Below are 115343 nucleotides of genomic sequence, written 5' to 3'. Positions count from 1 at the left end.
GCTGTGGCAATCAGCCGAAATGGCCGAGAGTTCTCATTGCCTCGCCTTATGGATACGTCTCTTCTTTCTTGAAAATGGTAAGAAGAGATATCAATGTAGTGAAAGGACCAGAGCAGATGTCCCGAAACGATTGAAAGGCGAGAGAGGGAATCACGTGGGTGAGAATCAGTACTCGCGTTCGAGAACAAAGAAAAGACGCTCTCCGCTCTTAAGAAGCTCAAGATTACCAAACTTTGGTAATACGATTATTTATAGAATTACCCGAGCAAAGAAAAGCACATTTGACAGGCCCTTTATTGACGCCTTCAGGGGCTACATCCTTTCACACGTAATACCTGAAGGCGCCTATCATTATATGTTAGAAATGCTTCCATTTCTCTTGCTGGAGTAGGGCTCTCATTTCTTCTTCAGAAAGGCAATCTGCTGGACGCTCGCTATCAGGCCATGGTTCCTGCCGGGCGCCATCAAGAGCTACTTCGGTAACCACACGCTTCGTGAACCCAAAGGGAAAACGGAACGTGGAACTATCGATAATCCACGTGTGAAATTGGTTCGAAGTGTCTACTTCCCTTGAGCGAGCAGGAAGCAGCTCGACGCCTTCGCATTCTGGTCCGACGAGTTCGTCTTTGATGCGCATCCTGTCCCTGTACGGCACAAAGATTTCTGTGATTTTGCTGCATATTGTGGCAAAATTGAGCGCGATATGCTTCACAAAGAGAGTGGCACGATATGGCTCTTAGACTCGTTTGGTGATGTGGCTTGCACAGTCAAGAAGGCCCCTTGGCTCTTGCATCATCCACAAGACGCATTTGCAGTGACTCTGGGCATTCTTCTCAGTTCCCAGGCTGATATAGTTCTCTTTTTTATCACCAAACGTGTCGATGAGCCACGATATACTTCACAAAGGGGGCGGGAGTTGAAATGGGAGACCTCTCACCATCTCAATTGGCTTGTGGGATGCGTTCACGATTGAGTAGCTCCATTTTCGCCACTTTTCTCAAGCCAGCAGAGATTTGGGTTGAAAAGCCGACCTGGCACTTTTCGTCACATGATTTGCTTCCAAAATATCCTTCACAGAGCGTATCTGGGTCATCAGCAGTCAGGAGATCTCCATTCGGAATTTTCCGCTCGAACTGGCTTGCTTTGGCAGAGCCTAAGAGCAGAAACCGCTTCAGAAGCCGAGATAAACCACTCTGGAAACTTGTACTTCCGGCCAAGTTATGCTTTTTTATCACAGCAAGTTGTGAGCTTGAATAGTTCAGGTGCGCGGGTCATGTGCTCCAATCGTGCAACCGTCAGAAAATATTTGAGCTGCAAGAGTTCCACGGTATCTCTCCTTTTTAATACTGTCAAACATATGATATATATATAATATGATATATTGGACAGTATGAGAAAACGATGGTATCTTCTTCAGAAGAGAAACACACGATGCAGAGTGAAGGGAACAGATATATTCTCGTGCCTCTGGTTCTATTGAAAGAGGCTGGAGAATACATAATGCTTCTTATTATCCAAAGGAAAGCACGATTGCAGAGACAATCCGCGATCGTGTTGCGCTCAGGGCTTTGCCCATCGAACTGGCGAGCCTTTGATTGGTACCAGAGATGCTGATGATCGGCTATGGCATTTCCATAGCATGCTTATCCAGGGCTTTCCAGCCCTCATCGGACTCTCTGTTGAGACATCACAAGCCCGACGTACGGGCTACGAAGTAGGAGGTTCAGTATGGTAGTTATTGGCAGCAGTGGGCCCGTGACTGGGGCAACTGGCAGAGTGGCTGTCATTAATACCATAACTTCGCCGAAAGGGGCGTTAATGGGTCATAGGTCAAACATGGCGAATATATGTGTCAGCTACTCAATCAAGGACTGGCCTTGCTTCACAGCATTAGGACCTGGTTGCCTCGTCTCTCTGCCCGCCTTTTTGGCGACTTCGATCTGGAAAAGGTCACAGTGACCTCTCCGGCAACGATTCGCGGCAAAAATGGCGTGTGTATCCATATCATTGCCACTTTGATGCATATACTCACCTAAATTCGGCGATTTGCGGCTTTCCCAGAGCAGAAATTCGACTCTTTTCCGCAATGAGAAAAAAAGGCGAGTTTATGAGTCGATCTGTATTTGTACGAATTTATGCGTCAGAAAATTCAGTATTGGCTCATCCATTCAAGCTCAAATGGGTGGCGACATTATGAGTCAAAAATGGCGAGTTTATGATCTTCCTGACAGTGGCATTGGTGACAGGGGCCAGCAGCGGAATCGGTGCGGCCACCGCGCGCCTTCTGGCCGCGCGAGGGATGCGAGTGGTGGTCAACAACCTCCGCAGCGGCACGGCAGCCGAGGAAGTCGTGGCCGGCATCAAGGCCGCAGGCGGCCAGGCTATGGCCATGCAGGCCGACGTGCGCGAGGCAGCGAAGGTTGTGTGCATAATCGAGCAGGTCCAGGCGGCATAGGGCGGCATCGAGGTGCTCGTGCATAACGCGCTCACCCCGTATGTGGTCAAGCCGTTCCAGGACATGACGTGGGAAGAGCTGGGCGGCAAGCTCGACGACGAGATGCGTGCGGCGTTCGCGGTCACCAAAGCCGTCCTGCCCGCCATGACCGAACAGGGTTGGGGACGCATCATCTATCTCGGTACCGTCCTCAGCCATCGGCCCCGTGAGGGTATGATCGCACTGGGTACAGCCAAGGCCACATTGACGCAGTTCGCCCGGTACCTCGCCCAGGAACTGGGCCCGCGGGGCATCACCGTCAACGTCGTCGAGCCCGGCCATGTGGAGGACACCCGCCATGCGGGTCTATTCGGCGAGGCACACAAGCAGCGGCTGGTGGCCGCTATTCCCCTGGGCCGTCTGGCATACCCGGATGACGTTGCCCAGGTGGTTGCCTTCTATGCCAGCGAGGACAACTCCTTCATGACCGGCACCATAGCTGCGGTCAACGGCGGGATGCACATGTAGTAACGTCCCGCTGTCCTCCGCACACGGGGCCATACCGTCACCACAGCAGCCGGGCCCGCGGCACGCGCGGGAGCATGGCGGTGACACAAGAAAGGAAAAACGTTATGGACACGATTGATCTCGCCTACGTCGGACGGGGCCTGCACGAGGAGCTGGTTGCCTACATCGCCGACCAGCAAGACTACTACGCCGATGAGGGCGTCCACGTCGCGCTGCGCGATGGCATCCCCTGGAACAAGGAGCGGCTGCGCCACGGAGCCGTCATCGGGCTTGGCGGGACACTGCTGTCCCGACTGACCGATGGCATCCCCTGGGTCGCACTCCATGTCAACACCTACCGCCCGCTGTTCTGGTTCCTCGCCCGCCCCGGCCTGACCTCCCTGGCTATTGGCGTAACGTGCGGCCCTCTCAAATGGGTCAGAGGCGTATAATCTAAGGCGGGAAAGCTGTTGCTGAAATCGCCGGCAAAGAGCGATGCCATTTTTGCACAAGTAGTGTCTGACACAAGGCGAAATTGGTCAAAGACGAAAGGAAAGAGATAAATGGGTCCAATACGTGCGATAGTCGTTGATCCTGATGTTCCAGGACGGTTCGCCATCGAAGAGGTCGAAGCGCCCCAGCCTGGCCCGTCGGAAGCGCTTGTTCAGGTTGAGGCATTTTCTTTGAATCGAGGAGATGCGATCATACGGGTCAAAGAGCGCAGGCGACCCGGTTGGGATCTGGCAGGAACCGTCATCAAGCAAGCGGCGAATGGGACGGGTCCGAAGGTCGGGAGCCGGGTGATGGGCATAGTTAATGCAGGCGCATGGGCTGAGCAGGTGGCGGTTCCTACGAACAGGCTGGCCGAACTTCCCGCCAGCGTGACGTTTGCTCAGGCGGCCACCTTACCTACTGCTGGACTCACCGCGCTCAGGGCACTTGAGAAAGGAGGGTCGCTCCTGCACAAGCGCGTGTTGATTACCGGTTCCACCGGTGGGGTGGGACTCTTCGCGCATCAGCTCGCCCGGCGAAGCGGTGCCTTTGTCGTCGGCACGGCTCGCGATGCTCGCAACGAGGCGGTAGTCCGCGAGGCGGGTGCCGATGAGGTGATCGTGGGGGACGATCTTGAGCCTGCACGTGCCTATGGCCCTTACGACTTGATTATCGACTCGCTCGGTGGAAAAGCACTGAAGAGCGCATTCTCTCTGCTGGCACCAGGTGCAACCTGCGTCACGCTGGGCTGGTCGGCATCTCCAGAAGTCACCATTGATATCAGAAATTTCATGGTTGCCGGGGGAGTTACCCTCTACAAGCTGGTGATGTTTGCAGAATTCGATCGTCGTGCTGCATCTGAGGACCTGGCCTGGCTCGCACAACTGGTAGCCGAGCAGCAATTGCGGACGCCCATCGAGGTGGAGGCTTCCTGGCACGACATCGGTGAAATCGTGCAACGCTTGCGGCAAAGGCAATTCACCGGCAAAGCTGTTCTGTATCTGGCGTAGAGAGTCCATCTGAAGTTGCCAGAATCTTGCATGAGTCTCAATGCTGAGAGCATTGTTCTGGAGAAAGATATGCTCTTAGCCTGGGCACGGCCAAGGCCGCACTGGCGCATGGCCGTGACACAATCAAGGAGAAACGTTCATGGACACGATCGATCTCGCCTACGTTGAGCGGGGCCTGCACGAGGAACTGGCCGCCTATATCGCCGACCAGGAGGGCTACTACGCCGATGAGGGAGTCCACGTCGCGCTGCGCGACGCCTGCTCCTGGAACAAGGAGCGGCTGCGCCACAGCGCCACCATCGGGCTCGGCCGGACACTGCTGTCCCGGCTGGCCAATGGCATTCCCTGGGTCGCACTCCAGGTTAACACCCACCGCCCGCTGTTCTGGTTCCTCGCCCGCCCCGGCCTGACCTCCCTGGCCGACCTGGCTGGCCGACGGTTGGCGGTACACCCTCCCCACACCGGACCCGGGTGCTTCGCTCGGATCATGCTGCGCCAGGTCGGCCTCGACCCGGACCGCGACATCCACACCATCGTCCGCCTGCCCGGCGACTACGGCATGGACCTGCGCTGGCTGTACGAGGGCAGGATCGACGCCGCCCTGGTCGGCAGCGCCGTCGTACCGGAGGTGATAGCGGCTGAACACGGCTGGCAGGTGCTGGGCTGGGTCGGCGACCACTTCCAGATCCCCACCGCAGGCGTAGCCGTTGACCCCACGTACATCCATCCGGACGACCCCGCGGTCCAGGCCGTCGTACGAGCCCACCGGCGCGCCTTGCAGGTGATCCACAACGACCCCGACACCACGGTGCGGCACATGCAGACGTTCCTCAGCCGATACACCGCAGACGAGGTCCGAGCCTACTACGAGACGTTCTACGCACCGTATTTCAGCACCGACGGCCAGGCTGACCTCGCCGTCGGCGCCAGCGCGATTTCCGCGGTCGCCGCCGAACTCGGTGTTCCCGCCAGCGTCTCCGCAGCCGAGTTCTACCGCACCGCAACCACCACACGCTAGGGCTGCGTTGCAATTGACCACTCAGGATGGCAGAAGGCCGTTTTAGCGTTTTTCGAGACAGCAAGTCGCAATCTCTTGGCCGCAGAAGCAGCCGCTGGTGTGGAGATCCCAAAATTGTATGGGAGAAAATGGAGGAAATGAAGCGGGCAACCCTTTCTGAAACGAGAGAGTCGCCCGCTTCATTGTACAGATTTGGCCTCACTTCATTCTGGGATCTACATGTATTGCCTGAGAAGTGTCTCACCTCAACAGCAATGCCGTTGGTAATTCAGAATGTGTCCTCGCCGATCCAGTTCAAAATGACAGCAGGCCAACAGTTCTTGCTTGAGTTTTTCCCTTGCCCTTTGGGCGCGCGATTTCGCGCCGGAGACGGAGAGGCCAAGGCGCTCTCCAGTTCTTTCTGGGTTAATTGGTAAATGCCCCGAAGAAAAGTGAGCAACTCAACCATTGACGAGCTGAAAAAGCGCTCCAGATGCGGATGGTTGCGTACAGAAATTGTAAATTTACAAGGCCGCCAAGAATTCTGGCAAATAACAGCTATAGAGAGATGTTGAGTCTACTTTTACACGTTCCTCTGAGGGCTAAACGTCTCCTTGATGTGCATAGGCCGATAGTCCTATGAAGAGGACGAGCGATTTCACCGATAGCTACATTGTACAGCTTGCTTGTTGCTCAAAGAGTGCCCATCATTTCAACAGAATTCTTGAGGTGAGGGCTGGTACGCAGCTTCGCCACCTGGGATGGGGACACATGAAAGGGACATCTACCGCACTATGTCGAATACACCACAGACCAGGCGTGTCACGCTGGCGTCGCGTGATACGCTCGTACAGATTCTTGAGACGCTTCCCGGTGCCTTCTTTGTCGTCAATGACACCGAGACGATTGTGTATGCCAATGTGAGCGCGCAGACGCTCACAGGAGCCACACGAGAGGATGTATTGGGCAAGCCCTTGTGGCGCGGCGCTCCCCAGTTGGTAAGCACCGCGCTCTATCAGGCCGTCCAGCAGACCAGACAAACCCGAAAACCCGCCGAAGTGGAGTATGTGTCCCCTGTGACCCGGAACTGGCTGCACGTGCAGCTCTCTCCCACGGTTGGGGGGCTGATGGTGCAGATCCACCAGGGCAGAGCCGCAGCTCGACGAGAGGCGCTGGTTCCCCAGGGCGAGCGTCCCTGCATCGAGGATCTGGATGGCTTGTTAAGCAGGATCGGCGTTCTGACCCCCGAGGGGATCGTCCTGGAGGTCAATGAGGTCCCCCTGGCGTATGCGCAGATCCGACGCGAGGAGGTCATTGGCCAACCACTTGCCGAAGCCCGGTGGTGGTCCTTTTATCCGACCAGTCAAGAGCAACTGCGCGCCGCCATCGCGCGAGCCCGCAGGGGTGAAACGGTGCATTTTGAGACAGTGGTTCACCCCAAGAAAGGCATAGACCATCACCTGCAAGTCGCGATCACCCCTCACATGGATGCGGATCACCACGTTGAGTACCTCGTCTTCGCTGGTCTCGACATCACCGCACGCAAGCGCGCCGAGCAGCAGCTCAAAGAAAGCGAGCAGAGCTTGCGTGTGCTTGCCGAAACGCTGCCGCAATTGGTGTGGGTGGTAGGCCCCGACGGTCTGAATGAGTATGTGAACCAGCGCTGCTGTGACTACCTCGGGCTCACGGCTGAACACATGCAAAGCAACCCATGGGCTCATCTTCCGTTCATCCACCCTGATGATCGTGCAGGCAGCCAGGCTCTCTGGCAGCATGCCCTGGACACGGGAACCATGTATGAGCACGAAGAGCGTCTCAGAAATGGCCAGAATGGAGCGTATCGCTGGTTCTTAACGCGCGGCATGCCGATGCGCGATGATACTGGCCAGATCCTCAAGTGGTTTGGTACCAGCACCGACATCGAGGACCAGAAGCGGATCGAGGAAGTCTTGCGCCAGAGCCAGGAGCGTATCCGCGCGCTCATCGATTCCAATATTATCGGGATTGTTTCTCTTGAAGAGGAGGAGGACGTGTTGGTGGACGCCAATGAGGCGTTTCTTCATCTGACCGGCTATACCCGAGAGGATGTGCGCAGCAAAACGCTGACAAGGGCGAAGATCATAGCCCCAGAACAACCTCTCTTTCAGCACGCGCTCCAGGAGTTAGCCGAACGTGGGCAACACACGCCTATTGAAACCGAGGTGGTGTGTAAAGATGGCAGTCTTCTTCCGATCGTAACGGGCTCTATCCTTCTTCAGAAAGGTCCGCGCCAGATCATCAGCTTTGTGCTTGATAATTCGGCCCGCAAGGAACTGGAACGACGCAAGGATGATTTTATCAGCATGGCCAGTCATGAACTGCGGAATCCGCTCACGGCCTTGAAACTGCAGACCTCCTTGCTGCATCGGCAACTGGTCAAGCAAGGCACACTGGATCAGGCTCCGGCCCTTGCCAGCATGGAGGCCCAGATCAAGAAAGTCATCCGGCTGGTGGAAGAGCTGCTGGATGTCTCCAAAATCCAGGCGGGCAAAGTGGAGTACGTCTGGGAAACGGTGGATCTTGATGCCTTGCTGCGGGAAATTGCCGAGACCATGCAGCAAACCCATCCCAGCCATCGCATCCTGGTGCATGGAGCGCTCCAGACCAGCCTGATCGGGGACCCGGACCGACTGGGACAGGTCTTCATCAATCTGATCAGTAATGCCATCAAGTATTCCCCGGACGCTGAGACGGTCGAAATGGACCTCAGCACCTCCGAAGATGCGGTCACCGTCCGCGTCCGAGATCATGGCCTGGGCATCCCACGAGAACAACGCGACAAGATTTTTGAGCGATTCTATCGGGCGGCTGATCCCAAGAAGAGAGCGATCCCCGGCCTGGGCATGGGGCTCTACATTGTGGCAGAGATTGTCAAGAGCCATGGGGGAACCATCACAGTGGACAGCGCCGTCGGGAAAGGCTCGACCTTTACGGTGATCCTTCCCTTCAAGAGGGATGCCTGAGCAGGGAAAGTACGCCTTTTGTCAGAGGTCAGCAGAGTTGAGGTTGACATGACGAAGATCAGCAGAGCGGAGGTCGACAGTATTGAGGTTTGGCCGAACCTCTGGGTGCTCCCGGAACCCGGCATTTCATACGGTGGCCCCTTGCTTAAGCAGTTCTACGTGTTCCTGGGTTCCGTTGGTTCCTTCCTCTGCCTGACCTCTCGTTGTCCTTGTAGTGTAGCGGGCAACAAAGCGGAGGGCAAGAACATACCCCAAAACTGCTTCAAGGAACACCAATTGATACCAACTCGAAATGCCTTTGTGTAGCATATATTGCCGATGTCCAAACGCAACAGAAGCACCTGGAGTCCCAATGCGTTGTCCTGACGGGTTTTTCTCCGATACGCCTCCAATTCAGGCTACGACTGGATTGAGCAACAATCGCAACGCAAAACTGGTCTGTGAGCCAGAAAATGGTGATAGACAAATGAAGCATATTGCGCCGATTTTCGCAACATTATGGGTAAAATCACAATCATGTTCATGCGCCGGGCATGCAGGTCTTCTCGGGTATAATCGGTCATGCGCAGAAAGGTGTCGTTGGCGTCCACAATCTGCTCCCTTTCGATGACATCGATTCCAATAATGTTGGAGTTCATCAAGGCGTTCACGCGCTCCTGACTCTGGCGCAGTGCTTCCTCCGCTCGTTTCTGCTTCTCAATGTCGGTGCTGGTACCAAACCACTTGAGGATCTGGCCAGTATCATCGCGCATCGGCATGCCGCGCGTTAAGAACCAGCGATACGTGTGATTTTGCATCATATTGTGGCAAAATTGGTCTTTTGAAAAAACGTTAGTGTGAGGACAGAAGCCACATCGCCGTTGTTTCTTCTGGCAAAAAACGTTTGATACGTCTTTCATGGAAAGATCTCGTTCGGCTTGAGAGCGTCACTCAGAACGTTAGCGTCACGTTTAGCGTTCTCATGAGAACAGGACAACAACGAAGGCGTTCTCACGTCAAACGTTCTCGTTTTTATCGTTTTTTGCGGTACGTCTGTGTCTCAAAAGAAAAAATTGAGCGCGACATGCTTCACAAGGAGAGCGGCACGATATGGCTCTTAGACTCGTTTGGTGATGTGGCTTGCACAGTCAAGAAGGCCCCTTGGCTCTTGCATCATCCACAAGACGCATTTGCAGTGGAGTGAACCCTTGGTAGCAGACCAGAAGGAAAGTCAAGGCAACAGCTGCTGGTAGTAAGCAGCTTCAAATTCAGCAGGAGGCACATATCCCAGGCTCGAATGCAAGCGTTTGGTATTGTAGACATCGTCAAGAAATTGGCTGATGTTGCTCTCTGCCTCCTCAAAGGATTGATAGGCTTTGAGATATACCTCCTCCTGTTTTAAAGTCTTGAAGAAACTCTCTGCCTTGGCGTTGTCGTAGACGTTGCCCTTGGCTGACATACTGATCTGAATGCCCACACTCTGGAGTCGTTCCACATAGGCGGTGCAAGCATACTGTACACCACGGTCGGAATGATGGATCAACCCAGGGGTCACCTCTCGCGTTGCCAGCGCATCCTCCAGGGCTCCAAGCACCAGCAATGCATCCATTCGGCGTGAGAGATTCCATCCCACGCATCGTCGTGAGTAGGCATCGACAATGCAAGCCAGGTACACAAACTCGTTTCTGAGGCGAATATAGGTCAAGTCCGCTACCCAGATCCGATCAGGAGCGTCTGGGGTGTGTCCATTGACCAGATTGGGATACACTGGGTAGGGATGATGCGAATCCGTCGTGGGCACAAAATGTCGCTTTAAGTGACACAACAAAGACTCTTCCCGCATGATGCGCAGAACTCGTTTGTGGTTGATCGGCTGCCCTGCCCGCTGTAATGCCTTCGTCACCCGACGATACCCATAGCCTGGAAAATCCAAGACAATCCGTTCGATCTCATCGCGCAATGCCACCTGTGCTTCCTGTTTCCAATGTTCATCAGGTTGGTGCCGCTTGGCAGAGTACCACGCACGATTGATCTGCATCAGCTGGCAGAGCTGGCGAATGGAAAAGGGCATCTGCTCCTCTAGAGCATGTTCAACGACGGCATGCCGTTGCTCAACGGGAGCTTGCCCAAGGCTTTTTTTAATAAGGCATTCTCCATCGCCAACTGTCCACAGAAACACTCCAACTCAGCAATTTTCGCTTCGGCAGATGGCTCTGCTTCTCGCTTGCTGGCAAAGGCGGCTTCCCCATGCATCTGGTATTCTTTTTGCCAACGCGAGACCAGACTGGACGGCAGGTTATGCTCTCGGCAAATTTGGGCAGGACGTCGTTCGCCCGTTGCTAATTGATGCACAATCATCAGTTTGAAGGCTTGTGAGTGAACCCTTCCGTTCATGTGTTTGACTCCTTGTTGGTGTTCTCTTTTCACTCTACCACTGGGTTCCTTACCCTTTGGTCTGGCCTCTTGGGTTCACTCCAATCAAATACCACATTTTTGACAGAAGGTTGACACTCATGACTATCGTCCGACGCTTTAGCCCGTTGAGCGAAGTATTAACCCTTCATGATGCGATGAACCAGCTGTTTGCCCAAAGCTTTGTCCAGCCGACTTGGAGTGCAGGCCCCTCATCATCTCTTGCTACGCCCATCAATGTCTTCGAGAGCGAACAGGCGTACCATGTCCATGTCTTACTTCCCGGAATTGCCCCCGAAGAGATTGAACTCACCGTTCAGGGCAACACCCTTACCTTTCGTGGGCAATTCCAGTCCCCTATCAAACCAGAACAACAGGTGACCTGGTTAGCCCAGGAAATCGCGCCCGGGTCCTTTGAGCGTTCCGTCACGTTTCCCAAACCCATTGACAGTGAGCACATCGAAACCCAGTATATCAATGGTCTCCTCATGATTACTGTTCCTATTCATGAGTCAAACCGGCCCAAGCGCATCAGTATCACGAGAAGTGAGCAGAAGCAGGTGGCAGTGGAAGCGGGGAGGCGTTAAGTTCCCCTTCTTCTTCTCAGGCATGAGCGTGCTCGTCCTCATGCCCGAAATGCTTTTTGTCTCAGAAAGACCCGCACCACGGTTGAAAGGCGAGGAGATTTGGTTAGCGCGTTGACGCGCAAGAGAAGCGGGTGTACACTGCACTACAGGGGAACGGGGAAGAGGATGGTCCTCTTTTCGCATGTTCAGCAGAGAAGGAGCCCGACATGCCAGAAAGTAAGGAACAGATCCAGCAAGAAGCCTATGTGCAAGGCCAACAGATGAAGCAATGGCACAACCAACAGCAGCGCGTCCTCACGGAGGAGGCCCTTGCGATTCTGGCTGCTGATTTTGCCCAGATCTCTCTCTTTAAATCCAACCAACAGATGAGCGTAGCCGCGACTCATGAACGCGCAGGGGTCTGCATAAGAGCGTTTCTGGAGGGCTACAGCTCTGGGCTTGCGTGAGCTCTCCCCAGAGAAAGAGCTGGCATCCTCTTCAAGGATGACGAAAAACAAGACATAAAAGAAAGGTGGAAAGCATGGAACCAATCAGAGAACTCGAAGGAGCAGAACTGGAAACAGAGAACCTCACTATAGTGCAGATTATGCCTGCGCTGCCAGGCTGGGGTGCCGTCTGGGGCACGATAGAAGAGCCAGAACAAGGCGAACCAGGATACTTTACGGAGCCGGTCGTGTGCTGGGCTTTGGTGGAAGCAAGCGATGGGCACCGCTTTGTGGCGGCGATGGCACCAGATCTGGAAACCAGCAAGTTAAAACTCATGCTCGATAGCGGCAACTTTCTTGGGTATTCCACCCCTACCTATGCCCTCGATTGGATGAAACTTGCCTCTACCAAGCGAACGGAGAACCAGACATCCCATCCCTAAGAGCAGGGGACGCAAAAGGCGGGTATCCCATGGGCATACCCGCCTTCTTCTCACCCCTTCGATCTGGTTCAGCGTTAGTATCGCCATCAATTTTTCCATTTCTACCGTAGAACCTTTTTGAAGGTTCTGACGGGGCATAACCTGTTGGATTCTCCATCCATACGGCGAAACCAACGAGAGAAGAAAAGAATAGCTTAACATGCGATATGCGCACTGAAATAGGAAGGCGCAGCCCTTCGCAAGGGAGACGTGGCTACGCTCTCTACTTTTTCCGTTCGTGCCGGGGGCCTCTCTGCCTCTTTCGTCTCTCCACCTGTCCTGCTTCCAGCAGGCCCATCCTCTTTTCAGGAGTGCATTTCTCACTAGCCGACGATTTGTAACTGAGTCACAATATGGGGAAAGCCATCATGGCAATTCACCAGATATCTTGCAACGCTTTCACTAGGGTACGCTTTGCCTGACATGTTTGGAGATCCCTTTGATACATATTTGCGAAGCAGAGGATTTTTACCGGGAGAAAGAATGTAGCGGATTTCTCCGGTATATTGACGTTCCCGCACCTGAATGGTGACCTTCTCCCCAAGCGGGTACGTTCCTTCACCCATCGGCCCAAAAAGCTGGATGAGTTGTTCATCACTTCCGTCAAGCGTATAGAGTTCATAGACGCGACGCCCATTTTTAAGAGACTCAATGATGGAGACGCGCTCATCCGTTTCCATCGTCACAATCCAGAAACTGAAAAAGGTCTGTGGCTGTACAACCTCAACAGGGGTCCACATCAAGGCTTTCAGGTTGGGGTGTGCGTGAATAGCCTTGAGTGCTGCATGTTCAAAAAGCTTGATTTGGATTTGACGAAGAAGATTATCACTTGTACGCCGGCTGAGGGTCAGGAGCGAAGCAATCTCAATGCTATCCACTTTTACTGAAGCCTGCATGCCAAACTGTTGCCAGTCAATAGCATCGAGCGTGATATGAAATTGTTCGCAGATGGCTGTGATCTGCTCGGCTTGGTGACAGGCTTCTTGGCGTTCCTTGCTCCTGTTTTGAGGTGAGTAGGTCATCGGCTATGGCTCCTCTCAAGGCAGATAGGAAACCTGCCTCTTCTGGGAAGAACATTCCACGATAAAAATGAGGGGAATGCGGCTCATGGATGTCTTGACTGGAATAATCACTCCTTGGATGACCACACGCTATCGGCTACGCGCATCATGCTCTCTACGAGAAGGCTTGCGGATGGTATGGGGATCGTCAAAGCACGTCATCACCAGTAATGAGTGAGCGCAGATGGGAAGGGAAGAAAATTCGCACGATGTTCTTCCCTTCCTAGTAAGTCATCTTTGGCAAGCGATTGTCAATGATAGTATACCCGAAACGGGTATTTTTTCAAAAATTGAGCGGAGCCGTCAAAGAAAAAAATAGAGTGCAAAAGGGCAAAACATCATTTTTGTCATTTTCCATCATAAGAACCGCGCCATGCGGGACCTCTGGCTTGAGACATGGGGAAGAGCATGGCACACTCCTTTTTTTTTGCTATTTGGTACAAATACCACATATATGGTATGATTTGTGCATGGATAGAACGGTGCGGATTCAACTTCAACCGAATACAGAACAGTTCCAAGTCTTGCAGGAAACGTTGGTGCAGTTTACCGTTGCCTACAATCATGTGTGTGTCTATGGTTGGCAGCATAGCGAGAAGAACGGTGTCAGGCTTCATCATGCCACCTACTACGAGACGAAATCCTTGTGTCCTGGTCTGGTGAGTGACTTGCTCATTCAGGCTCGGGTCAAAGCCACCGAAACGCTTCGCAGTGCTTTCACCTGGAAAGCCAAGAAGGAAGCGTCCTATCCGAAAAAGGTTGCTACAGCACAGAAACAGGGGAAACCCGTTCCTCTCTTCAAGCCTGTTCGTTGCCCTTCCTCTGAGCAGTGTGCGGTTCGTTACAATGTTCACACCTACTCCCTCAATTGGGAAACACAAACGATTCGCGTTTCGACCACACAAGGCAAAATGACTCTTCCCTTTACCGTTCCTCATTTCAGTGAGCGATATCGTGGGTGTAAAATTGCTACTGCTGACCTGATCCACCGCAAAGGGAAATGGTGGCTGCATGTCGTGGTCAATGTTCCCGAACCTGTTGTTCAAGCCAATGACACGGTTGTTGGTGTGGACTTGGGCTTGAATCGTCCTGCTGTGACTTCCAACCGTCACTTCCTTGGCTCTCGCCACTGGAAAGAGGTTGACCGCCGTACTTTCCGTCTCCGTCGCAAACTTCAGTCCAAAGGAACCACGTCTGCCAAACGGCATCTCAAAAAGCTGTCGCGTAAGCAGATGCTTTTCCACCGGGACTGTGACCATGTTCTCTCCAAACGCATCGTGCAAAGCGTACCCCCTGGAGCAACAATTGTGCTTGAGAACTTGACCAATATTCGAGAAGGAGTCCGACATCGCAAAGGTGAAGGACAACGTAAGTTGCATTCCTGGTCCTTTGCGCAGTTGTACGGCTTCATTGTCTACAAAGGGCAAGAACAGGGAATGGTGGTTGAACGCATTGATCCGCGTCATACCTCGCAGACCTGTTCTCGTTGTGGGCATCAAGCACGCAACAATCGGCGTTCTCAATCGGTCTTTCACTGTCGCTCCTGCGGGTATCAACTGAATGCCGACCTCAATGCTGCATGTAACATCCGAGACAAATTTTGTCTTGCTCAGGGTGGTAGACCTGTCCTGAGTGGGTCGCTGTCAGACGTCCTCTCGTCTCAAGCTTCGGCTTAGGGACAAGCCCCTGGCTTTCGCCATGGAGTATCTGACTGTTTCCTTTTCGTCTGTGCTATACTAGAGCGGGAAATGGGGAGATCTTTCCCCAGCAATTGACCATAATGAGACACAACGGTTCTTATCCAACGCCCTCATAAAAGGTATCACACTGTTTTTGATGCGCACGATCGTGTCAGCGTTCTCTGGGCATCAACAGAGCATTCCCTGCTCGTTGTGCTCACCTCATAGCTTGCCCTTCTGCTCTACACCCCACAAGATAAGGGATACGGATGCGGTAAGAGGAGGCAAAGGCAGGCTCTGCCTCTTCCTTCTTCTCTATGAGAGCATGCCTATGCTCAAAGAAAGGAGCTCTCTTGTAACAGATGCGGAACATTGCTCAGAATCACGATAATGTTTCTTCTTTACCCCATGACCATCCTCGTGCTACGGACGCCTCTTTTGACAACTTTCTTCAGCTTCAGGCACAGTTGCTCGAACGTGCCCATGATGCAATTCTCGTTCGTGATCCTCATGATGTGATTCTCTCCTGGAATCGAGGAGCACAAGAACTCTACGGCTGGAGTGCAGAGGATGCGGTGGGGAAAACGGCCCATATCCTGCTCAAGACACGCTTCCCCCATTCACTGGAAGAAGTAACGACTCTGCTCAGCCAGGAAGGCCAATGGGAGGGCATACTGATCCATACGTGTCGTGATGGACAAGAGGTGATCGTGGAAAGTCGTCAGGGACTGATTCAACATCCATCCTCAGGACGCATAACCGCTATTGTAGAGATAAACCATGATATTACCCAACGTGAGCGTCTTGCAGAAGAGCAGGCCATCTCTCACGCAACGGAACTGGTGCTCCGTGAAACGGTTCGGCGCATGGACGAGTTTATTGGCATTACCGGACATGAATTACAGACCCCATGACCACCATTAAGGGGAATCTTCAGCTTGTGAGTCGACGCCTCGCGCAATTGAGCGAGAATGCCGCGCAGTATCCTGAGCTCCACGCCACGATCAGTTCGATGCAAACCGCCCTTGAGCGAGTGGAGCGGCAGGTACGGGTGCAGGGTCGACTGGTGAATGATCTTCTTGATATCTCACGTCTTCAAGTCAATGGCTTAGAACTTCATCTTGCTCCCTGCAACGTGATCACGATTGTACGCGAAGCAGTTGATGACCAACATACCATTGCTCCAATGCGCACCATTTCCTTACAGACCAGAGAAGAAGAGCTGCCAATCCATGCGGATGCGGATCGCATAGGGCAAGTCATTGCCAATTATCTCTCGAATGCACTCAAATATTCGATTGCCAGCCAACCTGTGGTGATTGCGGTCACGAAAGAAGGGCATCGGGTGCGCGTCGCTGTAACTGATAGGGGACAGGGGCTTACACCGCAACAACAAAAACAGATCTGGGAACGCTTCTATCGTGCTGAAGGAATTACCGTCCAAAGTGGAACAGGTGTCAATCTTGGCCTGGGATTGTATATTTGCGGACAGCTTATTCAACGACAGGGAGGGGAAGTGGGGGTAGAGAGTTCCCCTGGACAAGGCTCCACGTTCTGGTTCACCCTTCCCCTAGTTGAGAGAGCGAACTCCTGACGTGATGCGATAGCATAGCTCTTCCCAGAGGAAAGGGAACACTTCTCCCCTGGCGGCTGCTGAGACATGAGTTGGACTTTCAGCCGCTGGCCCCTTTCTCTCCCGCCCGAAGAAGTCCATTCGCCCTCGCCCTGCAACGACTTTCTTGCATCTGCATCCTCACCCATCTTCGCGGAAGTCAGATAGAGCTGTATGCGTCGAAGAGATGAGCCAAAAAAGGGACGGGACCGAACGTTGACAGCAATCGTGCAGAAATGCTACACTTGCTCTATCCCTGCAGAGTATCAGTGTATGGGCTCTCTGTTTGGGATGCAAGACCTTGCTGCCGACAGACAATGGAGGTATTTCCTTGCTGCTCCTGAGCAGAGAAGCACACAAGAAACGCTTCCAGGCACGCAAGCAATTGCCAAAATCCATTTCTACGGAGGAAGGCAACACACGTGACGCGGAGATGGAAACGTGTGTGATGAACACAACAAAAGAACATCGGGCGCAAAACGCCTATTGTTTTTGGGTGGAGTGTTGCGTGTTTCCCAACAAGACAACGCTGCTGATAGGTCTCACTCGCATCTCTCGTTACTTGTATGCACAAAAGCGTTTGGTATGAATAACGACAGACACTCATCCCAATTCACACAGATCTCTCTGGTTTCCTACCCCTCGCTTTCCGCGCAGGACGACGTTCTCCTCATCAACGCTAGTCAACACCGCAATCAGGAAGCATTTGCACTCCTTGTGCGCAAATATCAACGCCCTATCTTCACGCTCGCTTTACATATCCTGCAAAACGATGAGGAAGCCGATAGCATCACGCAGGAAATGTTCCTGACCGCATGGAAGGCGCTCCCCTCGTTCCCCAAAGACGCTCCATTTTCTCTCTGGCTCTCGCGTCTGACCTATCAACGGTGCATGCAACAGCGGAAACAGCAGACATCAGAAAAGAGGGGGCACGCAACGCAGCCCGCTGTACCTCGACGGGAAAGACAGCATCAGCAGACCATGGTTGCAGGAGGAGATCTGTCCAGACTGCCGACCATTGCTCGCGTAGTTTTGATCCTGCGCTATCTTCAAGAATTGACCTATGAAGAAATGGCCCTGGTTCTCACCCTTCCAGTCCACACTATTAAAGGCCACCTATTTGGGGCGAGAAATCTCCTGAAAGAACAAGGGCAGGCTCGTCAACAAGGCGAGGATTGAAGCGGAGTCGAGAGCGATCAGAGCATCGAGCGTTACCACCCTAAGCAACGTATTGATGACGAATCCAGCGGACGGGGCATTGTCAAATGAGTGATTGAGTGAGAGCATAGGGCTGAGAAAAAGCTTGTCAGGTGAACAATTGCAGGTGAGAACTGAGGAAAGAGACCCTGTTATGCAACCTTCTGTCCAACGGTGATCTCGCTGCAGATTTCAAATTGTCTCGCATGAGGGCGCGATAGTTCGAGGCCTTGAGACGATGCCTTTTGGATCGAAAATGATCCGAGATGGGTCCAAAGGCCGAGAAGAAGCATTGCGCTACCAGGTGATGTGAATCGGCGCGTGGTTTGTTCGCGTTGTCGGGTGGGTTGATGCGAAGTTTCTGCTCTATTGTTGAGGTCTTTGTGCTGGCAATGCTCGACGCTGGGCATGATGTCTTTCTTGGCGGCAGCATAGCTGGCCAGTTTACTGGTGATGAGCACGTGTGAAACATGCTCCAGACCTTTGAGGAAAAGGGTGATGGCGACTTTGCAACAGCCCTGGATCTGAGAGGCTGCTACTCTCGCAGAAACGGAGAAAATGTGCTATACTAAATAGATACTGTATAGTGCTTTGTTGCTCCGAGTAAACTGACTGAGGTGATGGTGCGCAATACAGAAGTTTACCTATTCACTCCGCATAGCGGAGAATGAGAAAGAGAGTTCCTTTTGACTGACCAGATACTGTATTGTCGCGATTGCAACCAGGAGTTTACCTTCACCATAGGCGAGCAAGAATTTTATGCGAGCCGTGGACTGACGAATACCCCAAGCCGTTGCCCTGAGTGCCGGGCAGCCCGCAAACAAGCAAACGGAGGCTCACATGGAGGCTTCCAGCAGCGCGAAGCACGCCAAATGTACACCGCTACCTGCGCGAGTTGTGGAAACGAAGCCACTGTTCCTTTCCAGCCACGAGATGACCGTCCCGTCTATTGCCGGGATTGTTATCAGCCCCGTGAAACGTCATATTCCACCAACAACCGATCGAGCTGGTAATGCCGTTGTGCCAGATTATTGTCAACCCGGATAGACCATTTGAAGTTGCGGTGAAACAATTTAGCCGCAGCGTACAAAATGCGGGCATTCTGGCTGAGGCTCGCCGTCGTCGTCACTATGAGACACCCCAGGCTCGACGGAAGCGCAAAGCAGAGGCACAACGCCGAAGACAAAAACGATCTCGCTTCTAGCCACAAGTCGGTTGAACCCATAAAGACATCCTCAAAGATGGCGTGCTTACATGGAGAAGCACACCATCTTTTCGAGAACAGGCATATGAGGGTGGGATAGGCGTACCCAGTCTACTGTACTTTCTCCCTCGTTTTCTTCAGGAGAGGCTATGTGTCTATGAACAGAATACCAACAGGCCAACTCGTTTGGAGTCTCAGGCGATGTACCACCACCACTGGTGGAGAAGACTGGGATCGCGTCTGTGAGCGATGCAAACAGGTCATCCCTGTCTTCGAGCATGAACACCGGGATGAGCAAGGACGCCCTTCTTTCAGTTACCTTTGTGAGGGATGTGCGCAGAAAAAGCTGGCGGAATGGTTGCAATGTCAGCACAGCCCTGATTATGTAAGTTTCAGCACGGTGACGGACTTTGATCTGGCAACCGTCTATTACGAGCCAAAGAATGAAGGCGAGACCTTCACCCTGACTCGCTGGAGTCCAGAGCAACGGCGAAGAAGGTTACAATGAGAGGCATAACGTATCCTCTCCCTCTCTCTGGCGTTCATTGGAGTTGCCCCATTCGGTGGAAACCGAGAACAGAAGAGAGCCATGAGTAGAAAAACGATCTCTCTCGAACAGGGAAATATGCAGTTGTTCATCATACGATCTCTTGACCTTGACCCGCTTGTATGTTTACCACAGAACGAGAGGAGTGGATACACCACGAGATGGTGTGAGAAGGGAGCCGGGAGCGGTGAATCTAGCTTGACCCATGAGGCGTCGACCTCGAACGAAAGATGGCGATCCCACTCCTGTTCAACTCGCCAGATCGGACGGTAAACTCTTGTCTCTCGTTCGCACGAGATGAGCTTGCATACAAGGATGATCCTCATGTGAGTTAGCCTCTCTTCTCGTGGGTTCATTGGAACATGCAACGGGAGGGATATATGCCTCCTTCCTCACCACTCCCCAGAGCATACGCGGGAATTGACGTCGCCAAACGCAAGTTTGATGCCGTGCTTTTGCTGGAGGACCAACACATCCATCGTCTCGCGGGCCAATCCTGCAGAAGGATTTATGGCAAAGACGAGCGGCCAGCGGCCTGGCTTTCCATTTCTGAGGAGATCCTGCGTTTACGCTCGTTCCTCGCCTCTCATGATGACTTGATGCGCACTACCGTGCAAGAGCGAAAACCCTCTCAGAAATTCCAAAAATCCATGTCTGCTCCGATTTTCGATGGCCAAGAATAGCCCAATCATCCGGGTTTCTGTTCCAACCAGAGGCAGGCTCCGACTTCTGAAGCTTTTTTGCTGTGGTCTACGTACCACTCTTAACGCGAAGAATAGTTCTCAGCATTTGCAACTCCATCTGATGGTGAGAAAGAAAGCATTTAGGTCTATCTGTCCCTTAACACACGCTACCAGGATGTTACGCATGTAACAAGAGACATCTCACTTGAGATATCTCCGTGTAAATGCGTCGTGGTTTACTGGAGTGAAACCCTCTCTACCTATTGACTTCGTGTTCTCCTACTCGACACATCTTTTCTCTTCCATAGTCCATTGAGCGTCATTCCCCCAAGGGATAGGGAAGAAAACGACATGTCTCCTGTCTTCCTCTTAGCTGTTTTGCAACACTACCAGAAAGAGAACGTTTATGACACAAATACATCTTACGACCCCCGTGGATCCAGCCAGGGAGACGAAGACAACCCGCTTCCTGTCCCACGAGGTGACGGCTCGCTACCTGTGGGCAATAACCCGGCTGTGCCTGGGCTGGACCTTCCTGTGGCCGTTTCTAGACAAGACGTTAGGACTCGGCCACGAGACGACCGCCGCCCACGCATGGATCAACGGAGGTTCGCCAAGCAATGGCTTCCTCAGTGGCGCGGTTGGCCCCTTTGCGAGCATCTACCACTCCATTGCGGGTGCTGGCTGGGTGAACTGGATGTTTATGATCGGCCTCCTTGGGATCGCTTTGGCACTGCTGCTGGGCATTGGGATGCGGATCGCTGCCGTCGCCGGAGCGGTCCTACTCGTCTTGATGTGGAGCGCGTCGTTGCCGCCCCAGGACAACATCTTCATGGACAATCACATCGTCTACGCGCTCGTCCTCCTCGGGCTCGCCGTCGTCGGCGCAGGTAACACCTTTGGGCTGGGTCGTTGGTGGACCCAGACCAGCCTCGTCCGCCGCTTCCCCTGGCTCACCTGAGATGGAGTGTGTGCCTTTAAAGGCTTGCCGAATATTCGAGACTGGGTACGGATTGATGAGGCAAGACAGCGTGTTCGAAGGGTTGATATAAAACGCCCAGTGAGCTTCTTTTCTCACTGGGCGAAAAGAGAGAGGAGAACTGCTGCAAAGCATTCTCTTGTTGAGGTGACAGTATGAGTGATACCATCACGCAAATGCGACTTTCCATGCGCTTAGACGCTTATCTCAGGGAGTATACGGACAAGCACGTCAGAAGCGATGCTCTTTACAAAGCGGAGTGGGGTACAGTATGGCATATAGCTGACGTCGCTCGTACGCAGCATACGCTTACTCCAGAACTTGTTGATGCTGTTCGGACAGTGTTGAAGAAGCTTGCTTGAGGCTGCAGGAAAAAAGTCTGGGTTTTCGCTTCTCTTATCTTATCAGGAAGCTCTCTACACTGGCAATCAGGTGCGAGAATTCTCATGAAAGGACGGGACAATGAGTATTGTGACCACACAGTTACTGGCAGAAATTGCCCTCTTTTCTACGATGGATGAGGAGGAACGTGGCGAACTGCGCGCACTGATGACTGAACGGCTGTTTCGGCCAGGCCAGGTAGTGATGAAGGCAGGAGAGACGGAAGAAGCCTTTCATGTCATCGAGCAAGGCGAGGTAGAACTCTGGCTCATAGACTCCGAAGGAAAAAAAGTGGTGCTCGATGTCCTTGGCTCAGGGAAATTCTTCGGCGAATTGTCGATGCTTTCAGGGGAGACGCGCTCTGCCAGCGCCACCTCAAAGCAGACCGTCACCACATTGGAACTCAGTCGTGCAGACTTCTTCGCGTTCTTGCGTCGCAGGCCAGAGGCAGCACTCGATGTCCTGATGGTGTTAGGTGATCGCCTTAAACACACCGATGATATTCTCAGCACACGCGTGAGCCGCAATCCTGATGACACCCGTGATGAGCATCTCTCTGCTGGCCAGCACGTGGCTGATATCATTGCAGCATTCAGTGGATCCCTTCCTTTTCTACTGATCAATTTTATTGTTTTTGTGATCTGGATTGTGGCAAATACGGTTGGACGAAATGACATTCATTTCGATCCTTACCCCTTCCAATTCCTGACAATGGCAGTATCATTGGAGGCGATCTTCCTCTCGATTTTTGTCCTGGTGAGCCAGAATCGACAATCAGCCAAAGATCGCGTGAACGCCAATCTGGATTATCAGATCAACCTCAAAGCGGAATTGGAGATGAGTATGATGGCTACCCAGATGCAGAGAATGGAACAGAAGCTCCACCTTATTCATCGTAGCGTTTTGGAAACGAAAACTGACCATCACCCAGATCTGTGGAGACCCTGACTGTCCAAAAATCTGAGTGAACCCACACAAGAGCCAGCCTTCCTTGCCCAAGCAGGGAAGCTGGAAGCGTGGAAGGAATGCTCAGAACCCCCGCTGCTTTCGCACGGAAGTCTTCAGGGCATCGACGCTAAACCGCAGAGTCATCCTCAATGGTGGCACGTCTTGATTTCCATTTTTGCGCTTCCACCGATTTTTTGAGATCTCCTTTTCCACAGTCCCCTTTCGGTAAAGGTGGTTAAGTCAGAATTTATATACAGGAATACCGAGTTTCCTGCACGAAGAGCAATGTGAGAAGGAACAAAGTATGATGGGTACTCAGGTATACGGTACAGAACAACAGGAGTATACTGCCGGATTCCACATGGCAGAAAAGTATGTCTTCAAGTCTGAGCGAGGACTAAGTAAGAAGGTCGTTGAGCAAATTTCCGAAATGAAGGGCGAGCCTGATTGGATGCGCCAATTCCGCCTCAAGAGCCTGGCCCTCTTCGAGAAGCGTCCCATGCCAACCTGGGGCGCTGATTTATCGGGAATCGATTTCGAGAACATTTACTACTATATTAAGCCGGTTGCCCAACAGGGAAAGACCTGGGATGACATTCCAGCGGAAATCAAGGAGACCTTTGATCGACTTGGTATTCCGCAGGCTGAGCAGAAGTTCCTGGCAGGTGTCACGGCGCAGTATGAGAGTGAAGCCGTGTATCACAAGATGCGGGCCGACCTTGAAAAGCTCGGCGTGATTTTCACTGATATGGATACGGCTCTGCGCGAGTATCCCGACATCGTCAAAGAGCATTTCGGCACCGTTATTCCGCCGTCTGATAACAAATTTGCCTCGCTCAACAGCGCGGTGTGGAGTGGTGGCAGTTTTGTGTATGTGCCAGAGGGTGTGCGGGTGGAAATCCCTTTGCAAGCCTACTTTCGTATCAATGCTCAGAACATGGGCCAGTTCGAGCGCACGTTGATTATCGCGGCCCCCGGCTCCTATGTTCACTATGTGGAGGGATGTACCGCACCTTCCTATGCAAGCGACAGCCTGCATAGCGCCGTCGTAGAGATTAAAGTGATGGAAGGTGCGCGTGTTCGCTACACAACCATCCAAAACTGGTCGAAGAACGTCTATAATCTCGTGACAAAGCGCGCGGTGGCATACCGAGACGCGACGATGGAATGGGTCGATGGGAACCTCGGCTCGAAGGTAACAATGAAGTATCCCGCGGTCCTGTTGATGGAGCCGGGCGCTCGTGGTGATATTCTCTCAGTGGCATTCGCTAGTAATGGGATGCACCTGGATGCTGGAGCGAAGGTCACGCATCTTGCTCCGCACACGACATCGCAGATTCTCTCGAAGTCGGTCTCGAAAGGAAATGGTCGAGCTTCTTATCGTGGCCTGGTTCGCGTTAACCCGGGTGCGCACCACACCAAGTCCAGTGTGCGCTGTGACGCGCTCTTGCTCGATGAGCACGCTCGCACCGATACCTATCCGACTATTCGCGTTGAAGAGAACCAGACTGAAATCGGTCATGAGGCAACCGTCTCGAAGGTCGGTGATGATCAGCTTTTCTACCTGATGAGCCGTGGCCTCGATGAGGCAGAGGCCTATTCGTTGATCGTCAATGGCTTCATCGAGCCGATCATGAAGGAACTTCCTATGGAGTACGCGGTTGAATTGAACCGCCTGATCCAGTTGGAGATGTCGGGAAGCGTCGGCTAAACGGCAGTAACGAGCAGGGATCACTACTGGCATTATTCTTGCTCGTTTTCATAACCACATGGTAAATTCCCTACGAAGCATGATGACTCTCTGAGTCAGAGAAAATGATGAAAATGGGATAGAATACCCAGGAGGCCAACGTGTAGAGGTCGGCTCACAGTGGTGTGCATCAACCCGTCTACGAAGCTGATCCGGGTGCGTCCAGCAGAGCTGATTGTCGCCAGATTGAAAGAACTGAGCACGCGTAGGAAATTTGTGTCTTACTTCGCACCTCTCGTTGGTCTCAGCGAAGATGAAGAACGCCTATTGAGAGAGGTAGGAGTTGGTATGCAAGTCGTCCATGAGCGCTGTTGTGGCTTAGATGTGCATAAAAAGACGGTCGTGGCCTGTATTTTGATCACCCTGGCCAATGGAGAAGTTCAGCGTCATATCAGGACCTTCTCTACCATGACGGCTGGTTTGTTGGCGCTTTCTGATTGGTTGGAGAGCCTGGCCGTCACAGTGATCGCCATGGAATCGACCGGAATTTACTGGAGACCGGTGTTTAACTTGTTGGAAGAGGGCCGCAGCGTCATCCTGGTCAATGCTCAGCATATGAAAGCCATTCCCGGTCGCAAGACCGATATTAAAGATAGCGAATGGCTCGCCGATTTGTTGCGCCATGGGCTGCTCAAAGCTAGTTTCATTCCTCCGGCCCCAATTCGTGAACTGCGCGATCTCACCAGATACCGCAAGAATTTGGTTCAGGAGCGTGCGCGAGAGGTCAATCGTGTGCAAAAAGTGTTGGAAACCGCCAATATCAAGCTGTCCTCGGTAGCAACCGATGTGTTGGGCAAAAGTGGGCGGGATATGCTCTCTGCATTGATTGAAGGGACCACTGATGCCGAAACCCTCGCCGAGCTAGCGCGTGGGAAATTGCGAAAGCAGCTTCCTCAATTACAGCAGGCTTTAGATGGTCGTGTCCAGGCCCATCATCGACTCTTACTCAAACATATTCTGGCTCATATCATCTTTCTGGAAGAGACCTTGGAGCAGCTGCAACAGGAGATCGAGCAACACCTCTGCCCTTTTGAGGAAGCCATGACACTGCTCATGAGTATTCCCGGCATTCAGGCCCTGGCCGCCGCTACTATTGTAGGCGAAATTGGCGATGATATGACGCGGTTCCCTTCCGCCAAGCATCTCGCGTCGTGGGCTGGGGTGTGCCCAGGCAACAAGCAAAGTGGGGGCAAACGGCTCAGCGGCAAGACGACCCAAGGCAATGCCACGTTACGGGCCATTCTGGCAGAAGTGGTCTGGGTGCTCTCGCACATGAAAGATAACTATCTTTCCGCCCAGTACCACCGCTTGGCGCGTCGTCTGGGAAAGAAGAAGGCGGTCGTGGCGGTTTCCCACAGCCTTCTGGTGATCATCTATCACGTGCTCTCTACCAAGCAACCTTACCGCGATCTGGGGGCAGACTATTTCGAGCAACGAGATAGCACGCGGCTGACACAACGTTCTGTCCGGCAACTTGAGGCTCTCGGCTACACGGTGACGCTCGTTCCCAAGGAGGTTGCTTAGCGAGTCGGGTTAGGATTCTGATTTTCATAGGAAGTGAGCCAGTTTGGCCCTCAAACGTGGAATATTGCCCTCAATATTGAGCATCAGGACACGCATCCCCTGAACAAACTGCTTCTCATCTGGAATATCAGCATGAAGTATTGAAAATACATCATCTGCGATTTTCTCGATAGAGAGAACCTTCTTATCGCCAGAACGCGTGGAGACGCAGCCCATTGGCACTAGCGACAAGCGGCACGGATCTCGCCCGCGAGATGCCCTTCTTGCCACGGAAGGTGCTGAGTCTCCTGGATGTGTCCATTGGATCAAACTGGATGAGCATTGAGAAAACGCTGCATTACGCCCGGTTGGGACCGTACCAGAACGATGCCTCTGGTGCGACGAGCAGAGCAATCAGCACATACATGATGGAAGCAAGCAGGAGGAACGTAGCTTCTGGTGCACCAAAAAAGGCTCCCCAAAATCCAAAGAAACCTAGCGCCCCACTGATGAGCGTGAGGCCCACCCACGCCCATTTGCGCTGGCTGATTTGTGTGACGAAAAGAACGGTCCAGGCCGCAAAACCGAGCATAAAGCCGAGAAGAAAAAGCGGAAACCATACATAGAGGAGTGGGGGAGTGTAAGACCCAAAACAGCGGCCATCACACTCCGCCGAGACAATCGCTTGAAAGTACGCCCCAGGGAGACCAAGCCCCATACTCAAGACCGTAAGGATCACCATGTTTTTTTTACGCATTGGAGATATTCCTTTCACAGAAAGAATTCAAAGAAACAACATTGGCGATAATATTCAGAGAAACAACATTGGCGATAATATCAAAATGAGAAAATATCTGTTGATTTGAGTGTTTCGCCTTGCCCACCGACAACATCCCAGCCTGTTTTTCCCGTGGCTGACCACCGTTTCTCTGTCACAGGAGTCTGCTGCTTGCGTCGGGTATGTGGTTTGAACCGGAGAACACCTTTACTTGGGGAGAGGGTACGCATTCTTCCACAATGAGGACACTCCACAAGCTTAATGGAACTTTCTGTAAATCGTTTGAGATCAATGGGGATCAGTTCTCCAGAAAACATGCAGTTGGAAGATGTGTCCGTACGCTCCTGTTCTTTCATCGTTTCGTGCAGTTGGGGCGTTTCAGCTTGTCCGCTTTCTGGAACGGTTTGCCGTTCGGGTTCTTTTCCATTCCTATTGGCCGATTCTGCTTTGTTCTGATCTTGATTTCCAATATCCTTCCCTGCCCCATCAATGAGCTTGAGCGTATCATGGCGCAGCACAAGCAACTCTGCGGCGGACTTGAGCCATGAGGGAACCACATCAGTTGCCCCAGCGAGATAGGACCCTTCCAAGGCAGTCGTCACCAATTTCATCAGGTTGTCCATCGTCACGCGGCCTGACCGGGTTGGGTCGAGGACTGGATGTGTTAACCAGGTATAGATGGAACTGGTCCATTGGCGGAGATTGAGCTGCGGAAAGATCTCCTGGTACACTGTTTCTAGCGTGGCGAGAATAGCACGGACTTCATCCGAGGTGTGGCTGGCAATGCGGCAAAAAGGGGACAATTTGTCGAAACGGCGGCGGAATTGGAGCCAGGTTGAATCAGGCAGATCGAATGTCTCCTTCAAGGGAATTGTGTCTCCGCGCCCCGCTGCCACCAAGCACAACCCTAGCGGGTGATCGTATTGCAACCGCCCCTGGTCCGTCACTTCCTTGAGCAGCATCAGGTGCTCCAAAGAGAGATCGTGTGCATCATCCACAATTAAACACTCGGTGCCGTACTGATACAAGTATCCCATGAGTTTCGGCTTGCGAGTGCGCCAGTGTCCTCGCAACGGAATGCCTAATGCGGTAAAAAACTGGTCGCCCAATGCCTGCTCATCTTCATTGTTCTTTGGAGCCACCACAGCAAGCACGGAGCGCCCACCAGCCCTTTTTTGCATGTCGCGAATGCCCACTGTTTTACCCGCGCCCGGATCAGCCACAATGAGATGCCACGAACGATTGTCCCACGCATCATGCAGCATCTGTTGGAAGCGTTTCTCGAAGGCCGTTTCGACGAAAACGGGCTTTCTGAAAAGTGGATGAGTCATCACCGTTACTCCTCTCGCATCCTGCGGACGGGTAGGATGGATACAGGACGATCAGGTTCAGCATCTGGGACTGCCTCCGCAAGCGTAACGAATTGCGTGATCTCAGCTTGTACTTCTGCTAATCGCTCAGCCACGAAAGCTGGATGAATGTCTCTCCGTTGGCGATCCCATTGGCGGGCTTGTTCACTTGCTCGAATCTCTGTGCTCCGACGACGGCGTGCTGTTCGTGCTTCGTCCTGAATACGAGCACGAACGGGCAACCCTTGCTCACGGGCGATTCTGGCCTGTTCCTCATCGTGTTTACGTATGGCTCTGGCTTCCCATTCGCTGACGCGGCTCCCCATTAGTTGCGGACAGTACGCTTCGCCAACATATTCGCCGCCGACAAAGATGTAGAGCACTCCTACGTCCCTCCTGTCGTAGTCCAGGCCTTCTCTCACGGCCCCGAAGCCGTGAGAGAAGGCCTGGACACACATACCAACGGCCCTGAAACGAGAGCCTGTTCCCATTTTGCACACGGTACCCATGATGCGGGGTCTTTCGATTGACTGCCTTCATGAGCAACAATTTCAAGTCATCAGGTGAACCCAGATACTGTGGCACCCCAGATGCCGCCACGGCCTGCTCCCACAGCACATACCGACGCTGTTGCCGTAGGGTATCGAAGTCTCGTTGGTAATCGTCAACGATAGCCTGATAGAAGCAACGCTCCAACTCTTCCAGCGTCATGCCTCCCGCTTGCGCCGCTGTTTCAGCGTCGTGGACGCCGTACGACGTGTTGGGGAGCCTCTTTTCAAAACGCTCCGTCATCCACCGAAAGAGCGATTCGACTGTTCCTTTTGCTGATGGCGCGTAGGGTGGGGCTTGTTCGGTAATGATTCCTAATCGATCCACGAGCACCTGCCGCGCGCGCTCGGAAGTGAAAATCTTCCCTCGGTCATGAAAGATAATGGCTGGCTTGCCAAAACAGTGCCATGAGCGCTCACATCCATTGATGGCGACCAGGTGATCTTTCCTTTTCATGCTGACCTTGACCAAGCGCATGTAGTCCTCTTCCTTTAGTGGCCCCAACGCCAGGATCGCGCCCAGAATCGCTGCCGTTTTGACACAGATGAGGACCGCCGCATGCACACGGCTCGCAACAGTTTCCCCGGAGGGAGTAACGACATACAAGTCCATTGTGTGCTCGTCGACCTGCGTGAGCAGTGCTGGAGCCGGAATGGAAAGCACAAATGACTCGGCAGACTCGCGTGGCCGTGCAACCGACTTGGCTCCCTCGCGCACCGCCACCAGGTCTAGGTCCATCTTCAAGTGCTCTACGGCTGTTCGCACCTGCTTGTTAGGAGGGAAGACTGATGGGTGTTCCCATTTCCGAGGATATTCGGGCTGCCACCTGTTGCATTTCTGTGTGCTCCCGAATCGCGGTCATGGTGAGGCGTGTGGGGAGTAAAAACAGCCGACGGATACACTCGGCAAAAGCTGGATGCAGACGTGTGGCTCGACGGTAGCTGCCATGAGGGACACAAGCCATCTGGCCTCTCTCACGGGTACGACTCACCAGTCGCGAAAGCGTCGAACGGGGGATGCCCTCCTGGATTGAGACACTGCTTTGGGTCGCCCCGGCCAGCACCTGTTCGACGGCTCGCAGGTTACGGTGAAATTGCTCTCGTTGTGACGAAGAAAGCCGCGAAGCATCAAATGTTGGACCAGGAATGAGGGGAGGCGGCGCATGTGAAACGGTTTGAACCTCCAACGTCTCTGGTTCAGACAGAAGCGTGTCAGGGAGAGGTGAGGGTACAATCGCCGGAGCATCAGGTGGAAGGAGAGCCAGGGGAAGCGTGCGAGAGAGTGTGAACTGCTCCAGATCGATCAGAAGATGTCCTTGGGCAGCCGCTTCTGCCACAACTTTCCAGATCGCCGCTTCCACCAGATCGACGGGAAACTGGTGTGAAAGCCTACTTGCCACCTCGCTGACCGGGGCCATTTCTCCCCACGGCCAGACAGAAACGAGGGATTCGGCAATGTCTGCAAAGGCTGGAAACGCCTTGCGCCTGGCGTGCAAAAAGACCAGGTTGTAGTAACGACGTTTGGTCAGGGTGCGCTCTGTGCCAATCCAGAAGATACCTTGTTGCAAGCGGGCCAGCCTTCGTGCGGCTTCCGCTTTGGCGAGGTTACGATCTCCTCGCTTGTTATCCTCCATGCCCGCCTCGGCGATGAACGGCTGCCCGTTGGAGAGCGTTCCCACCGCATCGGGCAGATAATGATGGGGTTTATCCTCAAACGTGTAGCCAATCGCGAAAGGCGCGTGTTGCGGGATTGGCAGCCGATAGGTGCTCGCGAACGCTGGGCTGATGTCGCCACGTGCATAGCTTTTCACCTGGGGATGATACTCAAGCCAGAGCAGTAATCGTTCTTCGAGCTGGCTACAGAACGGTTGCCTGACAATCATGCCCGTTTTGAAACTGGGAACCCATCCTGAAATGGAACGGCCCGCTATTTTGAACAGATCAATGCCCTGGACTTCTGGTACGGCCATCGCATCCTCGCTTGATATGTGCGTCCGTCTTGCGCTTACGAACTGGTCGCCACTCCCGAAACTCGGCATGCAATTTACAGATTTCAGAAAAGTATACCCGACAGAAAGCCGTTTTTCTAGGAACGTGTGTCCCAATGTTCAAGATTGAGGGCAATTTTTCACGTTCGCAGGCCAGATCTGCTCACTTCGTAAGGCATTTACCATTACTGGTAAATGACCTACCAAGTGGGCAGGTTTTGACCTCAAAGGTTAGCACTTGCCCTCAATGTTGAGCAGCACAGCGGTTGACACGCTGAAAAAGCGCCAGAGAGGCGGATTGTTGCACACCGTTTTTGTAAATTCAGCCTATCTGCGAAATTGGAGTCCCAACATAAAAACCTCTCTAAATTCCGCTAAGGAAACACCGATTGCTCCAGCTTACAAAAAACCTCTCCTGTGAGTGTCAGATACTCATCTCGCCTCTGGAGAAAATGACACTTTGATTGTGGTACGTTTTTTGATACTCTTCCAATCGCTGTGCTCACGCTTGCGGAGATAGCGCATTTCTCTGACAGAAAAACAGAACTATGAATGTCAGAAAACGGTCGATTCTGCAACTCATCAATCAGCTTCACTTACCCGTTTTATTTCAATATGGTATAAGGCAGAAGTCTGGTAGCCTAGTAAACACCTCCTTTTCCCCTTGCTGATGATCCCTTGGAACCAACGAAATTCTGGTACTGCCTCCCTATGCGCCTGAGGTCCCTTGACAGCCTCCCTTTTCGTCTGCTATGCTGTGACCGACTAGTCAGTCATGGCCAATGAATAGCAGCTTCCCTCTGCTGTCTTTGGGCCGGGAGCAGCAGCGCGCAGGCTCCTGGTCTTTCGAAGGAGATACTCATGCTTACGATTGGAACACGTGTTGGACGCGTCGCGTATGAGGAGCAAGGGGCAGGTCTTCCGCTCGTGCTCCTGCCCGCGAATCCGGGCGACCATCATCATTTTGACAGCATCGTGCCCCAGCTTTCGCGTTCTTTCCGCACGATTGCCCTGGACTGGCCCGGCTACGGTGACTCGCCTGCGCCAGAGCCGCCTCAGTCGGCCTCGGCCATGTTCCTGGCCGACGTGCTGGAGGAGGTGGTAGATGGTCTGCACCTGGAGTCGGCCATTTTTTTAGGCAACTCGGTTGGTGGCTACGCGGCAGCACGGCTTGCCATCCGGCATCCCGAGCGCGTACGCGCGCTCATCCTGGTGGATTCGGGCGGGTTTAGTCCGCCAACACTCTTTATACGGCTGGGTTGCTGGCTCAAAGGGCGCGAGTTCGTGACCCGCCTGATGGCGACGAGCTTTGCCAGGTTCTATCTCAAACGGCGCACGCCTCTGGTGAACCGGCTGATTGCCGAGATCGACGCGGGGCGGGCCATCCCCTCACGCGTCGCCGTCGATGCTGCCATCTGGCGTAGTTTTACCCACCCCGACCATGATTTGCGCGCGGCGGCGGCTCAGATCCTTGCCCCCACCCTGCTGATCTACGGACGCTTTGACCCGGTGATCCGAGATGGGGACAACGCGCGCGCGAGTATTCCGCATGCCCAGTATGTGGTGCTGGAAACCGGCCACGAACCCTTTGCAGAGGATCCTGACGCCTTCCTCAAAGCGCTTGAAGCCTTTTTCCTTTCCATTCCCGACGATCGGAGGTCCCATGTCTCATCCCACTCGTCAGGCGCTCGTTGACGCAGGACTTGACCTGGCCACCAGCGGTGGCCTGAATCGCCTCACGGTCGATGCCGTTGTCAACAAGGCGGGCGTTGCAAAAGGCACGTTTTATGTGCATTTTCCTGATCGCACCGCCTTCCTGGTGGCGCTGCACGTACAGTTTTATGAGCGGCTGCGCGACGCTCTTCTCCAGGCCATCGCCCCACTCTCCCCTGGCGCTGAGCGGCTACGCAAGAGCATGGAAACCTACCTGGATGGCTGCCTGCACGAGCGAGCCGTCAAAGCCCTCTTGTTAGAAGCACGCTCTGAGCCGCTCATCGCTGCAGAGGTGCAACGGCGCAGCGGGGAATTCGCCGCTATAGCACAGGCAGATTTTCAGGCAATGGGCTGGCCTGATGCCGAAATCAGCGCCCGTTTCTTTGCCGCTCTGGGTGCCGAGACGGCCCTGGTGGAACTGGAAACTGGACGCAACGAAGCTGCACGGCGCGCCCTCTGGCGTTTCGCGCGCATTGAAGAAGCCCCGCAAGAGTAACCTCACAGCTATGAAAGGATAGACAGGATGAAAATTGTTCGCTTTTACGAATGTGGTGAACCGGATGTGCTGCGGCTGGAGGAAACCGCGATCCCTCACCCCAAAGCCGGGCAGGTGTTGCTCCAAGTTGAAGCGAGCGGCGTCAACTATACTGATGTTGACCACCGCCGCAGTTCCTCTGCCTCAAGAGAACCGCTCACTTTCCCCTCTACCCCAGGAGTAGAGGTCGTCGGTGTCATCGTCGAAGCGGGCGAAGGCGCAACGGCTCTTCCTGTGGGAACACGGGTGATCGGGTTGCTCTCGCACGGTGGTTATGCTGAATATGTGGCGGTGCCAGCAGCCTCGATCATTCCGGTACCCCCTGGTCTGGATGCCGCTCAAGCGGTGGCCATTCCTCTCCAAGGATTGACCGCCTATCACATTCTCGCTACTTTTGGGCACATCCAGCCAGGGGAGCGCATTCTCATTCAGGCGGCGGCGGGCGGCGTTGGCACGCTGGCCGTTCAACTCGCCCGGCTCCTGGAAGCCGGGCAGATCATCGCTACTGCCAGCACCCCAGCGAAACTGGACCTCGCATTGTCGCTGGGCGCGGATGTAGGCATCAACTATACCCAACCAGACTGGACCACGCAGGTCTTGCAGGCCACCGATGGCAAAGGGGTTGACCTCATGCTGGATATGATTGGCGGGGTGCAATTTTCTGAGAACTTCACGTGCCTCGCCCCACTGGGACGCATCGTCACGTTCGGCAAAGCCAGCGGGCAGCGCGCGGTCATCGACTCCGAAAAGCTGACGGCGCGTTGCTCCACCGTGACCGGCTTCTACGCGGGGTATGCCGGAACACGCCCCGATCTCGTGGTGCCCGCGTTGAAAAAGCTGTTCCAGTATGTGCTAGCGGGGCAGTTGCACGTGCAGGTCCATCACCGCTTTCCATTGGAGGAAGCCGCAGCGGCGCATCGCTTGATGGAAACGCGCCAGAGCACTGGCAAAATCGTGCTGCTCCCTGGGTGGCACAAAAACTAAAGGCGGCTGCGTGAAATGAGCCTTCCTCTCATCGACGCCTGTACGCGGGTTCCGGGACACATCTGTTTCCTCCTCGCATCGGTGTTGAGGGGGGAAGGAAACCACACGCAGTTATTATTCAGGAAGGAATTGGAGCGTATGAGGACCGTGTGGGCGATTGCTCATATCTGCTGGCTAACGCTCTACGCCTTTCTCGCACGTAAATGAAGAGCGTTGGCTGCCCCTCGATGCATGGATACATCTCAAGAAACCCAAGGTTTTTGCTACTTAGCTTTTCCACCGTAACAGAAAAATGAAGGACCTCTTTCCTCCTTCCTCATTTACAAAAACGATTTGCAACCATTCGCTTGTGGAGCGGCTTGATCCGTTACCAATGGTTGTGCTGCTCAAGATTGAGGGCAACTGCTCATGTTTGGGATCTGTCTCAATCTTGGTGAAGGATGAGTTTATTCCCCTAGCAACCTCCACTTCTTGAGCTCAAGAATTTCATTGGTTCCTGCTAAAGGAAGAGCTTATCACCAAGATTGATACTGGTGGCGAAGTCCGATACGCATGATGATTCAGCCAAGCATGAAGCACCTGGCGAAGCCCTCCAAGTGGAGGAGCGACATTATGTCTAGCATATCGTGCAGATGTTAAAAGATCGTGCATGTCAGTGGAAGATGTAAACGTCTTTCACACGTTCCGATTCAGAGAATGTTCTTACCAAGCCACGTTCATGTGGCTGGGAAGACTTCGCCACCAGTATCAAGATTGAGACAGATCCAGGTTTCAGGGCAAAACATGCACACATTTCGGGTCATTTACCACAAGACGATAATTGGTGCGCCCGACATATTATCAGATGGGTAAGTGCTTGTAAACGGCGCACCTCCCCTTACGGCGAAGGGGAGGTGCGCCGTTTACAAGCACTTCCTGGCATGCCTCTCTAATTTAGAGGCTGATCAGGCCTTTATTTCTTCCGCGAAGACCAGGAGATAGCCGTTGTTGTCGCTCAGGACGAATTCACGCATATTGTAGAAGGTGGTGTAGGGGGGCTTCAGAATGTGAGCCCGCTCCTTGACCTGGGCATAGAGCTCCTCCAGGTCTGAGATGAAGATGAAAAATGTCAGGCTCGCGCCGAGAGGGGCCTGCTGAAAGGCGGGGAGCTCTTCGGCCAGGCTCTCGCGGCTCTGAAACATAAACGAGACGCCATCGCGTTCAAGACTCGCCCAGTTGAAGGGCCTCTCTTCAGGAGCGGTGGCATTGATGGTAAATCCCAGGACATCGCGATAAAACTGAAGCGTTTCGTCGACGCTTTCAACCATCAGATTGGGCGTGAGTTTGTGCAAGGTTGTCATGGATCTGTGCTCGCTTTCTTTGTACTATAGTTACGCACGTTTATGGGCAGTATAGTCGTGGCGAGTGACAACCTTATGTCAGTAGCCAGAAGCTTTATTCAAATTCTGCCAGGTCTTCCTGGTATTGGCATGCAATAGCTGCCGCTTCTTCTGTGAGGCGCTGGCGCAGGGACACAGGCTCAAGGACGCGTACATGGCGGCCCCAGTGGACATGACCTGAAATGTGAACGGATTTTGCCCTGAAACCTGGATCTGGCACGCTTTTGGTGAAATGAGAATCTACCGGGCACACCTCTTCCCAGTGAGAGGAGCTATCTCTCCCCTTTCAGTTCTCGTTGAGGCGAGGGCACAGCATCCTGTGAGATGCAGAGAAGGCTCTCAAATCCCCGGATACACTTCTGAGAACTTGCGAGATACCTCCAACTGGTGCTAGACTGGCTCCATGCGCTCTCTCAACAAGAAGGGCTCTGCATTGATCTTGAGAACTATAAAGCAGGAGGCTTTCTGACATATGCAGACATCTTTGTCATCGCGCCCGGTTCGGCGTTGGCCGCTCATTGTCACGCTGGTCTCCGTTTTGGCTGGCTGTTTGGCTTTTCTTCCCCAAGTGCTGTTTTTGATCACAGGTATCCGCCTGTTGTGGTGGTGGCTTTACTGGGATGATTTTGATATCGATTTGGCTCTGTTCTGCTGGGTTATGGCCGGGTGTTTCGTATTGAGTAGGTGGTTCATGAAATCGATCCAGCATTCGCCTCTTCACAATGGGCGGTTTATGAGATGGGTCCAACACTTACTTCCTCACGAGGATCATTCTAGCATCTCGACCGGGCTTCGCGTCGGGCTGGGATGTGGTGCCCTCGGTATGCTCGTAGGGTCCCTCTGTCTAGCAGCTGGGCTCGCAATCGTTTTTACAAGACCTCTCCTTGATGTCCCCACTTTCCCCTCAGACCAGGCTAGTATCTCGTTTCAGGGCAGTGTCTATCACCTGGTTCTCAAACCCGTCAATTCTGCTCCCTAAAGATGAGTGATGGTTCTAGTCACTATTTCAATGATGCCTATGCGTTGGACCTCTATCAGTGTGATCAGTCTGGCTGGTGGTGGCATCTCGTGCGACAAGATATCGGGATCGATACACTCCATGCGCGCGAGGGAGACAGCGATACCTTAGATCCAAAAACTATTCAAACCCAGTTGCGCTTTGATCACGCAAGCACCCAACTGCATGTCTGTTTCGCTATAAAATCTCAAGATCCGTTTGAGGGTCCATCAAAGGGAGCCTTTGACTGTACCTTTACCTATCCGCTCGCTGGCGCGGAGCATCAGGAGTCTCTTTTGAAGCAAGCAGGCTGATTCACCAGAAAGGTGCCAGATCCATGTTTGAGGGCAAAAGCTGCTCACATGGTAGGTCATTTACATACAATATTTGATGATAAGCTATCGCTACCTGTTTGTTGATTGTTTTCCATATTTCAGGTACTCTTGCAAATGGAGAGGCACTGAGGAGTAGCTCCCCTCAGAAGAGGACTCGGAGAACCTTCAGGTCATTTTGAGGCACAACCTTTCGGTGGTAATTGGGGGGCGTGCGCGAAATCCTTCATACGCATTGTGCGCCATGTCACGCACCAAAAGATCACCATCAGAGATGGTCAGCGTTTCGGGAAAAGACGCTGAGATGAATGTACTTACCCTTATCCGAAAGGAGATGGGGACCAGAGCATGTGCATAAAGCGGGGGAGAAAAGAAGACGTGAAAGCTCTCGCTCCGCAACATCTGAACAATATGGCTAAAGCGAAACTGCTTGAACCCAAATGCCCAGTGGTGAATATGAACGCCCATCGGTAGCACGTCTGTACCCCGATGCTCCTCAGAACTACGAACTCAAAGGCGGTTCGTTGTACTCCCGACTGAGGAAACGATGTGTAGTGAACACATTCAAGGGCATGCGTTGGGAGCCTACGTTGCTTCTAGTACGTCTTTTGGCGACGGAACATGGGATGCCCTAAACGTCGAGAGAGGCAAGGGCACAGAGTTTCCATAGTAGTCGTGCGAGTCACGCCGCACCAGGGCGCTGGAGAAAGACCAGCACAGGGCAAAGGGAAATAGAATGTGATCTTGATATTCGAGAGGCGGGATGCAAGCGAGATGCGGAACGCAGAAACGACCCTCAATATCATCCGAGAACGTGGCAAACGAGGATTGCCCATCAACGACCTGTATCGAAAACTCTACAATCCAGAGTTTTACTTACACGCCTACGCCCGTCTGTACACCAATGACGGGGCCATGACCCCTGGAAGTACCGATGAAACCGTTGATGCCATGTCGCTGACCAAAATCAGGCAACTCATTGATGACGTTCGACATGAACGGCATCGATGGGCACCCGCCCGACGCAAATACATCCCCAAGAAAAATGGAAAAAAGCGACCACTCGGCATTGCGACCTGGAAAGACAAGCTCCTTCAGGAAGTCATACGTATGCTGCTTGAGGCTCTCTTTGAGGCTCTCTACGAACCCCAATTCAGCACGCACTCACATGGTTTCCGCCCACAACGGGGCTGTCATACCGCCTTCAACGAGATTGTCACCACATGGACTGGCGACCGCTGGTTCTTGGAGGGTGATATTTCTAAATGCTTCGAGCGAATCGACCATCAAACGTTACTCTCGATCCTACGCAGAAAAATCCACGACAATCGATTTCTACGATTGATTCAGAATCTTCTACAAGCAGGATATTTGGAAGACTGGCGGTACAATGAAACACTCAGTGGTACACCTCAAGGCGGCCCCCTGAGCCCGCTTCTTGCGAATATCTACATGAATGAACTAGACCAATACGTAGAACAGGTACTTCTTCCTAAATACACCAGAGGCGAAGGGAGAAGGAGAAACAAAGACTATCAACGTCTCAGTCACGCTGCTGTGCGAAGAAAGAAGCAAGGACGCCTTGATGAAGCAAAAGAGTTGCGAAAGCTTGCTCAGCGGCTCCCATCTCTCGACCCCTCTGACCCCGATTTCAGACGGCTTCACTATGTACGCTATGCCGATGACATATTGCTCGGATTTGCTGGCCCAAAAGCAGAGGTAGAAGCGATCAAACAAGAACTGGGAGCGTTTTTACGCGATCATCTCAAACTAGAACTCTCTCAGGAAAAGACGCTCATCACCCATGCGAAAACCAAAACAGCGTTATTCCTCGGCTATGAAATTGTGGTTCTTCATGCTAATGATAAGCATGATCGACATGGTCGGCGCAGCATCAATAGCAAGATAGAACTACGATTACCAGCACAAGTAGTCGAGAAGAAGCGTACATTGTATCAAAAGAAGGGAAAACCGATCCACCGACCAGGGCTGATACACGACGATGATTTCAGCATCGTCTCACAATATCAATCCGAATACCGAGGATTGGTCCAATACTACCTGCTGGCGACCAATGTGAGTTGGCTCAACAGACTCCACTGGACCATGAAAAGTTCTTTGCTCAAAACACTTGCAGCGAAACACAAGACACGCTCCAGTGTCATGCGATGCAAGTACACCAGGACCATTGAAACACCTTCTGGCTCGATGAAGTGCCTCGAAGTAGTAGTTCCAAGAGCAGGAAAGAAGCCCCTCGTGGCCCGATTTGGAGGCATACCCCTTCGACGACAAAAAGTGGCAATTCTCAAAGATCAAGCACCCATCTATGTGATGATGAAACGCAATGAACTTTTGAAACGGTTACTGGCGGATACGTGCGAACTCTGCGGTTCGACGGAGAACGTAGAAGTGCATCATGTCCGAAAACTTGCGGATCTCAACAAGAAGGAACAGAAAGAAAAGCCTGCCTGGATGCATGTCATGGCCGCAAGACGACGTAAAACACTGATTACGTGTCACGAGTGTCACCATGCCATCCATGCTGGTAAACCAACACGATGACCATCCTCGAAACAGATCGCTGGAAAGCCGAGATGACGAGAAATCGTCCCGTCCGGTTTGGGAAGAGGGTAACGGAAAAGGACCTGCAAAAGTACCTCGCTGGTGCCCTACTTCATTGAAGGCCAGTACAACTTTTCGTATGTAACTGGGCAGGCCACGTCCACGGGTCTTTGCCTCTCTACCCACCAGGAGATATGACAATGACCAGCAGCAAACAGAGACGCGAAGTCCAGGGCCAGCCCACTCTCTCGAATGAGGCCCTTTACATTGGTATTGATATCGGCAAATTCAAGCATGTTGCTGGCTTCCTCTCGAAAACACTTTTAGAACGCCATAAACATTTTGATCATTGTCCTGCCTTCACCTTTGAGCAATCGCGAGAAGGTTTCCGGGCTTTTGTAGAGCGTATCCAAGCCTATTGTCCTCTTGAGCAGTGTTTCATTCTCATGGAACAAACGGGCCATTATCATCAATCGCTCCTCCAGTATTTGTTAGAGCTGGATCTTCCGGTTTTTGTTATCCATATTCAACGCCGTCAGGAGGGCATGGTCAAAACCGATAAACGCGATGCGTTAGGGTTAGCAAACCAGCTCTACACCCAACTTGAACTCGGTGCACAGGTTGCCAACACGCTTCAGGCAATTCGTCGGGCACTTCCTCCCTCTGAGGCCGCAGCCCAACTCAAAGGATTGGTGCGCCACCGCTATGAACTGGTGAACGAAGCCACTCAGCGGAAAAACAAGCTGACAGCCATTTGTGACGAACTTTTTCCCGAATTCACCCAAGTCTTTAAAGACCCGAATGCTGCTCTTGCCTTAGATCTGCGTGAGCATTTTCCTACGCCAAGCGCTATAGCTGCCGCGACTTCAGTAGAACTTCGAACAGTGCGAAGGAGAAATCATCCCTCCGAAGCCCAGTTCGTACAGATCCAGCAGCTCGCCAGGCAGAGTATTGGAACGAAAGACACCGCCCGACAAGACAGCCTGATTGTCGAACAAACCTTGTTGATTCAAGAACTTCGACTCCTTCAAAACCATCTGGAGCAACTTGAAGAGAAAATCGGCCAGATCGTTGAGAAAAGTCGCGAGGGCCAGATTCTGACCTCCATCCCTCCCATTGGTCCGCTCTTTGCAGCGTCGATCATCGCGACTATCGGCTCTATTGGCAATTTTGAAGATGCAGCTCATCTCAAATCCTATTTTGGCTGGGCACCAATCAGAACGCAAACAGGTGTGTCTTTTGATCGCACTCGCCTCACAAGGGCGGGATCACGTGAGATGAAGAAAGTGATGTTCCTTGTGGCCTGGAAAGCGATCCAGATGAACACCGAATGGGCAAAGCTCTACAAGCGTTTGGTTCCTCGACTCTGTTTCTATGATGAGAGAATGCAAGCCTACAAAGGAAAAGGGAAGGCTTTGGGCCATATCATTGGCCGCTTAATTACACTGATCTTTGCGCTCCTCAAGAAGGATTACGAACTCCTCAACAAGCTTTCGCCTGGCGCGGAACCTCCTCCACTGACCCTTTATGACCCTGAACTGCATCACCGTCACCGGACAGGGCACTATTCCCCACTCCGCAAGGAAGGTCCAAAGAATCGGATTGTTCAGCACTCCTCGTGAAGATGGTTATCTCTGTTACGTAGGTATTGAGCACGTTAGAGCGTTTTTCGGGTATTTGCTCCTCACTTCTCATACGCATTACCACCACATGAGCAGAAAGACGACAACAACATCTTCCTCCTGGTAGATTGGCATACAAAACAACGACAGCGCACGTTCTCATGCGTCGCTATGACATGGTTTCTTCCTGTACCCCTCTCATTACCGGTGCCGTATACTCCCCTTCAACCTGGTCAGTGACCTGTTGCTTCACCTGTACAAATTGTTCAGGGCGATGCTGGCGCCAGCTAGACCAGAGTGCGACAATCATTACCTGAAGGACGCCCACGACAGGTGAGGCAAAGAGCACGCCCCAGATACCAAAGAGTTCAGCGCCCGCAATCAGGGCCGCAATAGAAATCACTGGATGCAATCCAATCGCTTTCCCGACGACGCGCGGCCCTACGACATCACCTTCAATAATGTGAACAACTACGAAGTAGATCAACACACCTAACGCGATCAACCATCCTTGTGTCAGCGCAATCAGGATGCAGATAGAACCCGATACCAACGTCCCTAGAACGGGAATAAACTCCAGTACAAATGCAAGCACGCCCAGCAATACAGCATAGGGAACATGAAAGGCGAACATTCCGCCGCCCACCAGGCCACCTATTAAGGTTGAGAGAAGCAGTTGACCTCGAATATAGCCCCCCACAATATGCGGTACCGCATCAAGCACGAAATTGGCCTGCGTAAGCCTTGGCGCATTTTGACGAATCCAATTTGATGCCCGCGATCCGTCGAGAAGCAGATAGACACTCAGGACCGCAATCACGATGACGTCAAAAAGCACATCGAATACACCAGTGACAAAGGGCAGTGCGCTTCCGGCAGTTCCTTCAAGTCGACTGGTTATCTGAGTGCGAAACGATGCATTTGGTCTGGAGTGAGACCAAACAAACGCAATGCCTGCTCAAAAGGAGAGAGCCGCGTTGCACTCGTAGGTGTGAGCAATGTGTGAATAGTCGAGGCTAGAGAGCTGACCTGGGCTATCGCAGTCGATACAATAAGGTAGATCAGGAAACTTAGAGCACCCAGCACAACCAGGTACATAAACAGGATCGCCAGAAAACGCGGCATAAAGCGTTGCAATACTTTAACTCCAGGAGCACACGAGGCATAGCGTGGGTGAAGAAGAACATAAGAACTCCTCTTCTCGACCTATGAAAAAGATACACTTTGAACAGGAGAATACACAGTCGCTTGCTGTAAAACCTTCACTAAATAACGCACAAGAGGCTAAAATGACTTTTTTACTTTAGCCTCTTGTGCGTTATTTTTATAGCCCCATTAAATTATGACCGCTATTCCTTTTTTCTCAAACAATCCATGGATGCCACTCAGTATGTCCTCTACGTCGTGAGGTTCTCTATACCCACCTTCATCAATGGAAGAGGATTGGGCTGACTCGATGTCCACGTTCATAGCGAATCAGGCCCGCAGCCTAGGATATGGCTCTCCCACATTCAAGCCACTCTCACATTGGGTCAATGCCAGTACAGCCACGCTACTTGCGGGATGACCCCTGTTTTCTGTTGCATCAGCTTTTCGTCCTGCTGGCTCACCCAGCCGTGTCGTTGCTCAATCCAACTCCGTTGTGCTCTCCCAACCACTCGCGCCATTGGTTCAATCAGGCATTCTGTTTAGATCAACGCGCTGTGCTGTTGCTCTCTCCCCAGCCCTATTGCTGCTCTCGCCTGGCATGCTGTTGCTGCGAAAAGCACTTCGCCTCCTGGTTGACGGCAGGACTGTTCTGCCTCCTTGCGTGAAAGCGACCTTGCTCAGATGTCTCCATCCTGTTCTCGTTCCCTGCGTAAGGTCGCTAAGCCGTTTCTTGTGCGAGCGAGTGCTGTGCCAGGATGCATTCCGAGAGCTGCGTTCTAGCCCGAAAGAACTGCGTCTTGACGGTGCCAATAGACAGGCTGAGGATGTACGCCATCTCTTCATACGTCCTGTCGTGAAGATAGCGCAAGATCAAGATGGTGCCGATATCTGCTCGGCAGTTGTACCAATTGCTCGCGTACGATGGTCTCGTCTGCCTGCTCGGTGTTCATCCCCTCAAGCCTCTGGTCCATCTGCTTGTTCGCGTGTCGCACGTTCCCCCGCGTGCGTCTTTCCCGTTGCTGAACACAAGATGTGAGGGCGATGCGATACAGCCAGGTCGAAAAGCGCACTTCGCCACGGAACCGATGGCAACCCCCGCCACGCCGCCAGGAACGTCTCCTGAGTACGCTCACTGGCAGCGTCGTCGTCCAGGAGTATCTGCACACTCAAAGTGAAGACGCAATGCTGGTATCTTTGCACGAGAAGTGCAAAGGCGTCCTGATTCCCCTGTTGACTCGCTTGGACAAGTTGAGCGTCATTTTGCTTGGTTTGGGAGAAGGCAATGCTCAGGAGAGACCTCACCTGGCAGTGTGATGAGTACGTTAGATCCTTGTTCCTCCAACATATTCGTCCTTGCCTCTCTTCGAGAGGGGTTTGCTCAAAAATGTGGTAGGACGTGCAGGCACCTCTGGTGATTGGCATTACTTTCCTTCGATCTACGACTGCAATGTCGTATCAGCTTCTGGACCGATTGATTGATAACCCGGTCCTTTACTTGCTCAAACTGATCAAAATGCGCCATTACGACAGATATTGGGAAACGTTCACTCGAGGAATAGACAGATATAGACAAATACGGCCATGTATGCTATAATCATGATATGAAATTGATCGATTATGCGAAACAACAAGGCATTAGCTACCGAACCGCCTGGAGGTGGTATAAGGCAGGCAAGATCGCCGGGCACCAAATGGATACGGGCACTATTCTGGTGACAGAACCAGTGCCCGTGAAAGAACGGCCTGCCCTTCCCAATGTGGTGGTGTACACACGGGTGTCCTCAGCCGAAAACAAGTCAAACCTGGACAGCCAGGCGGAACGGTTGGTAGCCTACTGTACGGCGCGAGGCTATCAGGTGAGCAAGGTGGTCAAAGAAATCGGTTCTGGGGTCAATGACACTCGGCCCAAGTTTCTGGCGTTGCTGGCTGATCCAAGCATTGGGCACATCGTGATTGAACACAAAGATCGTGGCACGCGCTTTGGCTTTCGCTACATCGAAACGTTGCTCAAAACCTATGGGCGCGAGATTGAAGTGGTCAATCAAGCAGAGAGTGGCACCGAAGATTTGCTGGCTGACCTCACCAGCATCATTTATTCGTTCTGTGCTCGATTGTATGGGCAACGCCGGGCAAAGCGCAAAACGGAAAAAATTGTGCAAGAATTGGAGCAGGGAAGCTATGAAGAAGCGCAAGAAGCCCCCCAAGAAGGGTGAGCCGCGTACCATCACGCGTGCAATCACCCATATTGGATTGGAACGTGCAAATCCAGGCAAACTCGCTGCCCTGAACGAACTGGCCGAGGTCTATCTTGCGTTGATGCAGCAGTATGTGACTCTATTTTGCGATGAGGAACTCCCCAACGGCTTTCGCGCTCCTTGCTTTCCGACCGCTCTCTCCGAGCGATGGCAGCGCGTCGCGATCCAACAGGCGGCGGGCATCGCCCGCGTCCTGGCGGACCAATCGCGCCAACGCCTATCAAGTGTATCTGGACGCGTTGGCTGAGTATCAGAAACAACGGGAAGAAGGCACGCTCAAAGCAGAAGCAAAGGAACCGCAATGGCGGGAGTGGAACATTCCGACGTTGCGCCAACCCTGCATTCAAGCCAATGTCAATGTGGTCCAATTGGAAGCAGCCACCGATTCGACCGTGGATTACTGGCTCAAGGTTTCGACCCTGACGTTCAGAAAGCAACTTCTCATTCCGGTTGTGCTTGCTAACTACCACAAAATACAGCTCACTGATCCTCACACGGGCAAGCGTCGGAAGATCAATAGTAGTGTGGCCCTCAATAAACGAGCAGGGGCGTGGTGGTTGACCCTGACCTATGACGAAGAAATCCTGCCAGAGACCAGGAACGACGCGCCGGTCATTGGCATTGACGTCGGTATCGCCAATTTCATCACCACCTCCGATGGCAAACAGTACGGCTCGTTCAATGGGCGGATGAAAGAACGGAATCGGCAGGATCGCGAAAAACGACGGCGCAAGGCGAAACTGCGAGCCTGCTTGAAAAAGAAAGGCGTCCCTAAGGAGAAACTCCCCTCCACCACCAGTCGCACAGGACAGAGACTCATCCGGCATATCAAGCAATCGATCAATCGAACCGTCAACCTCTGTTTTGAAGAACACGAAGGCTGTCAGTTTGCCTACGAACAATTATCAGTGCCCTCGATGCGCTTCAAAGCCCGCGCCATGAACGCGTACCTGCGTGCCTCCAACCTCGCGCATATTCCAGTGCAACTTGAGTGGAATGCCACCAAACGCGGTGTCACCGCCACAAAGGTTAAGAGCGCCTATTCGTCGCAAGAGTGCCATGTGTGCCACTCCATAGACCGCAAAAATCGCCCCAATCAGCAGACGTTCTGTTGCCGGGTTTGCGGTCACACGACCCACGCAGACACTAACGCCGCGCAGAATATTGCATCGCGGCTCGGCGATCGGGAGTTGCGTGCCTGCCAGGACCGGCACCAAATCAAAGCACTGCTCCTCTTGCGGCATGAGCAGTGGAAGCAAGAATTCCGGTTCCTCGTAGTGGAACCGCCCGTCCAGTTGGATCTTTGGGCGTGCTCAGAGATGTCAACGGACGTAGGTTAAGGCGAGTTGTGTAGGCAGGGAATACCTGTCCATACAATGAGCAACTATACTCTGTACACATTTGTCGGAAAAAAAAGGATAAATTCCAGTCTGCTGCACATGGAGATCGGTGGCATTGACCAGGCACGCATCAGCAGGCACCAGGCCTCCTGCCGCTAGGCGAACGATATCCCCTGGTGCCACTACGCGACGTGGCAGTTCAAGCCATGCACCATCGCGTCGCACGCTTGTCGTGGGGGCAACATTCGCACGCAGCTTCTCAACGGCGTTCTGAGACCGTGAGGTCTGAACAAAGTTGAGCACGTTGCTGAGCAGGACGATGACAACGATGATGCTGGCGTCAACGGGATCACTCAGTATTGCCGAGACGAGGCTCGCAACCAGCAAGAGGATAATCAGCTTAAGCCGCCAGAGGAAGGGTAAAGAAGAACGTTGCTCCCTCATTGAGGGTGCTTTCCACCCAGATCCGCCCTCCCTGCTGCGTCACGATCTGTGCGGCAATATAGAGCCCTAGTCCCATACCTTTCACTGTGTTCTGTTCGGGTTGAGCACCCCGAACGAAGCGCTCAAAGATCCTGGCGTGCTGGTCCTGGGGAATACCTTTGCCCCGGTTCTGCACGCTCAACCGAATCATATCGTCATCGACTGAGACGCTCACCCACACCGGGTCATTCACAGGGGAATATTTCAATGCATTGCTGAGCAGGTTCTGTAAGACTTGTCCGCTACGTTCTCGATCAGCGTAAGCCCGTATCTGGATGGTACTCTCAAGAAAGAGGCGATGAGGCCAGAGCTGTTTTTGTTCCTTGACCATCTCTCGTACCAGATCATCCACCGCAAAGACGCTTGCGTGGATGGAGAGCATGCCTGTTTCCAACGCGCTGGCATCGAGCAAACTGCTGATCAAGCGCGATAGCTTCTCCAGGCTTCTATCGACCTGCTCAAGCTCGGGTGCCATGTGCTCATCTCCCGCGTTGCTCAGACGCCGTTGGAGCAGTTGGACGAAGCCCTTCGCACTGGTGAGGGGCGTTTTGAGTTCATGGCTGACCATGCCAAGGAACGTCTCTTTCTGCCGCTCGAGCTCCTTGCGTGCAGTGACATCCTCCATCGCCAGCAGGATCAAATGATCCCTGGCGCCTTTTCGTTCGCTGACGATAGCGCGACCGCTGAGCAGCATGATCTTGCGCCCAATGGTGGGAAAGTCGTGTTCGACCTCAATATCCTGGAACGAGTGGTGTGTGTCTCGGACCTGCTGGAGGAGCGCTCGGACCTGGGGACGATCCCATTGCCCATTGCCCAGTTCCCATAGCGTCTGTTGCGCAATCTGTGGGGGAACGACATGAAAGAACGCATAGAAAGCCGTATTGGCACTCTGCACTTGCATCTCTGCATTGAGGACAACCAGCGGTTCGCGAACCGTCTCGACAATAGACTCCGCATAGTCCTGGGCCACACGCAGTTGCTCATTGCGCGTTTGCAGTTCCTGGTTCGTGCTGGTCAGTTCTTCATTGATGGCTTGTACTTCGGCCTGGGATGTCTCTAATTCTTCATTGAGGCTTTGCAGTTCCTCATTGCTTGACCGGACCTCCTCGTTGGCTTCCTGCAAGGACACATTGGCTCTCTCGTCTGCATCCAGCGTGGCCTGCACCTCTACCTGAGTCTGTGCCAGTTCTTGTTCCAGGGTGGCGATTCGGGTGGCACCGGTGGTGCGCCCGGCTTGTCTACCCAGGAGCTTCCTCAGGGAGAGCGGTGCTGCGACGAGCGGGGCCAGAGGCGGTCCCTCTGCAAAGAGGACGAGAAAACCACGGATGAGGGAAGACGTTTTGAGTGGCACGACTGTAATCTGCACCAGGCGATTCGTGTTGCTCAGGTGTAATCCTTCTCTCGTGATAGGACGATCTTCCTTCTGTGCGGTAAAAATGGCTGCACGCAGACCCAATTTTAACCCTTCACGGACCCATTTGAGCACATGAAAAGTGGCTTTCCCGGCGCTTGGCTCCAGGTAGGGGCCGGTGTTTCCACGCAGGTGGAGGATGTGCAGATTTGCATCGAGAATGACGCTGGCCGGTGCATACGTGGTCAGCAGTAGACGTTCAGCTTCTTGTTGAAGAGTAGGTTCATGGATCATCTCCTTTAGCTCCTTCTTGACGCTCTCTTGTCTGGTAGCACGCTCAACTCCTGTGCTGAGAACAGGCGGCAAGAGGTGTTGCGCCCAGCTTTTTTTGGTAAACACTTTCTGGTGCTGCTCCACACGGGTAAAAAGCGTGGAATCTGGACCAACACTTTCTGAGGCCCCAAGCAGCAAGAAGCCATGTGATTTGATGGCATAATGCAGGGTTTGCAAGACCTTCTCTTGCGCAGGAGGCATCAGATACATGAGGACGTTGCGGCAACTGATCAGATCTACCCGCGAAAATGGCGGATCGTGCATAACGTCGTGTCGTGCAAAAACACACCGTTCACGGATGGCTTCGTTGACCTGGTAGCGCCCTCTACTCCTATCGAGAGGAAGAAAGAAGCGCTGCAAGCGCTCCGAGGATACTGCCTGTAAGGTCTCTGGCTGGTAGATGCCCGCCCTGGCCTGCTTGAGAGCCCCCGCATCCAGATCAGTCGCAAAGATTTGAAAAGAGAATGGAAGCTCTTGTGCTTCACGAAACTCAAACAACGAGATGGCGAGCGAGTACACTTCCTCGCCCGTGGAACAGCCTACGACCCAGATCCTGATGGGCTCTGCTGGCAAGAGATGCTGCACGACTTCTGGAAAGACCAGGCGGGTGACAGCTTCAAAGGCGGGTGGATCGCGAAAAAAACGCGTGACATGGATCAGGACTTCCTGACTCAACGCTTCCGTCTCAGCCGGATGATCTTTCAGATAGGTCGCATACGTAAGAAATTGGTCCAGGTGCATGACGGCCATGCGACGAAAGATGCGCCGTTGCAGCGTGGCGGTCCGATACGCGAGAAAATCCACACCGGTAGCAGCGCTGAGCAACAGACAAATCGTTGTGAACGCCTGCTGCTCATCAGCAGACAATCGCTCCGGTTCCCGTGAGACGGTTGTTTTGAAGGTGAGATGCCCCAGATCAGCCAGCAGCGCCAGGGCAATTTGCTCTGGTGGCAGGATCCGATCCACGCAGTGGGAGGAAATCGCATGCTGAGGCATCTGTGGGTACGCTGCTGACTCCGCGTTTTGAGCAAACGTCATCCCCCCTTGCGCCTGAATCGCTTGTAAACCCTTGGTGCCATCAGTGGCCGTTCCCGAAAGAAGCACCCCGATAGCCTGACGCTTCTGATCAGCCGCTAGCGAACGGAAGAAGCGGTCTATCGTGAAGTGCTGACCGCCGTGCTGCGTTCGTGGCAGAAGATGCAGGGTTCCTTGTTCCAGCGTCAGATCGACATTTGGAGGAATGACATAGACCTGATCCACTTCCACCTGCATCAGATCCTGGACCACACACACAGGCATCTTGGTGACGCGTGCAAGCAGATCCGGTAACATGCTGTGATGTATGGGGTCCAGGTGCTGTACAAAGACGTAGGCCATTCCTGTCGTTGGTGGCAAGTGAGAGAGCAAATGGGTAAATGCTTCTAAGCCTCCAGCAGAGGCACCGATTCCCACAATAGGAAAGGGCGCCTCCCTGGACGCATCAGACAGCGTCAGTCCTTTGAGATCGTTTCCCATATCCAGCCTCTTTTCCTCTTCAATGGGCATGCAAAAACCTGGGTGTCATGAAATACAAACATGGTGTACGTACAAGTAGTACAGAGAGGAGGACAACATCTGGATGTGTTGTTGTTTGCATTCTCTATGCGCGAAAGATAGCACAACCGTATATGCTTCTGACCAGAAGATGAGCGGGGAAAGGTCAAGGTATTCGGGACGCTTGTCGAGAACGAGAAGAGGCAATGCCACGAGAGCACGATATTTCTCAAACAGGCTGTTTGACGATCCTTCTCTGCTAAAGAGCAAAAAGGGAGGACAGCATAATTTCGTTACGCTGTATTGTCCTCATCATACCATGTATGGAGAGCGTTGGAAAGCAAGCATCTCCTAGTGGAAAAACCTTATTCGTGGACGGTCATTAGAGGATGAGACGAAGTGAGTGCTGCTGGAAGCTCCATTTCGGCCTTTCTTCGTAGATATACATGAATACGGTGCGCGGCTTCTTCTCCCTGCATAAAGGCCTCATATAACGATTTCATGTTTGCCATGACATCACCTGCTGCGAAGACTCCTGGAAGAGGAGTCGTCAGCACGTCGACGAGTCGAAGTTCCTCAGCAGAAGGACGTGAAATGACCATGCTCGGAGGGAGGAATGACAGATCTGGCACCTCTTCAATCGCAATGATGACTGTTTCGGCGGGATAACGACGACCGTACCCAGGAACAAAAGCAAGACGACGCCCTTTTTCTTCGTAGATCCATCGTGTCTGTCGACAATGCAGTCCGCAGATGTTCATGTCCTCGGTTCCAATGAGGCTGATTGGCATGGTAAAAGGATGAAGATACAGTTCCTTCTTCAGTAAGGTCACTCGATTCCAAGCTTGTAAGGGAAGCTCAGACAATGGCCCTGGATAGAAGATATGGACAACACGTGCTCCTGCCTGTAAGACCACAGCGGCAACCTCAAAAGCGGCTCGGCTTCCACCCAGGATAGCGATGCTCCCCTGGAAAAATCTTTTTTTGACTGCGCAAGAGTTACGTAGAATATCGAGTGCGGAGAACACGCCTTGAAGTTCTTTCTCACCAGGAATGCCGCCACCTAAACCATGTTGAGCCCCAACAGCTAGCAATGTCGCATCAAAGTCTTGCAGTATCTGTTCAAACATCACCTCTCGCCCGATTTTTGTATGCAAACGAACCTCTATACCGGGTCGAAGGAGCATCTCTATCAGTTGTTTTCCTGCTTGTGGAGATACACCGAAGGAGGGCGTCATCATCGCTAGCACTCCTCCTACCGTCGGGTTTGCATCAAAGATCGTCACATGGCAGTAGCCGTATTGAAAAAGAATATTTGCGGCAGCGAGTCCAACGGGGCCAGAGCCAATGATGGCAATGCGCTCTTCATACACGCTACCTTGCCCTCTGAGGCGAGGAATCAACAACATATGCTCATGAGATACATTCTTTGTATCAGAGGAGAGAGACTGCTTCTTTGTCTCCATGTAACGAGCCATTGCCATTTCCTTCCCAGGGGAGCATACTCTTCATCATTCAGTTTGTTCGTCGCTCGCCTTCTTTCCTACACAAACGGTCAAAAAGGGCAAAGCCCAGACCCGCTGCGCCCAGGGGACGGGAGCCAGCAGCATCATACAGATCCAGCGCAACCCGTTCGTTTTCACAAAAAACTCCTTAACAAACAGCGTGCCCACGTCCAACGCCAGCTCGCCAAGACCAACCGTTTCATCTCGCACCGACTGGATCGGATCACGGCGAAGCGCCATCGTCGCGTGCAGGCCTATTTGCACACGGCAAGCCGTCGGATCATTGATCATCTCGTCGAGGAAGGCATTGGAACGCTGGTGGTGGGCAAGAACCCCCTCTGGAAGCAAGAGGTGAACCTGGGACACAAAACCAACCAAACCTTCGTGCAGATCCCGCACGCACGGTTCATCGAGATGCTCACCTACAAGGCGAAGCTCGTGGGCATCGAGGTGGTGCTGGTCGAGGAAAGCTATACCAGCAAGGCGTCCTTCCTGGACCTGGACGCGCTCCCCACCTACGATCCGAAGCGAACCGAGAAACCGAGCTTCAGTGGGAAACGAGAGCGGCGTGGCTTGTACCGGGCAGCGAGTGGAAGGCGGATCCACGCCGATGTGAACGCGAGCTACAACATCCTACGAAAAGCATTCCCCGACTCCTTCGGGCAGGGGGTAGAGGCCGTGGCAGTGAGGCCCAGGCGGCTTGCCGTCTAAACACATCTCATGCAAATGTCATATTTGTCATGAGTTTTCGATACTGTATAATCCTTGTAAGCAGCGTCAGCATCTCTTCTTTTTCCTTGGTAAGAATTTGAGAGAAGCTTACTCTGCCTTTCGTTTTTGTCTACCGATTGGATAAAGTCTACGTGAGGAGGAACAAACATATTTCTACCCATCTTTCATTATGAATTAGCTGAATTGCGTATAAACTATGCTCAATTGATCTGAAAACCTCTACTCACATCATTCGTATCTCCTATGATTGATGTGCATCTGATTGATGTGCATCTTTACGTTCAATAATTTTGAAGGGAAGCTTTTCACAGGTCAAGGATGCTTCTCACTGTATGTGCCATTGGTATTCATGCAAAGGAGAAGATCAATAGAACATTTGTAACGTTCATGTTTGCCGCAGTGTGAGTGTCGTAGGCATTGTCATCTGACTTGTTATCGATTTAATCGCTAGTTTAGTCGAATTATGCGTCGTGGTGGCTACAGACTCGCGAGTGATAGCATGGTTGGCTTCGTTGGAGCTTTTCTCGGTAGTTTTCTCGCGAGCCAGATGACCTCTGGTACCAACGTTGGTCTCATTGGGAGCATCATTGTTGCCATCGTCGAACAGTGCATATATTCTGATTGCGTTCTTACGCTTTGTTATACGGAAGAGGTGAAGGTATGTTAACCGGAATGATTGATGTGGCCTGTCGTATCTCTCCAGCCACGAAACGGTTCCTCCTCAAAATCTGGTTTCAGGCTCTGGCACAATTAGATAAAGAAGCACAGATGCTCTTCATGAATTACGGATATATTGACCTTAGACCTGATGCAGGAGCGATAGCATTGCAAGACGAAGATGAGAAGGATCGCTATTGTATCCAATTGTATCACGCAGTCGCTGGCGCGATTACGCTAAAAAACCTGGATGTGCTGGAAATAGGGTGTGGACGTGGAGGAGGGGCCTCTTACATGATGCGTTATCTGCAGCCCAAATCAGTGGTTGGTATTGATCGCTGTGTGACCGCTGTGCAATTCTGCCGCGAGCAGTATTCGGTAGAAGGACTCTCCTTTTCCCTCGGAAATGCCCAATCGCTCCCATTTAGAGAAAACACCTTTGATGCAGTCGTGAATATCGAATCCTCCCATTGTTACGAGTCAATGGAAGATTTTCTGCGCGAAGTCTTTCGAGTCCTTCGCCCACATGGCTCCTTCCTCTTTACTGACTTTCGTAACAAGAATCACGTTGAGATGTTACGTAAGCAGCTACAAGATGCTGGTTTCGTAGCGCTGGAAGAAACATGTATCACCCCAAATGTTGTGAGAGCATTGGATCTTGACAATCAGCGCAAAATGAATCTTATTCAACAAAAAATACCCAAGAAGTTACAAAAAATCTTCCAATTGTTTGCGGGAGTGCAGGGGTCAAAAACGTATGAGGCATTTCGCACTGGCGCTGTCGAATATCGCAGCTTTGTTCTCTGCAAGGGAACCATAAGTTGAGAACAGGTCAGCACAAAGGCACTCCTCCACTTGCATGAGAAACTGTTTGCAATCGATGGATACCGATTGGTCGAACTGTTCAACATGCACGGATCGGCATGGAGCCAAAGCTCTACTCGCTCGTTCAACCTGTGAGTACCCTCTCGGTGTGGGGCGATAGGCTACGGCCTGTACCGCTTGGTTAAAGCGGTCTGTCACCTGTCCTAATGGTCATTAAGCTCGTCTTGATGGTTCATGTATCCTCCTCTGATCCACGGGCTAGCGTGAGGAGAGATGCAAGCCCCCGCATTTATGCGTGAGGTTTGGTGACATGATACCTACTTCGTCTCATCCTCTAGTGATCGTCCACGAATAAGATTTTTCCACTGCGATTCAGCCTTCTCTTCTTCCTCCGAAAGCTTTGGCATTTCATCCTTCTGCGATCTCAATGGACGTGCCGTCATCGGGCCTTCTTGATGTTGTGGAAAACGCTCATGTCTCGCATCCTGGTCCCCGAATGCTGTACGCTCCATTGATGCGTTCCTCCCTCCTAATGTATCACGCACTGGATCTAATTCATGCTTGATCCCTTTCTGTATGTCTTCCCTCTCATGTCGTTCTCGTATTTCTTGCTGATCCAGCACCCTTTGTTTTCGTAGTATCTCGTCTTGCGCTCTAACTGCCTCCTGCATCTGTCCCTTTCGCCGCTCCATCCCTACTCGCCTGCTCTCTTTCTCTCGCGTCTCCTCCTCTTGCTCAGACGCTACCACTATCTCTCTCTCGTGCAGATGCTCTGGAGACATCATCGGATCACTCTTCATTGCCGCCCGTTGCCTCTCTGTCGTCTTTCCCCTTGTGAACGCGCTCTCTTGATGAAACAAGTAGTGCGACATCATTGGGTCTGCTGTTCCCCGGGGCGCCTCCTCTACCATTCTGGTGAAGTTCTGCATCTCCTTTTCCAGCACGGTTTGAAAATGACTATCTATTCCCAGCCATTCTGCAATTTTCCCTACGATGCCCATCGGAGGGATATGGCTGATGAAGACATCTACTGATGTCTGCTCGGCTCCTAAAGGAGTGAACTTGACTGTTCCCCTATTCTGCAAACCCTTTGTCGATCTCCAGCCCACCTGCCGCTCAGGAATCCAGTTCTCATTCACTGCGTCCCACTCTTGTTTTCCTGCTACCTGTACAACCCAATGGCTACGCTGGGAGTCATAGTATGTCACCTCCCGAACACAATGCATATACTTTGGAAAATCATGAAAATGCGTGAAGAACGCATAGACATTCTTCACTGATGCAGGTACAAGCACCGTTACATGATGCTCACCCATCATTCCCTCCCTCTCACTTTACCAACACGACAATTAGCTCTCTAAAAGGAGCAGGCCCTGGTCCTTTCTGGCACCATATGCATGCTCTACTACAGAGCGCATCTCTTTACACATTCAGTCTCTCAACACATTGAGGGATGCAACTCAAATCCCCTTCTCTTTCGTACAGAGTGTGCATTTTAATCTGGAATATGTTGGGATTGCTATCCGTTGATCAATCGATGAAGAAAGGGCTTGTAGAGGGCACCTCTCCAACAATTGCTGCAATAAGTTTAGTTTTAGTGTACTAAAGATATAATATTATGTTTTTAGTAGTTTGTCTATGCTGTTAACTTTTTATGTGTTTGTTATTGTTGAATCTATTGGTATTTTTGTTGTTTCTACATTTCCAATTATCCACCTTAAGAAACGTGGCAAAACCGCTCATTCACTGTGACGATATTACTTGATAGTTGAACTTTTCTATAAAAAGCGGTGAAATCATAAATATTACTAGTTGGACTCTATATTGTGTTTTTCCTAAAAATAGTGTATACTAAAGGTAGCTCATAGATCCTTCCATGAGTCAAGCCGCTTACACTATGTTCCTCGTACCCACCAATGCTCTGAGCCCTCCTCTCTCCATTCGGTAAGCGTGATTGCTCCAATGGTCATGTTCGCTCTCTCGCGTTTGTGCCTCCTCTCTTCCCTCAGGCAGATGCATCTGGAGGAGAGAAATACAGGACTGCATGATTATGGGAACTTTCATTCTACCCTTGCTCCTCTTCGTACTCCTGATAGCTCTTCTCTGGTTCAGGGAGATACAGGATCGGCGCCAACGAACTCACCGAAGAAAACGACACTCTCTCTCCGATGGCGCCGTTTCATGAGCCTGCTCCCAGTTGAATACTCTCAGCAGAAGAAGCGCTCCTCTTCTTGGTCACAAGAAAGGCAACACCTATGAGGATCATTCAAGAAACACACGCGCCAGTCAAGGCGATGAGAAACGCACAACCGGATGAGCATCCAGAGATAGTAGTGGCCGTTCAAGGCGCACCTGACTCTACGCAGTACTCTTCTGCGAGAGAAGGCATTGCAAGCAAAAACAACCTCGCAGAGGCGATCAGGTTGGGTAGGCATGCTCAAACTCAGTTTGCTTACCCGGCGTGGCCAACATCTAAGCCCGGACCACAGGTCACCTCCCCTCTTCCAGGGCAGAAACCACACCCCAAGCGTACTGACCAGATGGTCTATGGCTGCTATGATCAGGAGCAAGGAAGACCATGCGTTTCTCCTGCAACCCGGGCTGTGCGGAAGATGAGAGGCAGGGCCTACCTTCCTGATGACAACTTCCTAGAGGTGATTTCTGAAGCTGAGGCAGTGGAACGCTGGCGTGATGATGGCAACGCATCCGAGACCGAGGCAATAGCTCGCTGGCTCGATGATGGCGGCACACCTGATGCCACATTTGAGATGGGAGAGCTTTTATCTCACCATATTGTAAAACGATAACGCCATCAGGAGGCTTGCCATGACTTTCTTTGCAGTGTTTGTGTTTGGGATCATCGTGGTTTTGCTGGTGTTCGTCGCGCTTTCTGCGATTCGCATAGTGCAACAGTATGAGCGAGGCGTGATCTTCGTGCTAGGACGCTTAATCGGAGCCAGGGGTCCCGGACTCTTTTTGGTTCCTCCACTCATTTCACGTATGAGCAAGGTTGACTTGCGAATTATCACGCTGACCGTGCCCCCGCAAGAGGTCATCACCCGTGATAATGTCACGATCAAGGTGACGGCGGTCCTCTACTTCTACGTCGTCGATCCCATTGCGGCTATCGTCAATGTGATGGACTTTCACCAGGCAACCACGCAGATTGGTCAAACGACCTTGCGCAACGTTCTCGGACAATCGGAACTGGATGAACTTTTGGCGCAGCGCAACAAGGTCAACCGTGAATTGCAAGCCATCATTGACGAGCAGACAGAGAGATGGGGAGTCAAAGTGACCGCAGTCGAGATCAAGGATATTGAGTTACCTGTCACGATGCAGCGTGCCATGGCCAAGCAGGCGGAGGCAGAGCGCGAGAAGCGCGCGAAGGTGATTCATGCTCAGGGAGAATTACAGGCCTCGGCCCAGTTGGCTCAAGCCGCTGAAATTCTTGGCTCACAACCTGCCGCGTTACAACTACGCTACCTGCAAACGCTGACAGAGGTCGCAGTGGAGAAGAATTCGACGATTCTCTTCCCGCTGCCGATCGATCTGATTGAACCAATGTTAAAGATGACGCGCCAGAAGGCAGACAGGGCAGTACGTGAGCCACCCAACGATGTTCCTCTGAAGGAGTTCTCTCTCCCGCGTTAGATGACTGCTGGAAGTCGTCGTTGTCATGGAAGCAACGCCTCTCAGGTGCTGCCACGAGTGTGCCTCGAAAGAGCACCTTTCTGGCAACTCCCAGGTGTGAGATGCGAAGAAAGAAGAGCTTGCTGTGGAAGAAGCATTCATAAGAACGGCATTGGGAACGTAGAAACTCGAAGCGTTTGAGCGGCTCGCTCCATGAGAACACGTATGATGCAAGGAGAAGATGATGATAACGACCATCCCATTTTCTGAACAACAGAGTGAACAGTGGCTTCTTGAGAGGACCTATCACGCCCAATTGCGCGATGGTCGGGAGCTTTCTGTTCCTGACTTCACACGGGCCATGAAGCAGCTTACTGATGTCGACGTTCCTCTTTCGTCGCAGTCTTGGAAATCAAAGCTACCGGAGCGGTTGCCTGCCAAGAAGAGTACCAACGTGTACATCCCAATCTCCACCTGGATGGAAATCTCACCAGAAGAAGCATGTACCCGCTATCAGGCAGGAAGCCCTGTCCTGCTCTATGGTGAGCATCGGTGGGAACATTTGAAAGGAGCCTCTGAGACATGGAGGCCAAATAGAAACGTGTACACTCTCATTTATGGGAACGCCAAAGTAATGCCGGAGGTCGTCTCTGGGGTTGAATATGCCGTCTGCTCTCTCGACCCCAAACGAGGCCGTGCTGCCAATGCTTCCTGGAGAGCCTGGTTCTCTTCGGACGTTGCCACGCTTCTCAATGGCAGCACGCACCGTAATATGCTCTTCCTTCGTCCGTGTATGCAGTTTCCTTATACGACCTATTACACCGCGATTGCTGCTGATGGGCAAGTCCATGAGTATTCAGACAGGGCCAAGGTAATACAGGGCTTTGCTCTCCTGGCATCACAGGAGGCGCATGACCGGAGTGATCTCCACCGTATCTTCCCCCAATTCTGCTACTATCATGAGGTCAAATGTCCAAGTGGCATCTACCACATCGAATTTTTCGGGCCTCGAATGGATGAGCAGGGATACAACGTCCAGAAGGGATGAACTTCCGCAGAATGAACAGCTCTTCCCAAAGAGCACGACATGCTAGCAGCAATGCTACGCTCTCTATTGGTGTCCCCTATGCCCTGGAACGCAGGAAGCATTCCATACGAGAATCAAGGACAATGACCATGCACCAGACACTCTCTCTGTCACCACTGGCGTCTTCCTCCCAGGAGACACCACAGGGAACGTATGCTGAATTAAAACACGTATTGAAGCAACGAGGGTTGCTGGAGAAGCAGCCAACGTACTACATCTACCGGATTGCACTGCTCTGCGCTATGTTTGGACTTGGTGTGCTCTTCCTCCTCTTTGTCCACGTCTGGTGGCTCCAACTACTCAATGCCACCTATCTGGCGTTTGTCTGGACGCAGATTGGCTTACTGAGCCATGAAGCTGGACATCGGCAGATGTTTCATCACGCCTGGCAACATGACCTCGTGAGCCTCATCGGGGGAAATTTGCTGATTGGCATGAGTTATGGGTGGTGGCTTGAGAAGCATAATGCACACCATAGCCATCCCAATCAAGTGGACACCGATCCCGACCTTGCGATCCCTCTCCTCGATTTTACTGGCACAGCCGACCTTGCTAAGATGGGGAGGGTCAGGCAACTACTCGTGAAATATCAGGCATGGCTCTTCCTTCCCGCATTGCTGACGGTCGCTCTAGGACTTCAGTATAATAGTTTTACCTTCCTATTGCACAAGAAGGCGAGGTATTATGCGCTCGAATGGGTTCTGATGCTTGCACACGTTGTGGCGTACCTGGCCTGCGTGTTCATACTGCTCCCGTTCTGGCCGGCCTTTCTCTTTGTGGTGGTGCATCAGGCTCTCACCGGGCTTTATCTCGGAGCGATTTTCGCGCCCAATCATAAAGGGATGCCAGTGCTTGAGAAAGAGTGTACCATGGATTTCCTGCACCGGCAGGTGCTGACGGCTCGCAATATCCATGCCCATCCCGTGACTGATTTTTGCTATGGGGGCTTAAATTATCAGATTGAGCATCATTTATTCCCGAGTATGGCTCGTAACCAGTTGAAGGCAGCCCAACCTATTGTCAAGGAATTTTGTCAGGCATATGCCATTGCCTATCATGAGACAAGTGTCTGGCAATCCTTGACAGAGATCTTGAGCCATTTACATCAAATTGGTGCTCCGCTGCGACGGATAAAGGCTTAAGAGAAGAGGAAGCCAGGACGAAGCTGATGCCGGTGAACGCTGGGGGTACCTCGTCCAAGATCGCTCCAGCTACTTCATTGCTGCCTGTGCCACTGGAGGCATCGGCGACAATCTTGTCGAGCGAGCGGTCACCCTCACCGTAGCACGCAGGCCCATCCGTTGAACTGGTGTCGCGATGGCTGGTTGGCTCCTCCCACCGATTTTCGCTCGGTTTCCTCAGTCAACAAAGGGCATGGGCAGCGAGAAATTAGCCCATGTGGCCGCATGAGAGCCACTGATGAACTTTGCAACAGCCCTGGGGGCCCAAAAGCAGCGATACTCTTCCAATTTGCCCAGAAATAGGGTATACTTAAAGGAGTTCATACAACTTCGCATGGACTCCCCCTCCAACCAAATCTCTACAGCAACTGGATCTCAGAACCCCTCCTTTCATCAGCAACATCTGCCGTTTGAGATGGTCTCGTTCTCTCTAGTGCATTTCTTCTTTCCCTATGTCAGCCTTCAGAAACATGTAATCGATGCAATAAGTAGAACCGCAGGTGAAGTATATGGTCAATCAATCCCCTCTTGAGCGTCTCACGGAAGGCAAAACACTTTGGAATGCATGGCGACACGATTATGCTGAAATACAGGCATTCGAGCCAGAGCTTCATGGCGTTGATCTCTACAAAGCAGATCTCACGGGATTCGATCTCCACGAAGTCGATCTGACTGAAGCCAATCTATGTGAAGCAAACTTACGAGGGGCGGACCTCCACGGAGCGGACCTGCGCCATGCTGATCTCAGAGGAGCCGATCTCAGTAACGCGAATCTCATGAAGACACGTATGTATGGGGCAGACGCACGCGGTGCTCTCTTCCATAACGCAAACCTGATGGGCGCTGACCTCAACAATACGGATCTGCGCGGCGTGGATTTCTCTGGAGCCATCCTCGGCAAAGCGAGTTTTCACAAAGCGAATATGGCTGGAGTCGATCTTCGTGAGGCCAACCTTGACAAAGTGGACCTACGAGACGCAAACCTCGACAGAGCTATCTTTCGCAAACCATTCCCTGAGCAGGCACCCTTACCAGACGGTGAGCGTGGAAAAAGAGGTCTCAAAACCTCGCTGAAAGCTGAAAAAAGAAGAACCACCATTCAGAACGACCCTGCGGCATAGTTTTGGTCCCGACAGAAAAAACTCAAATTCCGGTAACGGAGACCAAGAAAGTGGCAGCAACGAACGGGAAGATTGCTCTGGCTCGGTGGATGTTCGAGGATCAGAGTCATTCTGTCCTAGAAATGTGTGCGGCACTTGGGATCTCTCGTACGACCTTGTATCGGTCTCTCAAAAAGACCAGGGCTGGAGCACCTGAATCTCAAGCTGAGCGGAATGCGCGTTGAGATCATTAACAGATGCACCTGCACCTAGCGGAATCGAGAGGGGAAAATATGTTGGGACCCCTGCTTCGTTTCCTGTGATTCTGGCGTCTGTTTGGTGTTGACCTACTTTGGGAGAGGTTGAAAAGAGGAGATTCTAACGCGATACTCAGTAGCGTCTGATACCGTTGGAAACAGAGATGTTGTGTCAGAAGGATCTCCTCATCTTAATGAAGTTGAGCTTGTAGAACCTCGCGAGTGAGAGGATATACTCAGTGGCATCCATGAATTGTTTGAGAAAAAAGGAATAGCGGTCACCATCTAACCGGGTTCTGGAAAGCAAAGAGGAAGAGGTTGAAGGAATCTATTTCATTTCAACCTGCTCCGATTAATGTAGTCAAACGTATGCAAGCATAGATTTGCCACACCGTTCGTTGTTCCTGCTTCACTCCCAGATGCCTGAAGGCGATTGCCTTTTTGGTCTGACTCCAGGTCCACAAGCGACTTTTACGCGCCGTCCGAGCCAGTACCGAGCGCGGCTTGGTCATTGAGCCCTACCAAGCGAAGGGCTTCCTTTAAGATATTGGTCGCAGCGTTGCAGTCTCTATCCCCTTGCCAGAGACAGTTGGGGTTTTGACAGACAAAGAGGCGGTCGGCAAGTGTGATGTCATGCCAGCGCCAGCCACATTGATGACAGAGTTGGCTCGAGGGGAACAGGCGATCCACTTTCACCACGAGGCCACCGTTGTGTGTGACTTTGCTTGTGAGTAAGGTCAAAAGAGAGCCTAATGCCGCATCCGCAAACGAGCGAGCAAGACACCGGTTTTTCATCAAGCCCCGAAGATGCAGTGATTCAATCCCCACAACGCCGTAGCTCATGGCAATCTGCGTGGTCAGCTTGTGCAAGACATCATTGCGTAAACAGGTAATCTTGTAATGGAGTCGTGCAACTTTGCGCCTCGCCTTCTCGCGGTTCTTTGATCCCTTTTTGCAACGAGAGAGGTGTTGTTGAGCCTGCCTCAGCTTCTTCTGTGCTGTTTTGAGGAATCTTTGGTTTTCAAATCCCTCGCCGGTACTCAAGGTCGCCAGTCGGTTCAAACCCACATCTACTCCCACACGTTTCGGCTTTTGCTCACTCGCTTGATCGGAAAGCTCAACCGTGATGCTCACAAACCACCAATCCGCCGTTTTTGTCACCCGTGCACCTGTGATCTTGCCTTTGAAACGAAGATTCTCGGCCAGATTGACCCATCCAAGCTTGGGTATCCAAAGACGATGATCACCAAGTTCGAATTGATCATTGGCGAGATAAAATGAAGGTTTTGAGCGTTTCTTGGTTTTGAACTTGGGGCGGCCTCTTCGTTTCCCGTTCTTCTGCCCGTCAAAATAGATGGCCCAGGCTTTTCCCAGGTCCAAGAAAGGCTGGTCACAAGCGTTCTTGGTCACTTCCCAGGTCCAAGGGAACACTTTGCGTCTGATCTCGTTGAATTGTTTTTTGAGCTTGAGCGCGGTAGGCTTCTCTCCCGCCTCATGTTGGCGGTTCCACTCAGTTAGTGCCCAATTCCAAACAAATCGAGCGGTTCCGGCGGCTTTGGCAAAATAGATTTTTTGCTCTTCAGTAGGATGGAGCCGTATTTTATGAGCTTTGATCATTGGCCCCATCCTTTTGGAGAGCAGCAGCGCGGATCGCGTTCTTGTGGAAGCGCAGACCGTGCAAACGTGCTGAAAAAACCGTCACGATGGCAAGCAGGTCCCGAACCAATTCTTGCTCTGGGGAAAGCTCTTCTCCATTGACCACAATGATCTGGGTCCCATGACGCTGGCAGAAGGACTCAAACCAATCGTAGCCGAAACGCACAAAACGATCCTCATAGCCAATGACAAGCGGCTTCACCCGTCCTCATTCGATGAGCTCGATGACCTCATTAAAAGCTTTGCGCTTGTAGTTGAGAGCGGAGCCGATATCTTCGCGCCATACATCGACGTTGATCTGGTGCTCTTGGCAGTAGGCTCGCAGGGCATTCTTTTGATGGATGAGGTCTGCTTTTTGGGCAGGGGAGGAGACACGAGTATAGGCGATGGTGACTCCTTGATCGGAGGAAACCAATCCTCGGTACTGTAAGTATTGTTCGTGCGTATAATAGCGCCGATTGGTTGGACTTCGATAGGCATGCAAGATGCCCTTACGATCCCACTTCTGTAACGTGTTAACGGATTTTCCAATCAGCTTGCCGAACTCACGAGGCGAATATGTATGCTCCATGAACACATTATACCCTATAAGCTACGTATTTTCAATACTGTTGAATCCTCTTTTCTGTTATCTCGTTGTTCACCCTCCAAGTGGGAGTGGTTTCACAGTGAGCGGCTATGCGCTTCTCTTTTCAAGAGTTATCTTTTCCTGTATGAAGTTTCTCTTCTGTTCTCAGCTTCCACCAAATTGGGACAACTTCAGTATCGATGAAAATGAGAGTGTAGGAGAATATTGTTTGAAGGTGCCAGTAATTATCATGCTCATAAAGAAGGACTATCTGGTTACCAGGTAGTCCTTCTTGCATCTGATAAGTCTTACGCGACAATCTCTTGAGCGCCCGCAAATGCAGCGATGATCTCCGCATCATGAAGCGCCTGGGTTTTCTCTGTATCTGGGTACTGATGCGTACAATGGCGTTGTTGGGCCTGTATGTACACCAAGAGATAAATATACCCCACATCTTTGGCGTGGTACATACCCATCGCGCCGTTGGGGCCATTCCACTCTTTCAAAGAGACGAGCCCCTCGTCGCTGAACAGTTCCCTGGCAAATTGTAGTGTTTGGCTCATAATTCCTGCCTCCTTTTTTCAGTATATCCAGTGAGGAAGGGGAAGCCGTTCCCTGGTGGGTCAGGCCTCGATCCTTTTTGTTTTGTTGTTGGCGAGTCCAGGCCACTCGCTTTTGAGTTACTGCTAAACTTCCTTACTCTTTACTGCGCAATGTTGATGTTTATTCATCCCGCTCTGCAACCGCCATCATACACTGCAACGTGACAGCTTATTTGACAGCATACAGGGCGGATGTAGCGGATAAAATGGACCTATCAGGATAGAATGGATAGGGGAATTGAGCTCATTAGAGATGCGTCCATTCGCCATAGCACAAACACGTGCAAGCTATCAGCTTGTATGCAATTGAGTATATATTGGTGATGAAGATCGTAAATGAAAACAATATGTTTTCCATTCTTTGGAGAACTGAAATTGCCAAATTTTGGTAATACGATTATTTATAGAAGTGCATGCTAAAAAAATTGGATAACTTGAAGGGCATCTGCGAATTCCTCCAGATACTGTTTTCTCAAGAGACAGTATCTGGAGGAATCTCTCCTTGCTTGTTAGGAATGACTGCATTTCTTTTTCTGTAGAAGTGCTCTCATCTCTTCTTCTTTCTAGAGCAAGAAGGCTACTCCTTCTAGAAGGAGTAGCCTTTCACTTTTCAAGCCTTTTCTTGAAGTGGTGGCTCAGTGCTCATCTTCGTTGTCAGGAGTCTTCTCCTGCTGTTCAGCAAGGAGTGTTCCCGTTACACGCTGACAATACTGTTTCGCAGCCTCCGCTCCAAAGAAGCCAGCGAGGATGGCCTGGGCATCAAAATGCTGGCCAAAGCACGTCACGCCACCTGGTACAAATGAGAGCACCGCCAGAGCCTGTGCAACCTGATTGAAGAGCTCAGCAGTTTCACCTCTCACCTGGCTTCCAAAGAGGAGGACATCTCCCTTTGATGCAAGCAGTGTTCCTACCTGACGGGCCGCTCCCAAATCGTTCTCATTGGGACCCTGCCGTTCATAGAGCCCCAACACGCGAAGAGGAACGGAGGCACTGAGCGCGATGGCGAGATGGCTTGAGGCGACTGAAAAACGCTCAGTGATGAGCGGCGGTGCACCCAGGGGAGGAGGAGGTGATGCCGCCTCCTGGTTTGCTGCTGCTCTTCGCTCGGCACGACGTTGGCGTTTTGCCTGTCGTTCTGACATACTCTCTCTCCTTTTGTAACACAACAAAGCCTCCTCCTCAGCAGTGGTCATTGCCGGGGAGGAGGCATTTTTTCCCATGACAAGCACACAGAGATGACGTGTCTTCTCTGTGTGCTTGTCGTCTTGAAGCTGCTCCTCTTCCTTCCCTCATGCCTGTCGTAGTTGTGCGCTTGAGACACAGCAGGAACGTGATCCGATCGTCATGTGAGTCGCGCTCTTGCTGGAAGCAAAGCAATACAAAACAGTGGGAGTGGAGAGGGAAGAGAAGATGATGATGATGAAATGTGCGCAGAGAAACTGGCTAGGGTGTGGGCCAGTCAATGAGCATTGAGAGGATGCCACAATCGCAGGTGATCCCTAGCGCTCTCAACTGCGCCAGGTGATTTTCGACATTCAGACCCTGACGCCTCAGCCAGATGGCTGTATGCTCAAAGGTGTGGTTACACCTGTAGCGCCATCCAGTCTTGGTTGGCCTGGCATGGCACTGCTGGGGTTCTTGCAGCCAGGTATGGCCTAATAGGCCCTAATGGGGAAAAGAAACAGGAGGATGCGACACTCCCCATTGGCGAAGAGGCGCTGCGGATCGAGCGCCGACGCGCAGGTATCGAGTAACGGGGAAGGGAGCGACAACGCTCCCTTTTCTTGACTCTTGCGTATTGTTGTGTTTGAATGAAGGGCAAAACGGGAGGCAGGCCACCATGGAGCAAGCTCAAGAGAAAAAGGTGTGTGCGCAATGTACGAAAGAGAAAGATATCGATGAGTTCTACCGTACAAAAAACGGGCGTGATGGACACATGAGGCTATGCAAGGAATGCCATAAGGGAAATCTGAGCGCGTCAAGAGAAGCAGAACGACTGAAATGGGAACAAAGGGAACGCGAACGTGCTGAACGCGAGCGTCCACTACGTGAGCGTCCGCCACGTGAGTTGCAAGAAGCGATTGAGCGAGAGCGTCGAGAGCGACAGGAACGACGCCAGGCAGAACTTGCGTACTGGTTCGAAAAGGAACCTACGCGCATCTGCATGGATTGCAAACACACCTATGCCATTACAGAATTCATGTTTAATCAGTATGACCCGCTAGATTTTTGGCGCGAACCCAATATCACTCCCTTTCAGCGCTGTCGTGTGTGTCATCAAGCGATGCGAGATAAGCGCCTGCTTCCCTGCGTCTTATGCGAGCAGCCGATTCGATCTCGGGGCTTTGAGTTTTTAGGCTACCGCGTAGATCGTGCTGGCTTTGTCATTCGCGTCGTGTGCGATGATTGCCTCGAAGCCTTTCAATCCTTGCCTGCCGGGAAGCAACGCTTTTATATTCAGTCGCGCTGCAAGCAGTTGTATCCCTATGGACAGGTCATTTATATTCATCGCGATCCTCGCGATCAGCAGATACGCTATGTTGGCCGCACGAATGACCTGAAACGACGAACGCAGGATCACCTCAAAGATAGTTATCCCTACGAGCCAAGAGAGGTACAAGGTGAGATTGTTCCCTACTACAAATCGAACTGGTGGTATGACTTGCTTCAACTTGGGAAGAAACCTCTTGTGGAAACCGTTGCGCATATTGAGCCATCGCCTCGCGTCATTGAATGGGAAACACGCTATATCCTTCACTATATTCGCCAAGGCGCGCCTCTCTTGAATACAGAAGCACGGGATCAGGACATTCTTGCGCGCATGTCGAACTATGCTTCTCTTGACTTCCTGGCAGCTCCCTTTGAAGCTCTCGTTGAGGCTGAGTTCTTTCGTCCTCATTCTATCGAGGCCTTTATCCACAAATGGTATTCTTGACATCTCCATTCTCGCCCCATTAGTACCCGGATAGCATCTGTCCGGGTACCTTTTTGTCCCGCGCCTATTTTCTCGCTTGCCAGGTCCCCACTTGTGCCCATACGGGCTCCATCGGGTCCCAATAGGGCTCCGCTTAGTGATCCTAGCCCTACCTCTGCTAATGCACATTTTCGTCAAGATCCTAGTCCTGTCTCACCAGCAGGCTTAAACCTATTGCGTTTCTAGTAAACTGAAAGTTTGCTTAGTCACAGCAGAGGAGAAAAAACGACTTGTACGTAAAGCGCTTTTGCAAGAAGCTAAAGGCGTTAAGGAGTTTATTTAATGCGCTTACAAGAGACGCGTGCGCAAGATGCGCCTCGCAAAAAGGGGATTTCTCTTTCCGCTGCTCATGAATGGAGACTTATTATCACTTTCGTGATGGCATTCATGATGGTAAGTGTTGCGGCACAGCCACAAAAGGCGTTTGCCCACACCAACGCAGTATCTAACAAATTCATGCCAGCTTATAGTTGCGGTACTGTCTCAAGTAATCACTGCTATGGTGTTGCTAGATGGCAAGGTTCTGTCAGTGGCGGGTTTACATCGATAAGCGTTGTTCAGTTGCATGCTGATGCATCACAGGCAATTATGAACAACTCTCTGTGGATAGGCAACAGCGCTGGTTCCCAATGGGTGGAAGCTGGTTATGCCGTAATTTATACACTAGGCTACGAGTTTTGGTACTGGGCCTATATAGATGATGCCGGTGGGTATCATGAGTACGATTCAGGAGGACTCGCAAGTAGCGATTTTGGTCACCAAGAGCATGTGTAACCTTTCAAGGTATGAACAAAATATTGAATGTCATTTTTGAAGCACTGATCAAGTAACTTGCAATCTACCAAATTCGTCTCTATTGAGAAGGGTCAGGAGAATGCAGGAAGAACAGGGGTTCCTGAAAAAACGTGATCGAGTGCAGGGAACAGCGCAATGCCTTGTTTTCGTAATGTCGAGAGGTAACTTCGGATGCGACAAAACATGGCAATGCCCTCTTCGGTGCGGAAGCTCCCAGACACCTTTTGCTGGACCTTGATCATGCGAAGATCTCTTTCGGCTTGATTGTTGTCAAAAGGGACCGCAAAGTCGTGGAGAAATCGGAGGACCATCCATTTCCCTTGCGAGAGTCGATCGAGGAGGTTGCGCGCAGGGGATTGCTTGGCTCGCCCTGGTTTTCGCTTCCCTTGTTCAGATTTCTTCGGCGGTGGGGGAGGAGGATTGGCCCGATAGCCTTCAGCGAGGATCTCATCGTAATGCCGAAGGAGGCATGCGAGCACTAGGAGATCGACTTCTTGCTTTCCCGACACGTTGGCTCGCTCCACCTCGTCTTTCATCGAGAGGAGGAGTTCTTTCATCTTGTGCCCCCACTCTTGCTTGAGTTCTTCTTCAACATAGGTCAGTTCGCGCAAGTGATGCACATTGCACCAGGCCTGGGTGAAGCCGTAGCTCTGATAACTCTTCAAACCATCATGAACACTGATGCCTCGGAATGCAGGAGCAATGCCAATGGCATCGAGCGCTTTGCGCCCTCGGCTTGGATGCGCGGCGTAGAGCGTGAGCCGATCCGTCGAGCACACATGAACCCACCAGCCTGTTTTGGGGTCATAACATTTTTTCGTACACTTTTCCCCGCTAAGGGGTTGCAAGCCTGATAGGAGCCTTCAATCCCCCCACTAACGCAGGCGCAAGCAGGAAAGGCTATCGGCCATCTACTCGCTTTCATTCTGGTGTTTGTGCCTTCTGCTCTCTGACGTATCGATATAAGGTCGAACGGGAGATCCCAAGCGTCGAACAAATATCATCAATGGAATGGTTTGGATCTGCAAACAGACGCAAGGCCAGGGCAACTTTCCCATTGGAGGTCAGTTTTCTGGGTCTCCCTCCTACGCGCCCCCTCGCACGGGCTGCGGCTAATCCTGCATTCGTTCGCTCTCGAATCAGATCGCGCTCAAACTCAGCCAGCGCTCCCATCAGGTGAAAAATCAGCTTTCCTCCTGGGGTTGTAGTATCAATATTCTCGGTGAGGCTGATAAAGTCTACCCCATGTCCCTGAAGGCCGTTGAGGGTTGCGATGAGGTCTTGGAGGGAGCGGCCTAAACGGTCAAGTTTCCAGACCACCAGGGTGTCTCCTGGCCTGATAAACGCCAGGGTATCCTCCAAGCCTTTGCGTTCAAAGGTTGATCCGGTCATCTTATCGCTGAAATACTTCTCACATCCCGCTTCTTTCAACGCATCCCTTTGTAATGCCTCGTTTTGTTCTTGCTTGGAAACCCGGATATAGCCAATCTTCATAGAATCTCTGCTGTAAATGTCACTTACTCATCTAAGATCGATAGTTTTGACATTTTGATTTTGACATAAGTTTTGAGATTCGTCAAGCGTCCATTTCACGCTTGCGGAGGTGATGCACAGCTCCCCCGAAAAAACTGAACAGTTTGTGCCGAAAAACGGCCGGTTTCGAGACAAGCCTCATCAGACGACCAGGAAAAACGCGCTAGAGGTGAGCGTACTTGGGAACTCATAATTTATCCCCCATCATGCACCTTGACACGGAAGCGCTCTTGTGGTTATACTGAACAAAATATCATATATTGTTCAAAGTGTTCATTGCAAGACGAGAGGAAGAAGCCAATGCCTGACCATGATGAACGAGAGACTCAGATTCTCCGTGCGGCAACAGCCGTTATTATCCGTCAGGGATATGACAAGACCACGATGAGCGATATCGCCGATGAAGCTGGCGTCAGTCGAGGGACGGTCTACCTCTATTTCAAAGGAAAGGAGGAACTCTTTGAAGCCCTCCTGTATTGGGAATGGACGCAGTACTCCCAAATCTGGTTGGAAGCCATCGAGTCCGACCCACGCGGCGGCACCATTGGAGGGTTCTACCGAGCAATCTTTCGTGCCGTGGGCAGCCGTCCCCTGATGGCCTCCATCATGCGACGGGATCGGCGTGTGCTTGGCAATTATCTGCGCAAGCCAGACAATCAGGTTGCCTGGATGGAGTCTGGTTCGACCACCGTCGATTTGATCAAAGCGCTCCAGGCGGTAGGAGCGGCTCGCCAGGACCTTGATCCAGAGGTTACAGCGCACCTCCTCGAAACGCTCTCGTATGGACAGTTAACGATAGCAGACTTTAAATCACCTGATCAGCTTCCCCCCTTTCCTGTGGTCATGGAAGCGCTTGCCGACATGATGGATCGTTGGCTGTTGCCAGAAGATGGAGGCAACAGCGAGGCGGGCAAGGAGGTCATTCGCCAGGTTGTTGCAGAAACGAAAGGACGAATTGAGCAAATGAGGCTCTCGAACGTCCAAGCAAGAGACACAAAGGAGGTTGTTTAAGATGTCACACGCTCATACTCCAGATCGCGTCCAAACCCTGCCTTTGCTCCTTGATGCCAGTCGCGCCAAGAAGCAGGGTTTGGACGCGATCATGCAGCGGCAGCGTACGCGCCTGGCTGAGATAGTAATCTACGCACGTGCCAACTCCCCCTACTATCGCAAGCTCTATCAGGATCTGCCGGAGCGGATCGAAAACCCTGTGCTCTTGCCTGTCACGAGCAAGAAGATCTTGATGCCCCACTTCGACGACTGGGTGACTGACCAAGAGGTGAACATCGAGCAGGTGAGCGAGTTCGTGGACAATCCTGACCTGATTGGAGAGCAGTTCCTGGGCAAGTACCTGGTGGCTACCACCTCAGGCACCAGCGGGAGACGTGGGATCTTTCTCCAGGACGAGTGGAGCATGGCAGCATCATACGCCGTCAGTCCACGAGACACCTCCGGGCTGGGGGCTCGCGACCTCATCAAGATACTCGCGCTCAACGGACGACTGGCCCTGGTGATTGCTACTGGCGGACACTTTATGGGTTCCGCCGGGAGCACCCGGACGGCCCGGGAAAGCTCACTGTACCGCAAAAGGGCCAAACTCTTCTCGGTGCGCACCCCTCTGCCCGAACTGGTCGAGCAGCTCAACCAGTTTCGCCCCGCCATCCTCTTCGGCTACGCGAGCCAGATCATATTGCTGACTGGAGAGCAAGAGGCGGGCCGCTTGCACATTCACCCGGCTATGGTGCAAGCGGGCGCAGAGATGCTACCCGCAAGCGAATTTGAGCGGATAGCCAGAGCGTTTCAAGCGAAGGTCAGCACCGCCTATGCCGCAACAGAGTGCCCTTTTCTGAGTGTATCCTGTAAGGAAGGGTGGTATCATGTCAATAGCGACTGGGTTGTGTTTGAGCCCGTGGATGCCGACTATCGGCCTGTCCCACCGGGAACGCAGTCGTACACGGTACTGATCTCTAATCTCGCCAACCGAGTGCAACCAATTCTGCGCTATGACCTGGGAGATAGCGTCTTGCAACGGCCCGATCCCTGCCCATGTGGCAGCCCATTTCCGGCAGTCCGCGTCCAGGGTCGAGTCGCAGATGTGCTCACCTTCCCCACGGAAAGAGGCGAACAAGTGAGCATCGCCCCCTTAGTATTCGGCACTCTAATTGATAGCTTGCCAGGAATCACGCTCTTCCAGATCGTGCAGACCACACCTACCAACCTGCGTGTACGTCTGCGGTACGCAGCAGGTACAGATCCTGACCATGTGTGGCAGCAGGTGCAAACCGAGGTAACGCGTGTTCTCACCGAGTACAAGGCTGGTCATATCACGCTTGAGCGTGCAGAGGAGCCACCGCAGCAGTCGCCCGGTGGCAAGTACCGCTCGATTATTCCATTGAGTTGAGTTGCGCTTGAGGAGGAGAACGTTCTGATCACACGAGCAGAAGCGGAACGCGCTCCTCTTCTCGACTCACAATCGACGAAGGGAAATGCGTCTCTCTTGAGAGAACAGTCCTAAGAAACGAACGTATTTGACACACACTGTGGAGCTTTAAGAAGCCACCTCCTGGGTGGCTTCTTTTCCTTCTTTTGACTCTACTACACGCAAAGGCCGGAGGTTTTCTAACGAGCGTCCCGGCTGCGGCGCAAAATGATAATTCCCAATCAGATTAATATGTTCCCAGCCCAGTGGAGCAATGTGAGCAAGTGTTGCTTCTGCAATGTCCTCACCACCTTTGCGCAATGTAGCAAAGGCTTCGGTCAAATAAATCGTGTTCCAGGCTGCGACGGCTGCAACGAGCAGATGCAGACAGGAAGCCCGGTGGATCTGGTCCTCCAGGGCTCGATCACGCAGTTCCCCCAAGCAGCCAAAGAAGAGCTGACGAGCAAGCGCGTGCAATGCTTCCCCTTTGTTAAGTCCGATCAGAATGCGGCGGCGCAGAGCGGCATCGCGGAAATATTCTAGCAGAAATACCGTCCGTTCGAGCTTTCCCATTTCCGTCAGGGCACGCGCTACCTGGTTTTGGCGCGGGTAGGCGGCCAGTTTGCGCATCAGCAACGAAGCTGATACCGTCCCATGACGAATGGAAGAAGCCACACGCCGCATTTCATCCCACTGCTCGATGATGAGCTTCTTATTCACCTGATCGAAGAGCAGCGTATTCAACGGCCCATGCTCTCCCACCTCATCCAGCAGATACAATTTCTTGGAGAGAGCATCAGCGATGCGTGGGGCAAAGCGGAAGCCGAGCAACGATGCCAAGGCAAACACATGCTCGGTGCTCCCTCCAGTATCAGTGTAATGCTCGCGAATATGCAAGTCGCTCTCGTGATGGCACAACGCATCAATCGCATAGAGAGCCTCCTCATTCGTCCCGATCACCTGCGGCTTGCCAAAAGGAACCCAGATGTCAGCCGCATGGGTATAAATGTTGGTCCCCCGCCCCGCTCCAAAGTATTTAGCGTTGTATTCCGCGTTCGCGGCTTTCACCCCTACATGCATGCGCATCCCATCAGAAGACGAGGTCGTCCCATCCCCCCAACTGCGCGAGAGTGGCGCCGAGAGCACAAAGTTATCTAGACAGGCCAGAGATGCTAGCAGTGTCTCCTCACGAATATGCCAGTCTACTGACCAGGAGAGTTGGCGATAGGTATAGGGACAAGACTGTTCCATCTTGGTCAGTCCCAGGTTCATGCCCATCCCCATCAGTGCCGCAACCAGGATCAGTTTCGCTTCGCCTACTGGCGCATCGCCACTGGTCAGATGAGTAAAAGGCCGCAGAAAACCGGTCCAATTATCCAGTTCCAGCAGCAGGTCGGGCAACTTGACCGGCGGAAGCATGCCATAGGCACGCGGCCGCATGCGCTCCACCTCAGCAGGAATCTCCTTCTCCAGTGGTGGCAGATACAAGTGCCCTTTCTCGTCGAGGCAGAGACTACCTTCGACCTTCCCGATACTCTCCTGAAGAGCAACGAGCCTTTCCAGAATTTCTCGCTGTTTGTCTGCTAGATACGCTTCCGCTTCATTACTCACAGCGAGTCTCGTTTGGCTTTTCTGAGTGAGGTGCTCAAAGTGTGGTGCCGGTAAGAGATAGCCCTCGAAGGCTCGATACCGTCGGCTTCCGCCCACGGCGATATCTCCTGAGCGAACTCGTCCTTTCAGGACTTCAAAAGCGGCAGCTTCATAGTAATTAGGTGAGATTTCGTCCCCCTGCAGCGCATGCTTGCGCCACCGTTCGGTGAGATGCCCCAAAGGGGCGATCATCTTCACTCTCCCTATTTTCTGTTCGCGGGCGGTGACACGCTTGCGACGCTCAGCCAGATCCGAGACGTACTCCAGTGCGGCAAGCGCAGGCTCACTCCTACGAACGGGCTGGAAGTCCAATGCCTGATAGAGGGAAAGGAGGCTTTGTCGCATGGGGGTATATCGTGATTCGATCAGATCCAACGAATCCAGATTTTCTGGTCGCAGCAATTGCTTGGCGGAGTCTACTGTGGCAGCAAGCTGAGGCTCAGAAACGGCAGTCAGCACTGCTGCCACAGGGTCATTTCCCTCTGTTCTTGCCAGTAAAAACGCTTCCGCTGCTCTGGCTAAGATCGTCAGATGACTATTGAGCTTGCGGGCATTCGTGTGAAAATGCTTCTCTTGACGCCGTTCTCCTTTTCGCAAGAGTTCCCCCAGCAGTTTATCAAACTGATCAAGCGCCTGGTCTGTGAGATCCTGCGACAGTTCAAAGAGGTGTGCCCTCAACAAGGCGTGACGCCGTTCTGCCTTGAACCTCAAAAGTGGCTGCGTCTGATATTTGCTACACTTACGGGCCAATTGGCCTATTAGGCCCGCCGACGAAATTTACAACGCTAAGCCCTCAATGTTGTCTAGAGGTGGGTTGAATCGACAACGCTAAGCCTCCCGCCAATCTCTTTAGAAGAGTGTAGGCGTTGTTCGCAAGGGGCGCAGTTGTCCTTTCCGCTTTTTGGGAGCTTGCAAGTCCAGATGATGCGAGCCATGCAAGTTGATATGGGCCGAGATAATTGGCGATAAATGCTCCAGATCGCTTTCCAGGACAGGATAGCCGGTGGTCCGCAGGTGATCAAGTGCTGCCTGCATATAGCGGGTGTTCCAGACAGCGATGATATTGAGCAGGAGGCTGAGGCACGTTGCACGGTTGAGTTGACTGGCGAAATCACGATCGGTGAGGACGCCGCGTTGCCCATAAGCGACATCGCGGGCCAGGCTATGGACCGCCTCTCCCTTATTGAGCATGCGCCCAACCTTGCGCCGATGGGGTTTGTCCGAGATGAAGGTCAGCATGTCGATGGTGCTAAGCATGCGCCCGTATTCTTCCAGCCCGCGATGGATCAGGTTCTTGTTGTCGAGAGCCTGGAGTTTACTGGTGAGCAGAACAGCGGTCACCGTCCCATCCTTGAGGGAGGCGGAGATGCGATGCATATCATCCCAGCACCGCACAATGAGATCCCGCCAGATGGGTGCTCCTCGAAAGAGTGGCTTTAACACCCCATAATCCATGACGCTGGCCAGCGGATAGAGACAGTGGTCAGCAAGATCCCGAATGCGCGGCGATCGCTTGCACCACGGGCTGCGCGGCGCTGGTCCCGGTGAACTCCAGTGCCGTGAGCAGACCTGGCAAGAATTGGCGGAGAAAGGGGTAATGCCTGAGCAGCAAATCAAACGTCTGCCCGTCCTCTGGACGCGCCTTGGCACCCGAATCATCGTACACTTCCTGTAACTGGGTCTGTGGAACCGCCGCGAAGATCTGTGGACGTACCTGGTCATCGGGCACCGCAGGATCAAGCACGACCTTGACGACCTTGCGCAGGGTATGGACATGGTGGGTCAGCGCCTTCCCATGGGTGATATGGTGTGCCTGTTCTTTGCGTTCGGTGCGCCGGAAGATACCGACCAGCAGATCGGTAAACGAGGTGAGGAGCCGATCCAGTAACTCTTGTTGAAGATCCTGGAGATAGCAGACGAGCAACGCCGCCCGTTTCTCCTCGGAGAAACGCAGCAGCGAATCCCGATGGTATTTCTCGCCAAGGTGGGCCAGAACACGCACGCGATTGCGGTTGAGTGCAGAGAGTTCGATGGAACTCACCTGAAGCTGGCGGACGGTTTCGAGCTTCGTGATCAGCATCTTGATGGCAGGGGGCGAGGCTTTCACGGCAGGTTCTTTCAGCCAGGCCAGGGTGGAGCCCCGTTTGCCCTGTTCACGTTGCAACAGGTCTTCCAGCGCCTGCTTCTGGGCTGGGGTGAGTTGGCGAGTGATCGCGGAGAACACATGCTGTTCCGCCTGGGGACGTACCTGAGCAATCAGTTTCTGGATGGCTGACTCCGCTGGAAAGAGAATGTCCTTATCCCGCAACCACTCCTCCGCTTCTTCGAGCAGCACGGCTGGATCGTCGCGCTGCAAGGCGCGCGTGAGCAGATATTCCGTAAGCTGCGGCTGATCCTGCGCATGCACATACGGGCGCACACCCAGATACGTGCGTATCTGGACCAGATGCTCGTCGCGCGTCTGGGGACGGCGTAGCGCATATTCAGTGAGCGCTTCGGGATGCACATTGAGCTGCATCGCCACAAACTGCACAATGCGAGGCGGGATCTGCCCCTGCTCAGGAAATGGACAAGAAAGCCTCCGCATCAGGAGCAGATTCAGCGCGAAGCCGAGACGGTTGGCTGCGCCACGACAGGTCTTCACCTGGAGCATATCCTCTGGCGTCAGCCAGAAGAACCGCCCCAATTCTTCTGAGGTCCATTCCCCATCCAGCACCTTGAATCGCCGCAGGGCAAGGAGATTCTCTGCTGGATGCTTTTCTTCTTCCCTCTCCACATGCTCCACTTCCACGTGTTCCACCTTTTTCTCCCTCTTCTTCCGCCACTGATACGCCTGTGTTCGTTCTCCCAGCTCCGCATCGGATTCGCTCTACCTATGCCTACCTTAGAGGCCAGCCCGCTCCACCGCAGCACGCACATCTTCTTCGCTGGGGGTGAGATAGAGTCCTGTGGTCGAAAGTCGGCTATGACCAAGCAGCCGCTGCACTTCGGGGAGCTGCGCCCCGGTTTTGAGCATGCGTCGCGCCAGGCTATGACGGAGCTGGTGCGGTGAGGCAGTTTCCACCTGGCACGCGCAGGCACGTAACTGCTCTGCTCGTTCCAGATCGCGCTCGCGTGTAGCTGCCTCCCCAAGCTGGGTTGCCGCGATCTTACCCATCTGGGTAATACGTTGGCGAGCTACCCGTGGTTTGATTCCTGGCACCAGCGGACGCCCGGCCACCGCGCGCTGCATACCCACGAGGAGCGGGGAGCGCTCCTGTTCACTGCCGATCGGGGGCAATCCTTCCGGACAGCGCACTTCCTGGAGATAGCGGGAGAGCGTCCGCTGCGCCTCCGAATGCAACGGCAGGCGGCGCGCTTTCCCACCTTTGCCGCTGCGCACTACCAGGGTTCCTGACGGCAGATCCAGATCACGGAGCTGGACATCGCAGGCTTCCTGGATGCGCACCCCGCCGTAGACCAGCAGCGCGAGCAATGCTTCATCCCGCAAGCGTAACCGGGGATCGGGTTCAGCGCGGGTAGCACGCAGTAAGGCGTCCACTGCCTGATCCGGCAACGAGCGCGGCGCGACGGGCGTGGAGGCAACATCTGAAACCTCCTTGGTGGGATTTTCTGCCAGCAGCCGCTGTTCGACCGCCCAGGAACAGACGCGACGCAGCGTCGAGAGTCCGCGATTGATGGTTGCAGGGGCCGCTCCCTCGTCCTGCTGACGACACGCCTTCCATGTGCGCAGATCCCGCTCCACGACCTGCGTCAGATCAAAGGAACGCTCTCTGGTTCGCTCCCACCAGGTGCAAAACTGGGTAAGGTCGGAGCGGACCGCGCGCCGGGTCGCTGGTGATTTCCCGGCGGCGGAAAGCTGCGCCAGGTATTGTTCCAGGATGGGATCGAACATAGTGCCCCTCGTGTGCGTTCTCAGGCGGCTTGTTTCCGCTGTGTGCAACTTATCGGCAGCGTCAGGATAGCAGAAAACGCGGCAAAACGCAACACCTTATCAGCACCGTAGGCGCGTTTGCAGAGAATCACGGTGCTGATAAGGGAAGTAATCGGCACCCTTCGCCCACACAATCCCGCACCAGTGTCCGAATGTAAAGTGCTCCTTGTTTGCTGCCATCGTCTCTGCTATACTTTTTCCTGTTGGGAGGAACATGTGGGGTGTTGGGAACAACGCGAGAAAAGAAAGGTCGTATGCCGAGGTCACCGCTTCACGTACTTCGCTGGTCTGCCGATCAGGCCCTCTATGAGTTGTCTACCTCCGGTCATCTGGAGCAACGTTTTCGCCCGGGAGACGAATCTCGGTGGTTAGCCTGGCTCGAAGTTGCCACCTCGTTCACTTTCCGGGGCCGTTGTGGCCGTCTCAATGTCTACAAAGAGGCTCGACCGCGAGGAGGTGCGTATTGGTATGCGTACCACACCGCCGCCCATCGCACCGCGAAACGCTATCTTGGACAGACGACCAACGTGACGTTTGCGCGCTTGGAAGAGGTGGCACATGATCTGGCACACGCCACGCTGCCTCAGATACCACATACGGCGAGTACCTCTGCTCTGCACCAGACTGAACACGGGATGGAGCTGCTCTTAACTAGGCTTGTTCACCCGCCTGTGCCTGCTACGCTTGTCGAGCGTGAGCGCTTGCTCGCTGAGGTGGATACGGTGCTTTCTCGCCGGTTACTCTTGCTTTCCGCCTCTGCTGGCAGTGGGAAAACGACCCTGCTCTCCGCCTGGGTGGCTCATTCTGCGGCCCGATCCCGCAGGGTTGCCTGGCTGACCCTCGATGAGACCGACAATGACATCACCCGCTTCTGGGTGTCGGTGATCATGGCCTTGCGAACGCACCTGCCCGGGATCGGTGAGGTCGCACTCAACATGGTGCACCAGCCCGTACTGCCGCCCTTTGCTACGGTGCTTACTGCCCTGCTCAACGAACTGACGGAACTGACAGAAGATCTTGTCCTGATACTGGACGACTATCATGTGATTGAGGAGCAGGCCATTCACGAGGCTTTGCTTTTCTGGCTGGAACATGTGCCTGCCCAGGTACATCTGGTGCTTGCCAGTCGCGTTGATCCACCGTTTTCCCTCTCTCGTCTGCGTGTTCGCGATCAACTGCGCGAATTGCGGGATGCCGATCTGCGCTTTCAGCAGAGTGAAGCTGCCCATTTCCTCAACGGAGCCATGAAGCTTACCCTCTCGCAAGAAGAAGTGGATGTCCTGGAGCAGCGCACTGAAGGGTGGATTGCGGGCCTGCAACTGGCAGCACTGGTTCTACAACAACGAGAGGATCATGCGGCCTTCGTCCGAGCATTTACCGGCAGTCAACGCTATCTGCTGGATTACATTCAGGAGGAGATTCTCTCTCATCTGGAAGCGCCTCTCCAGAACTTTCTGCTTCGCATCTCGGTCCTTTCACATCTGAACGCGGACCTCTGTCAGGCGGTCACTGAGGAACCGGCCAGTCAGGCGAGACTTCAGGAGCTTGAGCGCGCTCATCTCTTCCTGATCGCTCTGGATGAAGAACGACGCTGGTATCGTCTGCACGATCTGTTTCGCGAAGCGCTCCTCGCGCGCCTGCGTGCCACACACCCCACGCTCATTGCCGAATTGCATCGGCGGGCGGCGCGCTGGTATGAAGAGCAGGGAGAGCCGCGGGAAGCCATCGCCCACCGGCTGGCGGCAGCGGATTTCGCCGTCGCCGCTTCTCTGATGGAGCGCATGGCCCGGGAGACCTGGTGGCATGGAGAGATCCAGACTTTCCATCGCTGGATTATGGCACTGCCCGATGCCGTAGTACGCGAGCATGCCCCTTTGGTACTAACTGCGGCACTCTATCTGCTCACCTCCTTTGCTTCGACCAGCCAGGAGCAACGCGCCCGAGCGCGTGAGCAGACGAAGCAGATGATGGCACGCGTGGAGGAGGCTCTCCGATTACAGGAGAACCAGCCAGGACTCGCCGCGAGCGTTCCCGCGCCTCTGATCGATGAAGAACTACTCTGGCAGCGCCTGCATGTCCTGCGTACGTGGAGCGCGGCGGAGGATGCGGTTTTCCGCAATGACCGGGCCTATCTGGGCCTGCTCTATCAGCAGATGCAGCAGTTGGAGAGGGACGATGAGCCGATCTGGCAGGTGATCCTGCTCTCCATCGCCTTTATGTTCCGTGCTATTCTTCTGCATGAAGCTGCCTCGCTCATCCCGCTCTTCCTGGCTTCCAGGAAGCGTATGAGCCAGGCACGCGATCATTTTGCGACCATCCAGGTGACGCACTGGCTAATCCATGTCTATCGGCATGCTGGACAACTGCACCAGGCATATCAGGAAGTGCTAGTGGCTCGCGAGCTGAGTACACAGGTTGATGGCCCTGCTTTCCTGGTCGCGTATTTTTCGTATCACCAGGGGCATATCCTCTATCAATGGAATCGGCTGGCCGAGGCCCGCGCCACGCTTCTGCCGATGCTCCAGCACTCGACCCTCTGGCAGCAGATCGATCTGCTCACCTGGGGATATCAACTGCTCTTCGAGATCGAACTGGCGGCGGGAGATCTTTCCGCAGCCGGGCAAGCACTCCAGGAGCTAGAACGTTTGCAACAGCGGGGATTTGTCGTTCGCGAGTCTGTGTTGATTGCAATTCGTGTGCAATGGTGGTTGGCAAACGACAATCTGGGGACAGCGGATGTCTGCGCAGCGCAGATGGTGTTTTACACAGATATCTGGGATGTTCAACGCACAGACGAATTCTTTGCGCTTATTCGCGTCTATCTTGCTCAGAACAGATATACGCAGGCAGTAGAAATGTTGGAGTGCTTTCGTAAATATCTGGATCAGCCTGAAGATCTGCTTACCACTATCTCGTTTCTCGCACTGTATGCTCTAGCACTGCACCAGGCAGGCAAACATGCACAGGCTTGCCAGATCGCAGCTCGTCTGTTCGCGCTCACGAAGCCAGAAGGGTATGTGCGCGTCTATCTGAATGAGGGAGAACCGATGCGCAAATTCCTCAAGGCGTTGCAGGGAATGCCATATCAGCCCGAGGACGGCAGTGCCGCTCTCCCCAGAGACTCTATTGCCCGGATACTCTCGGCCTTCGAGCAGGCGTCCAATGCACCAACCAAAGGTATCGCTGTAACCATTTCTGAAAAAAACCTATCTCAGCGACCACAAGACATCGCTCCCACAAGCGCTCCCATCGAACCACTCACGTCGCGTGAGCGGGAGGTCTTGCAGCTTCTTTCCAGGGGCGCTAGCAATCAAGAGATCGCCAATCAACTGGTCATTTCTCTCACGACCGTCAAAAAGCATGTGAGTGCTCTCCTGATGAAGCTCAACGCGGAAAACAGAACCCACGCGGTCATACGAGCCAGAGAGTTATCTTTACTCTAGCCATTGCTCATCTCCTTTCGCCCAAGTAGCCCTGCTGTACCTCCCAACCCTTTTCCCAACCGTGCGGCAAATGGTACCTCGTAGTAGACCTTAGTGTGCTGTGCTCTCCGCTCCTGCGCAGTAGTATGTCCCCAGAAGAAAGAACTGGAACGGAGGAAGACAGAGCTATGCACTGCCGTATTCGCGTCAAAGGGCACCTGGACCCATGCTGGCAGCAATCATTGGAGGAATTACATATTATGCAGGAAGCAAACAGTACATCCGTTCTCTCAGGTTATCTCAAAGACCAAGCAGCCCTCTATGGTATGCTGCTGAAGATCCGTTCTCTGAATTTGTCGCTTCTTGCTCTTGAGACCAGTGAGGAGCCATATGAGGGAACTGCATCTCCATATATATAAGGAATAAGAAATATTTCGATGATGTACGGTTTGGTGAGTTAAGCAAAATAAAGGTGAATAACATGCAAAATAGGAGATGCCGCTGGTGGGGGATTATCGCGTTGGGGGTATCGATTTTTCTGGTCACGACAGATATGACCATTGTAGCTCTGGCGCTGCCTTCTATCGCGCAACACTTTCACCTTTCAGACAGTGCAACCTCAACCATCGTGTTGAGCTACTCATTGCCTGTCACGATACTGGTACTACCGGTTGGCATGATGCTTCATCGTCTCTACCCGCTTAGCGCCTTCGTCGGTTCAGTTGTCAGCTTTGGGCTGGGGAGTATCCTCTGTGGACTGGCCCCCAACTTCTGGATACTCCTGCTGGGACGCATGGTACAGGGTGTTGCCGGGAGCGTGATGATGACGCAGAATCTCGCTGTTGCGACGGCGCTGGTCGCGCCCTCTGAACGAGGAGGAGCTATAGGGATCATGAGTTCGCTGGCAACACTGGGGTCTGTGACCGGGCCTGGCATTGGTGGCTTGCTCTTAGGGCGTTTTGGCTGGCCATCAATCTTCTTCGTCAACGTCCCAGTGTGTCTGCTGGCTGTGCTTCTTGGTTGTATCGGCTTGCGCGGTCTCACGCTCGCGGAAGGGAGAACGTCGAGTAATGGTTGGCGTCTGATGATTGACCTGTTACGCCGTCCCTCGTTTTCCTGGGCGTGGTTTGTGCTTCTGATGAGCTCAGTGGTATCAGGAGCCTTTTATACCCTGCTGCCTTTCGACCTGAGTAGTGTGCAACGGCTTTCGCCGGGGACAGCGGGGCTGGTGTTGCTCTGTCTCCCCTTTGGGATTGCCGTAACAGCGCCGATCAGTGGCTATCTCACTGATCGGTTGGGGGCAAAAGTGTTGATGATGATTGGCCTGGCACTGATGGTTGGCAGCATGGGGGTGCTCACGCTGGTGGTAGGAACCAGGGTAACGGCCCTTGATCTTGCCCTGCGTCTGCTGCTGGTCGGCATCACCAGAGGGATCTTTGATGGGCCAACGCAAACGCTGCTGATGTCCAGCGGTTCGCGAGAAACACTCGGCGCGGCCAGTAGCCTCAGCGCTATGGGGAGAAATCTGGGGTTGGCCCTGGGACCATTGCTCATGAGCCTCACCTGGCTCTGGATGACCGGGCTTGTTCTGCAAATGGTTGGTGGTCTGCTGGTGCTCGATCTGTTGACCATCCTGGGTTTCCTGTGTGGGTGGCTCTCGCTGCGAGCAAAAGCGCATCTTCCATTGGAAGTGATGAAGGCGGAGCCTGAAGGCGCTCATGAACAAGACGTTCATTTACACACAGTGATATCGTAAAAAAAGGAAAATAATAGAAATAGAGGGAAATGATGAACGAATCCAGTTATGGTCAACGCGGCGGGTTGTCTCAAGGGCGTCTGGAGCGCTTGAGCAGAGTATTGGAAGGGTATGTCGAGCGAGGTGAGTTTGCGGGAGTGACTGCCATGCTCCATCGACACGGCGAACTGGCATACGCTGCTACGACTGGCTGGCAGGATCAGGAGGCGCAGATCCCGATGCAGCGCGACACGATCTTTCGTCTGGCCTCGATGACCAAACCGATTATCGCTGCTGCGGCCCTGACGCTGGTTGAAGAGGGCAAGCTTCGCCTCTCTGACCCGGTGGATGTCTGGCTTCCGGAGTTAGCACAGCGGATGGTGATGCGTGACCCGCATGGCTCGCCAAACGATGTCTATCCTTCTCCGCGCGCGATTACCCTGCATGATCTGCTCACCTATCGTCTGGGTCTTGGTTGGGGAAAGACCAGCCTTGGATCCAGCCTCTTCACGCTGACGGCTGCACCGATAGCACAGGCACTTCAGATCCCAAATGCGGAGCGACTGGCTCCTGATGCATGGCTGGCCCGCATCGGCGAGTTTCCTCTGGCCTATGAGCCCGGCATGCGCTGGCTCTACCATATCGCTTCGGATATTCTGGGTATCCTGATAGCTCGAGTCACGAGAAAACCACTGGAAATGGCGTTGCGCGAACGTATCTTTGAGCCACTGGGTATGGTGGATACGAGCTTCGTCGTGCCAGCCGAAAAACGGAGCCGTCTTGCTGTACTCTACGGACCCGCGCCTGAGGGTGGGCTGGCCGTGCTGGATCATCCCCAAACAACGGGTTGGGCGGAGCCGCCACTTTTCGCCTCCGGGGGAGCTGGTCTGGTTTCCACTGCCGATGACTACCTGCGTTTCGGACGCATGTTGTTGGGGAAAGGCGTATTGGATGGGGTGCGTGTGCTCTCGCGCAAGACAGTGGAGGCCATGACGACCGACTACCTCACGCCTGAGCAGCACACACATGCTACGTTTGCCATGAGCACGACCGAGATGTGGGCCAATCGGGGATTCGGCTATGGGGTCCAAGTGGTGACAAAACAGACCGATTTGGGTCCCAGCGTTGGCACTTTTGGCTGGCCGGGTGGCCTGGGCACAGCGTGGTACGTAGATCCGCGAGAAGATCTGGTAGCCCTTATCCTGCTCCAATACCAGAATGCTATTGTCGCCGCAGATTGGCGCAGCATGATTGGTGATGATTTTTTGACGCTGACCTATCAGGCGATCAATGATTAAAAAATAAACCGATGATTTTTGTGAAAAACATGAAAAGAGAGAAACATGGAGAATAAAGCAATAATGGTGCATCAGGTCAGTCGTCCCCAAGGATGGCCAGCTACCGAGCATTTCGCATTCGTGGAGGTTCCCATCTCCTGGCCCGAAGCAGGGGAAGCCTTGGTGGAGAATATCTACCTCTCTGTAGACCCTTATATGCGCTCGTCTATGGATGCAGGATGGGACCTCCACGCCCCTCTGGATGGCAGAGCGATTGGTCGCGTGGTGGAGTCTCGGATTCCCCACCTGGTCAGAGGCGATCTTGTGCTTCACCGCAAAGGGTGGCGCACGCACGCGCTGGTTCGTGCTGAGGATGTCCAGGTGTTGCCACAGGTGCCAGCGGTTCCTAGTAGCGCGTATCTGGGCATCCTTGGCGGAACTGGCCTCGCCGCCTACGTGGCCCTGACGAGAATTGCCCATCTCCAAACAGGAGAGTCCGTGTTTATCTCGGCTGCTGCCGGCGGCGTTGGGAGTGCAGCAGGGCAAATCGCCCGCCTGCTGGGTGCCAGTCGAGTGATTGGCAGTGCGGGATCAGCGGCCAAAGTCACGCATCTCACGAAAGACCTGGGGTTCGACGCCGCCTTCGACTACCACGATGGCCCTGTCAGCGAACTGCTGACACAGGTCGCCCCCCAAGGAATTGACATCTATCTCGACAACGTTGGTGGGGAGCATCTCGAAGCGGCGATTAGTACCCTGCATGAACACGGGCGTGTTGCTTTATGCGGGGCGGTGGCCCAGTACAATAGCACTGAGCCTCCAGTCGCTCCTCGCAACCTCTTCAATGTCGTGCTGAAAAGCCTCCGCCTGGAGGGCTTCTCAGTCCGCGACTACCAACACGTTCGAGGCGAACTAGAGGAGTTGCTCACGCCGCATATCCAATCGGGACGCATCATCGTTGATCAGACGGTGATTGAGGGTTTCGGTCATATCGTTAATGCCTTCCTCGGTATGCTCCATGGAGACAATATGGGCAAGATGATCGTTCAGGTCACCAATTGAAAGGAAAGAGGAGGTTGGTTATCTTTATACCTAAAAAGAATGTACCCATGCCAGCAGGGGTAACGCTGCTCTCCCCTTGGACCGACCTGAAAGGGATAGTTGAGAGCCGAACGACGCGTGATGCGACCGCTCCCACGTTTACCGGAAAAGTCATAAACGCGCTGGCGAGCTTCTATATGGGCACGGAAGATCTCCAGAATCCACTACTTTCACCGATCTACGCTGATTTGCACGATTGCCATCCTTGCGCATTGATGTCGGTCATTACGAAGTCTTTTTGGCTCTGTATTTAGGAGCGGGCCAAATTGCCACAGGGTAGATAAGTGCGGCACAGTTTCACGTAACTGAGCTTGAAAACAGCTTGAGTTATCGGTCCAGTTGGATTATCGGCACAGTTTTTCGTCAGATACCAGGGCCAACTCTGCCGATAAGATTGATATAAGGCGCAGTTGGAAGCTCATCTGATCCCAACTGTGCCCGCACTTATCCAGTTTGCGGCAAACTCGATCGTTCCTTAACTGAGGGCCTTTTTGGATGACTCCCTCCAAGGTCGCAGACCACGCCAGAGCCACACAGGTTCCGGTCGAGCTGACCGTCTGGGAGGGCATGTGGCACGTCTTCCAACTCTTCGCCTCCATCTTACCCGAAGGGCAGCAATCCCTTGAGCAAATAGGGGCGGCTTTTGAGTATGAACGGACCAGATCACAACGCTAAGTGCTCAGTATGGTAGCTTCAGCCCGCCTCTGAGCCATTTTGAGGGCTTAGCGTTGTAAATTTCTCCGGCGGGCCTAATAGGCCTGATGGAGCAGGTCCACGCATCGACATTTCCCAGGCTCCACCAGAGCAAGGTGCGCATGAGAACAAAACAGAACGGGAAACGCAACCAGAACAGGAAACGGTGGAGAATCCCGTGCAAACGGGCAAAACGCCCAAATGCACGTTTCCAGGGCTGGTTGAAATCTCCCTCAAACGTTTTCAAGAGAGCGACACACAGCTTGTTGAATGCCCTGGCTGTGGAAGAATGCGCACGCTCATGCCAAGCAAGGGTGTGCTCAAATTCAAACCTCATGAGAAACGCAAAATGAATACTCCCAATACAGGAAAACGATGGGTTTTGTCTGAAACAATCTGGGAAGTCGTCGTATGAACGGAAAAGGTTGTAAATTGACTCATAACTTTGGCTCATGAGCCCAAGATAGGCGTCGGAAACTTGTCTATTCTGGCAACTCTTTCTTGAGTAGCAAACAGCTTCGCACACTTAACGCAAGCCACGAAGAATGATATCAAGCAAACGCTCAGCCTGCTTGAGGCCAGCTTGATCCTGGGGAACGCGCCACAACGCACCAGTTAATAACAGGACATCATCTGGGAGGATGTTGGGCTGGATCTGTCCTGCATCTGAAGCCGCTTTGAGAAGGGAAGAGAGCGCATGTATTACTGGCTGGTAAGTAATCTGAACGACTTTCCTTTCTGCGGCTTTGGTTAATGCCTCCCCAAGACCGTGCTTCATTCGTGTATAGACGGCAAGTTGTTCAATCCACACACGTAGCGCGGCGAGCGGTTCCATTTCCTCAAGGAGTTGGTCAACCGTGTCGGCGTGGCGCTGCACGTCATGGCAGTACAGTTCAAGAATCAGTTCTTCTCTTGTAGAAAAATGCCGATACAGAGTCCCATTGGCCACGCCCGCCTTCTTTGCAATAGCGTTCAATGAGACGCTTTCATTTTCTGACAATAACTCATGGGCAGCCGCTAAAATAGCCACCCGATTTTGCTGCGCGTCCACTCGCTGATCTTTTGGATTCACGGTCTTGTCACCACGTAGAGAACACTTGACAAACGGGGAACTCCCCGTTTATTCTACATACTAGAGGCAAACGGGGAACTCCCCGTTTATTAGAAGCGCCTTTCTGAGTCTTATTAAACTACAACGGAGGAATGTATGCAATACGTCAAACTTGGGACAACTGGTCTTGATGTGTCACCCATTGCCATTGGTGCGATGACGTTCGGTGAACCTGAGCGCGGTCATCCTGTCTGGTCGCTTGGCGAAGAGGAAAGCCGCAAGCTGATCAGGCACGCACTCGACGCAGGAATTAATTTCTTTGATACGGCAAACATGTACTCCCAAGGCAGTAGCGAAGAAATCCTTGGGCGGGCGCTAAAAGATTACGCGGATCGTGACGATGTGGTGATTGCCACGAAGCTGCGACATCCGATGCGGTCAGGTCCCAATGGGAAAGGTTTGAGCCGCAAAGCCATCATGACCGAGGTAGAGCACAGCCTGGGCCGGTTGGGGACCGATTATATTGACCTCTATCAAATCCATCGCAACGACCATACGACGCCTCTGGAAGAGACGCTTGAGGCGCTCCATGATCTGGTCAAAGCGGGCAAGGTCCGCTACCTGGGTGCCTCATCCATGCCTGCCTGGGAATTTGCTAAGGCGCTCCATCTGCAACGTGAGCGCGGATGGGCTCGTTTTGTGAGCATGCAGGATCACTATAATCTTCTGGCTCGCGAAGAAGAGCGGGAGATGATTCCGCTCTGTCTTGACGAGGGTGTCGGGACGATCATCTGGAGTCCATTGGCTCGCGGACGACTTGCACGTGCCTGGAGTGAGGCAAAGTCCACCACACGTTCCACGAGTGATGCGTGGTTTGCCGATATGTTATACACACCTTTCACCGAGGCAAGCGATAAGGCCATTATCGAGGCGGTCGGAAAGATTGCCTGTGATCGCGGGAGGAAGCGCTCCCAGATCGCACTGGCATGGCTGCGAAGCAAACCGGTGGTGACGGCTCCGCTCGTCGGCGCAAACTCCATCGGACAAATCGATGATGCTGTAGCATCACTCGACATCGAGTTGACGGAAGAAGAAATCCAACAACTGGAAGAACCATACACCCCACGCTACGACTTCCAAGGGATCTCCGATGATGCTCAACTCCAAGCGATCAGGGCGAAAATACCACAAATGACCACGGCGAGTTGAGGAGGAGAGAAGGAATGATCCCCCATCTCCATGCGAACATCTTTGCTTGCATGGAGATGGGAATCATTTTCAGGTGCTCATGATGAAAAGTTATGGAACTGTCTCAAATTTGGTGAAAACACTTTTGTCAGAGGTGAAAAGCTGTGCTGTTTCTGTGAGCAGAAACATTCACTTTCCTCAGATAAGCTCATCCTTCAACAAAAGCGAGACAGAACCAAGATATGCGTCAGAAAAACATGGAACATGCATTCCGATCAGGCTTAATTAACTGGCGACTTAATGCAATGCTTGGTCGCAGCTTTTCAGGAGTGGCACTGTTACCAGCTCCTGGGTCTCTCATGAGGGGATAACAGACAAGCGCCGTTTCGAGAGACGCCCCATCCCTGTCTGAAGACAGTATTCTTTGCCGAGGACGAGCATGATACCCTTCCTCCTCCATCAGATATGCTCTTCTAGAGGAGTGTCAATTTACAGAGTACTAATGGAAGAAGCCAGGTGTGGGGCGATTTCTCAAGCGGTGAATAGTTGTGCTGCTCACCCTTCACACCGATTGCTCACTCGTTGCCCTAAAACCTGCTCACCCTTCATGCTTATTACCATGTCCATTGAGAACTTAACTTAGAATTGAGAACGATCCAAGAGGCTCTAGCAGTGAGATGCCATCAATGTGTGCTCCCGGGACAAATCCAGCCAAACCCCCTTGATGCGTAGCAGCGCTGTCCTCCACCTGGCCCCACCCCATAATTTTGAACACTTTGCCAGTATTGTTCCCAGAAAGAAGGCTCGCTTTTGTACACAGGACCAGATTGATTGGGTCCATAATCAGCTCCAGGCAGCGACTGCTGAGGGTCATTCGGTCCTGCCATAATGGACTGCTGAGGGTCAGCTCCACCTTCTGCTCCTGAGGAATAATTGCTCATACTTGCTGCATGTGCCGTTGAACTAGGTGCGGTGATAGCAAAAGAGAGCGCTATTATTGAGGTGAATATGGTAAATAAGGTGACGAGTGATCAGGTTTTCGGGCGAAGAGTGATCAATCGGCGCGAAGAGTGATCAGCTCAACTATTGGCGACGAGGGAAGCCGCTTGAGATGCGGATCGTTCTCAAGCGTTTCTGTCAATTCGCGTGCGAATTTTCCTGTTTTTGCCTGTTATGCGTGGGCTATAGTAGCATGAAACCCAGCGAGACGCGCCTGTTTCAGCCCAAAAACAGGCCGGAACAGGGCGGCAGAAGCTCACAATCCAAGCAATTTTTGCTCATGAATTTACACTATTGAAAGCGGTAAATCTGTTTGTAGAGCCATGTTGCTCATCAGCAAGAGATGAGCTGATCACTCTTCGCGCCGATTGATCACTCTTCGCCCGAAAATCTGTCAACTCTTCGCACTTACTACCAGAATATTCCCAAAATTAGTGCTCGTTGCAACGGTCTCCGGAGATGTCTCAGTACCTCTCCTACTGACATATAACTCATTCTGTTTCCTCCTTCAATCGATTTAAATGGATAGTACTAACCAATTTGGTAACTATTCAGGTGCATTGGGACCAGTTGTGGCGCTTCATGAGCGGATTGATACCAAATGGTCGTAGTATCAATTGATACCATCCAAAAATTGGAGCCTCTTGTAGGTTAGCCTCTTCCCCATCAACCGCCCTTCCGCAGTTGCGGCACCATAACAAATCATACGTTGACATAATGGCCTGCCTTTGCTTTTCTCCAAGCAAACGGTATTATTTTTTGATTATATGCTAGAGATACAAGCACATTCATCCCGACCAGCATAGCGATCCTCCGTTGCGCCAGTATGGTGATTCCATCATGATGCAATACGGTCGAATGGTAAAACTGTGCGATGCTGGCCGGGGACTGCCCAGCTCCTCGGAGGTGAGATCCACCAGCAGAGTGTAGCGATTCTCCCAAACGCTGATGGCGCTGAACGGTAGCACCGTCTTACGGTGTAAATCCCAACAGTATCATGGCGGAAATCCAATAATTATCCTGGTGAACAACCCGTTCGGGATAGCTTGCTCACCAGGATAATTGTACAGATTCCACCAGTTTAATCTTGGGATTTATACCCTGAGGGACAACTCAAATAGTGAAGGGAAAGGATCTACTGCAAAAAACTCACCTCCTCACTCACAAGCACCCCATACTCATTCACTTCATATTCACCATCCTCAAGATCATTGACAAACGTAGACATCAAAATCCACAGACTGATTGCCACAGAGTGGTTGCCTGGATCTGATGCTTTTCCGGCTTCACCGCCTCTATCCTGAGCGCGACTTTCCACCTCCTGCCCAACGCCCGGGTGTGCGCATGGAGCACCTGCCCGGGCGAGGCTTTCCCCTCTGGCACGATGCGCTCCGTGTGCGCATCCCACCATTCATCATAGAGTGTTGGCTCCGAGAGCAGTTCCCAGACGCTCTCAACCGGGGCAGCGACAACTGTCGCTGGGCAAATCGTAAGACCCATGAGTTTTCCTCCTTCGAGAAAAATCGCAATTCTACTCCTGGCAATTAATCGTATATGCGACAGCGTTGTGCAGTTGGGAAAGAAGCAGCGCTCGCAGAGGCGCCACGCTCCCCAATGCTCCTCTTCTGGGCAGGTCAATCTCATTGATGAGAACCTATTGATCTCTCCCTCGTCTGAGGAATGATGAGATACACAGAGGATCTCGCACGAAAGGAGTCAGTGGGACGATGTCTCTTGATGAAAAAACCGAGGAATTATTGACACGGATACGGAAACAGTGCCGGGATCGTGGCTGGTTTGGTGCGGATGAATGGATGGACCCTGGCTTCCGCAATCCTCCCCCTTTCAGGACAACCTTTCCTGATGTCGCCACCAAAGAACAGCTTGAGAATATCGAAAAACAGCTGGGTTTCCCTTACTTTGGTAATATCCGCGTCGACGTAACTGCGCGTAGTTGCTTCGGTGCGATGTGAATGTGTCCTTCCGCCTGGAGTTCTTGAAACGCTTTGGGATAGGCAGCGTTTTTGTCGACATTAATCACACGTGGCGAGCTCACATGAGATGTAGCGAGGGTTTTGAGAAAGAAGCATTTAGCAGCATCTCCATCTCTGGTTGAACGCAGCCAAAAATCGAGCGTCTTTCCTTCCGAATCGACAGCCCCATACAAATACATCCACACCTTTCTGACTTTCACATAGGTTTCGTCAACACGCCAGGAATCCGTTGTTGCCCTCACATAGGGCCGGCACCGTCGTTCCAGCTCAGGGGCATAGCGCTGCACCCAACGGTAAATAGTGGTATGATCGACTTGCAGTCCCCGTTCGAGCATGATTTCTTCGAGATCTCGGTAACTGAGCGCGTAGCGTAAATACCAGCGGACGAACAGAAGGATGATGTCAGCCTGAAAATGACGCCATTTGAACGGGGACTGCTCAGTCATATCTGATCCTCTTTGGTTCTTTTCTCTCAACCTTATCAGATCAGCTTACTTCTTGCAACACAACCCTTAATTATGCAACGCATTACGTTATTGCCGCCTATACGTTGTGTATTAAGAATAGAGTAGTGAGCACAAATCACACAACGGATAGAGTAGTTTTTAGAGATGCGTTACGTTAAAGCATTGCCAAATGAAGGAGTAGTATCGTGAGCAGGCAGCAAAAGCCAAAGATGAACGCAAGGCTTGCCACCCGCCTCCAAGAGAAGAAAGCGGAGCTAGACCGACATCGACCCCTGCCAGCGGGAACCGTTACACGGCTCAATGAGGACTTGAAAGTCATGCTGACGCACCATAGCACCGCCATCGAGGGCAATACCTTGACTCTTAATGAAACGGCAATGGTCATCGAGTATGGTATGACCGTGGGTGGTCACTCGCTCAGGGAGTACAAGGAGACGGAGAACCATGCCCGTGCCTATGACTATGTGCTGCAGTTGGTGAATGGCAAGGGCGATCAACACTGGCAACGCAACACCCCGATCAGCCAGGAAGTGGTTCTGACTTTGCATAAGCTTGTTATGCTTACCATTCTTGACGAGGAGCAAACCGGAGTATGGCGCACGGTTCCGGTATATATCAGAGGGTCAAACATGACTCCACCGCCAGCCCGCGAGGTTCCTCGTCTCATGCGGGAGTGGGAGAAGTGGGTTGAAGGGAAGCAGGGACGGCAGTACGATCCCGTGACCCGTGCCGCCATCGCACATCACGGGTTTGAAGCCGTTCATCCCTTCCCCGATGGAAACGGCAGAGTAGGACGCTTGTTGCTGAATCTTATGCTCATGCGAGAGGGCTACCCGCCCGCGCTGGTGCTCAAAGATTGGCGCGTGCGTTATATCCATGCGCTACAGGAGGGAAATACCGGCAACTATAATCCTCTTATCAACCTGATCGGTCAGGCCGTCGAAGCCAGCCTTGACCTCTACCTGGAAGCATGCGCGACGACCCCGGCAACAGAGGAGGAGGATGCATTCCCTTTGCCTCAACTTGCCAGAGAGTTTGGGTATGAGCCAGAGGTATTAAGTTGGGCCGCCCGATATGGGAGGCTAGAAGCGCGTAAGCGAGGCCACCACTGGTTTGCGACCCGCGCTGCCGTTGCAGAGTATAAGCGCCGTGCCGAGCAGTATCGCCAGCGTGGGCACAAGCGGGGCGAGTAGCTAAGTGAAGATAGTAGAAAAAGTGAGTTCTGGATAAGCCAGCTGGTATTGTCAGCTTAAAAATTTTTGTTGATGAGCTTTCACCATATTGACGCCACATTCGCTAGGATCCTCCAGAAAAAACGGTCAGAAAATGGGCATCATCCCCACTTTTGGGTCTGCTTCTCTTGTTTAAGCTCTACAATTTTGCTTAAGTTGACAATACCCGTGAAAGCTGAGGATGACATGCTCTCATCCTGGTAGCGCTCTACACTTGATGCTTCAATCATTTGACTGTTATATTGATTGTTTGTTATATTAACAATGACATCCCTTACTTTTATATGTTTTGCCTCGTCAGTTACTACTGGCGGGCACACCTCCTTCTTTCAGCATCCACTTTCTGATCTTCTAAGAGGTACATGCTATTTATGATCGTTTGGACGATGCAGCCCCTCTATGTCTGGGAAATATTACAAAGAGACGGTATTCTCTATGGTCCAGCCGAAGCACCTGAGCTTGTACGTGACTTTACACAATGGAGAACAGCATATCACTGGTTGATTGAGCAAATGGAGCAGCGTATCGGCCCTCGCCCCAATCCTGAAGCCTATCCCCTATGGGCATGGTATCAATACTATGGACCCAAACAGTGCCGACCTGATTTACGCAATAGACATCTTGACTCTGGCATGAAAGGAATACGCATCGAGTTTGAAATAGCTGAAGATCAGATCTTACTCTCAGACCTTGATATGTGGCATTCTCCCCTCAATGCTTGGTATCTAGGATTGAGTGAGGAGGAGGATGAAGCCTTCTACGCTGAAGTGGAGGGGCAGGGAATTCAATATGTGGAATGCATGTCTCATCCTGTATATCGAGCAAGGATAGTACAGAGTTGGGAGCGAATCTTTGACATCAATAACGTTCATGAGAGTGAGTACTGGGGTAATCCACAAACACAGAGAATCCAGGGCACCTTCTGGCAACTCTCTTTAGATCAAGTGCGTAAGATCACCCCTTTTACCTCCCGCTAATTCCTATTATTTTCTTTTTATTTTCTTTTCATTCACGCCTAATGAAGAAGATCACCCCGAGGTAGAGACGACTCTGAAGAAGGTGTTTGAAACAACTCTCGATGAAGGCGTTGGACGCAAGCAGGAAGCCCAGAAGGCGGAAGGATGGCCCCTCAAGAAGAAGAAAGGCAAATTTAGTATACGTCTTTTCGATCCATGGGAGCAAGGATGAGATGTGAGGGGAGTGGGGGAACGCACACCTTTGCAGATCGCCGGAGTATCCTATAGCCGTCGATTGAGAAAGATGGCCGAGAGGAGAACGTTTGCCTCGACGGTACCCTGGGAGATGAAGTCCCTGGTGGTGCTGGTAGAGCGGGGAAGTGAGTGGGTTCCTTGTTTCCAGTGGTATCCCTGGTGCTGGCGCGACGGCGTGTGGAACCACGTCATGGGCCTTCACGAGCAGCAGGCGGCGCAATACCTGGGGTGTTTTCGTTCATAGGTCGCAGCAAAAGGAGGCCCTCACGGCCCTGGAGAAACTCACGCATACAACGGAGTCCAACCCCAATCCGATCATGCCACTCACCGATCTCGCGCCAGATATCCCTGCTCTGTTCCGACGCGCTGCTATCAATGCCGCGCTTGGCTCGGCTCGCTCATTAGCTGAACAAGAAAACCTCTGCAGGCCTTGCTCTATTCCGTTCCTCTTTCTTGCAACACAACCGTCGAGCAGGTCGGTTATTCATCGGTTTGTTGACGTTCATTGGAAGTGCTTGCATTCCTGTCATAAACTACGAATCACGAGGAGAAAGTGACAGCTTAAAGCTGAATAATAGAGTGACTTTATCCCCTTGTTGCAACAGAAAACCTTTTGTATCCACAGATGTCAGTGATAAAACTATTCCTTTGATGCTGGTCCAACAAAAGGGAGAATAGATGCAGAATATGTTGGAAACCTTTACTTTTCAGCAGATCAAGACGAATGGAGCAAGCATTCATGTGCTGAAAGGAGGATCAGGTGAACCGCTTTTATTGTTGCATGGGTATCCTCAGACGCATGTCATGTGGCATAGAATTGCGCCTCGCCTCGCCGAATCATTTACCGTTATCCTCGCTGACCTGCGTGGGTATGGCGATAGCTCCAAGCCCAAGGGGAACCTGATCACTCAAATTACTCAAAACGCGTGATGGCTCAGGATATGAGAGAAGTGATGAGCCAACTTGACTACGAATCGTTTCACGTGATTGGACATGATCGAGGAGCACGTGTCCTTCATCGTATGCTCCTCGATTATGGGAAGTGCATCAAAAAAGCTGCCATTCTAGATATGGTACCCACATACGAAACCTATGCAACCACTGATAAAGCATTTGCAACGGCCTTTTATCATTGGTTCTTTCTTATCCAGCCTGCTGAACTTCCTGAGCGTTTGATTGCAGGGCAGGCGGAATACTTTCTCCGCAGCACACTGAAGAGTCTTTCCAGGGATATCTCCGTATTTACACCGGAAGCTCTGGCCGAATACGTGCGCTGCTTCAGCGATCCGGCAACGATCCACGGCATAAGTGAGGACTATCGTGCCTCCGCCAGCATTGATTTACTGCATGATGAAGCGGATTTGCAGCAAAAAGTTCAGTGCCCGTTGCTCGTCTTGTGGGGAACAAACGGCTTTCTCGGACGTCACTATGATATCCTGGCAATCTGGCGCGAACGTGCAAAAATGGTTCAGGGATATGGTATCCCATCGGGACATTTTCTTGCAGAAGAAGCCCCTGAAGAAACCTATCATGCACTTCAGCTCTTCTTCTCTCAGGGTTGATTGAGGAAACGCCAGGAACCTTGCGAAAATGACGGCGAACACTCAGAGGACTTTCATGATACGCCCTGCTGGGCATCCCGGAGAAGGCGGGGCAGCTCAGATGAGGAGGGAGGCTCCAAAGCAGATCTCACATCATGAAAAACACTCGTATGCAGCTACCTCATTGAGGAGAAACCTATGAAAACAAAATTACTGCATGACCAGGGAGGGAAGACCTATGTCCTTGTCTTCGACCAAGGTGATGAGTTCATAGCAACCTTACTCCAATTTGCGACGCAAAATGGCCTGGCTGCTGCTCGCTTTACCGCCTCGGTGGTTTCAGCGATGCGATACTGGGTTATTTCGAGCCTGAAAAGAAGTCATATAAGAAGATTTCCCTCGATGAGCAGGTCGAGGTGCTTGCCCTCACAGGTGACATTACCTTGAAGGAGGATGGTACACCTCAGATTCATGCCCACGTTGTCGTTGGCGACTCGAATGGGCTGGTACATGGTGGTCACATCATGGAGGCTCATGTAAGGCCAACTTTGGAGTTTCTCCTCGAAGAGTTGCCAGCACATTGGCATCGCCGTCACGATCCAGAATCCGGGTTAGCCATCATCGCACTCTAGCGCTCAGTTCCCAAAACGCGGTATGGTGCACAGAGATGGTCGAATGTGCAGGTGGCTTGCGTCATGAAATGAGTTTTGATGATCAACGTTCTAGTACAGCTTTTACAACCGTTTCGGGCTAGATGAACTGGAACACGGCCATAATGAAATACTTCCAGAGGAGAGAATAACATGAATCATTTAGAAGGGAAAGTTGCCCTGATTACTGGTGGTAATAGTGGTATTGGCTTGGCCACGGCAAAAGAGTTTCATGCCCAGGGGGCAAAGGTCGCCATCACCGGTCGTGACAAAAAGGCCCTTGAGCAGGTGAGGGCAGAACTGGGGGAGCGTATTCTGGCTATCCCCTCAGACGTTACCAGGATCAGTGATATTGAGCATGCCGTTACTACCGCACAGACGACCTTTGGCAAATTGGATGTCCTTTTCGCGAATGCAGGTATCGCTCGGATGGAGCCAATCGAACAGGTGACGGAAGAGTCTTTTGATAGGATTATGGATATCAATTTGAAGGGTGCCTTCTTCACTATTCAAAAAGCATTGCCCTTTCTGAATGAGGGAGCCTCGATCATTCTTAATGGTTCGGTCAATGGACATGTTGATTACCCAGGTGTTTCCGTGTATTCAGCCAGTAAAGCCGCAGTCCATTCATTGGCCAGAACCCTGTCTTCTGAGTTGAGCGATCGCAAGATTCGCGTCAATGCCATCACCATTGGACCGATAAACACACCGTTTTTTTGACAAACTTGGGGCATCTGCGCAAGAAGCTCAAGGATTTTCGCAGCTATTGCAGCAGCGTTTACTGCTCAAGCGCTTTGGCAATCCTGAAGAAATAGCGAAGGTCGCGCTGTTTCTGGCCACGATGGATTCATCGTTTATCGTAGGAACGGAGTTGGTTGCGGATGGAGGACTCCTGGTGAATACAATCTAATACCACATAGTGCTCCATAAGAGGCCCCGACATTTTTCCCAGTAAAATCCCCTCTAAGCAGGCAGCAATTCACACAGAAGATGGAAGAACGATTTCAGAGAGATATTGGTTGGAGAAGTGTTAAGAAGCTCAATCAAGTTTTTCCTGTATCTTGAAAAATCGCTCTTCCCTCAGTTTCTGGATAGCCTGAGAGTGCTTTCAAGAATCATCTTTTATCCTCAAACATCCCTCAAATTGCCCACTTCTTCTCTTGCTTAGAGGGGATTTTGCTGGGAAAATGTCGGGACGCCAATTTAGGTAAAAAGCATCCCATGCTCAAATAAGCTCGGGATGCTTTTACCTAAATTGGGGCAAAACCGTTTTGCTCATCAGACAACAAGAAACGGGACCTTTTTGGGGTGAGTTTACGCCGTTTTTTGCCCAATTCGAGTACGCACCTCCTTCAAGCATCATATGACGAGGTGTCTGCTGCAGTAAGAGAAACACCATCGTCCTGGTAAAAAGAGTATTGAAACCGATCTTTGAAAGTATAGCGAATTCTTGACAATCATTGAGTAGCATAGTATGATTTGAGCATGAAACTCAGTGATTACGCGAAACAACAAGGGGTCCGCTATGAGACAGCCTGGCGTTGGTTCCGGGACGGGAAAATCCAGGGGCGGCGCGTAGGGGCTCACACGATTCTCATCGACGAGCCAATCAGGGTGTCAGTCCCCTCATCGAAGCCTCAAACCGTGGTCTACACGCGGGTGTCTTCCGCAGAAAACAAGACCAACCTGGACAGTCAAGCTGAGCGGTTGGTTGCCTACTGCGCTGCCCGTGGCTATCAAGTGGGCAAAGTTGTCAAGGAAATTGGCTCTGGCGTCAATGACAATCGGCCGAAGTTTCTGGCTCTCTTGGCCGATCCAAGTGTGGGCCGTATCGTCATTGAACACAAGGACCGGGGTACCCGCTTCGGGTTCCGTTACATCGAGACCCTGCTTCAAACCTATGGGCGTGAGATCGAGGTCGTCAATCAGGCCGACAATGGCACAGAAGACCTGCTCTCAGACCTCACCAGCATCGTGTACTCGTTCTGCGCCCGGCTCTATGGGCAACGGCGTGCCAAACGCAAAACAGAGCGTCTTGTGCAGGAATTGGAGGCCGACCGTGCACCTGGTTGAAAAGCACATCATTCTTCGGAGTGATCCACGCTATGCCACGCTTGACGCGGCCTGTTTTGCTTCCAAAAATCTCTACAATACGGCGCTGTATGAGATCCGTCAGGCCTTCATCTTTGAGGGAAAACACCTCAACTACAATGAAATGGATCGGCGGATGCAGTCGCATGAAGCGTACAAAGCACTGCCTGCGAAAGTGGCCCAACAGGTATTGCTGCTGCTCGAACGCAACTGGAAATCCTTCTTTGAAGCGCTCGATGCCTACAAGCGCGATCCCTCAAAATTTCGCCGACGCCCCCAATTCCCCAAATACAAGCACAAAACGACAGGCCGCAACGTACTCATCTACACGATGCAGGCCGTAAGCCGCAGCAAACGGACCCTTGGACGACACCTCATTCAGCCTTCGGGACTGGGCATCCAGATCAAAACCCAACAAGATCCCAAGGCGATCACTCAGGTCCGTGTGGTTCCCAAACACGGTTTTGTCGTCGTTGAGATCATTTATGAACAGGAGCCGAGCCGCTCCGCCGTCGATCCCGCGCTCATCGCTGGCATCGATCCTGGTCTGGAAAATCTGATCGCACTAACTTCAAATAAACCGGGTTTTGTCCCGGTCGTCGTTAACGGGCGCGGTCTGAAAAGTACGAATCAGTTCTACAACAAGCGGCGAGCAGAACTCCAACAAGCTCTTGGTCGTCCTGGAAACACCCGGCGCATGGAGCGCTTGACTCTCTGGCGCAATCGGCGGATTGAGCATGATCTGCACACCATCTCGCGTTTTGTGATTGATGTGCTGGTGGCTGAGGGGATCGGAACGCTCGTGATTGGTCGCAACGTGGGCTGGAAACAGGAGATCAACCTGGGGAAACGGACAAATCAGAACTTTGTTCAGGTGCCTCATGCCCAGTTCATCCAGATGCTCACCTACAAAGCTGAGCAAAAAGGCATCCAGGTGATCCTCACCGAAGAAAGCTACACCAGCAAGGCCAGTTTCCTGGATCGCGATCCTTTGCCGATCTACCAGCAAAGCCAGGAGCATGCGCCTGTTTTCAGCGGCAAACGGATCACACGGAGGCTCTATCGGGCATCCAATGGCCAACTCATTCACGCCGATTGCAACGGGTCCTATAACATCATCAGAAAAGCAGCTCCTGATGCCTTCGGGTCGGAGGGAGTAGAGGATGGGGAGCGCAGGGTTCATCTGCCGGTAGTCCATCCCGTGAGGCTGTCATTCCCTCACAAACCCGCTCGCGAGAAAATCCTGGCCTCTGTCAGGATTCGCTAGTCACGACGGAACTATTCTACGCGCGTACTGGAGTGTTGCTCATGACGACATGAGTCACTCGATCTCTCTCAGTCCATCAGAGCAGAGGAAAAAAGCACGTTTCCAGTCTTCTTTAGTGAGATGGAGCAGGCACTACCCGCATGCCTTCCAGCAGCGACCATATTTGTTCTACCGTATCCGTCGTGGAATAGGGCATCGATTGGGTGATCCACCATTCCAGCACACCAATGACCGCCGAAGCCAGAAATTGCGCGCTCACCTCCTTGTTCATAGTCCGATCGATGCCACTTTCATCAATATATTCTCTGAGGATACGCAGCATCACATCCATCAAGCGATTTCTGAAAGCAGGGATGCCTTTGTTGACCAGGAGCGTCTTATACAAGAAGGCATGCTGCTCCAGATATTCAAATATGTGCTGGATCGCAGCTTTCGTAGGATGATGAGTCGCGCCGCCTGGTAGACAATCTCCCAACAGTTGAGCCAGGTGGGTATCTATGCACTGATCCAACAGATCGAATTTATCTATGTAATGCAAGTAGACAGTGCCCCGGTTGACATTGGCTCGATCCGCGATTTCGTTCATCGTAATGTGCTCAAAGTCTTTCTCTGCCAATAGCCCAACAAAAGCCTCGAGAATGGCCTGCCGTGTTCTGCGTACTCGTCTATCCATTGATTTCTTCCTTTGGGCTATTTCACACATCTTTTCCGCGATAATAAACAATTGAATCGATTTTGTTGCATAATGAACAATTTTGGCAAATTTCTCTATTGAATGAAGTGCGTAGCTCTCATAAGATTATATGGAACAAACGTTGATAAATCAACAGATGTCTAAGAGAGGTTCTGACACCACGAATACAAGCTCTCTTGCAATAACAAAGGAGAAATTGCTCATGAAGGCCATTGTTCTGCCGCACTACGGAGTCCACGAGGTTTTACGAGAACAAGACATAGCTGAACCAGAGCGAAAAGAAACGCAAGTTCTCGTGGAAATGTACGCGACGTCCATCAATCCAGGCGATTATGTTTTGCGCTCAGGGGCAGCACAACACATAATGCCGATCCAGTTCCCATATGTGCTGGGTACGGATGTGGCGGGGGTGGTAAAAGAAGTTGGAGAGAAGGTAACGTCTGTGAAGCCAGGTGACCGCGTCATGGGACTGACACCTGCTGTCGGCGGTGCCTATGCGGAATATGTGGTCGTAGAAGAGAATGCTCTTGCGCTCATTCCTCCGACGCTTTCGTTTCAGCAAGCAGGCGCACTCCCAGCGGTTGCGCTGCCCGCCTGGCAGGCACTGTTTCACTATACCCAGTTGCAGCCGGGACAACGCATTCTGATTCATGCTGCCGCCGGGGGAGTCGGACATATTGCCGTGCAACTTGCGAAACAGCGAGGTGCCTACGTCATCGCCACCGCTCGCACGCACAATGACGATTTTGTGCGGCGGTTGGGTGCTGACGAGGTCATTGATTACAGCATCACCGATTTTACCAAAGCCATAAGCACGGCAGTCGATATCGTACTGGATATGGTCAATAATAGAACTGCTGCGGTGGTGGACCTGAAACTTGGAGAGACGGGACGAAAAAGCTACACGGTTTTGAAGGATGGCGGCAAGTTCATTTCTCTGGTTGCTCTGGCGATTGATGAGCATCCGAAGGTTCGTGGCATCGACGCCCAATGTGTTCACATCGAACCCAACCGCGACGATCTGCGCGACGATCTGGCGGCCATCGTCCGTGGCGTCCAGGAACAGAAGTTGCAGGTCCATGTGAACGGTGTTTTCCCTTTTTCTGCACAAGGCATAAACGAGGCGTATCGCCAGAGCGAAATTGATCCGAAAAGAGGGAAGCTGGTGATTCAGAGGAAGGTAGGATAAGCGTTCCCATCTATACTCTCCTGAAACTGAGTTCAGGCTCCCCGAGTGTCAATCATCGACACCTGGAGAGCCTGACAGATTGGGCCTGAAGGTCAGATCATCTTCTTCGTTCGGCGTTTGGCATTCCAGGTGGGAAACACCACCTGGATGAGCGGGATGGGCAGATAGAAGAGCCACCCATATGTGGCCTGCCACAGGTTGTCCACGTTGATCACCGCAAGCACGGCGGCGTGGTGATACGTCTGTTGGTACAACCTGCTCACCAGCTTGGCTGATGTGTACGAGCTCAACACCCCTACGGGGTTGATGGCGTATGTCACCAGCAGCCGCTTCGCCCAGCTTCGCGCCGCTTCCTCGGGTGAACGTAGATCCTGCACATTGCCTCGGTTGTTGTCGGCGTAACGCCCCATAAGTGCAATGGCCAACGTGCAACCGGCTCCGAAAAGAGCAGGCCCGAAGGTTGCCTGATGCTGGACAAAGGCTGCGAAGCCCTTCGGCGTGCCAGATGCTCCGACTCCCAGGAAGATCGGGATGATGAAGACACCGACACAGACCAGCAAGGGCACAATCCCCGCAAGGTACGCGATGCTGTTCAGCCAGCTGTGAGCAGCCAGATTCTGGCGAGCCTCCATATTGCGACGAAGCCGCAGCCAGCGCGGCGGATCAAGCACTAGCTTCATCTGGATGACGAAGAAGAGCCAGCTTACACCGGCCTGCACCACGTTATCGGCATTAATCGTCGCCGAGGTGGTCGCGTGGTAAGATGGGAGATACCACGCGCTGACCAGCTTGCCGCTCTGGTAAGCGAGCAGCGTGCCGACGATATACAAAACGACGGTTGCGAGCGTGCGAGGTGCCCAATCACCTTTATTACCAGACAGCTGGCTACGCTGCTCTCCAGAACGCATCATCCGGGCGATCAGCAGCACACCGCCTACGTCGATGCACGCTGGTGCCAGGCTGGCATACCTTTGTACGAAGCCAGCGAGGCCAGTGGGGGTGGTCGCCGAAGCGCCCACTCCGCACAGCAATGCGATCAGGAACATGACAGCCACTGCGAAGGACAGGAGCCCAATCGCGTTGACGAAAATGATCAGGCGCTGCGTGGAGCGCTTACGTGCGTCCAGCAGAACCTGGAAGTCCTGGCGCATCGTGTCAAGCTGAGCCTGGGTCTCCACCAACCGAGTGGCGAACTGCGACTGGATGGAGTCGAGGCGATTCCATCGCCTGACGAGCAGGATGATAGCGGCCGACCCAGCGAGGAGCGGTCCGATCTTACGTGAGCGGTTCACGTTATTCCCCTTCGTTGGGAGGTTCTCTTCATGGAGGACAGGCTACATTACCTGTATAGTGGGAACATGCCTCATTGCCTGCTATTTACTGATATCAAGCTGGTTGATCTTCAAGCTCTATTCAATTTTTTAGGTGTTTTTGTTGATACCCCCTTTTCTCTGGTGTCACAGCAGCGATTGCTGCGTGACGCTTGACGACGCCTGTGGTCGATACCCTTGCGCAGATGCAGCAGCAAATGAGCGCGCAGATGCAGCAGCGGGCAGCTCATCCTTAGATTGTATGATGACGGAGCAGCATAGAACCTCTTAGCTCTCGAATAGATCACCTCGCATTCACTCTAGAAGATTGCGGGAAACTAAGACTAGCCGAGAACCGTCCTCGGGGGATGATTGGCGACCTGTTACCCCGAAGGAATGGTCGTTGATTCTGGCGCAAGCCAGCAAAGAGTAGGACGACCAGCCCCGATACATGCCTTTATTGTAGAGTAATATGATCAAATTTGTCAAGTATAAGCGGTGATGGTGCAGGGCTTTCCAATTCTCAAAAGGGTGATGAAAAAGAAGAGTTTTCCTTGTAGAATACGAAAACCAAATCATCTCTCAAGGAAAACTCTGCATGGACTATACCACATTGACGCTTTCAACACGAGCGAAACATCCCCCAGAAATGGTTCCCGCAGCTTCGCTGTACCACACCTTGCAAGCCCTCTCAGACAAGAGACGCAAACAAGGAAAACGCTACGAATTGGCTCTGGTCCTTTCTCTGATTGTGCTCGCCAAGCTCGCAGGGCAACAGACACTCAGTGGAGCCACCGATTGGATTCGTCATCATGGCGTGCCTTTGGCACAGCGCTTTGGACTTCGTCGCCAGCAAATGCCATGCCAGATGACCTATTGCAATGTCCTGGCGATGGTAGACAGCAAGCATCTCGACGAGCTTCTTTCGGCATTTTTCATCCGTTGGGAAGCTCAGGCTCGATGTGGGGAGCAATCCAGTCGCCTCCTCATTCCAAGCCTACAGACCAATCACGCTCATGTCGCTGTTGATGGCAAAGCTCTACGGGCGACGAGCAACGAGGTCCATCCGGTTCACCAACTCAGTTGCTATGAAGTGGCGACTGGCATCGTGCTTTGGCATTGCAATGTGCAGGAGAAGGAAAATGAGATCAGTGCCCTCAAGCCCTTGTTGGCGCCATCATGGGTCAGTGGACGCATTTTGACCCTCGACGCTCTGCATACGCAACGCGACCTCTGTGCGCAGATCCATCGCTTGAGAGGAGACTATCTCCTCATTGCCAAGGACAATCAGCCCACCCTCCAAGAGGATATTGCTGATTTGTTTGAGGACGCTTTCCCTGATCGGCGGCGCTGGAAGCAGGCAGAGACCTGGGACAAAGGACATGGACGATTGGAACATCGCCAGCTTCTCTCTAGCCCTGATCTCAACGATTGGTTTCGCAAGGACTGGGAAGGCATCGAGCAAGTCTTTCGCCTCGAACGAACGACGCGCATCCTGAAAACGGGAAAGCTTCGCCACGAAGTGGTCTATGGGCTCAGCAGTCTCTCGATGAGCAAGGCTCCTCCCCAACGCATGCTCCAACTCGCCAGAGACCACTGGGCCATCGAAAATCGGCTGCATCATCGGCGAGATGTCACTTTGGGGGAAGATCGCTGTCAAACCCGTACAGGATCCGTTCCCAGTTTGCTTGCTCAGCTCAATAGCGCCGTATTGAGTCTGATGGATCGCCTTGGCGTTCGCAATGTTGCTCGCCAGATGCGCTACTTGAACGCCCATGTTGATCAGGCTCTTGATCTTATCCTCCTTGGTCAATGTTCTGTTTATTAGAATTGGAAAGCCCTGGGTGATGGTGTATCACGTCTTCTAAAATAAAAGCCGTATCAGGACGCGCGGGGCAACCTACGTGGATGCATGAGATGGAGAAAAGGCAAAGAAACAAGCCATACAAGACAATGGAAGAGTCGGCCTCACGTTCAGAGCAGTGGCGAGCTTTTTTTCGGCTGAATGGCAATCTTCAGGTGAGTAGCTGAGCTTCCAGTGCGGCCAAATAAGCACCGGGATTTTTCCGGAAACGAAATTGTTGACGGCGAGTTTCCTCACACTGCTGCAAACGCCGACGGAGCTCGCGCCACCGCTGATAATCACTGGGCCGAAGCTCTTCGGCAGAGAAGAGCTGTTCTTTGGGAACCACAGCTGTCATGACGCGCACTGAGCCTCGAACCACCACGCCAGGAATGGCTCCCCGTCGGCCGGTGGCCCGCCGCTCATGGACGCGTGCCACACCAAAGCACCGTTCCAACTCATTGTTGGTGCGGGGCAAGCCCTCAATGTCATAACACTGAAATAAGCCCGCAGCGAAATTGGAGGCCTTGTGACAAAAATGTTCCATGGCTTCAGCAAGTGGCCCGAGAGTTGCTTTCTGTTCGTGCATCTGAGCAACGTATCTCAGATAGCGTTCGCGTACCTGCGCTCCAGTCTCCTGCTCGTGATTCGCCAAGATCTGAGCTGCCCAATGGACGAACTCGTACGCGCGCTGCAACGGAGACCAAAGGGGCGCAGTCGCTTGGAGACCTTTCAAAAGGAGCTGGTGTAGTTGTTTCAAGGATGGGGGCAATCTTTTTTTTCCTGCACCCGCTCGATCGAATCGTTGATCTGCTTGATGCGGGCATGCAAGCGCAGACCGGACGCTTCCAGTGGCGAACGCCCATCGTCAGTCAACGACGCACGCACCGCCAGGCAGTAGCCCCGGATCGCCTCGTTTTCTGGCGTGGGATACGCTTCTAAGGCGCGCTCAATCGGCCGGACTCCTCGCAGCTTCTTCTTCAAGAGCGTTTTGGCATGTCGATCGGCTTCATAGAGGGGATCTATGGCATCTTTGAGGTAGTGAAACTGACAGAGCTGATGAGGGATGGTTGGGAAGACAAACGCTACCGCGCTGCGAATGGTCTCTTCGCCGTCCGAGATAATCCCTTTGATCGGGATCTTTAAGGGCTCCAGAAGCCGCTTGACGCGCCTCGCAGCAGTGCGGTGATATCCCCTTGGGTACTGCTGAGTAACGGCGCGCCAAGAGGATTTCTTCAGACAGGCAATCACGCACCACCCAGAGCACCTCGTGCCCGACATCAGGCTGCAAGCCATCGAGAGCCAGGATCACCTGCCCTTGTTTCTGCAATCGGGTTTTGATCCGCTCCTGATCGGTGACACGCAAAGCGACCAGTTCTTCATAGCGATGCATCAAATAGGTCACGCTGCGCTGAGCGATACTCATTCCGCGTGCCTGGAGCGCCTGGTGGATTTCCGGGACAGAGCGATGTTCTCGAAAGCGCCACTGACCGATCAAGGCGATGACCTCCAGACCAAATTCCCCATGCGGTAAGGCCCAATGTCCTTCTTCTTCTGGCCGATAGCGCTGATGAAAGCGTGGACAGGTTGGTTCGATACAGTGACGAACGACCAACGTTAATTTCCAGAGGCCGGACAACATCATGACGGTGCGATGACTGTGATTGGCTACCCATAACGGGTGGCCACAGTCCTCACAACACTCGTTGAGCGGGGTCAGCGTTTTCTCGTGCGTTGCTTGGGGACGCGGATTTCGGCGAGCCATGTCCTTGCTCCTCCTTCAAAAGGACAACTGTACCACCTCAGTCTACGCCTCCTGTCAACCCAAGATTGCCATTCAGCCCTTTTTTTGCTCGTTTATTCTTCTTTTGCTGAACTCCCAGAGGTTCTCTGCGCTCTTTGCCTCTTGAGATCATCCTCAATCATGAGCAGCTCTAGATCTACATGCTCTGCGCTGTCTCTCACACTCTGTGCCATCGGTCGCAAGGTAGCGGTATCCATCTCTGACAATACAGAGATGTTTCTATGGTATTAACGTACTTTTGCAGCTCGCTGAGGAAGTTTGGCACGGTTTTGTTGATCTGCTCTAGAAGAAGTCCGAGGTTGCCCAGATTGGGTTTTTGAAATATCGTGCATGTCTATTTGCCCTTTCGTAGAGATATGGGCAAGTATAACACGGGCAAGCAAGCTATGTTAATGCCAGGCACAGTTTTGAGAAGAAAGCCGAGAATGCTGTCGGGATCTTGGCAACCAAGTCACACGCCAGCTGCAAAACAGACATTCACAGCAAGCAGAGGCCAAAGTGAGAGGCGCCTCAGGTCCCTCATCCCTCTGACACCTTTCAGTTGCATTGAAGGAAGAGGTATACCAGAGGGCTTCCTTTTCCGAGAGAAAGCGGGTATACTGGAGAGAATACCTGAACTAAGGGTCATTAGTTGGGGTATAGAGGAGCCAAGATTGAACCTCCTCAACCAGGTCACGCGACGATCGGGAACAGACAGAGCAGAGGGGATCCAGAGGTCAGGGAGACAGCACCAACCCATCTTCCACCCCTCACCTACCACCCTTATATATATAGGAAGGGATCCAGCGTATGCACCATCACACCTCAGAGACACATCAGTATCACCAGAACGACATCCCTGGCACCAATGGCCTCCCCATCCTACAAAGCCAGGCCCTCACGAGGGAACAGGTCTTTCGCTGCATCGTCCCCACCTGTTCGCACCTGGTGCATCTGCCAGACGATGGGATCCTGGTCGCCTGGCTGGATGCCAAGACGGGCAAATCACACAGCGTGAAAACCCATGTAGCCTATCACAACACCGCGCTCTCCTGCCGCGCTGCACTGCGCGCCCAGGGCTATGACCTCTTCATGGACCTTTCGGATCGCGCGACCCGCGCGCACTGGCTCCTCATTGTCCAGCGCTGGGCCGGGGAACGCGCAGCCACCTCGCCACACGCCGGCGCACCTTCCAACAATACGTATAACCAGCGCCTGGCTATCCTGAGCAGTCTCTTTGTCTATGCTCGTCGCCAGCAACTCTACCAGGGCGACAATCCCATCGAATTGCTGGAGCGGCGCAAGGTCTACCAGTATGCTGGCGCCCAGGCTATCGACCCCCTGGAGATGCGTAAACTTTTGGCAACCATTGACCGGACATCGCTTGGGGGTATGCGCGATTATGCCCTCCTGAGTCTGGCGCTCCACACTGGCCAGCGTGTTGGAGCCCTCGGTGAGATGCGCGTGGGTCATCTCACTCGTGCCGGCGGTACGTCGCTGCAGGTGATGTTCCCACGAACCAAGGGCGGCAAAACGAATGCCCGACAACTTGGGGAAGAAACCAGCGCGGCCCTCTCGTCCTACCTAGAGCAGGTCTATGGTCCTAGATGGACAACGCAGGGCAACGCACCAGTGTGGATCTCGCTTTCGCGCAATCAGAGCAGAGGCCAGGCTCTCTCGGTGCAGGCGATCGAGCAAATCTGTGCGCGACGCCTGGGAACCAGTAAGGCCCATGTCACGCGCCATACTGCGGCCAAAACCCTGGACCAGCTGGGAATCAGCGCGAGCGAGATCCAGGATTTTCTTGACCACGAAAGTCTGGCGACGACGGGACGCTACCTGAAGGTGCTCAAGCGGGCGGAGCATAAATACAGTCGCGATCTGGAGCAGATCTTTGGCATCTCCACACTTAGCAAAGGAGGAGTAAGGTCAGATGGTGACCACTAGCCCATACTCCTCCTTCATAAAGGCCTAATAGGCCCGCTGGAGAAATTTACAACGCTAAGCACTTCGCTTTGTAATCCGATCCGTAGGGCCATTCAGCAGTGAACTCGCGGACCTGCCAGGACGCAAGAAGAGCCTGCGGGCCTGTCTTTCTTTGTTGCCTAACAGAGCAAGCTGTGCTATATTTGTTGGGTCACATGTGTTAGGCAACATGATGTGCCTCTTGTCGTTGTGCAGAAAGTACACTCTATGCCCAGATATGCCCACGCTCAGTTTCGGTGGTCCGAGCAAGCACAGACCTATGTCCTCTTCATGAATGATCAGGCCAGTACACAAACACTTACGAGTGATTGGCTTGAGCACGTTTCCTCCTTTTCCTTTCGCAGCCGTTCGGGCATGTCCTATACCGTCCGGAAGCAGCGGGTGCAACGCGGGAGCAGCTATTGGTATGCGTATCGACGCTTGCATGGGCGCCTCGTCAAGCGCTATCTTGGTCCTGCCGTTGCCATCACTTTTGCTCACCTGGAGGAAATGGCCCAGGTCTTGAACGGCATTGCTCAAGAACAATACGAGAGCACTATCAGCACCCCAGGCCCCAAAGAACAGCTGTTTGTGAGAACACTCGATGTTGTCTGGCAGCAGGGGGTTACAACAGCACGGCAAGCCCTGGAGAAAGATGCTCCAAGTTCCTCTCTCTTGAGAGGAACTGTACAACGCCCCAAGTTTCAGCGCCCTGGCTTGCCTGTCTCGCTGGTCGAGCGCCCGCGTTTACTCGATCTGCTGGATACCGCGCTCGTGCATCCTCTGGCGCTGCTCTCTGCCTCCGCTGGTTGGGGGAAGACCACCCTGCTCTCCGTCTGGACTGCGCGCCATCCTCGGCAGGTTGCTTGGCTCTCTCTCGATGAGCAGGATAACGATCCTGCCCGCTTCTGGATGACATTTATTGAGGCCTTGAGACAATGCCCTGCCTGCCAATCAGGGATTGGCGAAGCTGCTCTCAGCCTGCTCCAGGCACGTCACTCCCCAACCCTTCGTACGATCCTGGTGACGCTCATCAGTGAGCTGATGCTGCTCGCGGAAGAAATGGTGCTCATTCTGGATGATTATCACGTTATCCAGGAGCAGGCTCTTCACGAAAGCCTGCTTTTTCTGCTCGAGCATCTGCCTTCCTCTGTGCATCTGATGATTGCCAGTCGTGAAGATCCTCCGCTTGCTCTTGCACGCTGGCGCGTGCGTGGACAACTTGTCGAGCTTCGCGGCACAGAGCTTCGTTTTAGCCAGGCTGAAACACACGCATTTCTGATCCAGGGGATGGGATTGCACCTCTCGAAAGATGATGTGCAGATACTCGAAGACCGTACCAAAGGCTGGATCGCCGGCCTCCAACTGGCGGCGCTCTCTCTCCAAAAGCATGATGACCCTTCTGCTTTTCTTCAAGCGTTGAGTGAGAGCGATCGTTTTTTGCATGAGTATGTGCAGGAAGAGATTCTCTCGCGCCAACCCCTTCTCTCCAGGATTTCTTGTTGCAAACGAGCGTCCTCAGCCGTTTGAGTGCCTCGCTCTGTGATACTGTCACAGGCCGCAACGATAGCGCCCTTCTGCTTGACCAGGTGGAACGAGCCAATCTCTTCCTGCAACCGCTGGATAGCGAATGGTATCGCTATCACCCGTTGTGGGCCACGGCCATCCAGCGTGAGGCCAGGCGGCGCCTGGGTGAGGCCGGAGTGCAGCGCCTCTATGTTCGAGCAAGCCACTGGTATGCAGAACACGACAATTTGCCTGATGCCATTGAAGCGGCGTTTCAGGCCAGAAACTTTGAGCAGGTGGCAGCACTGCTTGAGCGGATGCTGGCTCCCCAACATTTTCGCAAAGACTACGCCGGGCTACGCCGCTGGCTCGAACGTTTCCCAGAAGCCCCGCTCAGCGCCCACCCGTTGCTCAGCTTTGCCTATGCCGAATCCCTTATGTTCACATCGCAGCGGCGCGATCCTGCGACGAGAATACGTATTGAACAGCCTCTGGCGATGGCCGAACGGAGCTTTCGCACCCAGAAGGATGAAAGCAAACTAGCCCAGGTTCTCTCACTCCGTGCCACTTTTACCTTCTTTCAACACGAACTGCCCACCGCTTTCGCGCTCGCTCATGAGACCTTGCGCCTTCAGCCGGAGGGGGAGCAGCATTGGCGCGGCAGTAGCCTCTCACTGCTCGCCGTTGAAGAATTGCTTGCTGGACGCCTGGAAAATGCCCGACTGAAAGCCCTGGAAGCACGCGTGGCTTATGAGGCTGATCAGTCGCTGCCGGGGCAGTACGCTGTTCTATGGATTCTGGGCGAAATCGAGGAAGGTCAAGGCAATTTGTCCCAGGCTTCCCAGTGGTATCAACAGGTGTTGAGAGCCACAGAGCAGGAAACCGGGGAACTGGCTCAATTCCAACTCACCACAGTGAGCGGAGATCGGGAAACGTTTTTTATCCGCCAAGCTTTGCATGGTCTGGCGCAACTGGCCTACGAGCGCAACGAACTAGACACTGCTGAGCAGTTGCTCTCCCAAGCTCACCTTCTCAATGCTGCTCAGACAGAAGAGCTGCACTTCTTAACCTATGGGCCACTGCTGCTCGCCCGCATCCTCCAGGCACGCGGACAGACGCTCCAGGCACAGGAACTCCTGGGTCGATTGGCCGCTCAAGCACACTCCCCGCAGTTTCTGCGTGAGATCCAGGCTCATCAGACGCGCATCGCGCTGGCCACAGGTGATCTGGCCAGCGCCCAGGTGTGGTCACATCGTGTCTCAGAAGATCCCGCCCAGTATCACATCCGCCGCGAAGAAGAAGCATTTCTCCAGGCTCGTCTCTCCATTGCCAGGGCGGAAAGCAGGCAAGCACTCTCTTTCCTGGCATCCTGGAAAACAGACATGCAGGAGCGTCGGCGCTCGCTCTTCGAGCTGCAGCTGCTTGAAGCCCTCGCGTATGCCGCAGCCGATCAACAGGCGGAGGCCAGAAAAATTGTGCTGCACGTGCTCACCCAAACCAGGAGTGAAGGATACCAGCGCCTCTTTCTTGACGAAGGTCAGCCCATGGAAACACTGCTCAAAGCGGTCGTCCCCCAGCTCCAGGATCTCGCATTAGCAACGTATGTGCGCACCCTCTTACACGCCTTTGCATCCAAACACCGTGTCCCAGGTACCGAAGAATCCTTGCTCCAGGCAGGATCTTTGAGTCCACAAGAACAACGTGTGCTGCATTATCTCTGCGCCGGGAACACCTACGACGAAATTGCCCAGATCCTGGTCGTCTCCTCCAATACCATTAAAACCCAGGTCAGGAGTATCTATCGCAAATTGGGCGTGAATCGTCGTGCCGAAGCCATTGCGCTGGCTCAGCAACTCCACCTGCTCTAACCTGTTGCTCGTTCGCTGGTCTGATCTTTCCCTGTTGGGTTTCTCACGAACAGGCAACCATCGATATCACCTGCTCCTTACCTCTGAAAATCACCCGCGCTATCACCAGAAGTGGTGAAGTCAGCTCGTCGATGAAAAGCTATACTTCAGGCATACTCAAATAGATACATTTCCAGGGGCGCAACCGTATAGGCCCTGGAATAGGACAAGGAGCGAACAATAACTATGATCAGCGCTGCATTTCCCTATCAAAAAAAGCGCCAGCAGATTCTCGGATTAGAGATGGCGTATGTCGAAGAAGGTCAGGGCGACCCGATTGTCTTCTTGCATGGCAATCCCAACTCTTCTTATAGCTGGCGCAACATTCTGCCGTATGTGCAGGGTTCAGGGCGCGTTATCGCCCCGGATCTCATTGGCATGGGCGATTCACAGAAGCTCCCGGAGAGCGGACCCGGCTCCTATACCTTCGTTGAGCATCGCCGCTATCTCGACGCGCTGCTTGAAGCGTTGGATGTCCGTGAACGAGTCACTTTGGTTGGGCATGACTGGGGATCGGCCTTGGCTTTCGATTGGACACGCCGCCACCCGGAGGCGGTGCGCGGCATCGTCTATATGGAAGCGATTGCCATGCCGTTCTCCTCTGCCGAGTCTTCAGAAACAGCACGCAAGGTCTTCCAGAAGTTGCGCTCGTCAGCCGGCGAACAGATGGCGCTGGAACAAAATTCGTTCATCGAGTTCAACATGCCAGCTGGTATTCTGCGCCGCCTTTCGGAGGAAGAGATGAACGAATACCGCCGACCGTTTGCAGATCCTGGCGAAGGGCGCCGTCCCACGCTCTCTTGGGCACGTCAGCTTCCGATTGATGGAGAACCAGCCGATGTGATCGAGATCGTCACGGCCTACGGAGAATGGCTTGCCAGCAGTCTCGTCCCCAAATTCTATATTCAGGGAGATCCAGGCAGGGTAGTGCCGAAGCAGCACGCATTTTGCAGCGCCTGGCCCGCACAGAGCACGGTGATCGTGAAAGGGCTGCATAATCTCCACGAGGATTCTCCTGACGAGATTGGACAGGCCATCGCGGACTGGTTGCAGCATCTTAAATAGAGAACACGAAAGCTTTTGAAGCCGCGGGGACCGATTGATTGTGTCCGTCGTTGCTTCTGTGGGACTGGGTGGATACGATCAATCGGCATCTGCGGAGATACAGAGAAATAAACGATATTTCTTGCAAGGAAACTTTGTAACGGATAGTAATCACACATGCAATTATTGAAGGGAAAGGAATACAACATCTTGCTCAACCAGGACCACTACCAGTAGAAGAGGTTCTCCGTCCTTCCGGGGGAAGGATGAGATAATTGTGCCTCATACAGCATCTACGATCAGGATACGAAGACGCAGATTTCCAAGGTTACGGTAGCCATATGCCTGACGCATAATAGTGTGTTGGCTACTTGGAATATCTGTTCATAAGATCGGATAAATGGTCCAGGATACGCTCTCGTCTTCCACATTGCTTTCACAAAGAGACGCACTGCCAAGCAAGGTGAGGCCTTTGCTTCATGAGCAGAGAAGCACCGATCTCGGTAATGAAGCAGAGAAATAACCTGTTCTTTTGTCCGATGAGGGAAAACGGGCAAAGAATGTTCAGATGCCACATTCGATATTTTACAGGCTACACATACTTTTGGGGGTATATGCTTGCCAGTGTTTATGCTGCTCTGCGGTAGTTGTGGTGTAAGCCACCCAACACAGGAATGGCGCTCACCTGGTTCGATGAGTTCGGGAGAGGAGTAGACGGAATCGATGGATCGGGAATTCGCTGTCCCAACCCTTGATGCGGTCGAGCCTGGTTGAAGTACACGACATACGCTTTGAGAAGGTGGTACAGCTGCTTTTCCTGGAAGATCAGGAAGTGATCCAGGCATTCTCGTCTCACACTTCCCAGAAAGCGTTCACAGATGGCATTCGCTTGTGGGGTCCGGTACGGCGTTCGAAGGACGTTGATGCAGCTCGTGGTTGCTACTCGCGCGAATTCCGGCCCGAATTTGCGATCATTATCCCGGATCAGATAATTTGGCGCGTGTCCATAGGGAGTCGCTTCTCGCAACTGTTGCGCTACCCAGGGATCGCTGGGAGAGCGCGTCACATTGACATGAATGACCTTTCGCGATTGCAACTCGATGATGAAGAACGCAAAAAGCGGGCGGAAGAAGAGGTCAGGGACCTGCAGGAAATCGCATGCCCATATTTCTGCCGCATGGTTGCGCAGGAACGTTTTCCAACTCTGCCCATTCGGTCGTCTCCGGCGAATGGGCCTCATATATTTCTGGATGCTTCGTTTGCTCACGCGAATATCCAACTTGAGCAGTTCTCCCCGAATACGCTCCGCTCCCCAAAGTCGATTCTTCGCTGCCATTTCCTTGATCAAGCAGATCGTCTCAGGTGAGAGCTTCGACTTTCTCGCGCATGCCTTCGTTTTGCGCTTCCAGAACAGACGGAAGAGTTCACGATGCCAGCGCAGGAGCGTCTCTGGCTGGACCAGGAAGAGTGCCTGTTTCCAGGTCCGGGCCATCCTGGCAAGAAGCACCAGGAGAAGCCGGTCCGTCTTCCGGTAGGTCGGTCGCTTGACCTGTCGACGGAGAATGATCAGTTGCTGCCGTAAGAGCGCATTTTCCGCCAGCAGTTCCAATTTCCCTTTGGTCAGATCGGCAAGCGTACCGGGCACAAGGGAGGTTGCCGATGGTTTGACCCAACAGAGAACGCATTCAAGAAATGTTTGGAAGTGGAAAGACATGCATCGCTTGACCGAGGAAAATACCCACCACGCAAATAGAACCTCTTCTTTGTAAAAATGGCATATGGTTGGAGTGCATACACAGAATGGGCAGTGTTGATTGTACACGCATCTCACGTGTTTGGCAAGAAAGCTCATTTCATTGTCCATAACAGGCTGATTTCCCGAACAGATGTCCCAAGTAGCCAGCACAACCGAGCGTTCGATAGAAGGTGGGGATTCTATGGACAATGAACCTTTTTTTGATTTCTTTACTCGCACACAGATATATGATTTGGAGCAACCACGCTCCTCTGAGGCTCCACTTCTTCCTCTGCTGGTGCCGGGATTTACCTATACCTTACATCGTCGCCATGAAGAGGGAACCGGGGACCCTCGCACGGCTGCATCCGGCTTCCTAGCGACCACGGATCACGCGGGGACCCATATCGACGCGCTCAGCCATGTCGCCGAGAACCTCTGCCTACATGGCGGGGAAAAGGTGACCTACCGTATCCAAACCCCGACCGGATTTACCAGGATGGGCGCGGAGACCATCGCACCCATCTTCTGTCGGGGGGTGTTGCTTGATGTTGCAGGGTATCGCGGGGTCGAGTGGATCAGCGCAGATCAACCCGTCACTCGTCAGGAGGTAGAAGCCGTTTGCCTGCATCAACAGGTGACGCTTCATGAGGGAGATGTCGCTCTTATCCGCACGGAAAACGGAGCCCGATGGCACAATCCATCTGACTATCTGAGCAGCGGTGGCGTGCGTGCCGATGCCTCGCAATGGTTCGCGGATCAACAGGTCCGAGCCGTTGGCGCGGATCATCTGAGCTGGGATACGGACGGTCGCATTGATCCCGAGTGGGGCATGTCCTTGCCTGGGCACGTCATCCTGCTCGTCCGTCACGGCATTTATATCATGGAAAATCTCTTTCTCGAAGACCTGGCCAGAGACCAGGTGTACGAATTTCTGTTTGTCTGTCTCCCGCTGAAAATACAAGGCGCGACCGGCTCGCCGATCCGTCCGGTGGCCATTGTGCCGAGAGTATAAAAAAAGGGTCTGGAAACATGGAGCAAACCATCCTTGTCACTGGGAGCACCAGTGGCTTTGGCCGTTTGATCGTGGAAACCCTGGCGCGTCGGGGATACCGCGTGTTCGCAGGCATGCGTGCTGTCGAGGGCAAGAATGCCCCTGCCGACGCCTCATTACGCACGTTCACGCAACAAGAACGGCTTGACAAGCCAGAAAACAGGCCAACCAATTTGTAAATTCCGCTGGTTCGCTTAAAATAACAAGCGTGTTGCCGCTCTGAGAACATGGCCTGCTTTCTTGTCAACAGAAATGACGCGAGGCGGTGTGGTACGAAGAGCTCGGAGCGCCTGCTTGAAGAAGTTCTGGGCAGCCTGTGCATCACGGGTAGGACTCAGACGAAACTCCAAAGTATTTCCCGCGGAATCTACGGCCCGATAGAGATGCATCCACCTACCTTTGATTTTGACGTAGGTTTCATCGATGCGCCAGGAGTCATTGGAGGGCTTGAGGTGTGGTCGACAACGCTTGTTCAGCACTGGGGCGTAGCGTTGCACCCAGCGATAGATCGTGGTGTGATCGATAGGGCGTCCTCGTTCCATCATCATTTCTTCTACGTCTCGATAGCTCAACGAATAGCGCAAATACCAACGAACACATAACAGAATGATATCGGCTTAAAAATGTCGCCACTTGAACAACGAACCATGGTGCATAAAGAAATGCCTCTCACTCAGTAGGATCCTGTTGAGTGTACCTCATTACTGCCATTTCTTGCAACACAACCAGTTTTTCTTCGAGCGAAAATCATGTCTTCTGAGTAAGAATGATCAGCCAGGCAAGATTACATGTATTGTGTATCCATTTCCTACAAGTAATATTGTGTAATTGATCAATTTGGGGAGCCAGCGCGGAGTCCAATCTCGTGCTTTTCTCCAACCCAGGATGCTATGGCCCTCATGCGTATTTGAGAAACTTGTTATGCTGGAAAATGAAAGGAGGCATTGCATCAGGCAGGAGCTTCTCCAAGAACGCGAAGAGAGATATGTATGCGCGACCAGCCTTGGTGCCAGCCAAGCTTGCTTGCTTCTGCTAACCGGGTAGGCATGTCATGCAAGGATTTAGCCAAGGTACAAAGACTCTGCCCTGACGTCATTCACGAAAGCCGGAAACGAAAGATATGGTGCATGATAGAGTGGGTGACCGATGCATCTTCTGCCCATCGTCTTCGAGGCTTGAAGAAG

99 protein-coding genes and 13 pseudogenes (1 of these 112 running past the window's edge) are annotated in these 115343 nt (G+C 52.8%); 73 read left to right on the top strand and 39 right to left on the bottom strand.

Annotated elements, in window-relative coordinates; translation table 11 throughout:
• Window positions 1–72, top strand: the final stretch of a protein-coding gene (locus JMJ04_RS21155) for a protein-L-isoaspartate O-methyltransferase family protein (protein WP_201372492.1). 1083 nt of this gene lie to the left of the window's left edge; 72 of the gene's 1155 nt are visible here — the last part of the coding sequence; its start codon lies beyond the left edge, outside the window; it ends in the stop codon at window positions 70–72.
• A gap of 286 nt (window positions 73–358) precedes the next feature.
• On the opposite strand, the gene JMJ04_RS48755 is transcribed toward JMJ04_RS21155, so the two are convergent.
• On the bottom strand, window positions 359–712 hold the full coding sequence (locus JMJ04_RS48755) for a DUF7694 domain-containing protein (protein ID WP_420799489.1): 354 nt from the start codon (window positions 710–712) through the stop codon (window positions 359–361).
• 1135 nt (window positions 713–1847) lie between these two features.
• Between JMJ04_RS48755 and JMJ04_RS21150 the strand changes: the two genes are divergently transcribed.
• From JMJ04_RS21150 to JMJ04_RS21125, 7 genes and pseudogenes are all read left to right on the top strand, one after another.
• Window positions 1848–2036, top strand: a complete 189-nt coding sequence (locus JMJ04_RS21150; protein ID WP_201372491.1) for a hypothetical protein — start codon at window positions 1848–1850, stop codon at window positions 2034–2036.
• Between the two features lie 179 nt (window positions 2037–2215).
• Window positions 2216–2962, top strand: a pseudogene (locus JMJ04_RS21145) (SDR family NAD(P)-dependent oxidoreductase).
• Window positions 2963–3066: 104 nt separating this feature from the next.
• A pseudogene (locus tag JMJ04_RS21140) lies at window positions 3067–3348 on the top strand (ABC transporter substrate-binding protein); the annotation flags it as partial.
• 156 nt (window positions 3349–3504) lie between these two features.
• A complete protein-coding gene (locus tag JMJ04_RS21135; protein ID WP_201372489.1) occupies window positions 3505–4443 on the top strand; it encodes a zinc-binding dehydrogenase in 939 nt (312 codons plus the stop codon).
• 139 nt (window positions 4444–4582) lie between these two features.
• Window positions 4583–5461 carry an ABC transporter substrate-binding protein gene (locus tag JMJ04_RS21130; protein ID WP_201372488.1) on the top strand — a complete coding sequence of 293 codons (879 nt, stop codon included), beginning with the start codon at window positions 4583–4585 and terminating at the stop codon, window positions 5459–5461.
• A 27-nt stretch (window positions 5462–5488) separates the two neighbouring features.
• Window positions 5489–5563: pseudogene (locus JMJ04_RS48750) on the top strand (NmrA family transcriptional regulator); the annotation flags it as partial.
• A 671-nt stretch (window positions 5564–6234) separates the two neighbouring features.
• Complete coding sequence (locus JMJ04_RS21125; protein ID WP_201372487.1) at window positions 6235–8442, top strand: PAS domain S-box protein; 2208 nt, start codon at window positions 6235–6237, stop codon at window positions 8440–8442.
• A gap of 500 nt (window positions 8443–8942) precedes the next feature.
• Here the strand turns inward: JMJ04_RS21125 and JMJ04_RS21120 are convergent.
• From JMJ04_RS21120 to JMJ04_RS21110, 3 genes and pseudogenes are all read right to left on the bottom strand, one after another.
• A pseudogene (locus JMJ04_RS21120) lies at window positions 8943–9236 on the bottom strand (PAS domain-containing protein); the annotation flags it as partial.
• A 416-nt stretch (window positions 9237–9652) separates the two neighbouring features.
• Window positions 9653–10492 (bottom strand): IS3 family transposase, encoded by an 840-nt coding sequence (locus JMJ04_RS21115; protein WP_236038222.1) that lies wholly within the window; start codon window positions 10490–10492, stop codon window positions 9653–9655.
• Between the two features lie 8 nt (window positions 10493–10500).
• Window positions 10501–10815, bottom strand: a complete 315-nt coding sequence (locus JMJ04_RS21110) for a transposase (protein WP_201372485.1) — start codon at window positions 10813–10815, stop codon at window positions 10501–10503.
• 119 nt (window positions 10816–10934) lie between these two features.
• On the opposite strand from JMJ04_RS21110, the gene JMJ04_RS21105 reads away from it, so the two are divergent.
• The 3 genes from JMJ04_RS21105 (at window position 10935) to JMJ04_RS21095 (ending at window position 12288) form a co-directional block, all read left to right on the top strand.
• Window positions 10935–11420 (top strand): Hsp20/alpha crystallin family protein, encoded by a 486-nt coding sequence (locus JMJ04_RS21105; RefSeq protein WP_201372484.1) that lies wholly within the window; start codon window positions 10935–10937, stop codon window positions 11418–11420.
• Between the two features lie 206 nt (window positions 11421–11626).
• A complete protein-coding gene (locus JMJ04_RS21100; RefSeq protein ID WP_201372483.1) occupies window positions 11627–11866 on the top strand; it encodes a hypothetical protein in 240 nt (79 codons plus the stop codon).
• A 74-nt stretch (window positions 11867–11940) separates the two neighbouring features.
• Window positions 11941–12288, top strand: a complete 348-nt coding sequence (locus JMJ04_RS21095) for a hypothetical protein (RefSeq protein WP_201372482.1) — start codon at window positions 11941–11943, stop codon at window positions 12286–12288.
• 362 nt (window positions 12289–12650) lie between these two features.
• Here the strand turns inward: JMJ04_RS21095 and JMJ04_RS21090 are convergent, their stop codons facing one another.
• Window positions 12651–13349 carry a hypothetical protein gene (locus JMJ04_RS21090; protein WP_201372481.1) on the bottom strand — a complete coding sequence of 233 codons (699 nt, stop codon included), beginning with the start codon at window positions 13347–13349 and terminating at the stop codon, window positions 12651–12653.
• A 509-nt stretch (window positions 13350–13858) separates the two neighbouring features.
• Between JMJ04_RS21090 and JMJ04_RS21085 the strand changes: the two genes are divergently transcribed.
• The 4 genes from JMJ04_RS21085 (at window position 13859) to JMJ04_RS21070 (ending at window position 17858) form a co-directional block, all read left to right on the top strand.
• Entirely contained in the window at window positions 13859–15064 is a 1206-nt protein-coding gene (locus tag JMJ04_RS21085; RefSeq protein ID WP_201372480.1) for an RNA-guided endonuclease InsQ/TnpB family protein, read from the top strand.
• Between the two features lie 365 nt (window positions 15065–15429).
• Window positions 15430–15981, top strand: coding sequence for a PAS domain-containing protein (locus tag JMJ04_RS21080; protein WP_201372479.1), 552 nt, complete (start codon window positions 15430–15432; stop codon window positions 15979–15981).
• Window positions 15982–16007: 26 nt separating this feature from the next.
• Entirely contained in the window at window positions 16008–16661 is a 654-nt protein-coding gene (locus tag JMJ04_RS21075; protein ID WP_201372478.1) for a sensor histidine kinase, read from the top strand.
• 603 nt (window positions 16662–17264) lie between these two features.
• On the top strand, window positions 17265–17858 hold the full coding sequence (locus JMJ04_RS21070) for an RNA polymerase sigma factor (RefSeq protein ID WP_201372477.1): 594 nt from the start codon (window positions 17265–17267) through the stop codon (window positions 17856–17858).
• A 170-nt stretch (window positions 17859–18028) separates the two neighbouring features.
• Here the strand turns inward: JMJ04_RS21070 and JMJ04_RS21065 are convergent.
• A pseudogene (locus JMJ04_RS21065) lies at window positions 18029–18364 on the bottom strand (DDE-type integrase/transposase/recombinase); the annotation flags it as partial.
• A 198-nt stretch (window positions 18365–18562) separates the two neighbouring features.
• Between JMJ04_RS21065 and JMJ04_RS21060 the strand changes: the two are divergent.
• The 8 genes from JMJ04_RS21060 (at window position 18563) to JMJ04_RS21025 (ending at window position 25892) form a co-directional block, all read left to right on the top strand.
• A complete protein-coding gene (locus JMJ04_RS21060) occupies window positions 18563–18889 on the top strand; it encodes a zinc-ribbon domain containing protein (protein WP_201372476.1) in 327 nt (108 codons plus the stop codon).
• A complete protein-coding gene (rpsU, locus tag JMJ04_RS21055; RefSeq protein WP_201372475.1) occupies window positions 18889–19080 on the top strand; it encodes a 30S ribosomal protein S21 in 192 nt (63 codons plus the stop codon). The genes JMJ04_RS21060 and rpsU overlap by 1 nt, the downstream gene beginning before the upstream one ends.
• A gap of 157 nt (window positions 19081–19237) precedes the next feature.
• Window positions 19238–19588, top strand: a complete 351-nt coding sequence (locus JMJ04_RS21050; RefSeq protein ID WP_201372474.1) for a hypothetical protein — start codon at window positions 19238–19240, stop codon at window positions 19586–19588.
• A 419-nt stretch (window positions 19589–20007) separates the two neighbouring features.
• On the top strand, window positions 20008–20310 hold the full coding sequence (locus JMJ04_RS21045; RefSeq protein WP_201372473.1) for a DUF2471 family protein: 303 nt from the start codon (window positions 20008–20010) through the stop codon (window positions 20308–20310).
• 406 nt (window positions 20311–20716) lie between these two features.
• Complete coding sequence (locus tag JMJ04_RS21040; RefSeq protein ID WP_201372472.1) at window positions 20717–21271, top strand: hypothetical protein; 555 nt, start codon at window positions 20717–20719, stop codon at window positions 21269–21271.
• A 480-nt stretch (window positions 21272–21751) separates the two neighbouring features.
• The gene (locus JMJ04_RS21035) at window positions 21752–22618 is read left to right on the top strand and encodes a DUF1003 domain-containing protein (RefSeq protein WP_201372471.1); all 867 of its coding nucleotides are present in this window, start codon (window positions 21752–21754) and stop codon (window positions 22616–22618) included.
• A gap of 304 nt (window positions 22619–22922) precedes the next feature.
• Complete coding sequence (sufB, locus tag JMJ04_RS21030) at window positions 22923–24329, top strand: Fe-S cluster assembly protein SufB (RefSeq protein ID WP_307811712.1); 1407 nt, start codon at window positions 22923–22925, stop codon at window positions 24327–24329.
• Between the two features lie 327 nt (window positions 24330–24656).
• Window positions 24657–25892 (top strand): IS110 family RNA-guided transposase, encoded by a 1236-nt coding sequence (locus tag JMJ04_RS21025; protein WP_201372470.1) that lies wholly within the window; start codon window positions 24657–24659, stop codon window positions 25890–25892.
• A 337-nt stretch (window positions 25893–26229) separates the two neighbouring features.
• Here JMJ04_RS21025 and JMJ04_RS21015 read toward each other — a convergent pair whose 3' ends face one another.
• From JMJ04_RS21015 to JMJ04_RS20995, 5 genes are all read right to left on the bottom strand, one after another.
• Complete coding sequence (locus JMJ04_RS21015; RefSeq protein WP_201372468.1) at window positions 26230–26628, bottom strand: hypothetical protein; 399 nt, start codon at window positions 26626–26628, stop codon at window positions 26230–26232.
• Between the two features lie 80 nt (window positions 26629–26708).
• Window positions 26709–27980 carry an ATP-binding protein gene (locus JMJ04_RS21010; protein ID WP_201372467.1) on the bottom strand — a complete coding sequence of 424 codons (1272 nt, stop codon included), beginning with the start codon at window positions 27978–27980 and terminating at the stop codon, window positions 26709–26711.
• A 5-nt stretch (window positions 27981–27985) separates the two neighbouring features.
• Window positions 27986–28324: a hypothetical protein gene (locus JMJ04_RS21005; RefSeq protein WP_201372466.1), complete on the bottom strand. Its 339-nt coding sequence runs from the start codon at window positions 28322–28324 to the stop codon at window positions 27986–27988.
• On the bottom strand, window positions 28281–29285 hold the full coding sequence (locus tag JMJ04_RS21000) for a hypothetical protein (RefSeq protein ID WP_201372465.1): 1005 nt from the start codon (window positions 29283–29285) through the stop codon (window positions 28281–28283). The genes JMJ04_RS21005 and JMJ04_RS21000 overlap by 44 nt, the downstream gene beginning before the upstream one ends.
• A 34-nt stretch (window positions 29286–29319) precedes the next feature.
• Window positions 29320–30516 carry a COG3415 family protein gene (locus tag JMJ04_RS20995; RefSeq protein WP_201372464.1) on the bottom strand — a complete coding sequence of 399 codons (1197 nt, stop codon included), beginning with the start codon at window positions 30514–30516 and terminating at the stop codon, window positions 29320–29322.
• A gap of 879 nt (window positions 30517–31395) precedes the next feature.
• Between JMJ04_RS20995 and JMJ04_RS20990 the strand changes: the two genes are divergently transcribed.
• Genes JMJ04_RS20990 through JMJ04_RS20980 form a run of 3 tightly spaced genes read left to right on the top strand, consistent with a single transcriptional unit; the run spans window position 31396 to window position 33766 of the window.
• Window positions 31396–32229 (top strand): alpha/beta fold hydrolase, encoded by an 834-nt coding sequence (locus JMJ04_RS20990; RefSeq protein ID WP_201372463.1) that lies wholly within the window; start codon window positions 31396–31398, stop codon window positions 32227–32229.
• The gene (locus tag JMJ04_RS20985; protein WP_201372462.1) at window positions 32198–32743 is read left to right on the top strand and encodes a TetR/AcrR family transcriptional regulator; all 546 of its coding nucleotides are present in this window, start codon (window positions 32198–32200) and stop codon (window positions 32741–32743) included. Before JMJ04_RS20990 ends, JMJ04_RS20985 begins: the two co-directional genes overlap by 32 nt.
• A 27-nt stretch (window positions 32744–32770) precedes the next feature.
• On the top strand, window positions 32771–33766 hold the full coding sequence (locus tag JMJ04_RS20980) for a quinone oxidoreductase family protein (RefSeq protein ID WP_201372461.1): 996 nt from the start codon (window positions 32771–32773) through the stop codon (window positions 33764–33766).
• A gap of 944 nt (window positions 33767–34710) precedes the next feature.
• Here the strand turns inward: JMJ04_RS20980 and JMJ04_RS20975 are convergent.
• Window positions 34711–35106 carry a VOC family protein gene (locus tag JMJ04_RS20975; protein WP_201372460.1) on the bottom strand — a complete coding sequence of 132 codons (396 nt, stop codon included), beginning with the start codon at window positions 35104–35106 and terminating at the stop codon, window positions 34711–34713.
• A gap of 511 nt (window positions 35107–35617) precedes the next feature.
• Between JMJ04_RS20975 and JMJ04_RS20970 the strand changes: the two genes are divergently transcribed.
• From JMJ04_RS20970 to JMJ04_RS20955, 4 genes are all read left to right on the top strand, one after another.
• Window positions 35618–36124, top strand: a complete 507-nt coding sequence (locus JMJ04_RS20970) for a hypothetical protein (protein WP_201372459.1) — start codon at window positions 35618–35620, stop codon at window positions 36122–36124.
• A gap of 2 nt (window positions 36125–36126) precedes the next feature.
• Window positions 36127–36456 (top strand): hypothetical protein, encoded by a 330-nt coding sequence (locus JMJ04_RS20965; RefSeq protein ID WP_201372458.1) that lies wholly within the window; start codon window positions 36127–36129, stop codon window positions 36454–36456.
• Between the two features lie 792 nt (window positions 36457–37248).
• Window positions 37249–39036: a reverse transcriptase/maturase family protein gene (locus JMJ04_RS20960; protein ID WP_201372457.1), complete on the top strand. Its 1788-nt coding sequence runs from the start codon at window positions 37249–37251 to the stop codon at window positions 39034–39036.
• Between the two features lie 200 nt (window positions 39037–39236).
• Window positions 39237–40658 carry an IS110 family RNA-guided transposase gene (locus JMJ04_RS20955; RefSeq protein WP_201372456.1) on the top strand — a complete coding sequence of 474 codons (1422 nt, stop codon included), beginning with the start codon at window positions 39237–39239 and terminating at the stop codon, window positions 40656–40658.
• Between the two features lie 169 nt (window positions 40659–40827).
• Here JMJ04_RS20955 and JMJ04_RS20950 read toward each other — a convergent pair whose 3' ends face one another.
• The 3 genes from JMJ04_RS20950 to JMJ04_RS48745 all read right to left on the bottom strand — a co-directional run bounded on the left by JMJ04_RS20950 (window position 40828) and on the right by JMJ04_RS48745 (window position 42675).
• Entirely contained in the window at window positions 40828–41523 is a 696-nt protein-coding gene (locus JMJ04_RS20950) for an AI-2E family transporter (RefSeq protein WP_236038575.1), read from the bottom strand.
• Window positions 41524–41555: 32 nt separating this feature from the next.
• The gene (locus tag JMJ04_RS20945; RefSeq protein ID WP_201372455.1) at window positions 41556–41795 is read right to left on the bottom strand and encodes an AI-2E family transporter; all 240 of its coding nucleotides are present in this window, start codon (window positions 41793–41795) and stop codon (window positions 41556–41558) included.
• A gap of 730 nt (window positions 41796–42525) precedes the next feature.
• Entirely contained in the window at window positions 42526–42675 is a 150-nt protein-coding gene (locus JMJ04_RS48745; RefSeq protein ID WP_420799519.1) for an RNA polymerase sigma factor, read from the bottom strand.
• Between the two features lie 173 nt (window positions 42676–42848).
• Between JMJ04_RS48745 and JMJ04_RS20935 the strand changes: the two genes are divergently transcribed.
• The 4 genes from JMJ04_RS20935 (at window position 42849) to JMJ04_RS20925 (ending at window position 45402) form a co-directional block, all read left to right on the top strand.
• Window positions 42849–43121, top strand: a complete 273-nt coding sequence (locus tag JMJ04_RS20935; protein WP_201372453.1) for a hypothetical protein — start codon at window positions 42849–42851, stop codon at window positions 43119–43121.
• 287 nt (window positions 43122–43408) lie between these two features.
• Window positions 43409–44020 (top strand): IS607 family transposase, encoded by a 612-nt coding sequence (locus tag JMJ04_RS20930; protein ID WP_201372452.1) that lies wholly within the window; start codon window positions 43409–43411, stop codon window positions 44018–44020.
• Complete coding sequence (locus tag JMJ04_RS46630) at window positions 43986–44309, top strand: hypothetical protein (protein WP_236038218.1); 324 nt, start codon at window positions 43986–43988, stop codon at window positions 44307–44309. The genes JMJ04_RS20930 and JMJ04_RS46630 overlap by 35 nt, the downstream gene beginning before the upstream one ends.
• Window positions 44302–45402, top strand: coding sequence for an RNA-guided endonuclease InsQ/TnpB family protein (locus tag JMJ04_RS20925; RefSeq protein WP_236038217.1), 1101 nt, complete (start codon window positions 44302–44304; stop codon window positions 45400–45402). The genes JMJ04_RS46630 and JMJ04_RS20925 overlap by 8 nt, the downstream gene beginning before the upstream one ends.
• Here the strand turns inward: JMJ04_RS20925 and JMJ04_RS20920 are convergent.
• The 4 genes and pseudogenes from JMJ04_RS20920 to JMJ04_RS49475 all read right to left on the bottom strand — a co-directional run.
• Window positions 45385–45846, bottom strand: coding sequence for a P-type ATPase actuator domain-containing protein (locus JMJ04_RS20920; protein WP_201372451.1), 462 nt, complete (start codon window positions 45844–45846; stop codon window positions 45385–45387). The two genes, JMJ04_RS20925 and JMJ04_RS20920, sit on opposite strands and share 18 nt — an antisense overlap.
• Complete coding sequence (locus JMJ04_RS20915; RefSeq protein ID WP_236038215.1) at window positions 45803–49084, bottom strand: chemotaxis protein CheB; 3282 nt, start codon at window positions 49082–49084, stop codon at window positions 45803–45805. The genes JMJ04_RS20920 and JMJ04_RS20915 overlap by 44 nt, the downstream gene beginning before the upstream one ends.
• A 383-nt stretch (window positions 49085–49467) precedes the next feature.
• A complete protein-coding gene (locus JMJ04_RS20910) occupies window positions 49468–50580 on the bottom strand; it encodes an FAD-dependent oxidoreductase (RefSeq protein WP_236038213.1) in 1113 nt (370 codons plus the stop codon).
• Window positions 50581–50622: 42 nt separating this feature from the next.
• Window positions 50623–50757: pseudogene (locus tag JMJ04_RS49475) on the bottom strand (IS701 family transposase); the annotation flags it as partial.
• A 24-nt stretch (window positions 50758–50781) separates the two neighbouring features.
• On the opposite strand from JMJ04_RS49475, the pseudogene JMJ04_RS20905 reads away from it, so the two are divergent.
• Together JMJ04_RS20905 and JMJ04_RS20900 are read left to right on the top strand one after the other, a co-directional pair.
• Window positions 50782–51318, top strand: a pseudogene (locus JMJ04_RS20905) (IS200/IS605 family accessory protein TnpB-related protein); the annotation flags it as partial.
• 642 nt (window positions 51319–51960) lie between these two features.
• Window positions 51961–52821, top strand: a complete 861-nt coding sequence (locus JMJ04_RS20900; protein ID WP_201372447.1) for a class I SAM-dependent methyltransferase — start codon at window positions 51961–51963, stop codon at window positions 52819–52821.
• Window positions 52822–53138: 317 nt separating this feature from the next.
• Here the strand turns inward: JMJ04_RS20900 and JMJ04_RS20895 are convergent, their stop codons facing one another.
• Entirely contained in the window at window positions 53139–54140 is a 1002-nt protein-coding gene (locus JMJ04_RS20895) for an SRPBCC family protein (protein WP_201372446.1), read from the bottom strand.
• A gap of 936 nt (window positions 54141–55076) precedes the next feature.
• Between JMJ04_RS20895 and JMJ04_RS20890 the strand changes: the two genes are divergently transcribed.
• The 5 genes from JMJ04_RS20890 to JMJ04_RS20870 all read left to right on the top strand — a co-directional run bounded on the left by JMJ04_RS20890 (window position 55077) and on the right by JMJ04_RS20870 (window position 59843).
• Entirely contained in the window at window positions 55077–55628 is a 552-nt protein-coding gene (locus JMJ04_RS20890) for a hypothetical protein (protein ID WP_201372445.1), read from the top strand.
• Between the two features lie 19 nt (window positions 55629–55647).
• Complete coding sequence (locus JMJ04_RS20885; RefSeq protein WP_201372444.1) at window positions 55648–56475, top strand: slipin family protein; 828 nt, start codon at window positions 55648–55650, stop codon at window positions 56473–56475.
• 220 nt (window positions 56476–56695) lie between these two features.
• Window positions 56696–57502, top strand: a complete 807-nt coding sequence (locus tag JMJ04_RS20880) for a hypothetical protein (protein WP_201372443.1) — start codon at window positions 56696–56698, stop codon at window positions 57500–57502.
• A gap of 128 nt (window positions 57503–57630) precedes the next feature.
• Window positions 57631–58683, top strand: coding sequence for a fatty acid desaturase family protein (locus JMJ04_RS20875; RefSeq protein WP_201372442.1), 1053 nt, complete (start codon window positions 57631–57633; stop codon window positions 58681–58683).
• 548 nt (window positions 58684–59231) lie between these two features.
• Complete coding sequence (locus JMJ04_RS20870; protein ID WP_201372441.1) at window positions 59232–59843, top strand: pentapeptide repeat-containing protein; 612 nt, start codon at window positions 59232–59234, stop codon at window positions 59841–59843.
• Between the two features lie 707 nt (window positions 59844–60550).
• Here the strand turns inward: JMJ04_RS20870 and JMJ04_RS20860 are convergent.
• From JMJ04_RS20860 to JMJ04_RS48075, 5 genes and pseudogenes are all read right to left on the bottom strand, one after another.
• Entirely contained in the window at window positions 60551–61696 is a 1146-nt protein-coding gene (locus JMJ04_RS20860; RefSeq protein ID WP_201372440.1) for an RNA-guided endonuclease InsQ/TnpB family protein, read from the bottom strand.
• Window positions 61680–62306 (bottom strand): annotated as a pseudogene (locus JMJ04_RS20855) (IS607 family transposase). The gene JMJ04_RS20860 and the pseudogene JMJ04_RS20855 overlap by 17 nt, the downstream one beginning before the upstream one ends.
• 305 nt (window positions 62307–62611) lie before the next feature.
• Complete coding sequence (locus JMJ04_RS20850) at window positions 62612–62866, bottom strand: hypothetical protein (protein ID WP_201372439.1); 255 nt, start codon at window positions 62864–62866, stop codon at window positions 62612–62614.
• A gap of 674 nt (window positions 62867–63540) precedes the next feature.
• Window positions 63541–64047, bottom strand: coding sequence for a hypothetical protein (locus tag JMJ04_RS20845; protein WP_201372438.1), 507 nt, complete (start codon window positions 64045–64047; stop codon window positions 63541–63543).
• Window positions 64048–64348: 301 nt separating this feature from the next.
• Window positions 64349–64549, bottom strand: a complete 201-nt coding sequence (locus tag JMJ04_RS48075) for a DUF2695 domain-containing protein (RefSeq protein WP_201374450.1) — start codon at window positions 64547–64549, stop codon at window positions 64349–64351.
• Between the two features lie 196 nt (window positions 64550–64745).
• Between JMJ04_RS48075 and JMJ04_RS20835 the strand changes: the two genes are divergently transcribed.
• Together JMJ04_RS20835 and JMJ04_RS20830 are read left to right on the top strand one after the other, a co-directional pair.
• Entirely contained in the window at window positions 64746–65840 is a 1095-nt protein-coding gene (locus JMJ04_RS20835) for a GIY-YIG nuclease family protein (protein WP_201372437.1), read from the top strand.
• 321 nt (window positions 65841–66161) lie between these two features.
• On the top strand, window positions 66162–66653 hold the full coding sequence (locus tag JMJ04_RS20830; RefSeq protein WP_201372436.1) for a hypothetical protein: 492 nt from the start codon (window positions 66162–66164) through the stop codon (window positions 66651–66653).
• A 92-nt stretch (window positions 66654–66745) separates the two neighbouring features.
• Here the strand turns inward: JMJ04_RS20830 and JMJ04_RS20825 are convergent, their stop codons facing one another.
• Window positions 66746–67522, bottom strand: a complete 777-nt coding sequence (locus JMJ04_RS20825; protein WP_268887363.1) for an IS66 family transposase — start codon at window positions 67520–67522, stop codon at window positions 66746–66748.
• Window positions 67523–67595: 73 nt separating this feature from the next.
• Complete coding sequence (locus tag JMJ04_RS20820) at window positions 67596–68168, bottom strand: recombinase family protein (RefSeq protein ID WP_201372434.1); 573 nt, start codon at window positions 68166–68168, stop codon at window positions 67596–67598.
• A gap of 339 nt (window positions 68169–68507) precedes the next feature.
• Between JMJ04_RS20820 and JMJ04_RS20815 the strand changes: the two genes are divergently transcribed.
• Together JMJ04_RS20815 and JMJ04_RS20810 are read left to right on the top strand one after the other, a co-directional pair.
• The gene (locus tag JMJ04_RS20815; protein WP_201372433.1) at window positions 68508–69218 is read left to right on the top strand and encodes a TetR/AcrR family transcriptional regulator; all 711 of its coding nucleotides are present in this window, start codon (window positions 68508–68510) and stop codon (window positions 69216–69218) included.
• 1 nt (window position 69219) lies between these two features.
• On the top strand, window positions 69220–70608 hold the full coding sequence (locus JMJ04_RS20810; RefSeq protein ID WP_201372432.1) for a phenylacetate--CoA ligase family protein: 1389 nt from the start codon (window positions 69220–69222) through the stop codon (window positions 70606–70608).
• A gap of 147 nt (window positions 70609–70755) precedes the next feature.
• Here the strand turns inward: JMJ04_RS20810 and JMJ04_RS20805 are convergent, their stop codons facing one another.
• From JMJ04_RS20805 to JMJ04_RS20790, 4 genes are all read right to left on the bottom strand, one after another.
• Window positions 70756–72987, bottom strand: a complete 2232-nt coding sequence (locus JMJ04_RS20805; protein ID WP_236038212.1) for a Tn3 family transposase — start codon at window positions 72985–72987, stop codon at window positions 70756–70758.
• A gap of 138 nt (window positions 72988–73125) precedes the next feature.
• Window positions 73126–73731 carry a transposase gene (locus JMJ04_RS20800; RefSeq protein ID WP_236038211.1) on the bottom strand — a complete coding sequence of 202 codons (606 nt, stop codon included), beginning with the start codon at window positions 73729–73731 and terminating at the stop codon, window positions 73126–73128.
• Window positions 73732–73759: 28 nt separating this feature from the next.
• Complete coding sequence (locus JMJ04_RS20795) at window positions 73760–75076, bottom strand: DUF4158 domain-containing protein (protein ID WP_201372430.1); 1317 nt, start codon at window positions 75074–75076, stop codon at window positions 73760–73762.
• An 84-nt stretch (window positions 75077–75160) separates the two neighbouring features.
• Entirely contained in the window at window positions 75161–76171 is a 1011-nt protein-coding gene (locus JMJ04_RS20790) for a tyrosine-type recombinase/integrase (RefSeq protein WP_201372429.1), read from the bottom strand.
• A gap of 293 nt (window positions 76172–76464) precedes the next feature.
• Here JMJ04_RS20790 and JMJ04_RS20785 point away from each other — a divergent pair, with 293 nt between their 5' ends.
• The 7 genes from JMJ04_RS20785 (at window position 76465) to JMJ04_RS20755 (ending at window position 84420) form a co-directional block, all read left to right on the top strand.
• The gene (locus tag JMJ04_RS20785) at window positions 76465–79653 is read left to right on the top strand and encodes a DUF6788 family protein (RefSeq protein WP_201372428.1); all 3189 of its coding nucleotides are present in this window, start codon (window positions 76465–76467) and stop codon (window positions 79651–79653) included.
• A gap of 167 nt (window positions 79654–79820) precedes the next feature.
• Window positions 79821–80051 carry a hypothetical protein gene (locus JMJ04_RS20780; RefSeq protein ID WP_201372427.1) on the top strand — a complete coding sequence of 77 codons (231 nt, stop codon included), beginning with the start codon at window positions 79821–79823 and terminating at the stop codon, window positions 80049–80051.
• A gap of 62 nt (window positions 80052–80113) precedes the next feature.
• A complete protein-coding gene (locus JMJ04_RS20775) occupies window positions 80114–81388 on the top strand; it encodes an MFS transporter (RefSeq protein WP_201372426.1) in 1275 nt (424 codons plus the stop codon).
• Window positions 81389–81417: 29 nt separating this feature from the next.
• Complete coding sequence (locus JMJ04_RS20770; RefSeq protein WP_201372425.1) at window positions 81418–82665, top strand: serine hydrolase domain-containing protein; 1248 nt, start codon at window positions 81418–81420, stop codon at window positions 82663–82665.
• Window positions 82666–82710: 45 nt separating this feature from the next.
• Window positions 82711–83706 (top strand): NADP-dependent oxidoreductase, encoded by a 996-nt coding sequence (locus JMJ04_RS20765; RefSeq protein ID WP_201372424.1) that lies wholly within the window; start codon window positions 82711–82713, stop codon window positions 83704–83706.
• Entirely contained in the window at window positions 83703–83999 is a 297-nt protein-coding gene (locus JMJ04_RS20760) for an alpha/beta hydrolase fold domain-containing protein (RefSeq protein WP_307811708.1), read from the top strand. The genes JMJ04_RS20765 and JMJ04_RS20760 overlap by 4 nt, the downstream gene beginning before the upstream one ends.
• A gap of 241 nt (window positions 84000–84240) precedes the next feature.
• Window positions 84241–84420: an alpha/beta hydrolase family protein gene (locus tag JMJ04_RS20755; protein WP_201372422.1), complete on the top strand. Its 180-nt coding sequence runs from the start codon at window positions 84241–84243 to the stop codon at window positions 84418–84420.
• Between the two features lie 544 nt (window positions 84421–84964).
• Here the strand turns inward: JMJ04_RS20755 and JMJ04_RS20750 are convergent.
• Window positions 84965–85510 carry a TetR/AcrR family transcriptional regulator gene (locus tag JMJ04_RS20750; RefSeq protein WP_201372421.1) on the bottom strand — a complete coding sequence of 182 codons (546 nt, stop codon included), beginning with the start codon at window positions 85508–85510 and terminating at the stop codon, window positions 84965–84967.
• Window positions 85511–85645: 135 nt separating this feature from the next.
• On the opposite strand from JMJ04_RS20750, the gene JMJ04_RS20745 reads away from it, so the two are divergent.
• Window positions 85646–86698, top strand: a complete 1053-nt coding sequence (locus JMJ04_RS20745) for an aldo/keto reductase (RefSeq protein ID WP_201372420.1) — start codon at window positions 85646–85648, stop codon at window positions 86696–86698.
• A gap of 2205 nt (window positions 86699–88903) precedes the next feature.
• On the opposite strand, the gene JMJ04_RS20740 is transcribed toward JMJ04_RS20745, so the two are convergent.
• Window positions 88904–89176 (bottom strand): SRPBCC family protein, encoded by a 273-nt coding sequence (locus JMJ04_RS20740; RefSeq protein ID WP_201372419.1) that lies wholly within the window; start codon window positions 89174–89176, stop codon window positions 88904–88906.
• A gap of 227 nt (window positions 89177–89403) precedes the next feature.
• Here JMJ04_RS20740 and JMJ04_RS20735 point away from each other — a divergent pair, with 227 nt between their 5' ends.
• The gene (locus JMJ04_RS20735) at window positions 89404–89649 is read left to right on the top strand and encodes a hypothetical protein (RefSeq protein ID WP_201372418.1); all 246 of its coding nucleotides are present in this window, start codon (window positions 89404–89406) and stop codon (window positions 89647–89649) included.
• Here the strand turns inward: JMJ04_RS20735 and JMJ04_RS20730 are convergent.
• A pseudogene (locus tag JMJ04_RS20730) lies at window positions 89649–90116 on the bottom strand (IS6 family transposase); the annotation flags it as partial. The gene JMJ04_RS20735 and the pseudogene JMJ04_RS20730 sit on opposite strands and share 1 nt — an antisense overlap.
• A gap of 206 nt (window positions 90117–90322) precedes the next feature.
• Between JMJ04_RS20730 and JMJ04_RS20725 the strand changes: the two are divergent.
• From JMJ04_RS20725 to JMJ04_RS20685, 10 genes and pseudogenes are all read left to right on the top strand, one after another.
• A complete protein-coding gene (locus JMJ04_RS20725) occupies window positions 90323–91330 on the top strand; it encodes a Fic family protein (protein ID WP_201372417.1) in 1008 nt (335 codons plus the stop codon).
• Between the two features lie 410 nt (window positions 91331–91740).
• Window positions 91741–92346 carry a DUF3841 domain-containing protein gene (locus JMJ04_RS20720; RefSeq protein ID WP_201372416.1) on the top strand — a complete coding sequence of 202 codons (606 nt, stop codon included), beginning with the start codon at window positions 91741–91743 and terminating at the stop codon, window positions 92344–92346.
• A gap of 223 nt (window positions 92347–92569) precedes the next feature.
• Entirely contained in the window at window positions 92570–92824 is a 255-nt protein-coding gene (locus tag JMJ04_RS20715; protein WP_201372415.1) for a hypothetical protein, read from the top strand.
• A 28-nt stretch (window positions 92825–92852) separates the two neighbouring features.
• A pseudogene (locus JMJ04_RS46620) lies at window positions 92853–92981 on the top strand (transposase); the annotation flags it as partial.
• A gap of 286 nt (window positions 92982–93267) precedes the next feature.
• Window positions 93268–94142: pseudogene (locus JMJ04_RS20705) on the top strand (alpha/beta fold hydrolase).
• Window positions 94143–94408: 266 nt separating this feature from the next.
• Window positions 94409–94753, top strand: a complete 345-nt coding sequence (locus JMJ04_RS20700; protein WP_201374449.1) for a PPC domain-containing DNA-binding protein — start codon at window positions 94409–94411, stop codon at window positions 94751–94753.
• Between the two features lie 171 nt (window positions 94754–94924).
• On the top strand, window positions 94925–95491 hold the full coding sequence (locus tag JMJ04_RS20695; RefSeq protein ID WP_268887361.1) for an SDR family NAD(P)-dependent oxidoreductase: 567 nt from the start codon (window positions 94925–94927) through the stop codon (window positions 95489–95491).
• A 46-nt stretch (window positions 95492–95537) separates the two neighbouring features.
• Complete coding sequence (locus JMJ04_RS48070; RefSeq protein WP_268887360.1) at window positions 95538–95681, top strand: SDR family oxidoreductase; 144 nt, start codon at window positions 95538–95540, stop codon at window positions 95679–95681.
• A gap of 575 nt (window positions 95682–96256) precedes the next feature.
• Window positions 96257–96844 carry an IS607 family transposase gene (locus tag JMJ04_RS20690; RefSeq protein WP_201369098.1) on the top strand — a complete coding sequence of 196 codons (588 nt, stop codon included), beginning with the start codon at window positions 96257–96259 and terminating at the stop codon, window positions 96842–96844.
• On the top strand, window positions 96831–98129 hold the full coding sequence (locus JMJ04_RS20685) for an RNA-guided endonuclease InsQ/TnpB family protein (protein WP_201369097.1): 1299 nt from the start codon (window positions 96831–96833) through the stop codon (window positions 98127–98129). Before JMJ04_RS20690 ends, JMJ04_RS20685 begins: the two co-directional genes overlap by 14 nt.
• Before the next feature lie 112 nt (window positions 98130–98241).
• Here the strand turns inward: JMJ04_RS20685 and JMJ04_RS20680 are convergent, their stop codons facing one another.
• Window positions 98242–98802 carry a TetR/AcrR family transcriptional regulator gene (locus tag JMJ04_RS20680; protein ID WP_201372412.1) on the bottom strand — a complete coding sequence of 187 codons (561 nt, stop codon included), beginning with the start codon at window positions 98800–98802 and terminating at the stop codon, window positions 98242–98244.
• A 223-nt stretch (window positions 98803–99025) separates the two neighbouring features.
• On the opposite strand from JMJ04_RS20680, the gene JMJ04_RS20675 reads away from it, so the two are divergent.
• The gene (locus tag JMJ04_RS20675) at window positions 99026–100012 is read left to right on the top strand and encodes an NADP-dependent oxidoreductase (RefSeq protein WP_201372411.1); all 987 of its coding nucleotides are present in this window, start codon (window positions 99026–99028) and stop codon (window positions 100010–100012) included.
• Between the two features lie 92 nt (window positions 100013–100104).
• Here the strand turns inward: JMJ04_RS20675 and JMJ04_RS20670 are convergent, their stop codons facing one another.
• Window positions 100105–101304, bottom strand: a complete 1200-nt coding sequence (locus JMJ04_RS20670; RefSeq protein WP_201372410.1) for a hypothetical protein — start codon at window positions 101302–101304, stop codon at window positions 100105–100107.
• A gap of 616 nt (window positions 101305–101920) precedes the next feature.
• Between JMJ04_RS20670 and JMJ04_RS20665 the strand changes: the two genes are divergently transcribed.
• Window positions 101921–103150, top strand: coding sequence for an ISAs1 family transposase (locus tag JMJ04_RS20665; RefSeq protein WP_201372409.1), 1230 nt, complete (start codon window positions 101921–101923; stop codon window positions 103148–103150).
• 187 nt (window positions 103151–103337) lie between these two features.
• Here the strand turns inward: JMJ04_RS20665 and JMJ04_RS20660 are convergent.
• Window positions 103338–104810: pseudogene (locus JMJ04_RS20660) on the bottom strand (ISNCY family transposase).
• A gap of 948 nt (window positions 104811–105758) precedes the next feature.
• Between JMJ04_RS20660 and JMJ04_RS20655 the strand changes: the two are divergent.
• The 4 genes from JMJ04_RS20655 to JMJ04_RS20640 all read left to right on the top strand — a co-directional run bounded on the left by JMJ04_RS20655 (window position 105759) and on the right by JMJ04_RS20640 (window position 111391).
• The gene (locus JMJ04_RS20655) at window positions 105759–106895 is read left to right on the top strand and encodes a tyrosine-type recombinase/integrase (protein WP_201372408.1); all 1137 of its coding nucleotides are present in this window, start codon (window positions 105759–105761) and stop codon (window positions 106893–106895) included.
• Between the two features lie 246 nt (window positions 106896–107141).
• Window positions 107142–108443, top strand: coding sequence for an AAA family ATPase (locus tag JMJ04_RS20650; protein ID WP_201372407.1), 1302 nt, complete (start codon window positions 107142–107144; stop codon window positions 108441–108443).
• Window positions 108416–110287, top strand: a complete 1872-nt coding sequence (locus JMJ04_RS20645; protein WP_201372406.1) for a winged helix-turn-helix domain-containing protein — start codon at window positions 108416–108418, stop codon at window positions 110285–110287. The genes JMJ04_RS20650 and JMJ04_RS20645 overlap by 28 nt, the downstream gene beginning before the upstream one ends.
• A 225-nt stretch (window positions 110288–110512) precedes the next feature.
• Window positions 110513–111391, top strand: coding sequence for a haloalkane dehalogenase (locus JMJ04_RS20640; protein ID WP_201372405.1), 879 nt, complete (start codon window positions 110513–110515; stop codon window positions 111389–111391).
• 607 nt (window positions 111392–111998) lie between these two features.
• On the opposite strand, the gene JMJ04_RS20635 is transcribed toward JMJ04_RS20640, so the two are convergent.
• Complete coding sequence (locus JMJ04_RS20635) at window positions 111999–113015, bottom strand: integrase core domain-containing protein (protein ID WP_236038210.1); 1017 nt, start codon at window positions 113013–113015, stop codon at window positions 111999–112001.
• Between the two features lie 292 nt (window positions 113016–113307).
• Here JMJ04_RS20635 and JMJ04_RS20630 point away from each other — a divergent pair, with 292 nt between their 5' ends.
• The gene (locus tag JMJ04_RS20630; protein ID WP_201372403.1) at window positions 113308–114120 is read left to right on the top strand and encodes a cyclase family protein; all 813 of its coding nucleotides are present in this window, start codon (window positions 113308–113310) and stop codon (window positions 114118–114120) included.
• A gap of 17 nt (window positions 114121–114137) precedes the next feature.
• Window positions 114138–114338 (top strand): Rossmann-fold NAD(P)-binding domain-containing protein, encoded by a 201-nt coding sequence (locus JMJ04_RS20625; RefSeq protein ID WP_201372402.1) that lies wholly within the window; start codon window positions 114138–114140, stop codon window positions 114336–114338.
• A 60-nt stretch (window positions 114339–114398) separates the two neighbouring features.
• On the opposite strand, the pseudogene JMJ04_RS20620 reads toward JMJ04_RS20625, so the two are convergent.
• A pseudogene (locus tag JMJ04_RS20620) lies at window positions 114399–114770 on the bottom strand (IS6 family transposase); the annotation flags it as partial.
• 378 nt (window positions 114771–115148) lie between these two features.
• Between JMJ04_RS20620 and JMJ04_RS46615 the strand changes: the two are divergent.
• Window positions 115149–115343: hypothetical protein (locus JMJ04_RS46615; protein WP_236038208.1), on the top strand; the 195-nt coding region annotated here is incomplete at its 3' end.

This window comes from Ktedonobacter robiniae (assembly GCF_016587375.1).
Lineage (GTDB): Bacteria > Chloroflexota > Ktedonobacteria > Ktedonobacterales > Ktedonobacteraceae > Ktedonobacter > Ktedonobacter robiniae.
The sequence above is the reverse complement of the archived record's forward strand: the minus strand, read 5'-3'. Positions and strand labels throughout refer to the sequence as shown.

Excerpts from the sequence above, each read along its gene's own strand:
- JMJ04_RS21150 (WP_201372491.1), top strand. The coding sequence starts at position 1,848 with ATGTGTCAGCTACTCAATCAAGGACTGGCCTTGCTTCACAGCATTAGG.
- JMJ04_RS21135 (WP_201372489.1), top strand. The coding sequence starts at position 3,505 with ATGGGTCCAATACGTGCGATAGTCGTTGATCCTGATGTTCCAGGACGG.
- JMJ04_RS21130 (WP_201372488.1), top strand. The coding sequence starts at position 4,583 with ATGGACACGATCGATCTCGCCTACGTTGAGCGGGGCCTGCACGAGGAA.
- JMJ04_RS21125 (WP_201372487.1), top strand. The coding sequence starts at position 6,235 with ATGTCGAATACACCACAGACCAGGCGTGTCACGCTGGCGTCGCGTGAT.
- JMJ04_RS21115 (WP_236038222.1), bottom strand. The coding sequence starts at position 10,492 with ATGCCCTTTTCCATTCGCCAGCTCTGCCAGCTGATGCAGATCAATCGT.
- JMJ04_RS21110 (WP_201372485.1), bottom strand. The coding sequence starts at position 10,815 with ATGAACGGAAGGGTTCACTCACAAGCCTTCAAACTGATGATTGTGCAT.
- JMJ04_RS21105 (WP_201372484.1), top strand. The coding sequence starts at position 10,935 with ATGACTATCGTCCGACGCTTTAGCCCGTTGAGCGAAGTATTAACCCTT.
- JMJ04_RS21100 (WP_201372483.1), top strand. The coding sequence starts at position 11,627 with ATGCCAGAAAGTAAGGAACAGATCCAGCAAGAAGCCTATGTGCAAGGC.
- JMJ04_RS21095 (WP_201372482.1), top strand. The coding sequence starts at position 11,941 with ATGGAACCAATCAGAGAACTCGAAGGAGCAGAACTGGAAACAGAGAAC.
- JMJ04_RS21090 (WP_201372481.1), bottom strand. The coding sequence starts at position 13,349 with ATGACCTACTCACCTCAAAACAGGAGCAAGGAACGCCAAGAAGCCTGT.
- JMJ04_RS21085 (WP_201372480.1), top strand. The coding sequence starts at position 13,859 with ATGGATAGAACGGTGCGGATTCAACTTCAACCGAATACAGAACAGTTC.
- JMJ04_RS21080 (WP_201372479.1), top strand. The coding sequence starts at position 15,430 with ATGCGGAACATTGCTCAGAATCACGATAATGTTTCTTCTTTACCCCAT.
- JMJ04_RS21070 (WP_201372477.1), top strand. The coding sequence starts at position 17,265 with ATGAATAACGACAGACACTCATCCCAATTCACACAGATCTCTCTGGTT.
- rpsU (WP_201372475.1), top strand. The coding sequence starts at position 18,889 with ATGCCGTTGTGCCAGATTATTGTCAACCCGGATAGACCATTTGAAGTT.
- JMJ04_RS21050 (WP_201372474.1), top strand. The coding sequence starts at position 19,238 with ATGAACAGAATACCAACAGGCCAACTCGTTTGGAGTCTCAGGCGATGT.
- JMJ04_RS21045 (WP_201372473.1), top strand. The coding sequence starts at position 20,008 with ATGCCTCCTTCCTCACCACTCCCCAGAGCATACGCGGGAATTGACGTC.
- JMJ04_RS21040 (WP_201372472.1), top strand. The coding sequence starts at position 20,717 with ATGACACAAATACATCTTACGACCCCCGTGGATCCAGCCAGGGAGACG.
- JMJ04_RS21035 (WP_201372471.1), top strand. The coding sequence starts at position 21,752 with ATGAGTATTGTGACCACACAGTTACTGGCAGAAATTGCCCTCTTTTCT.
- sufB (WP_307811712.1), top strand. The coding sequence starts at position 22,923 with ATGATGGGTACTCAGGTATACGGTACAGAACAACAGGAGTATACTGCC.
- JMJ04_RS21025 (WP_201372470.1), top strand. The coding sequence starts at position 24,657 with ATGCAAGTCGTCCATGAGCGCTGTTGTGGCTTAGATGTGCATAAAAAG.
- JMJ04_RS21015 (WP_201372468.1), bottom strand. The coding sequence starts at position 26,628 with ATGCGTAAAAAAAACATGGTGATCCTTACGGTCTTGAGTATGGGGCTT.
- JMJ04_RS21010 (WP_201372467.1), bottom strand. The coding sequence starts at position 27,980 with ATGACTCATCCACTTTTCAGAAAGCCCGTTTTCGTCGAAACGGCCTTC.
- JMJ04_RS21005 (WP_201372466.1), bottom strand. The coding sequence starts at position 28,324 with ATGGGGAGCCGCGTCAGCGAATGGGAAGCCAGAGCCATACGTAAACAC.
- JMJ04_RS21000 (WP_201372465.1), bottom strand. The coding sequence starts at position 29,285 with ATGGACCTAGACCTGGTGGCGGTGCGCGAGGGAGCCAAGTCGGTTGCA.
- JMJ04_RS20995 (WP_201372464.1), bottom strand. The coding sequence starts at position 30,516 with ATGGCCGTACCAGAAGTCCAGGGCATTGATCTGTTCAAAATAGCGGGC.
- JMJ04_RS20990 (WP_201372463.1), top strand. The coding sequence starts at position 31,396 with ATGCTTACGATTGGAACACGTGTTGGACGCGTCGCGTATGAGGAGCAA.
- JMJ04_RS20985 (WP_201372462.1), top strand. The coding sequence starts at position 32,198 with ATGTCTCATCCCACTCGTCAGGCGCTCGTTGACGCAGGACTTGACCTG.
- JMJ04_RS20980 (WP_201372461.1), top strand. The coding sequence starts at position 32,771 with ATGAAAATTGTTCGCTTTTACGAATGTGGTGAACCGGATGTGCTGCGG.
- JMJ04_RS20975 (WP_201372460.1), bottom strand. The coding sequence starts at position 35,106 with ATGACAACCTTGCACAAACTCACGCCCAATCTGATGGTTGAAAGCGTC.
- JMJ04_RS20970 (WP_201372459.1), top strand. The coding sequence starts at position 35,618 with ATGCAGACATCTTTGTCATCGCGCCCGGTTCGGCGTTGGCCGCTCATT.
- JMJ04_RS20965 (WP_201372458.1), top strand. The coding sequence starts at position 36,127 with ATGAGTGATGGTTCTAGTCACTATTTCAATGATGCCTATGCGTTGGAC.
- JMJ04_RS20960 (WP_201372457.1), top strand. The coding sequence starts at position 37,249 with ATGCGGAACGCAGAAACGACCCTCAATATCATCCGAGAACGTGGCAAA.
- JMJ04_RS20955 (WP_201372456.1), top strand. The coding sequence starts at position 39,237 with ATGACCAGCAGCAAACAGAGACGCGAAGTCCAGGGCCAGCCCACTCTC.
- JMJ04_RS20935 (WP_201372453.1), top strand. The coding sequence starts at position 42,849 with ATGCGATACAGCCAGGTCGAAAAGCGCACTTCGCCACGGAACCGATGG.
- JMJ04_RS20930 (WP_201372452.1), top strand. The coding sequence starts at position 43,409 with ATGAAATTGATCGATTATGCGAAACAACAAGGCATTAGCTACCGAACC.
- JMJ04_RS46630 (WP_236038218.1), top strand. The coding sequence starts at position 43,986 with ATGAAGAAGCGCAAGAAGCCCCCCAAGAAGGGTGAGCCGCGTACCATC.
- JMJ04_RS20920 (WP_201372451.1), bottom strand. The coding sequence starts at position 45,846 with ATGAGGGAGCAACGTTCTTCTTTACCCTTCCTCTGGCGGCTTAAGCTG.
- JMJ04_RS20915 (WP_236038215.1), bottom strand. The coding sequence starts at position 49,084 with ATGGGAAACGATCTCAAAGGACTGACGCTGTCTGATGCGTCCAGGGAG.
- JMJ04_RS20910 (WP_236038213.1), bottom strand. The coding sequence starts at position 50,580 with ATGGCTCGTTACATGGAGACAAAGAAGCAGTCTCTCTCCTCTGATACA.
- JMJ04_RS20895 (WP_201372446.1), bottom strand. The coding sequence starts at position 54,140 with ATGATGGGTGAGCATCATGTAACGGTGCTTGTACCTGCATCAGTGAAG.
- JMJ04_RS20890 (WP_201372445.1), top strand. The coding sequence starts at position 55,077 with ATGAGGATCATTCAAGAAACACACGCGCCAGTCAAGGCGATGAGAAAC.
- JMJ04_RS20885 (WP_201372444.1), top strand. The coding sequence starts at position 55,648 with ATGACTTTCTTTGCAGTGTTTGTGTTTGGGATCATCGTGGTTTTGCTG.
- JMJ04_RS20880 (WP_201372443.1), top strand. The coding sequence starts at position 56,696 with ATGATGATAACGACCATCCCATTTTCTGAACAACAGAGTGAACAGTGG.
- JMJ04_RS20875 (WP_201372442.1), top strand. The coding sequence starts at position 57,631 with ATGCACCAGACACTCTCTCTGTCACCACTGGCGTCTTCCTCCCAGGAG.
- JMJ04_RS20870 (WP_201372441.1), top strand. The coding sequence starts at position 59,232 with ATGGTCAATCAATCCCCTCTTGAGCGTCTCACGGAAGGCAAAACACTT.
- JMJ04_RS20860 (WP_201372440.1), bottom strand. The coding sequence starts at position 61,696 with ATGATCAAAGCTCATAAAATACGGCTCCATCCTACTGAAGAGCAAAAA.
- JMJ04_RS20850 (WP_201372439.1), bottom strand. The coding sequence starts at position 62,866 with ATGAGCCAAACACTACAATTTGCCAGGGAACTGTTCAGCGACGAGGGG.
- JMJ04_RS20845 (WP_201372438.1), bottom strand. The coding sequence starts at position 64,047 with ATGTCAGAACGACAGGCAAAACGCCAACGTCGTGCCGAGCGAAGAGCA.
- JMJ04_RS20835 (WP_201372437.1), top strand. The coding sequence starts at position 64,746 with ATGGAGCAAGCTCAAGAGAAAAAGGTGTGTGCGCAATGTACGAAAGAG.
- JMJ04_RS20830 (WP_201372436.1), top strand. The coding sequence starts at position 66,162 with ATGCGCTTACAAGAGACGCGTGCGCAAGATGCGCCTCGCAAAAAGGGG.
- JMJ04_RS20820 (WP_201372434.1), bottom strand. The coding sequence starts at position 68,168 with ATGAAGATTGGCTATATCCGGGTTTCCAAGCAAGAACAAAACGAGGCA.
- JMJ04_RS20815 (WP_201372433.1), top strand. The coding sequence starts at position 68,508 with ATGCCTGACCATGATGAACGAGAGACTCAGATTCTCCGTGCGGCAACA.
- JMJ04_RS20810 (WP_201372432.1), top strand. The coding sequence starts at position 69,220 with ATGTCACACGCTCATACTCCAGATCGCGTCCAAACCCTGCCTTTGCTC.
- JMJ04_RS20800 (WP_236038211.1), bottom strand. The coding sequence starts at position 73,731 with ATGGATTATGGGGTGTTAAAGCCACTCTTTCGAGGAGCACCCATCTGG.
- JMJ04_RS20790 (WP_201372429.1), bottom strand. The coding sequence starts at position 76,171 with ATGTTCGATCCCATCCTGGAACAATACCTGGCGCAGCTTTCCGCCGCC.
- JMJ04_RS20785 (WP_201372428.1), top strand. The coding sequence starts at position 76,465 with ATGCCGAGGTCACCGCTTCACGTACTTCGCTGGTCTGCCGATCAGGCC.
- JMJ04_RS20780 (WP_201372427.1), top strand. The coding sequence starts at position 79,821 with ATGCACTGCCGTATTCGCGTCAAAGGGCACCTGGACCCATGCTGGCAG.
- JMJ04_RS20775 (WP_201372426.1), top strand. The coding sequence starts at position 80,114 with ATGCAAAATAGGAGATGCCGCTGGTGGGGGATTATCGCGTTGGGGGTA.
- JMJ04_RS20770 (WP_201372425.1), top strand. The coding sequence starts at position 81,418 with ATGATGAACGAATCCAGTTATGGTCAACGCGGCGGGTTGTCTCAAGGG.
- JMJ04_RS20765 (WP_201372424.1), top strand. The coding sequence starts at position 82,711 with ATGGAGAATAAAGCAATAATGGTGCATCAGGTCAGTCGTCCCCAAGGA.
- JMJ04_RS20755 (WP_201372422.1), top strand. The coding sequence starts at position 84,241 with ATGACTCCCTCCAAGGTCGCAGACCACGCCAGAGCCACACAGGTTCCG.
- JMJ04_RS20745 (WP_201372420.1), top strand. The coding sequence starts at position 85,646 with ATGCAATACGTCAAACTTGGGACAACTGGTCTTGATGTGTCACCCATT.
- JMJ04_RS20740 (WP_201372419.1), bottom strand. The coding sequence starts at position 89,176 with ATGGGTCTTACGATTTGCCCAGCGACAGTTGTCGCTGCCCCGGTTGAG.
- JMJ04_RS20735 (WP_201372418.1), top strand. The coding sequence starts at position 89,404 with ATGTCTCTTGATGAAAAAACCGAGGAATTATTGACACGGATACGGAAA.
- JMJ04_RS20720 (WP_201372416.1), top strand. The coding sequence starts at position 91,741 with ATGATCGTTTGGACGATGCAGCCCCTCTATGTCTGGGAAATATTACAA.
- JMJ04_RS20695 (WP_268887361.1), top strand. The coding sequence starts at position 94,925 with ATGAATCATTTAGAAGGGAAAGTTGCCCTGATTACTGGTGGTAATAGT.
- JMJ04_RS20690 (WP_201369098.1), top strand. The coding sequence starts at position 96,257 with ATGAAACTCAGTGATTACGCGAAACAACAAGGGGTCCGCTATGAGACA.
- JMJ04_RS20680 (WP_201372412.1), bottom strand. The coding sequence starts at position 98,802 with ATGGATAGACGAGTACGCAGAACACGGCAGGCCATTCTCGAGGCTTTT.
- JMJ04_RS20675 (WP_201372411.1), top strand. The coding sequence starts at position 99,026 with ATGAAGGCCATTGTTCTGCCGCACTACGGAGTCCACGAGGTTTTACGA.
- JMJ04_RS20665 (WP_201372409.1), top strand. The coding sequence starts at position 101,921 with ATGGACTATACCACATTGACGCTTTCAACACGAGCGAAACATCCCCCA.
- JMJ04_RS20655 (WP_201372408.1), top strand. The coding sequence starts at position 105,759 with ATGCACCATCACACCTCAGAGACACATCAGTATCACCAGAACGACATC.
- JMJ04_RS20650 (WP_201372407.1), top strand. The coding sequence starts at position 107,142 with ATGCCCAGATATGCCCACGCTCAGTTTCGGTGGTCCGAGCAAGCACAG.
- JMJ04_RS20640 (WP_201372405.1), top strand. The coding sequence starts at position 110,513 with ATGATCAGCGCTGCATTTCCCTATCAAAAAAAGCGCCAGCAGATTCTC.
- JMJ04_RS20630 (WP_201372403.1), top strand. The coding sequence starts at position 113,308 with ATGGACAATGAACCTTTTTTTGATTTCTTTACTCGCACACAGATATAT.
- JMJ04_RS20625 (WP_201372402.1), top strand. The coding sequence starts at position 114,138 with ATGGAGCAAACCATCCTTGTCACTGGGAGCACCAGTGGCTTTGGCCGT.